Annotated in this window: 86 protein-coding genes and 1 tRNA gene (1 of these 87 cut by a window edge); 42 read left to right on the top strand and 45 right to left on the bottom strand. The window is 66.2% G+C overall.

Translation table 11 applies throughout. The features are described from left to right. The first annotated feature begins 110 nt into the window (after nt 1-110). Entirely contained in the window at nt 111-1,643 is a 1,533-nt protein-coding gene (locus VSX79_RS00740) for a lipopolysaccharide biosynthesis protein (protein WP_179498409.1), read from the top strand. Here the strand turns inward: VSX79_RS00740 and VSX79_RS00735 are convergent. Further along, entirely contained in the window at nt 1,628-2,053 is a 426-nt protein-coding gene (locus VSX79_RS00735) for a CBS domain-containing protein (RefSeq protein ID WP_179498407.1), read from the bottom strand. The two genes, VSX79_RS00740 and VSX79_RS00735, sit on opposite strands and share 16 nt — an antisense overlap. Nucleotides 2,054-2,178: 125 nt before the next feature. Between VSX79_RS00735 and VSX79_RS00730 the strand changes: the two genes are divergently transcribed. Both VSX79_RS00730 and VSX79_RS00725 read left to right on the top strand, forming a co-directional pair. Continuing rightward, nucleotides 2,179-2,487: a hypothetical protein gene (locus VSX79_RS00730; RefSeq protein ID WP_179498405.1), complete on the top strand. Its 309-nt coding sequence runs from the start codon at nt 2,179-2,181 to the stop codon at nt 2,485-2,487. Next, entirely contained in the window at nt 2,477-2,869 is a 393-nt protein-coding gene (locus VSX79_RS00725) for an acyl-CoA thioesterase (protein WP_179498403.1), read from the top strand. The genes VSX79_RS00730 and VSX79_RS00725 overlap by 11 nt, the downstream gene beginning before the upstream one ends. Here the strand turns inward: VSX79_RS00725 and VSX79_RS00720 are convergent. The 6 genes from VSX79_RS00720 to hisS form a co-directional block, all read right to left on the bottom strand. Further along, nucleotides 2,866-4,422 (bottom strand): DUF4139 domain-containing protein, encoded by a 1,557-nt coding sequence (locus VSX79_RS00720; RefSeq protein ID WP_326914136.1) that lies wholly within the window; start codon nt 4,420-4,422, stop codon nt 2,866-2,868. The two genes, VSX79_RS00725 and VSX79_RS00720, sit on opposite strands and share 4 nt — an antisense overlap. Before the next feature lie 13 nt (nt 4,423-4,435). After that, nucleotides 4,436-5,848, bottom strand: a complete 1,413-nt coding sequence (locus VSX79_RS00715; RefSeq protein ID WP_326914135.1) for a DUF4139 domain-containing protein — start codon at nt 5,846-5,848, stop codon at nt 4,436-4,438. Nucleotides 5,849-5,924: 76 nt separating this feature from the next. After that, nucleotides 5,925-6,767 carry a DUF4167 domain-containing protein gene (locus VSX79_RS00710; protein ID WP_306455589.1) on the bottom strand — a complete coding sequence of 281 codons (843 nt, stop codon included), beginning with the start codon at nt 6,765-6,767 and terminating at the stop codon, nt 5,925-5,927. Nucleotides 6,768-7,020: 253 nt separating this feature from the next. After that, nucleotides 7,021-7,845 (bottom strand): peptide chain release factor N(5)-glutamine methyltransferase, encoded by an 825-nt coding sequence (gene prmC / locus VSX79_RS00705; RefSeq protein WP_326914134.1) that lies wholly within the window; start codon nt 7,843-7,845, stop codon nt 7,021-7,023. Further along, nucleotides 7,838-8,905, bottom strand: coding sequence for a peptide chain release factor 1 (prfA, locus tag VSX79_RS00700; protein WP_326914133.1), 1,068 nt, complete (start codon nt 8,903-8,905; stop codon nt 7,838-7,840). Before prfA ends, prmC begins: the two co-directional genes overlap by 8 nt. Continuing rightward, nucleotides 8,905-10,158, bottom strand: coding sequence for a histidine--tRNA ligase (gene hisS / locus VSX79_RS00695; protein ID WP_326914132.1), 1,254 nt, complete (start codon nt 10,156-10,158; stop codon nt 8,905-8,907). Before hisS ends, prfA begins: the two co-directional genes overlap by 1 nt. Nucleotides 10,159-10,253: 95 nt before the next feature. Between hisS and VSX79_RS00690 the strand changes: the two genes are divergently transcribed. Beyond that, on the top strand, nt 10,254-12,188 hold the full coding sequence (locus tag VSX79_RS00690) for a M61 family metallopeptidase (protein WP_326914131.1): 1,935 nt from the start codon (nt 10,254-10,256) through the stop codon (nt 12,186-12,188). Nucleotides 12,189-12,324: 136 nt separating this feature from the next. Further along, entirely contained in the window at nt 12,325-12,861 is a 537-nt protein-coding gene (ppa, locus tag VSX79_RS00685) for an inorganic diphosphatase (protein WP_179498391.1), read from the top strand. Here ppa and VSX79_RS00680 read toward each other — a convergent pair. From VSX79_RS00680 to VSX79_RS00665, 4 genes are all read right to left on the bottom strand, one after another. Beyond that, on the bottom strand, nt 12,858-13,799 hold the full coding sequence (locus tag VSX79_RS00680) for a mechanosensitive ion channel family protein (protein WP_179498389.1): 942 nt from the start codon (nt 13,797-13,799) through the stop codon (nt 12,858-12,860). The genes ppa and VSX79_RS00680 overlap by 4 nt on opposite strands. Next, nucleotides 13,796-15,001 carry a cystathionine beta-lyase gene (gene metC / locus VSX79_RS00675; RefSeq protein ID WP_179498387.1) on the bottom strand — a complete coding sequence of 402 codons (1,206 nt, stop codon included), beginning with the start codon at nt 14,999-15,001 and terminating at the stop codon, nt 13,796-13,798. Before metC ends, VSX79_RS00680 begins: the two co-directional genes overlap by 4 nt. Nucleotides 15,002-15,069: 68 nt before the next feature. Beyond that, nucleotides 15,070-15,909: a 3-mercaptopyruvate sulfurtransferase gene (gene sseA, locus VSX79_RS00670; protein ID WP_326914130.1), complete on the bottom strand. Its 840-nt coding sequence runs from the start codon at nt 15,907-15,909 to the stop codon at nt 15,070-15,072. 182 nt (nt 15,910-16,091) lie between these two features. Further along, nucleotides 16,092-17,402 carry a hypothetical protein gene (locus VSX79_RS00665; protein ID WP_326914129.1) on the bottom strand — a complete coding sequence of 437 codons (1,311 nt, stop codon included), beginning with the start codon at nt 17,400-17,402 and terminating at the stop codon, nt 16,092-16,094. Between the two features lie 118 nt (nt 17,403-17,520). Here VSX79_RS00665 and queF point away from each other — a divergent pair, with 118 nt between their 5' ends. Beyond that, on the top strand, nt 17,521-17,991 hold the full coding sequence (queF, locus tag VSX79_RS00660; RefSeq protein WP_326914128.1) for a preQ(1) synthase: 471 nt from the start codon (nt 17,521-17,523) through the stop codon (nt 17,989-17,991). A 10-nt stretch (nt 17,992-18,001) separates the two neighbouring features. Here the strand turns inward: queF and VSX79_RS00655 are convergent, their stop codons facing one another. Continuing rightward, on the bottom strand, nt 18,002-19,630 hold the full coding sequence (locus tag VSX79_RS00655) for a ComEC/Rec2 family competence protein (RefSeq protein ID WP_326914127.1): 1,629 nt from the start codon (nt 19,628-19,630) through the stop codon (nt 18,002-18,004). 137 nt (nt 19,631-19,767) lie between these two features. Here VSX79_RS00655 and VSX79_RS00650 point away from each other — a divergent pair, with 137 nt between their 5' ends. Beyond that, nucleotides 19,768-20,178, top strand: a complete 411-nt coding sequence (locus VSX79_RS00650; protein WP_179498377.1) for an acyl-CoA thioesterase — start codon at nt 19,768-19,770, stop codon at nt 20,176-20,178. 31 nt (nt 20,179-20,209) lie between these two features. Here the strand turns inward: VSX79_RS00650 and VSX79_RS00645 are convergent, their stop codons facing one another. Next, complete coding sequence (locus VSX79_RS00645) at nt 20,210-20,443, bottom strand: hypothetical protein (protein WP_179498375.1); 234 nt, start codon at nt 20,441-20,443, stop codon at nt 20,210-20,212. An 80-nt stretch (nt 20,444-20,523) separates the two neighbouring features. Beyond that, complete coding sequence (locus VSX79_RS00640; protein ID WP_326914126.1) at nt 20,524-21,810, bottom strand: cytochrome P450; 1,287 nt, start codon at nt 21,808-21,810, stop codon at nt 20,524-20,526. A gap of 118 nt (nt 21,811-21,928) precedes the next feature. Between VSX79_RS00640 and VSX79_RS00635 the strand changes: the two genes are divergently transcribed. Then, nucleotides 21,929-24,628, top strand: a complete 2,700-nt coding sequence (locus tag VSX79_RS00635) for a M1 family metallopeptidase (protein WP_326914125.1) — start codon at nt 21,929-21,931, stop codon at nt 24,626-24,628. 48 nt (nt 24,629-24,676) lie between these two features. Here the strand turns inward: VSX79_RS00635 and VSX79_RS00630 are convergent, their stop codons facing one another. The 4 genes from VSX79_RS00630 to rpoB form a co-directional block, all read right to left on the bottom strand. After that, nucleotides 24,677-25,129: a globin gene (locus tag VSX79_RS00630; RefSeq protein WP_326914124.1), complete on the bottom strand. Its 453-nt coding sequence runs from the start codon at nt 25,127-25,129 to the stop codon at nt 24,677-24,679. Next, complete coding sequence (locus tag VSX79_RS00625) at nt 25,126-26,721, bottom strand: helicase HerA-like domain-containing protein (protein WP_373562805.1); 1,596 nt, start codon at nt 26,719-26,721, stop codon at nt 25,126-25,128. Before VSX79_RS00625 ends, VSX79_RS00630 begins: the two co-directional genes overlap by 4 nt. Nucleotides 26,722-26,895: 174 nt before the next feature. Beyond that, complete coding sequence (gene rpoC, locus VSX79_RS00620; protein WP_326914123.1) at nt 26,896-31,179, bottom strand: DNA-directed RNA polymerase subunit beta'; 4,284 nt, start codon at nt 31,177-31,179, stop codon at nt 26,896-26,898. A gap of 54 nt (nt 31,180-31,233) precedes the next feature. Beyond that, nucleotides 31,234-35,412 (bottom strand): DNA-directed RNA polymerase subunit beta, encoded by a 4,179-nt coding sequence (rpoB, locus tag VSX79_RS00615; protein WP_179498365.1) that lies wholly within the window; start codon nt 35,410-35,412, stop codon nt 31,234-31,236. Between the two features lie 365 nt (nt 35,413-35,777). Between rpoB and VSX79_RS00610 the strand changes: the two genes are divergently transcribed. Both VSX79_RS00610 and VSX79_RS00605 read left to right on the top strand, forming a co-directional pair. Beyond that, nucleotides 35,778-38,048 carry a TonB-dependent receptor gene (locus tag VSX79_RS00610; RefSeq protein WP_326914122.1) on the top strand — a complete coding sequence of 757 codons (2,271 nt, stop codon included), beginning with the start codon at nt 35,778-35,780 and terminating at the stop codon, nt 38,046-38,048. Nucleotides 38,049-38,155: 107 nt separating this feature from the next. Beyond that, entirely contained in the window at nt 38,156-38,470 is a 315-nt protein-coding gene (locus VSX79_RS00605) for a hypothetical protein (RefSeq protein WP_326914121.1), read from the top strand. Nucleotides 38,471-38,482: 12 nt separating this feature from the next. On the opposite strand, the gene VSX79_RS00600 is transcribed toward VSX79_RS00605, so the two are convergent. Then, entirely contained in the window at nt 38,483-39,880 is a 1,398-nt protein-coding gene (locus VSX79_RS00600; protein WP_179498359.1) for a methyltransferase family protein, read from the bottom strand. Nucleotides 39,881-40,121: 241 nt separating this feature from the next. Between VSX79_RS00600 and VSX79_RS00595 the strand changes: the two genes are divergently transcribed. Both VSX79_RS00595 and VSX79_RS00590 read left to right on the top strand, forming a co-directional pair. Continuing rightward, complete coding sequence (locus tag VSX79_RS00595) at nt 40,122-41,336, top strand: M23 family metallopeptidase (RefSeq protein ID WP_179498357.1); 1,215 nt, start codon at nt 40,122-40,124, stop codon at nt 41,334-41,336. Nucleotide 41,337: 1 nt separating this feature from the next. After that, on the top strand, nt 41,338-41,733 hold the full coding sequence (locus tag VSX79_RS00590; protein ID WP_179498931.1) for a bactofilin family protein: 396 nt from the start codon (nt 41,338-41,340) through the stop codon (nt 41,731-41,733). Nucleotides 41,734-41,761: 28 nt separating this feature from the next. Here VSX79_RS00590 and VSX79_RS00585 read toward each other — a convergent pair whose 3' ends face one another. The 3 genes from VSX79_RS00585 to VSX79_RS00575 all read right to left on the bottom strand — a co-directional run bounded on the left by VSX79_RS00585 (nt 41,762) and on the right by VSX79_RS00575 (nt 45,382). After that, nucleotides 41,762-43,453, bottom strand: a complete 1,692-nt coding sequence (locus VSX79_RS00585; RefSeq protein ID WP_326914120.1) for a GGDEF domain-containing protein — start codon at nt 43,451-43,453, stop codon at nt 41,762-41,764. A 118-nt stretch (nt 43,454-43,571) separates the two neighbouring features. Beyond that, nucleotides 43,572-43,874: a DUF1905 domain-containing protein gene (locus VSX79_RS00580; RefSeq protein ID WP_179498353.1), complete on the bottom strand. Its 303-nt coding sequence runs from the start codon at nt 43,872-43,874 to the stop codon at nt 43,572-43,574. Beyond that, nucleotides 43,874-45,382 carry a YifB family Mg chelatase-like AAA ATPase gene (locus VSX79_RS00575; RefSeq protein WP_326914119.1) on the bottom strand — a complete coding sequence of 503 codons (1,509 nt, stop codon included), beginning with the start codon at nt 45,380-45,382 and terminating at the stop codon, nt 43,874-43,876. The genes VSX79_RS00580 and VSX79_RS00575 overlap by 1 nt, the downstream gene beginning before the upstream one ends. A gap of 162 nt (nt 45,383-45,544) precedes the next feature. Here VSX79_RS00575 and VSX79_RS00570 point away from each other — a divergent pair, with 162 nt between their 5' ends. The 16 genes from VSX79_RS00570 to VSX79_RS00490 all read left to right on the top strand — a co-directional run bounded on the left by VSX79_RS00570 (nt 45,545) and on the right by VSX79_RS00490 (nt 56,840). Beyond that, nucleotides 45,545-46,246, top strand: a complete 702-nt coding sequence (locus VSX79_RS00570) for a TetR/AcrR family transcriptional regulator (protein WP_179498349.1) — start codon at nt 45,545-45,547, stop codon at nt 46,244-46,246. Between the two features lie 73 nt (nt 46,247-46,319). Beyond that, nucleotides 46,320-46,754 (top strand): VOC family protein, encoded by a 435-nt coding sequence (locus VSX79_RS00565; protein ID WP_326914118.1) that lies wholly within the window; start codon nt 46,320-46,322, stop codon nt 46,752-46,754. Nucleotides 46,755-46,779: 25 nt separating this feature from the next. Beyond that, on the top strand, nt 46,780-47,193 hold the full coding sequence (locus VSX79_RS00560; protein ID WP_179498345.1) for a DoxX family protein: 414 nt from the start codon (nt 46,780-46,782) through the stop codon (nt 47,191-47,193). A gap of 3 nt (nt 47,194-47,196) precedes the next feature. Continuing rightward, the gene (locus tag VSX79_RS00555; RefSeq protein WP_326914117.1) at nt 47,197-47,415 is read left to right on the top strand and encodes a DUF4287 domain-containing protein; all 219 of its coding nucleotides are present in this window, start codon (nt 47,197-47,199) and stop codon (nt 47,413-47,415) included. Nucleotides 47,416-47,445: 30 nt separating this feature from the next. Then, nucleotides 47,446-48,462, top strand: a complete 1,017-nt coding sequence (locus tag VSX79_RS00550; RefSeq protein ID WP_326914116.1) for an alpha/beta fold hydrolase — start codon at nt 47,446-47,448, stop codon at nt 48,460-48,462. Continuing rightward, nucleotides 48,434-49,105 carry a glutathione S-transferase family protein gene (locus VSX79_RS00545; protein WP_179498339.1) on the top strand — a complete coding sequence of 224 codons (672 nt, stop codon included), beginning with the start codon at nt 48,434-48,436 and terminating at the stop codon, nt 49,103-49,105. The genes VSX79_RS00550 and VSX79_RS00545 overlap by 29 nt, the downstream gene beginning before the upstream one ends. 32 nt (nt 49,106-49,137) lie before the next feature. Next, nucleotides 49,138-49,857, top strand: a complete 720-nt coding sequence (locus VSX79_RS18600) for a DUF1428 domain-containing protein (RefSeq protein ID WP_179498337.1) — start codon at nt 49,138-49,140, stop codon at nt 49,855-49,857. Nucleotides 49,858-50,015: 158 nt separating this feature from the next. Next, nucleotides 50,016-50,660 (top strand): glutathione S-transferase family protein, encoded by a 645-nt coding sequence (locus VSX79_RS00530; protein WP_179498335.1) that lies wholly within the window; start codon nt 50,016-50,018, stop codon nt 50,658-50,660. Further along, nucleotides 50,657-51,214: a GFA family protein gene (locus VSX79_RS00525; protein ID WP_326914115.1), complete on the top strand. Its 558-nt coding sequence runs from the start codon at nt 50,657-50,659 to the stop codon at nt 51,212-51,214. The genes VSX79_RS00530 and VSX79_RS00525 overlap by 4 nt, the downstream gene beginning before the upstream one ends. 70 nt (nt 51,215-51,284) lie before the next feature. After that, nucleotides 51,285-52,001 carry a DUF899 family protein gene (locus VSX79_RS00520; RefSeq protein WP_326914114.1) on the top strand — a complete coding sequence of 239 codons (717 nt, stop codon included), beginning with the start codon at nt 51,285-51,287 and terminating at the stop codon, nt 51,999-52,001. A gap of 24 nt (nt 52,002-52,025) precedes the next feature. Continuing rightward, nucleotides 52,026-52,817, top strand: a complete 792-nt coding sequence (locus VSX79_RS00515) for a VOC family protein (RefSeq protein ID WP_326914113.1) — start codon at nt 52,026-52,028, stop codon at nt 52,815-52,817. Between the two features lie 29 nt (nt 52,818-52,846). Continuing rightward, nucleotides 52,847-53,341: a VOC family protein gene (locus tag VSX79_RS00510; protein ID WP_326914112.1), complete on the top strand. Its 495-nt coding sequence runs from the start codon at nt 52,847-52,849 to the stop codon at nt 53,339-53,341. Between the two features lie 25 nt (nt 53,342-53,366). Next, a complete protein-coding gene (locus VSX79_RS00505; protein ID WP_326914111.1) occupies nt 53,367-53,873 on the top strand; it encodes a VOC family protein in 507 nt (168 codons plus the stop codon). Between the two features lie 19 nt (nt 53,874-53,892). Further along, nucleotides 53,893-54,546 (top strand): glutathione S-transferase family protein, encoded by a 654-nt coding sequence (locus VSX79_RS00500; RefSeq protein WP_218844534.1) that lies wholly within the window; start codon nt 53,893-53,895, stop codon nt 54,544-54,546. A gap of 79 nt (nt 54,547-54,625) precedes the next feature. Further along, nucleotides 54,626-55,408 (top strand): alpha/beta hydrolase, encoded by a 783-nt coding sequence (locus VSX79_RS00495; protein WP_326914110.1) that lies wholly within the window; start codon nt 54,626-54,628, stop codon nt 55,406-55,408. A gap of 268 nt (nt 55,409-55,676) precedes the next feature. After that, nucleotides 55,677-56,840 carry a hypothetical protein gene (locus VSX79_RS00490; protein ID WP_326914109.1) on the top strand — a complete coding sequence of 388 codons (1,164 nt, stop codon included), beginning with the start codon at nt 55,677-55,679 and terminating at the stop codon, nt 56,838-56,840. 100 nt (nt 56,841-56,940) lie between these two features. Here VSX79_RS00490 and nudC read toward each other — a convergent pair whose 3' ends face one another. The 3 genes from nudC to VSX79_RS00475 are packed head-to-tail and all read right to left on the bottom strand — an operon-like array spanning nt 56,941 to nt 60,148. Continuing rightward, a complete protein-coding gene (nudC, locus tag VSX79_RS00485) occupies nt 56,941-57,813 on the bottom strand; it encodes an NAD(+) diphosphatase (RefSeq protein WP_326914108.1) in 873 nt (290 codons plus the stop codon). Continuing rightward, entirely contained in the window at nt 57,813-59,111 is a 1,299-nt protein-coding gene (locus VSX79_RS00480) for a serine hydrolase domain-containing protein (RefSeq protein ID WP_326914107.1), read from the bottom strand. Before VSX79_RS00480 ends, nudC begins: the two co-directional genes overlap by 1 nt. Continuing rightward, a complete protein-coding gene (locus VSX79_RS00475) occupies nt 59,108-60,148 on the bottom strand; it encodes an A/G-specific adenine glycosylase (protein WP_326914106.1) in 1,041 nt (346 codons plus the stop codon). Before VSX79_RS00475 ends, VSX79_RS00480 begins: the two co-directional genes overlap by 4 nt. Before the next feature lie 26 nt (nt 60,149-60,174). Between VSX79_RS00475 and VSX79_RS00470 the strand changes: the two genes are divergently transcribed. From VSX79_RS00470 to smc, 4 genes are all read left to right on the top strand, one after another. Then, entirely contained in the window at nt 60,175-60,759 is a 585-nt protein-coding gene (locus VSX79_RS00470; protein WP_257018277.1) for a DUF721 domain-containing protein, read from the top strand. A 9-nt stretch (nt 60,760-60,768) separates the two neighbouring features. Then, entirely contained in the window at nt 60,769-61,485 is a 717-nt protein-coding gene (locus VSX79_RS00465; RefSeq protein ID WP_179498317.1) for a thioredoxin domain-containing protein, read from the top strand. Between the two features lie 37 nt (nt 61,486-61,522). Beyond that, nucleotides 61,523-62,263, top strand: a complete 741-nt coding sequence (locus tag VSX79_RS00460) for a thioredoxin domain-containing protein (RefSeq protein ID WP_179498315.1) — start codon at nt 61,523-61,525, stop codon at nt 62,261-62,263. Between the two features lie 161 nt (nt 62,264-62,424). Continuing rightward, entirely contained in the window at nt 62,425-65,868 is a 3,444-nt protein-coding gene (gene smc / locus VSX79_RS00455) for a chromosome segregation protein SMC (protein WP_326914105.1), read from the top strand. A gap of 34 nt (nt 65,869-65,902) precedes the next feature. Here the strand turns inward: smc and ubiA are convergent, their stop codons facing one another. The 4 genes from ubiA to VSX79_RS00435 all read right to left on the bottom strand — a co-directional run bounded on the left by ubiA (nt 65,903) and on the right by VSX79_RS00435 (nt 70,122). Next, on the bottom strand, nt 65,903-66,811 hold the full coding sequence (gene ubiA, locus VSX79_RS00450; RefSeq protein WP_179498311.1) for a 4-hydroxybenzoate octaprenyltransferase: 909 nt from the start codon (nt 66,809-66,811) through the stop codon (nt 65,903-65,905). An 82-nt stretch (nt 66,812-66,893) separates the two neighbouring features. Then, a complete protein-coding gene (locus tag VSX79_RS00445) occupies nt 66,894-67,553 on the bottom strand; it encodes a TadE/TadG family type IV pilus assembly protein (protein WP_179498309.1) in 660 nt (219 codons plus the stop codon). Continuing rightward, a complete protein-coding gene (locus VSX79_RS00440) occupies nt 67,550-68,119 on the bottom strand; it encodes a TadE/TadG family type IV pilus assembly protein (RefSeq protein WP_326914104.1) in 570 nt (189 codons plus the stop codon). The genes VSX79_RS00445 and VSX79_RS00440 overlap by 4 nt, the downstream gene beginning before the upstream one ends. Beyond that, nucleotides 68,116-70,122, bottom strand: coding sequence for a TadE/TadG family type IV pilus assembly protein (locus tag VSX79_RS00435; protein ID WP_179498306.1), 2,007 nt, complete (start codon nt 70,120-70,122; stop codon nt 68,116-68,118). Before VSX79_RS00435 ends, VSX79_RS00440 begins: the two co-directional genes overlap by 4 nt. A 203-nt stretch (nt 70,123-70,325) precedes the next feature. Here VSX79_RS00435 and VSX79_RS00430 point away from each other — a divergent pair, with 203 nt between their 5' ends. Beyond that, on the top strand, nt 70,326-71,084 hold the full coding sequence (locus VSX79_RS00430) for a 16S rRNA (uracil(1498)-N(3))-methyltransferase (RefSeq protein ID WP_326914103.1): 759 nt from the start codon (nt 70,326-70,328) through the stop codon (nt 71,082-71,084). 36 nt (nt 71,085-71,120) lie between these two features. Here VSX79_RS00430 and VSX79_RS00425 read toward each other — a convergent pair whose 3' ends face one another. The 11 genes from VSX79_RS00425 to VSX79_RS00375 form a co-directional block, all read right to left on the bottom strand. Further along, nucleotides 71,121-71,792, bottom strand: coding sequence for a glutathione S-transferase family protein (locus VSX79_RS00425; protein ID WP_326914102.1), 672 nt, complete (start codon nt 71,790-71,792; stop codon nt 71,121-71,123). A gap of 122 nt (nt 71,793-71,914) precedes the next feature. Continuing rightward, nucleotides 71,915-72,574, bottom strand: a complete 660-nt coding sequence (yihA, locus tag VSX79_RS00420) for a ribosome biogenesis GTP-binding protein YihA/YsxC (RefSeq protein ID WP_326914101.1) — start codon at nt 72,572-72,574, stop codon at nt 71,915-71,917. Next, complete coding sequence (yidC, locus tag VSX79_RS00415; RefSeq protein WP_326914100.1) at nt 72,571-74,316, bottom strand: membrane protein insertase YidC; 1,746 nt, start codon at nt 74,314-74,316, stop codon at nt 72,571-72,573. Before yidC ends, yihA begins: the two co-directional genes overlap by 4 nt. Before the next feature lie 56 nt (nt 74,317-74,372). Further along, a complete protein-coding gene (gene yidD / locus VSX79_RS00410; protein WP_179498297.1) occupies nt 74,373-74,585 on the bottom strand; it encodes a membrane protein insertion efficiency factor YidD in 213 nt (70 codons plus the stop codon). A 142-nt stretch (nt 74,586-74,727) separates the two neighbouring features. Continuing rightward, entirely contained in the window at nt 74,728-75,015 is a 288-nt protein-coding gene (rnpA, locus tag VSX79_RS00405) for a ribonuclease P protein component (protein WP_326914099.1), read from the bottom strand. 89 nt (nt 75,016-75,104) lie between these two features. Further along, on the bottom strand, nt 75,105-75,239 hold the full coding sequence (gene rpmH / locus VSX79_RS00400) for a 50S ribosomal protein L34 (RefSeq protein WP_037554958.1): 135 nt from the start codon (nt 75,237-75,239) through the stop codon (nt 75,105-75,107). 101 nt (nt 75,240-75,340) lie between these two features. After that, nucleotides 75,341-75,604: a PGPGW domain-containing protein gene (locus tag VSX79_RS00395; RefSeq protein ID WP_257018273.1), complete on the bottom strand. Its 264-nt coding sequence runs from the start codon at nt 75,602-75,604 to the stop codon at nt 75,341-75,343. A gap of 144 nt (nt 75,605-75,748) precedes the next feature. Beyond that, on the bottom strand, nt 75,749-76,348 hold the full coding sequence (locus VSX79_RS00390; RefSeq protein WP_326913374.1) for a hypothetical protein: 600 nt from the start codon (nt 76,346-76,348) through the stop codon (nt 75,749-75,751). Nucleotides 76,349-76,431: 83 nt separating this feature from the next. Next, entirely contained in the window at nt 76,432-76,842 is a 411-nt protein-coding gene (locus VSX79_RS00385) for a DUF2497 domain-containing protein (RefSeq protein ID WP_326914098.1), read from the bottom strand. A gap of 103 nt (nt 76,843-76,945) precedes the next feature. Further along, nucleotides 76,946-78,439, bottom strand: a complete 1,494-nt coding sequence (locus VSX79_RS00380; RefSeq protein ID WP_326914097.1) for a TolC family outer membrane protein — start codon at nt 78,437-78,439, stop codon at nt 76,946-76,948. Between the two features lie 40 nt (nt 78,440-78,479). Then, complete coding sequence (locus VSX79_RS00375) at nt 78,480-79,142, bottom strand: protein-L-isoaspartate O-methyltransferase family protein (protein WP_179498291.1); 663 nt, start codon at nt 79,140-79,142, stop codon at nt 78,480-78,482. Between the two features lie 254 nt (nt 79,143-79,396). Between VSX79_RS00375 and VSX79_RS00370 the strand changes: the two genes are divergently transcribed. From VSX79_RS00370 to VSX79_RS00330, 9 genes are all read left to right on the top strand, one after another. Beyond that, nucleotides 79,397-79,470 (top strand) — tRNA-Cys (locus VSX79_RS00370). A gap of 153 nt (nt 79,471-79,623) precedes the next feature. After that, nucleotides 79,624-80,004 carry an OsmC family protein gene (locus tag VSX79_RS00365; protein WP_179498290.1) on the top strand — a complete coding sequence of 127 codons (381 nt, stop codon included), beginning with the start codon at nt 79,624-79,626 and terminating at the stop codon, nt 80,002-80,004. A gap of 50 nt (nt 80,005-80,054) precedes the next feature. Continuing rightward, a complete protein-coding gene (locus tag VSX79_RS00360) occupies nt 80,055-80,675 on the top strand; it encodes a TetR/AcrR family transcriptional regulator (protein ID WP_179498288.1) in 621 nt (206 codons plus the stop codon). Between the two features lie 457 nt (nt 80,676-81,132). Further along, nucleotides 81,133-82,404 carry an efflux RND transporter periplasmic adaptor subunit gene (locus VSX79_RS00355; RefSeq protein WP_326914096.1) on the top strand — a complete coding sequence of 424 codons (1,272 nt, stop codon included), beginning with the start codon at nt 81,133-81,135 and terminating at the stop codon, nt 82,402-82,404. Between the two features lie 136 nt (nt 82,405-82,540). After that, nucleotides 82,541-85,729 carry an efflux RND transporter permease subunit gene (locus VSX79_RS00350; protein ID WP_326914095.1) on the top strand — a complete coding sequence of 1,063 codons (3,189 nt, stop codon included), beginning with the start codon at nt 82,541-82,543 and terminating at the stop codon, nt 85,727-85,729. Between the two features lie 14 nt (nt 85,730-85,743). Continuing rightward, nucleotides 85,744-87,150, top strand: a complete 1,407-nt coding sequence (locus VSX79_RS00345; protein ID WP_326915284.1) for a TolC family protein — start codon at nt 85,744-85,746, stop codon at nt 87,148-87,150. 98 nt (nt 87,151-87,248) lie between these two features. After that, nucleotides 87,249-88,583 carry a PAS domain-containing protein gene (locus VSX79_RS00340; RefSeq protein ID WP_179498920.1) on the top strand — a complete coding sequence of 445 codons (1,335 nt, stop codon included), beginning with the start codon at nt 87,249-87,251 and terminating at the stop codon, nt 88,581-88,583. Between the two features lie 180 nt (nt 88,584-88,763). Continuing rightward, entirely contained in the window at nt 88,764-93,470 is a 4,707-nt protein-coding gene (locus VSX79_RS00335) for an NAD-glutamate dehydrogenase (protein ID WP_326914094.1), read from the top strand. A 48-nt stretch (nt 93,471-93,518) separates the two neighbouring features. After that, nucleotides 93,519-94,376: an ATP-grasp domain-containing protein gene (locus VSX79_RS00330; protein ID WP_326914093.1), complete on the top strand. Its 858-nt coding sequence runs from the start codon at nt 93,519-93,521 to the stop codon at nt 94,374-94,376. Here the strand turns inward: VSX79_RS00330 and VSX79_RS00325 are convergent. The 5 genes from VSX79_RS00325 to VSX79_RS00305 all read right to left on the bottom strand — a co-directional run. After that, on the bottom strand, nt 94,361-94,606 hold the full coding sequence (locus VSX79_RS00325; protein ID WP_326915283.1) for a ribbon-helix-helix domain-containing protein: 246 nt from the start codon (nt 94,604-94,606) through the stop codon (nt 94,361-94,363). The two genes, VSX79_RS00330 and VSX79_RS00325, sit on opposite strands and share 16 nt — an antisense overlap. A gap of 176 nt (nt 94,607-94,782) precedes the next feature. Next, nucleotides 94,783-95,505 (bottom strand): acetoacetyl-CoA reductase, encoded by a 723-nt coding sequence (gene phbB / locus VSX79_RS00320; protein ID WP_179498278.1) that lies wholly within the window; start codon nt 95,503-95,505, stop codon nt 94,783-94,785. A 131-nt stretch (nt 95,506-95,636) separates the two neighbouring features. Beyond that, the gene (locus VSX79_RS00315; protein ID WP_326914092.1) at nt 95,637-97,223 is read right to left on the bottom strand and encodes a DUF1963 domain-containing protein; all 1,587 of its coding nucleotides are present in this window, start codon (nt 97,221-97,223) and stop codon (nt 95,637-95,639) included. A gap of 107 nt (nt 97,224-97,330) precedes the next feature. After that, entirely contained in the window at nt 97,331-98,326 is a 996-nt protein-coding gene (gene hemH, locus VSX79_RS00310) for a ferrochelatase (RefSeq protein ID WP_326914091.1), read from the bottom strand. After that, nucleotides 98,323-100,167, bottom strand: the 3' portion of a protein-coding gene (locus VSX79_RS00305) for a molybdopterin cofactor-binding domain-containing protein (protein WP_326914090.1). 444 nt of this gene lie beyond the right edge of the window; 1,845 of the gene's 2,289 nt are visible here — the last part of the coding sequence; its start codon lies beyond the right edge, outside the window; the stop codon is at nt 98,323-98,325. Before VSX79_RS00305 ends, hemH begins: the two co-directional genes overlap by 4 nt.

Genomic DNA, 100,167 nt, shown 5'->3' with positions numbered 1-100,167 from the left:
CCGGTGAACAGGCCTCTAGGCCCCTCTCTGATTCGCGTCAACAACCTTTTTGCAATTTTGTTTCAAAAGTTGTTCGAGGCGCCGGGAGAGACCCTGGCCAGAAGGACAAAATGGTGAGTGAAACCGCGGAATTCAAGGGCGTCGGCGCAGAGGAAGAAAGTGCCGAGGCATTCGGAAGCCGCGTAAGAAGCGCGGTGATCTGGCGTTCGGGCAGCCAGATTCTGGCGCAAATCATCACCTGGGCCTCCACGCTGCTCGTGATTCGACTGCTCAATCCGGCCGATTACGGGCTTTTCGCGATGACGCAGGTCGTCCTTTCCTTCCTCGCCTTCCTCAACGGATGGGGATTCGCGAGTGCATTGGTGCAATCCGACTCGGTCGACCCGTTCCGAATCAGGCAAGCATTCGGCCTGCTGCTGTTGCTCAACGCGTTGCTCGCGGCGATCCAGTTCTTCGGTGCCCCGCTCGCCGCCGCCTATTATGGGCAGCCTATGGTCGCAGACCTTCTTCGCGTGCAGGCGCTGCTCTTCCTCGCGACGCCCTTTATCGCGCTCCCCGAAGTGATGATGAGTCGCGCGCTCGATTTCCGGCGCCAGGCGATCGTCAACCTGCTGGCGGCGCTCGCGGGCGCAGGCACCGCGCTTGGCTGCGCGCTCGCGGGTTATGGCGTGTGGACGCTCGTCTATGCTCCGATCGCCATGTTCTGGACGCGCGCGATCGGGCTGACCTTGGTGGCGCGGCTGCTTGTCTGGCCCAGTTTCAACTTCAAGGGTTGCGGCCAGATCGTCGGATTCGGCTCGGCGGTGCTGTTCAGCCAGCTCTTCTGGCTGGTGCAGAGCCAGTCGGACATTTTCATCGCCGGCGCGCGATTCGATGCGCACGCGCTCGGCCTTTATGCCGAGGCGCTCTTCCTCGCGCAGATCTTCATGGCGAAGTTCGTACCGCCGCTGAACGAGGTCGCCTTTCCCGCCTATGCGCGAATCAAGAAGGATGCCGCCGCGGTGCGCTGGTCCTTCCTCAAGACGGTGCGCATCCTGATGCTTGTCGCTGCGCCCTTTTATTGCGGGCTCGCCGTGGTCGCCGGACCGATGATCGAGACACTCTTCGGCGCCAAGTGGCTCGGCATGGTGCCTTATATCCAGCTCATCTCGCTCGCGCTGATCCTGATGACGGTCCAGATTCTCTTCGCCCCGGTCACCAATGCCCTCGGCAAGCCGTCGATTTCGATGTTCTCCGCGATGAGCGGCGCGATTCTCTTTCCCGTCTCGTTTCTCGTCGGTGCCGAGTGGGGTTTGGTCGGCATGGCATGGGCATGGCTGGTCGCCGCGCCGCTGCTCCTCGTCATCACCGCGCGGCTTTCGTCACCGCTGATCGGCGTATCCTTATGGGATATAGCCCGCGCGATGCTGCCAGGCCTCGCGCCCGCGCTGGTGATGGCGATCGGGGTCGGCTTCGCGGGCCAGGCCCTCGAATCACTCGGCCTTGCCGCCCCGCTCCAGCTCGCCTTGCTCGTCGGCCTCGGCGTAGCGCTTTACGGCACACTGTTGTGGCTGCTCGAGCGAAAGGCGCTCGCCGAAGTGATTCGCCTGGTGCTCCGCCGCCCGGCGCCCGCGGCCGACGCGCCCGTTCAGGATGCAATATAGTCGCGCATCGCCGCGGCTTCGGCCTCGATCCGGTCGATTCGGTATTTCACCAGGTCACCGATCGACACAAAACCGACCATCCTGGCTCCATCGACCACCGGCAGGTGTCGAATCCGTTTCTGCGTCATTTGCGACAACGCCCCGATCACGGCCATGTTCGGATCGCAGGTGACGGGCGATTTGGTCATGACATCGTCGAGCGTACGGTCGAGCGCGGCGGGGCCATAGGACGACAAGAGCCGCACGATGTCGCGCTCGGAAAAAATGCCCACGACCGCGTCGCCCTCGACGACCGGCACCGCGCCGATCCGATTCTGCGCGAGCAGGTCGATCACCGCGCGCACCGTGTCGACCGGCCGCGCCGCAATCACCGTCCCGGTCCGTTCACGAAGAATCGCTCCGATCGTCATAGCTGCCGCTCCCATATTTGGTTCTGTTGCCGGGCGAGCCTATCATGATTCGCCGGTGGGACGAAACGTCCCACCGACCGCGATGGCGCTTGGCCGCGACGGCGGCTTGGTCCATGGAGGCGCGCATGGTCAAACGTTCCCCGCTCGACAATCGCGACACGTCGAACATCGCCTGGGCACGCTATCGCCGGCTGATGAAGGGCATGGCGCTTGTGTCGCTGCTCGCTGTCGTCGGCGCGCTCGGCTGGCTCCGCTTCACGATGGGTGAGACGCTGACGATCCACATGATCATCGCGACCGCGGCCGGCGTCGGCCTGTCGGTGATGCTCGGCGCAGCGCTGATGGGACTCGTCTTCCTGTCGAGTGGCAGCGGCCACGATGAATCGATCGAAGACCCTTTTGCAGACGATCCGGATATGAATCATGACCGATAAGCCCTCCCCCGACTGCCCGCGCGATCCGATATTGCGCGTCGTCCCGCGCCCTGCCGACATCAATGCCAACGGCCATATCTTCGGCGGCTGGGTTCTCTCCCAGATGGATATCGCGGGCGGAATCGTCGCCGGGCGCGAGGCGCAGGGCGCGGTCGCCACGGTGGCAATCGAAACGATGGAGTTCATCGCGCCGATCCTGCTCCGCGACATCATCTCGGTCTATGCGCATCTCGAGCGGCGCGGACGCACCTCGATGGGCATCCGGATCGAAGTGATCGCAACGCGCGACGGCGGGCGGACCGAGGAGCGCGTTACCGAAGGACTGTTCACCTTCGTCGCGCTCGACGAGAATCACCGCCCCCGCCCGCTGCCCCCCACCTAGTCTTCCGCCTTCACGCGGTAGGGGAAGGTCTTGCTGCCGTTCGCGGGCACCCGGACGACCCAGGTGAGCAGTCCGTCGCGGCGGGGAAGCTTGCGGATGCGCGAATCGAGTCGGTCGCTGTCATCGACGTCGAAGCCGAGTTCGACATCCGCCGGGTGCGGGTTCGCATTGGTCACGGTGATGCGATAATCGTGCTCGCCATTCTTCGGCGGCACATAATTCTCGACGTCGATTCGCACCTGGCTGCTCTCGCCGATGACGAGATCGACCTTTTCGCCGACCGCATGGTCGCGCATCGGCCCCTCGCCGACGAGCATGTCCCGGCCGCCGACCGGTTCGAACACCGCCGCCTGCCCGCTTGGCAGCGGAACCCCCAAACCTCCGGCTTCCCGGTTCTGCATCCGCAGCAGGATTTCGGGCATCATCGCCTCCCCTTCGTCGCCGGGATGGACGCGCAGGCGGTAGATGGTGCGAAACGGCACGCCGTCCTTGACGAGCAGCGCCACCTGTTTCTGCCCGTTTGCGGCGACGGTGACCGGGATGGGCACGCGATAGAGCTTGAGATCGCCCACATCCTCCTGACTCGCCACGACCGCAACGGCCGACAACATCTCGGCACTCGGCCTGCGCTGCGCGGTGACGACGATGCTGTCCATGCCGGCGTCCATCGCCGGGGGGGGAGGCGCGGGCGGCGGCGGAGGTGGGGGCGGAGCGCCATAGCGTCCGCTGCCGGTCGGAAAGCAGCGCAAATGAAGCGGGGGCGTGCGCGGGCGCTCGGCGAGTTCCTCGAAATCGCTGACCTTGTTCAGCGTGCCCGCGATAGCGGCGAGCCCGGCATCGGCAAAGCTTTCGCCATTGCTGTTGGCGACCGTCAGCCAGGCAAAAAGGTCGAGCGTCTTGCCGTCCTCGCGCACGCGCGCGACATAATTGCTCGCCCAGTCGAAGCCGGTCGATAGATAGGTCAGCGTGACCGTGGCGCGCTGCGCCGTCGGGCTGCGCGTCGTCACCGACAGCGTCGGCTTGGCGGTCAGCCCCGCGGGCACGCCATCGTAAAGGACCGTCTCGGGAATGCCGGTGCAGCGTAGCGCCTCATAGCCCGCCCGTGTCTGAAGCACGACGGCCCCCGCCGGCCCCGAGCGGATGATCGCTTCCTCCTCGGTGACCTTGCCCGTCGCGCGGTTGGTGCGGCGGATATGGACGCGGTTGCCGAGCGATCCGTCGAGGAGGCTGGCAGGCGAGAGCAGCGCCGCGTCGCGATTCTTCTGCACCACGCCCCCGGGCAGGCCGGTGACGATCGCCGACACCGCGATCATCCCCTCGGCGACGCCCTCGAATCGTATCGCCGCCTCGCCCGCCGGCAGATCGACCGTCCGTTTTTCCGAGATCAGCGCGAAGCCGTTCAACCAGCCGGGTGAAATCTCTCCGCCCTCGTCGCGTCGGGGATCGCGAAAAACGCTGACCGACACCGAATCGGGTGCCGAGGAAGTGACCGCCGGCTGCGCCGCCGCCGGGGACGCGGCGAGCATCGACAACAGGAACGGCCAGCGGCGCATCCCCGGCCGCGGATCAGTAACGTGTTTCAAAGGTGGCGGTGATCGTCGCTTCCGCATTGGCGGGCAATTCGACCCGCCACCGCGTGCCGTCGCTGTCGAGCCGTTCGCTCCTCCGGCTTTCGTCGAGGATGCGTGTGTCGTCCCAATACCAGTCGAGCCCGCGTTGGATGAGGTCGAGCGTCACCGGATTCGGCCGCGCATTGGTAAGCAGATAGGACATCTGCGTCCGCCAGCGATGGTCCGAAATACGCTCGCGCTTCACGACCGTCGCCTGCACCTTGACGTCGAACGCGAGCCCCGTCGCGAGACCGAGTTCGCTGCCCATCGGGGTGTGGCCGATGCTGTTTTCGCCGATGAACTGCGGATCGCCGCGCATGTCACGCTGATAGAATCGCACCGTTCCCGCCGGCAGGGCGTCGCCGAGGCCGCCCCCGTTCGCACTTGTGTTGAACTTGATCACGCTCGCCGCGCTCGCGGGTTCGGTCATCGTATTGAACCCGCCGACGGTAAATTCATAGATTTTCTGTGCCGGCACTCCGCTGACGTCGAGAAAGCTCACCTGCTTCGTCTGCGCGTTGGCGATCGTCGTCCGTTCGGCGAGCGGATAGAGATAATAGTCGCCGAGTTGCTCGCGCGGCGCAGTTTCTGTGCCCGCGCGGCGCAAATTGCCAGACGCCTGCGGTCGCGGGCCATAGGCAGGCGAGATCGCGCCGCGGCTCGAGGGCGTCCCCGCCACGAGCAGCGTCTTCGCTTTGTCGAACGTCGTGCCGGTGTTGTTGGAGAGCGTCACCCAGCCCTGGACATCGATTGTTCCCGCCTTTTCGTCGTAGAGCGAGACATAGTCGGCCGCCCAGCCGAGGCCGTTCGTCAGATAGGACAGCGTGGCGGGCCGTGTCCCCGTCCGGTCGCTGTCGACGGTGATCGACAGCGTCGGCTTGGCGCGCAGGTTCGGCGGAATCTTGTCGAAGATCACGCGCACCGGCAAGCCGTCGTCGCGCAATATCTCGATCCTGGGGCCGATCTGGAGCACGACGCCCCCGTTGACCGCGAGCACCTTGGCGCGCTCGCGCGTTTCCGCGCCGGTCGCCGGATTGGTGCGCAGCAGGGTCACCGTCTCCCCCACCGCCTTTTGCATCAAGGCATTGGGTGACAAGAGATCATAGTCGAAATTCTGCTCGACGATCGCGGTGTTCGCTGCAGCGAAGGAGACCGTCTGCGGCCGGATCTGGGCCGAGACGTCGGGAAACTCCTGTCGGGTCCGGCCGGCGGGGAACGCGATCTGGCGAATGTCCTGAACGAGAGACTGGCCGCCATTATAGATGGTGACCGCAAGGTCGCCCTGCGCATTCGCCTGAGCCGGGTCCTGCGCCGTGGCGGGGAGCGGCGTCAGGACAAATGGAACGCAAAGCACTGCCAACCCGCGCATAAAAAAGCCTCCCCGCGAATATCCCGCGGGGAGGCTATGTCATGCGAATCGGAAAAACCAGCGTGAAATCGCCGGCTTATTCGGCCGCTTCAACCCCGGTATCGCGCGCGGCCAACGTCTTGCGCGTCCGGCGCGGCTTGGGCGCGGCGGCAACCTCGGCGGTTTCGCTGTCTTCTGCGCTGCGATCGGCCCGGCCGATTGCCGGCGGCAGAACCGCTGTGTCGATCCCGGCATTGTCCTTGTCGGCGCCGTCATCCTGCCGGACGCGGCGTGCGGGACGGCGCGACGGACGCGGGGCCGGCTCCTGCTCGGCGGCTTCGTCGCGCGCAGCGACTTCGCCGCGATCGTTCCGGCCGTCGCGGCCTTCGTCCTCGTCGCGATTGCGAGCGGTCCGTCCGCGCGATTGCTGGCGGCTGCCGCGATTGTCGTCGTCGCGATCACCGCGGGCCTCCCGGTTGCCGCGATTGTCGCGATTGTCACGCTGGCCACGGTCGCTGCGCTCATTACGCTCGTCACCGGCTTCGCCGTCGTCGCGGCCGCTGTCGGTATCGATATCGCCGTCGGTATCGTCATGGCCGTCGAAGTCTTCGACGCCGCGAATCTCGCGGCTGCGGTCGTGGCTGCGCTCCTGGCCGCTCGCCGCGGCCTTTTCTTCCTGCCGGGCGCGGAAGTCGCTCACGACGCGGAAATAATGGTCGGCGAACTGCAGATAATATTCGGTCTGGACCCGGTCACCCGCAAGCTGCGCATCGCGCGCGAGGTTGCGGTATTTTTCGATCATCTGGGCACCATTGCCGCGGGCCCGGCTGTCGATGCGGTTGGCCTGGTCAAGGCCACCGCGACCGCCCGATTGCGAGCGGTTGTTATTGTTGCTGTTGTTGTTGCGGCCGCGACGGCGACCGCTCTGCCGGTTGTTCATGTTCAACTGAGACATCCTGTCGAATAAGCTAATAAGCTACGCCAACCCCTTTTGGCCGATCGCGCCAATTGCGCGTCGCGCCCGCGCCATGCGCGGTTCTTGCCCTTTACCGCTTGCGCCGGGCCCCAAAGCCCCGCACCAGCATCGTAAGTGGGAAACAGACCAGCCGGACCGATCAAGGTACCCGTGCCGGGTCTGTAAGCCGCCCCTAACGCGCTTTGCGGCCGAAACCAAGCGAATTCTTGTGCGGGTATCAGGCGCGGGTCAGCAAAAGCGCCCTGTCGCGACCGCCGAGATCCTGACGGCATTCGACGGCAAAGCCCGCTGCTTCGGCCAGCTCCGTTACCAATATGCGTTGCATATGCCCGATTTCAAGGATCGCGACCCCGCCGGGCGCCAATATCCGCGGCAAATCGGGGATGATGCGGCGATAATCGTCGAGACCGTCGGCGCCCGCGAACAACGCACCCGCGGGCTCGTGATCGGCGACATCGGGCATCAACGCTTCGCTGTCGGCTATATAGGGAGGATTGCAGAGAATAAGGTCGAACCGGCCTTCCACTTGATCAGCCCAATTGCCCCGCATCAGATGCACCCGGTTTTCCAGCCCCAGCCGCAACGCATTTTCATTGGCATAGTCGAGCGCCACATCGCTGGCGTCGACACCGAGGCCGCACGCCGCAGGCCATTCACCGAGCGCCGCAAAGAGAAGCGTACCGGGCCCGGTCCCCAGATCGAGGATGCGCTCCGGCCCCGCCGCATCGAAATGCTCGATGGCCGCCTCGATCAATGTTTCGCTGTCGGACCGCGGGATCAGCACACCCGGACCGACCCCGATGCGGATCGTCCAGAAATCGCGGTAGCCCAGAATATAGGCGATCGGTTCGCGCTTCATCCGCAGCGCGACGAGTTCGGCGAAACGGACGGGGACATCATAGCGCGCGGGATCGAGCAACACCGATTGCCGTTCGACCCCCAGCGCGTGCGCCATCAGCAATTCGGCGTCGAGCCGCGGCGTGTCGGACACGCCCTCCAGCCGCCGCGCCGCCTCGCGCAGCGCGGACCCGACATCACTCACCCAACCCCGCCAGCCGCTGCGCCTGATCCTCGGCGATCAGCGCGTCGATCAGCTCGTCCATTGCGCCTTCCAGTATCTCGGGCAGGCGGTGGAGCGTCAGGTTGATGCGGTGGTCGGTCACGCGACCCTGCGGGAAATTATAGGTGCGGATGCGTTCGGAGCGGTCGCCCGACCCGACCATCGACTTGCGCGCCGAGGCTTCGGCGCTGTGGATCTTCTCACGCTCAAGGTCATAGAGGCGCGCGCGCAGCACCTGCATCGCCTTGGCTCTGTTCTTGTGCTGGCTGCGCTGGTCCTGCTGGATCACGACCAGCCCCGACGGAATATGCGTGATGCGGATCGCCGAATCGGTCGTGTTGACGTGCTGGCCACCTGCTCCGCTCGCGCGGTAGATGTCGATCTTGAGGTCATTGTCGTTGATCGCGACATCGACTTCCTCGGCCTCGGGCAGCACCGCGACGGTCGCGGCGCTGGTGTGGATGCGCCCCTGGCTTTCGGTCGCGGGAACACGCTGGACGCGGTGGACGCCACTTTCGAACTTGAGCTTCGCGAAAACGCCCTGCCCCGTCACCGACGCGACGACTTCCTTGTAACCGCCGACCTCGGCCTCGTTCGCCGAGATGACCTCGACCTTCCATCCCTGCCCATCGGCATAGCGGCTGTACATGCGCAGCAGATCGCCCGCGAACAGCGCTGCTTCGTCGCCGCCGGTTCCGGCACGGATTTCGAGCATCGCCGCGCGTTCGTCGGCGACGTCCTTGGGCAACAGCTTGATCGCGAGATCGTGTTCGGCGGTCGGCAACGCCGCCTCGACAGTGGCGATTTCCTCGGCCGCCATCGCCTTCATCTCGGGATCGGCGAGCATTTCGTTCAGCGAAACGAGCTCGGCGCGCAGCCGCGTCACCTCCGCTGCCGCCTTGGCGACGGGCTCGAGTTCGGCAAATTCCTTCGACGCCGCAACGAAATCGGCGGGCGCCATGTCGCCCGTCGCCATGCGCGCCTGGAGCGCGGCGTGGCGTTCGATGATGGCGTCGATCTGTTTTTCGGAAACGGAGGTCATCAGAAGAACGAATTAAACAAAGCGTCCGCCCTGACGGCGATGTCACTGCCATCAGTTTTGCTTCGGGTGAACGGTACGCCGTCGCGCGTGCCGATTGAGATTAGCGCACGCGCCGGAACCTTTGCTGCCTTGTCGAAGCGCTTACGCGGTGACCCACTCGCAACGATCTCCGTCGCGAAGCCACCGCTACGCAGCGCTGCGAGCGCCCGCATAGCTAGCGCAAGTTGGCTATCATCCTCGACCGCGATCACCGCATCGAGCCGATTGTCGATCACATCGTCGGCGAGCAGCATCGCCAGCCGCTCGATCCCCGCCGCCCAGCCGACCGCCGGGGTTGCGGGGCCGCCGAGATTCTCGATCAACCCGTCATAGCGCCCGCCGCCGAGGACCGTGCCCTGCGCGCCGAGCCGGTCGGTGACGAATTCGAACGCGGTGTGGCGATAATAGTCGAGCCCGCGCACGAGCCGCGCGTTGCGCTCCCACGCGACGCCCGCGGCGTCGAGCCCGGCGGTCACCGCACCGAAGAAATCCTGCGCCTCGCTGGTCAGAAACGCGTCGATGTCGGGCGCGCTGTCGGCGATCGGTCGGTCCTTTACATCCTTGCTGTCGAGGATACGCAGCGGATTCTTGTCGAGCCGCGCAAGGCTGTCTTCGCTGAGGTCGCCCCGATGCGCCTCGAAATGCTCGACGAGCGCCGCACGCCACGCATCGCGGCTTGCCGCATCGCCCAGCGTGTTGAGCGTCAGCGTCACGCCTTCGACGATCCCCAGCTCCTTCAAAAGCTGGTCGGCGAACACCAACAGTTCGGCGTCGGCAAGCGGACTGTCGCTGCCGAGCACCTCTGCGTCCAATTGATGGAACTGGCGATAGCGCCCCTTCTGAGGCCGTTCGTAGCGGAACAGCGGCCCGTGCGTCGCGACCTTCAGCGGTGCGAACTGTTGCCAGCCGTTCGTTATATAGGCGCGCGCGATTCCCGCAGTGAATTCGGGCCGCAGCGTCACCGATTCGCCGCCGCGATCCTCGAACGAATACATTTCCTTCGACACGACATCGGTTGTTTCGCCCAGCGAGCGCGCGAACACCGCGGTCGGTTCGATCACCGGCACCTCGACGCGCTTGAAGCCATAAAGGCGGCGCACCCGCTCGAACGTCTCGACAACATAAGCGAAGCGGTCGGCGAAATCGCCGAGCATGTCCTGCGTGCCGCGCACAGCCTGCGGCGTCGGGATTCTGGCGGATTTGTCCTTGCTCATGGCGGCGGCGTCTAATGCTTTTTCGTCGAAACGCAAAGCGCGCTTGCAGAGCCGCCGCTGGACCTTGGCGCCATTTCGCGGCAGAGGGGTTCCCCATGAAAAAAGCACTGTTCGTCGCGGCCGCCGCCTTTGCCGCTCCCCTCGCCTTTTCCCCCATCCACGCGCAGGACGGCAATAGCCGCCCCCAGCCCGTCGTCCAGCCGCTGACCATCCCGCTGCCCGCCGACAAGCCCTATCCCGGTATGATGCAGCTGCGGGTCGATGCAACCGACGTCGCACGCGGCATCTTCCGCGTCCGTCAGACGATCCCGGTGGCGAAGGCGGGCAAGCTGACGCTGCTCTATCCCGAATGGCTGCCCGGCAAGCACGCCCCGCGCGGCGCGATCGCCGAGATGGCCGGGTTCAAGGCATCGGCGGGCGGCAAGCCACTCGCCTGGACGCGCCAGCCGACCGACGTCTACGCCTTCGACATCGACGTCCCCGCAGGCACAAAGAGTATCGACGTAATCTTCGACTTCCTGTCGCCAACCCGGACGAGCGAGGGCCGCGTCGTCGTCACGCCCGCCATGATGAACCTGCAATGGGAACAGGTCAGCCTGTATCCCGCAGGCTATTTCACGCGGAACATCCCGGTACAGCTTGAGGTGACGCTGCCGGAGGGTTGGACCGGGGCGGCGGCGCTCGACGGGCTCAAGGTGGCGGGCAATCGTTACAGCTTCGCCCTGACCAATTACGAGGCGCTCGTCGACAGCCCGATGTTCGCGGGCAAATATTTCCGCAAATGGGATCTTGGCAACAAGGTGACGCTGAATGTCGTCGCGGACGAAGCGAAATATCTGGAGGCGAGTCCAGACCATATCGCGCGCCACGCCGCGCTGGTGTCCGAAGCCGTCGCGCTGTTCGGGGTCCGCCATTTCGACCGTTATGAATTCCTGCTCGCGCTGACCGACGAGCTCGGCGGCATCGGCCTCGAGCATCATCGGTCGAGCGAGAACAGCCGCAACCCCGACTATTTCACCAAATGGAACGACAACGACAGCGAGCGCGGGCTGCTCCCGCACGAGCTGACGCACAGCTGGAACGGCAAATATCGCCGCCCGGACAAGCTGTGGACCCCCGACTATCGCACCCCCATGCAGGACAATCTGCTGTGGGTCTACGAAGGGCAGACGAGCTTCTGGGATCTCGTGCTCGCCGCGCGGTCGGGGATGCAGTCGAAGGAGATGGTGCTCGCCGAATGGGCGACCAACGCCGGCTATTACAGCGTCCAGCCCGGCCGCGAGTGGCGCTCGGTCGAGGACACGACGCTCGACCCGGTGATTGCGGCGCGCAAGCCCAAGCCCTTCGCCAGCTGGTCGCGGAGCGAGGATTATTATAACGAAGGGTCGCTGATGTGGCTCGAGGCCGACATGCTGATCCGCGGCGCGACGAACAATGCGAAGAGCCTCGACGATTTCGCGCGCGCCTTTTTCGGCGGGCGCGAAGGCGATTGGGGGCAGGACAGCTATGACTTCGACGATGTGGTCGCGGCGCTGAACCTCGTCCACCCTTATGACTGGGCCAGCTTCCTGCGCGAACATATGCAGGCGAGCGGCCAGCCGGCGCCCGTCGGCGGGATCGAGCGTGCGGGGTACCGCCTCGTCTGGAGCGATACGCCGAACGTTTTCGATCGCGACCGCATGACGCAGGCGAGGAACGCCGACCTCACCCATTCGCTGGGAATGACGGTCGACAAGGATGGCGTCGCCGCCGGCATCCTGTGGAACGGCCCCGCCTTCAAGGCCGATATCGTCAATGGTACGAAAATCGTCGCGGTGGATGGGCTCGCCTACAGCCGCGAGCGGATCGAAACTGCGGTTCAGGCGGCGGCCGACGGCAAGACGCCGGTGCGGCTGCTCGTCGAACGCGGCGGGCGTTATCGTAATGTCGAGATCGATTATCACGGAGGGCTGCGCTGGCCGCATCTCGAAAAAAGCGGCAGTGGCCCCGACTGGTTCGATCGGCTATTGGCGCCGCGGCGGGCGCTTTAAATCCCGCCATCGTCCGCTCGTATCGAGCGCAGTCGAGACACCGGTCATCGCCGCGCGGCTTCGGCGTGTCTCGACTTCGCGCGGCGCGAACGGCTAAGGGGCGCCCGAATCAAAAAACAAAGGACTGACTTCTCCCATGCGCATCGACCTGATTCCCGCCGGCGACAGCCCGCCCGACAGCCTCAACGTCCTGATCGAAGTTCCGATCGGCGGCGAGCCGGTGAAATATGAATTCGACAAGGCGTCGGGCGCGCTGTTCGTCGACCGTTTTCTGCACACCCCGATGCGCTATCCCGCCAATTATGGTTTCGTCCCGCACACGCTGGGCGAGGACGGCGATCCGCTGGACGCACTGGTCGTCGCCCGCTCGCCGATCGTCGCGGGCGCGGTGGTCAAATGCCGCCCGATCGGCGTGCTGCTCATGGAAGATGACGCCGGCGGCGACGAGAAGCTGTTGTGCGTCCCGGTCAACAAGACCTTCCCCTATTATGCCGACGTCGTGAGCTACACCGACATGCCGCCGATCGTGCTCCAGCAGATCGAGCATTTTTTCACCCACTATAAGGATCTCGAACCCGGCAAATGGGCAAAGCTCAACGGCTGGGGCGATGTCGACGAAGCGAAGCGCATCATCGTCGAATGTGTCGAGCGCGCGAAGAAAACCGGCTTCTAAACTCCGTCGGCGGGCGCCGGATCCTCATCCGGCGCCCCGACCATCCGCACGTCCGTGCGGGGGTAAGGAATGCGGATTCCAGCTTCCTTGAAGCGGTCCCATATTCCCAGAAACACCTCGCCCTGGATATTTCCGAGCCCCGCTTCGGGATCCGAAATCCAGTAGCGAAGCTCATGCTCGACCGCGCGTTCGCCGAACGCCGTGATCCAGACGACGGGTTCGGGTTCGGCAAGGATGCGCGGATTTTCCTTCGCGGTTTCGACCATCAGCCGTTGCGCGAGCCGGAGGTCGCAGTCGTAGCCGACCGGAACGCGCATCCGCACACGCACCTCTGGGCTGGCGAAACTCCAATTCTCGACCGCCTGCGTCATCAGCAGCTCGTTCGGGATCAGATGCTTCTTGCCGTCGCGGGTGATGACGTTGACCGCGCGCACGCCGATCTTGGCGACGCGCCCGACATTGGGCATCCCGCCCGGCAGGCTGGTGCCACCCATCGCGCTGCCATCGCCGACGACGATGATGTCGCCCGGCTTGATCGACCGGTCCATCAACAGGATGATTCCCGCTATCAGATTGCCGACGGTCTTTTGCAGCCCGAAACCGATCGCGAGGCCGGCAGCGCCTGAAAAGACCGCCAGAGCGGTCAGGTCGATGCCGAGCAGGTCGATACCGAACAGCATCGCGAAGACGAAAAGCGCGATCGCGATCAGCTTTTCGGCAAGCAGTCGCTGCGTCGCGTCGATCTGGGTGTTGCGGCGCAGCAGCCATTTGGTCGAGCGCAGCGCGATCCGTACCGCGATATAGAGCAGGATCGCGACGATGACCGTCGAAAACAGACCATAGAGCGAGAGCCGGTACGATCCGACGTCGATGCCGATCGCCTTCAGCGTATCGACCGCGCCGACGACAGCTTCGCCCAACCCGCCCAACGCGATCATCCCGCCATCGCGGCAAGGCCGCGTTCGAGATCGGCGATCAGGTCGGCGGGGTCCTCGAGCCCGATCGACAGGCGAACGAGCGGATCGGGGTCGGTCCAGCGGGTCGCGGTGCGGATGGTCGCCGGGTCGGCCGGCACGACGAGGCTTTCATAGCCGCCCCAGCTGAATCCGATCCCGAAATGGGCGAGCGAATCGATGAAGCGCGTCCGCGCCGCTTCATCGACGCCCTTCAGCGTGAAGCCGAACAGCCCGCTGGCGCCCGAAAAGTCGCGCGACCAGATCGCATGGCCGCGATCGTCCGGCAGCGCGGGGTGCAGCACGCGGCCGACCTCCGCCCGGCCCGCGAGCCAGTTCGCGACGGCGAGGCCGTTTTCGCCCTGCCGCTGCATCCGCACGTCGAGCGTGCGCAGCCCGCGCAGCATCAGCGCGCAATCGTCGGGCGAAACCGACTGGCCGAGCTGGTAGGCGGCGCTGCGAAGCTTCGGCCACACGGCGCGCGTCGCGGTGAGCGAACCCATCATCGCGTCGCTGTGCCCGCCGACATATTTGGTGAGGCTCATCATCGTCACGTCGATGCCGTGCGCGATAGCCGGAAAGAGCAAGGGCGTCGCCCAGGTGTTGTCGAGCATCGTCAACACGCCGCGTTCGCGGGCGATTCGCGTGATGGCGGGGATATCCTGGACCTCGAAGGTCAGACTGCCGGGCGATTCGAGGAAGATGAGCTTCGTTTCGGGCCGGATCAGCTCGGCGATCCGTGCCCCCACCAGCGGATCATAATAGGTCGTTTCAACGCCGAGGCGCGCGAGCATGCCGTTGCAGAAGGCGCGGGTGGGTTCATAGGCGCTATCGACCATCAACAGGTGGTCACCCGGCGAGAGGAGCGCCAGCAGTCCGGCCGAAATCGCCGCGACCCCCGATGGATAGAGCAGCGTCCCTTCGGCGCCGGCCTCCATTCCGGTCAGCGCATCGGCGAGCGCCCACACCGTCGGCGTCCCGCGCCGGCCGTAATAGAGCTTGTCGTGCGTGGCATGGCCGCGCGCCTTGAGGTCGGCGATATTGTCGTAAAGGATCGTCGAGGCACGCCAGACCGGCGGATTGACGATCCCGCCGCCGAGCCGCGGGTCGCCGGTCCATTCGGCGCGCCGTCCGCCCTGCACGAGCTTGGTCGCAGGGCGGAGGCTGTCGTCGTTGCTGTTGCTCATCGCCGCCTTGTTAGCGGAGCACCGGCCAAAAGCCACCCCGACACGAGGAGGAATCCGACCTGCCTGGTTCAGGCTGCGCCGGTCGCCTTCGGCGTCGCGGCGTCGCCCCCCCATTCGGTCCAGCTGCCGTCATAGACCGCGACGTCGTCCTTGCCGAGCAGGTGCGCGCCAAAGGCGACGACGGTTGCGGTCATGCCGCTGCCGCAGGTGGTGACGAGCGGTTTGTCGAGATCGACCCCGGCGGCATCGAAGGCGGCTTTCAGATCATCGCCCCGCTTCCACGTGCCATCGGCGTTGAACAATTCCCCGTGCGGCAGGCTGCGCGAGTTCGGGATGTGGCCGGGCGCAAGGCCGGGGCGCGGATCGCGCTCCTCGCCGGTGAAGCGCGCGGCCGGGCGCGCATCGACGACCTGTTCGGCGCGGCTGTCAACATTCGCGAGCATCTGTTCCTTGGTGCGCACCGCCTTCGCATCGCGCCACACGGTAAAATGGCGGTGGCGCAGCGTCTGCTTGCCCATTTCGAGCGCGCGGCCTTCGGCTTTCCATTTGGCGAGGCCGCCGTCGAGCAACGCGACGTCGTGCGCACCGAACAGCTTCAGGAGCCACCAGGCGCGCGCCGCGCTCTTCAGCGGGCTGTCGTCGTACAGCACGGTGCGGCTGCCGTCGCCGAGCCCGAGCGACTGCATCCGGCTCGCGAATTTTTCCGCCGACGGAGCCATGTTTTCGACCGCGTTCGAGGCGTCGGTCAGTTCGGCAAGATCCATGAACACCGCGCCCGGAATGTGTCCCGCTTCATATTCGGCGCGCGCATCGCGGCCGGCGTCCAGAAATTTCGTCGCATCGACGACCCGCAGGTCCGATGCCCCCAGTTCGCGTTCCAGCCAGTCGGTTGAGACCAAGGCGTCCATGTCATGCTCCTGTTACGACCGGTCGGGAACCTTGTTTGCCTGTCCCTCGCCCGGCCATCCTGCTGTGGCTTCTTTCCGGGGATAGCCAGCCTATGCCCCCACCTGCGCTTTTTCAAGCAGGGTCAGTCCTGCCTCAGCCGATGCTGCACCGCAACAGAAAAGCAGCGCCGTTTTGAGCCGAATTATTGACTGCGCTTGATCGCGGTCGCGCGCGCGCCGGGACGATCGACCTGATAGGCGGCGCGGTCGAGCGGCAGCGGCGCGAGCTTTTCGCTGCCACTGGCACCCTGTTCGCGGCCAATGACGAAGCTGCCCGCATTCTGTCCGAAGGCCTCGCCATCGCCGTCCCAGTGATAGGTGACGTCGAACGCGATCACCGGGACGATCATCGGTTTACCGCCGATCATCAGCGGTTCGATCGCTGCGCGCGGCAGCATCACTTCGGTCGAGAGCTCTTCGCCCGCGCCGACCGCCAACGCCATATCGTCGCGCAGCACGCTGCCCCCCGCTCCATCGAAGAAGCGGCTGAGCACCGGCTCGGTCATCGCCGAGCCCTGGTTGAGCGCGATGCGCACCATCAGTCCGGTCGCCGGCACGGAACCTTGATTCATCAGGTTGAGCGCAAAGCCGACCGCGACATGATCGGGCGCAAAACGGATGCTGCGAATGTCGAGCGCCATGCCGACCACGGCGCGCTTCTCGCCCGCGGCGCGGGTGACGAGCGGGTGGGCGGAAGCCGGCTCGGGCCGCGATGCGGGTGCCGGCGGCGGAGCGGGCGCCGGACGCGGGGCTGGCGGAGCCGCGGCCCGGGGCGGCGGGGCGACCGCGCGTGTCGCCGGCCGCGGGATTTCGTCGATCTCTTCTGCCGCCGGACCGGCCGGCGCGCTGCGGCGACGCCAGTACCAGAAAGCCGCCGCCGCAGCCGCCAGCGCCGCGAGCACCCAGGCCCAGATCGGGGTGCCCGACGGCGTGCCGTTCGGCGCGGAGACGCCCGGCGTTTCGTCGGCGGCTGCCGGAGCCGCGTTGACGGTTGCGGCGGGCGCCGACGCGGCCGTATCGAGCGGCGGCAATTCGGGATTATCGGCCGTCGCGGGCTGAACCGGATTTGTCGCTTCCGGCTGAGCCGGGCGCGGCGTCGCAATCGCGGGCGTATCGCGCCGCGCAGGATCCGGCGCCGGGGTCGCGGGCTGAGTCGGCGTCACGCGCGGCGGCGTAACGGCCTGCGGCGATGTCGGGGTCGGGGTAGGCGCGGGGGTCGGGGCCGGTGTCGGTTGACCCCGCCGCTCGCCCGGTGCCACCGGCGGCAAGCCATTGTCCGATGGTCCCTGCACGCCGGGCTCGCGACCGTCGTCGGCGGGCGGCGGCAGGCGGAAGTCGATCGGACGGGACGGCGTCGTTGTATCCTGCGCGGCGACGGGAACGCCTGCGGCCAGCGTTGCCGCCGCCAGCGCCAATGCCGCCGCCTGTTGTCGCCCGAAGTTACGCACCGTCATCTTGTCCGCGATCCCACACTACCCATATGTCGTCCGCGCCGCTGAATTGGCGCTGAACCCGGCCGATCCCGATCCACCAGTCGGTGACATCGGCGCCGCTGCGCACTAGAGCCTTTCCATGACCGATTCCAGCCCTACCCCGCTCACACCGAAACATCTTGGCCAGTCCAGCGAACTGCCTGCCTCGCCCGAGGCGGCCGTCCTCGACTATGTGCCCAATCCACGCGCCGGAGAGCTTTATCTCGTCCGCTTTGCCGCGCCCGAATTCACCTCGCTCTGCCCGGTGACGGGCCAGCCAGATTTCGCACACCTTGTCATCGATTACGCCCCCAGCGAAACGATCGTCGAATCGAAGAGCCTCAAGCTCTTTCTCGGGTCGTTCCGTAACCACGCCGGCTTTCACGAGGATTGCACCGTCGGCATCGGTCGTCGCCTGTTCGACGAGATGCGGCCCCGCTGGCTGCGCATCGGCGGTTACTGGTATCCGCGCGGGGGGATTCCGATCGACGTCTTCTGGCAATCGGGGCCGCCGCCCGAAGGGCTGTGGCTCCCCGACCAGGGCGTCGCGCCGTATCGCGGGCGCGGCTGACGCGCCCGCCTCAATGCTCGGGGCGCGGCACCAGATCCATCGTCTGATCGACTTTCAGCGCATAGCTGTACCAGAACCATTTATTGTTGGGATCCTGCGTTTCCTTCTTGAACGCCGCGATCAGCCGCTTTCCGTCGGTCTTCACATAGATCGCGCCATCGACGCTGACGTTGGACCGGCTCAGCGTGTCGACGTCGGCATTCAGGGCGTTGGCCAGCGTTTCACGCGCCGCCGCGCGCGCGGCGTCCGACAGGGGAGCGCCCTCTTCGTCCGCATCGGGGCCGCCCGCCGCCAGCAGGTCGATGCCGCGCTTCAACCGCCGGACAAGCGCCGCATCCTCCTGTTCGCGCGTCGAGCGTTGCAATTCGGTCGATAGCAGCACCGGTGCCGCGCCACGCCCCGCCTTGCCCAGCCGGCCGAGCAAATCGGGCCGCGGGTGGACGTAGTTCACATCGTCGTCACCCGAAGAGATCACGAACGCGGCCGGGTTCACAGCGCGCATGAATTCGTCGGTGACGTCCGACGCGCCGTGGTGGCACGCCTTCATCACGTCCGAGCGAAAGCGACTGCGCGCCGCGGCGATCATCGCCTCGCGGCCCGCCTCGTCCTGCGGCCAGGCGTCGAGACCGGCATAGCGGGTCAGGAGGAAACGTTCGGACGGCGTGTTGAGATCACCGCCGAACAGGATCGAAAATTCACCGAAGCGCAGGCGCAGAATCACCGAATGCCCATTCTTCGTCTTCGCGGCATCGCCGAAACTGCGAAGCCGCAGCTTGCCCGCCGCATCACGCTCGGCCCACGGGCCGAGGACCTCGATCGTATAACCTTCGCGGTCGCCGGGCGCGAATCCGGGCATCCACCGCGCGCCCTGCGCGAAATGGCCATGTTCGGTCGACAGCATCGAAAAGCTGCCGACATTGCCTTTCGCGATCGCCGTCGCGATCAGCCTGGCGAAGGTCCGGTTCGACGGATTGGTTTCGGGATCATAGGTGGCGCGCGCCGCGGCGTCGCTTTCGACGATCTGCTTGAGGTAGCGCACACCGCTCGCATCGGGTTCGGTGATGCCGCCCATGCCCTCGAGCTCGGTGCCCGTCGGCAGTTCGAGCGCGCCATTGTGATAGACATGCTCGAAACTGATGTCCTTGTTCGAAAAAATGTTGCGAAAACCGCCATAATGGTCGAGGTCGGCGTGGCTGATGACCGCTGCGTGAAAGGCCATGCCCGCGCGGTAGGTGCCAAAACGCGCATCGAGGAAATCGCGCATCGCCCGCCCCTTGCCCGCATCGACGACGATGACGCGCTCCTGCTGCCCCGGCGGCAGGTCGGGATCGGTCGCGCGCTCGGGCGTGATCAGGACCGATCCGTCGCCGATTCCGACGTCGAGGAAGATCATTTCGAGCGGACGACGATCGGAAACCTCGCTTGCGCGAATCTTCAGCAGCTTGCGCTTCGCAGGATCCTTCCAGGCCCAGCGGACCCAGCGCCATTCGCCGGCCTGCGGCATGTCGGGGTCGAGCGTCAGCCAATCGCCCCACAGAACCTGCCGCTCTTTCCTGCCAGCCTCGTCGCGCAGGAAGGTTTTTTCATACGAGCCGTCACCATCGGCGCGGCCCGGCAAGGCAACGAAAACATGCTCCATGACATCCCCTCCCGCGTGACAGGCCCAACCTTCCTATCATGTTGCGGAGAGGAGCGATTGGATGCTTGCGCCGAAATCGCCCGCGAGTTTCGAGATTCATCTTTCCGTCACAGTTTGTTGACACTAGTGTCAACGATATGAACTCAGCCGCGCTACCCCATGACCATGACATCAAGGTCGGTCCCGATGCGATCGATTTCATGGGGCACGTCAACAATGCCCATTATCTGAGCTGGGTACAGGAAGCGGTTCTCGCGCACTGGCGCCATATCGCGCCGCCCGAGGCGGTGGCGGCGCATCTGTGGGTCGCGCTCAAGCACGAAATCACATATCGCCGACCTGCCTTTCTCGACGACCAGGTCATCGCGACGGTCATTCTCGAGAAGGTTCAGGGCGCGCGGGCCTTTTATGAAACGATTATCAAACGCGGCGAAGAGGTGCTCGCCGAAGTCAAGTCGAGCTGGTGCTGCATCGACGCGGAAACGCTGCGCCCCGCAAGGCTGGCGAGCGAGGTCGTGGCCCGCTTTTTCATAAGCGAGAAAAGCTAGAGCCCGTCCGCAGGGACGGGCTCGGCTTGGCTTACGGGCTTACTGGATCGTCGTTGTCGCCATCGACGGCCAGCCAGACGCCGCCGGCCACGATGGCGAGGCCCAGCACGATGGCAATCCAGCTTCCACCTTCAAGATCATTTTCGCCGCGAACAGTCGAGGTCGCGCGCGCGCCATCAATCGCGGATGCCGCCGAAGCCGCAACCGGCGAAAGAACCATCGAAGCCATTGCGAACGCGACCGCGCCCTTTTTCCATTTTTTCATCACATACTCCTTATCTGCGGTGAAACGCAGCTCGGGAGCGATTGTTCCATTGTAAATAAAGACGTTTACGATCTGCCGGGCTAGGCAAGTGTGAAGCGGATAGGCAGGCGTTTCAGCCCGCCAACGAACACCGATTCGACGCGCTTCGGCTCACCCGCAAGTTCGACACTGGCGAGGCGCGGCAGCAATTCCTCCATCAATATCCGCATTTCCATGCGAGCGAGATGCTGGCCGAGGCAGACGTGCGCGCCGAAGCCAAAAGCGATCTGCTGGTTCTTTTCGCGATCGGGGTCGAAGACGAAGGCATCGCCGAACGCCTGCTCGTCGCGGTTGCCCGAAACATAGTTCAGCATCAGCCAGTCGCCCTCGCGGATCGTCTGCCCGCCGATCTCGACATCTTCCCGCGCGCTGCGCATGAAATGCTGGACGGGTGTCGTCCAGCGGATCGCCTCTTCGATCAACCCCGCCTTGTCGCTCTCCGCATCGCGAAAACGGGCGAACAGATCGGGGTTCTTCGCCAGTTCCATGATCGCGCCCGCGGTCGAGGCGCTCGTCGTGTCATGGCCCGCGGTCGCGATGATCATATAATAGCCCGCAAGCTCGCGTTCCGGAATCGGCGCGCCGCCGACCATGGCATTGGCGATCACCGTCGCGATATCCTCGCGCGGGCTGGCGCGGCGGTCGGCGGTGAGCGCGCCGAAATATTGTTCGAAGTCGGCGATCACAAAATTGAGCATCGCGATCGCCTGCTCGGCGCTGGTGATTGCCTCGCGGCTGCGGTTCAGCTCGGGGTCGGTCGATCCGAACAATTGCTGCGTCAGCATCAGCATGCGCGGCTCGTCATCGGGCGGGACGCCCAATATGTCCATGATCACGCGCAGCGGATAATGCGCCGCAACGTCGCGCGCGAAATCGCATGTCCCGTCCATCGACAGCATCTGTTCGACCGCATTGCGCGCGTGATGACGGATGCGGTCTTCGACGATCTTGAGATTCTTCGGCATGAACCAGCTCTGCGTGAGCAGCCGGTATTTCATATGGTCGGGGGCATCCATCTGCACGAGCGACCGAATCAGGTGTCCGTCGTTGTTCGGCGTCGCGGCGCGCGCGATCGCCTCGCCGTCGCGATTGGTGAGCACGGTCGGGCGCAAGCCGTTCGCGAAGCGCTGCGGATCGCGGCTGATCGCCATGATGTCGGCGTGGCGCGTCACGAGCCAGAAGGGGTCGATCTCGGGACTTTCGGCCACCGCAAGCGGCGCGTTCGCCCGCGCCCAGGCGAGCTGTTCGTGCAGCGGGTCCCAATTGCCATAGGCGACGGGATCGACGACGGCGGCGGCTACCTCTCCAGGCAATATAGGTTTTGTCATGCAACCAAGCTGCCGTGAATCGCGTCGTCTGTCGATAGGCTATGACCGCCGGTCGAAGCGGCGCCCGCAAGATGGCCCTGCAGGCGTAGCATGGCAGAAAATTACCGGGGATCGCATCATGAAAACAACTGCACGTCATTTCCTTTTCAGCGCCGTTTCGTCGCTGAGCCTCGCCGCCTGCGCCACGCAGCCCGGAGTTGCGCCGGCGTCACCCGTCGCAGCGGCGCCTGCGCTGGCCGGCGCCCCGCTCGATGCAAGCATCCCGAGCCAGCTGCCACGGATCGCGCGACCGCTGCATTATGACATCAGCGTCACCCCGGACGCCCAAGCGCTGACCTTCACCGGCGAGGCGGGCATCGACATCGAACTATACGAGCCCTCAGCGACGCTGACGTTGAACGCGCTCGACCTCGACTTCGCGAGCGCCAGTCTCATAGGTGTGGACGGCAAGGCTATCGCGCTGACCGCAGCGACCGATGCCGCCGCGCAGACGGTAATCTTCACCGCCCCCGCGCCTCTCGCGCCGGGCAAATATCGCCTTGCTATCCGCTACACCGGCACGATCAATACGCAGGCGAACGGGCTTTTCGCGCTCGACTATCCCGACAAGCTCAGCGGCAAGGAGGTGCGCGGGCTGTTCACCCAGTTCGAGGCGCCCGACGCCCGACGCTTCGTGCCCAGCTTCGACGAGCCGAGCTACAAGGCGACCTTCACCCTCTCGGCGACCGTTCCCGCGGGCGACCTTGCGGTCAGCAACATGCCCGTGACGAGCGAAACGCCTGTCGACGGCGGCAAGAAGAAGGTGACCTTCCATATCTCGCCCAAAATGTCGTCCTACCTGCTCTTCTTCGCGACCGGCAATTTCGAGCGGCTCGCGGCGAAGAGCGACAGCGGCGCCGATGTCGGCATCGTGTCGCCCAAGGGATCGGGCGAGCAGGCGCGCTTCGCGCTAGACAGCCTCGGCCCCCTGCTCGGCTATTACAGCGATTATTTCGGCCAGCCCTATCCGCTGCCCAAGCTCGACAATGTCGCAGGCCCGGGCCAGTCGCAATTTTTCGGCGCGATGGAAAATTGGGGCGCGATCTTCACCTTCGAGCGCATCCTGCTCGACGATCCGAAGATCACGAGCGATGCGACGCGCCAGCAGATCTATTCAACGCAGGCGCACGAGGTCGCACACCAATGGTTCGGCGATCTCGTCACCATGGCGTGGTGGGACGACCTCTGGCTCAACGAAGGCTTCGCGAGCTGGATGGAAACCAAGGCGAGCGACCATTTCCACCCCGACTGGCAGCCTTTGCTCGACCGCGTCGATGGTCGCGAGCGCGCGATGGGGCTCGACGCTTTCGCGACGACGCACCCGATCGTCCAGACGATCCGCACGGTCGAGGATACCAACCAGGCGTTCGATGCGATCACCTACCAGAAGGGCGAAGCGGTCATCACGATGCTCGAATCCTACGCTGGCGAGGATGTGTGGCGCGAGGGGCTGCGCAACTACATGGAAAAGCATAAATATGCGAATACGCGCACCGACGATCTGTGGGGCGCGGTCGAAGCGGCGGGCGCCAAGGGGCTGACGGCGATCGCGCATGATTTCACGAACCAGCCGGGCATTCCGCTGCTCCGCGTCGGCGGCGTGACCTGCGCGGGCGGCAACACGACCGTCGCGCTGACACAGAGTGAATTTTCCCGCGATCGCAAGCAGGGCATCGACGCCGAAAACCGCCGCTGGCAGGTGCCCGTCCTCGCGCGCGCCGGCGATGGTGCGGTCGCGCGGCAGGTGGTCGCGGGCGGGACGGGGACGTTGACCCTGCCCGGCTGCGGCCCGGTGCTGATCAACGCGGGCCAGGCTGGCTATTACCGCACTCTCTATTCGTCCGCTGCGCTGACCGCGCTTCGCACCGATTATGCAAAGCTGGCCCCAATCGACCAATTGGGGCTGCTCGGCGACAATTTCGCGCTCGCCTATGCCGGATACCAGCCGATGGGCGCGGCGCTCAACCTGTTGGCGGCGGTGCCCAAGGATGCCAACCAGAAGCTGCTCGGCGACGCCGCCGGGCGTTATGCGGCGCTCTACAAGCTGTTCGACGACCAGCCGGCGGTGCAGGAGCAGATCGCAGCGCGCGGCACCGCGGCGCTCGCCCCGGCGATGGGGCGGCTCGGCTTCGACGCCCGCGCCGACGAGCCCGCGCTCGACAGCATCCTGCGTTCGGAAACGCTCGGGGCGCTCGGGACGTTGGGCGATGCGGAGGTGCTCGCCGAAGCACGGCGCCGCTTCGCGCTGCTGGACAGCGATCCCGCCGCGCTCGACGGTCCGTTGAAATCGCGTTGGCTTGGCATCGTTGCGGCGAATGCGGGCAAGGCCGAATGGGACAAGCTGCGTGCCATGGCCAAGGCATCGAAATCGGCGGTCGAGCGCAGCACTTTCTATACATTGCTCGGGTCGGCGAAAGACGAAGCGCTTGCCAAGCGCGCACTCGCGCTCGCGCTAACCGACGAACCCGGCAAGACCGTCAGCGCCGCGATCATCGGCGCGGTCGCCGCCAACCATGCCGAACTGGCGGTCGATTTCGCGCAGGCCAATCAGGCCGCGGTCGACCGGCTCATCGACGCCTCGGCACGCGCCCGCTTCCTCGCAGGGCTCGCGGCTTCGTCGAACGATCCCGCGATGATCGCGAAGCTCGAGCGAATCGCGGCACCGCTGGCCGCCGATGTGCGCAAACCCTATGACAAGACGCTGGCGAGCCTGAAGGAACGCAGCGCCAGCCGCCCGCGCATCAAGCGCGAAGTCGAAAGCTGGCTGAAGGAAAAATAGGGCCATCCTTCTCCCGTCATCCCCGCCCTCGCGGGGTGACGAAGATTCTTATTCGGCGCGTTGCGGCACCCCGGCCGGCATCGCGCTTTCCCATTCGGCGCGCGCCTTGCGGATCATCACCTTCAACGCATCGGCGTGACACTGCCACGCCGTAGCCGTTTCGGGGGTCCACGCCGTGCCCGCCGCAACGGCCAGCACGTCGACCGTCATGTCGATGAAGGCATCATATTCGGCGATTGGCAGCGGCCCATAGGCGCGATGGGTGAAGACGAGTTCGGCGACGAGCGGCCACACCCAGCCCTCACCCTTCGCCAGCCCGAGCATCATCTGTAGCGTCTCGTCGGTCATCCGCCGCGATGAGGCCTCGACGATCATGAAGCTCGCGCGGCGATCGGGGAAGGCGGCGAAAAAGCGGTCGAACAGCGCGTGACGGATATCGACGCAGGCATCGGCGACGGCGGCGAGGCTCGCCTCCATCGCCGCGGCATCGGCATCGTTCACTTGAACAGGCTGCCCAATATGCCGCGCATCAGCTGGCCGCCAAACTTGCCCGCGACCTGCCTGCCGAGGCTCGTCGCCGCCGAGCGCGCCGCCGACTGCATCATCTTCTCGGCCATCGAGGGTTTTGCCGCTTCGCGCGCGGCCGCCTTTTCAAGCCGGATGCGCTCGCGCTCCTCGGCCGCCTTGCGTTTCGCCTCTTCCTTCGCGGCGATCGCGGCCTGCTTGTCGGCTTCGGCTTGCGCTTTCGCCTCGATCGCAGCCGCCTGCGCCTGCTCGGCCTTGGCCGCGAGCAATTCCTCGGCGCTTTCGCGGTCGACGGGGGTGTCATATTTGCCCTCGACCGGAGAGATCGACTGGATGATCGCGCGTTCCTTGGCTTCCAAGGGCCCCGCGCGCGAACAGGGCGGCTTGATCAACGTGCGCTCGACCGGCGAGGGAGCGCCATCGGCCATCAGCAGCGATACAAGCGCTTCGCCGACCTTCAGCTCGGTGATCTCGCGCGCGACGTCGATCTTGGGATTGGGGCGGAAGGTTTCGGCGGCGGCCTTCACCGCTTTCTGATCGCGCGGGGTAAAGGCGCGGAGCGCATGCTGGACGCGGTTGCCGAGCTGGCCCGCGACCGCTTCGGGCACGTCGATCGGGTTCTGCGTCACGAAATAGACGCCGACACCCTTCGAGCGGATCAGGCGCACCACCTGCTCGATCTTTTCCGTGAGCGCGGGCGGCGCATCGTCGAAGAGCAGGTGCGCCTCGTCGAAGAAGAAGACGAGCTTCGGCTTGTCGGGATCGCCGACCTCGGGAAGCGTCTCGAACATCTCCGACAAGAGCCAGAGCAGGAAGGTCGCATAGAGCTTCGGGCTCGCCATCAATTTGTCGGCGGCGAGGATGTTGACATAGCCCCGGCCGCTCTCATCGGTGCGGATCATGTCCTGTATGTCGAGCGCGGGCTCGCCGAAGAAATGGTCGCCGCCCTGGCTTTCAAGCGTTAGCAACTGCCGCTGGATCGTGCCGACGGTGGCCTTCGAAACATTGCCATATTTGGTCGTGAGCTCATCAGCGTTTTCGGCGCACCAGGCGAGCATCGCCTGCAAGTCGCCCAGATCGAGCAGTAGCAGATTCTGCTCGTCGGCGATGCGGAAGGCGATCGCGAGGACGCCTTCCTGAACTTCGTTCAAGCCCATCAGCCGCGCGAGCAGCAGCGGACCCATTTCGGAGATGGTGGTGCGGATCGGGTGCCCCTGCTCGCCGAACAGGTCCCAGAAGATCACCGGATTGTCGCGATAAGTCCATGTCGTGTCGCCGATTTCGGCGGCACGCTTCGAAAAGGGTTCATGGACCTTCGCCGTCGGGCTGCCCGCCATCGCCATACCGGCGAGGTCGCCCTTCACATCGGCGACAAACACCGGGACGCCAACAGCCGAAAAACCCTCGGCGAGCCCCTGCAAGGTCACCGTCTTGCCGGTGCCGGTGGCGCCGGCGATCAGCCCGTGACGGTTTGCGCGTTTGAGTACTAGCGACTGGCGTGGCCCGTCGGCCGCTCCGCCGCCGCCAAGGCCGATATAGATTTCGCTCACCGCGCTGCCGTCGCTCACCCACTGTCCTCCATTCGAAAGCCTTTCCCAAGGTCTAGAGCGGGGGGCGGGGACAGGCAATCGGCAAACGGGCGGTGGGTGGCGGCACGGGTGGCGGGCCGGGTTTCCTAAAGAAAAAGCCCCGCCGGATCCTCCGGCGGGGCTCATTTCTGTCGGCCAAAGGCGTAAGGAAGCTTATTCCTCGCCGTCGCCTTCGGGGCGCTCTTCGACCATCACGTCGGCTTCACCCGACGAGCTGCCCTGGACGGCGCCCAGCGGATCGTCGCCCATCGCGGCTTCGGGGCCTTGCGCCAGTTCGGCTTCATGCTCTTCGGCGGCGGTCGTCGGCGCGATCAGATGCTCCTGATTCGCGGCGCGCATGGCGGCGCGAAGCGCGGCGTCCTTCGACGAAGCGGTGACGCGGACGCGGTTCATGGCAGCGCCGGTACCCGCCGGGATGAGGCGGCCGACGATGACATTTTCCTTGAGGCCCTGCAGCGAGTCGATCTTGCCCTGCACCGAAGCTTCGGTGAGGACGCGGGTCGTCTCCTGGAAGGAGGCGGCCGAGACGAAGCTGCGCGTTTGCAGCGACGCCTTGGTGATCCCGAGCAGGACCGGACGGCCCTCCGCGGGAACGCCGTTTTTAGGCAGCTTGGCGTTATATTCCATCATCTCCAGATAATCGAGCTGCTCGCCCGGCAGCAACGTGGTGTCGCCGCCGTTCGTGATCTCGACCTTCTGCAGCATCTGGCGAACGATCACCTCGATGTGCTTGTCGTTGATCTTCACGCCCTGCAATCGATAGACTTCCTGGATTTCGGCGACCAGATATTCGGCCAGCGCCTCGACGCCCATGACGTCCAGAATGTCGTGCGGGTTCGGCGAGCCCGAAATCAGCGCGTCGCCGCGCTTGACCATGTCGCCTTCCTGCACTTCCAGAACCTTCGACTTGGGGATCAGGTACTCGATCGGATCGCCTTCTTCCGGAACGATCGCAATCTTGCGCTTCGCCTTGTAATCCTTGACGAATTCAATGCGGCCGCTGATCTTTGCGATAACGCTGTTGTCCTTCGGAATGCGCGCTTCGAACAGCTCGGCAACACGCGGCAGACCGCCGGTGATGTCGCGCGTCTTCGACGCTTCGCGGCTGACACGCGCCAGAACGTCGCCCGCCTGCACTTCCTGACCGTCCTCGACCGACAGCATCGTGCCGACCGCGAGCAGGTAGCGCGCGGCTTCGCCCGACTGGTCGTCGAGCAGGGTCAGGCGCGGCTGGAGGTCTTCCTTCTTGGCGCGGCCCGCCGAACGATATTCGATCACGACGCGCTGGGCGATACCCGTCGCTTCGTCGACCTGTTCGACCAGCGTCTTGCCGTCGGCAAGATCCTGATACTTCACGACGCCCTGCTTTTCGGTGATCAGCGGCATGGTGAACGGATCCCATTCGGCAATCCGGTCGCCCTTCTTCACCTTCTCGCCATCCTTGTGCAGGATCTGCGCACCATAGGGCAGCTTGTGCGACGCGCGTTCGCGGCCTTCGCTGTCGATGATGGCGATTTCGCCCGAACGCGACAGCGCCAGACGGCGGCCGCGCTGGTCGACGATCGTCGCCATGTCGCGATATTCGATCGTGCCGTCCGAAATCGCTTCGGCGTTCGACTGTTCGTTCACCTGCGCCGCACCGCCGATGTGGAAGGTACGCATCGTCAGCTGCGTGCCGGGCTCACCGATCGACTGCGCGGCGATAACGCCGACAGCTTCACCGATGTTGACCGGCGTGCCGCGGGCCAGGTCGCGGCCATAGCATTTGCCGCAAACACCCAGCGTCGCTTCGCAGACCAGCGGCGAACGGATCTTGACCGACTGGACTTCGGCGTCCTCGATCCGCTGCGTCGTCGGTTCGTCGAGCAGCGTGCCCACCGGAGCGATGACATTGCCGTCCTTGTCGACGACGTCTTCGAGCGTCGTACGGCCAAGGATGCGTTCACCCAGCGAGGCGATCGTCGAACCGCCCTGGATGATCGCGCGCATTTCCATGCCGCGGGTCGTGCCGCAATCTTCCTCGATCACGACGCAGTCCTGCGACACGTCGACCAGACGGCGGGTCAGGTAACCCGAGTTCGCCGTCTTGAGCGCCGTATCGGCCAGACCCTTACGCGCACCGTGGGTCGAGTTGAAATACTCGAGAACGGTCAGGCCTTCCTTGAAGTTCGAGATGATCGGCGTTTCGATGATCTCGCCCGACGGCTTGGCCATCAGGCCGCGCATACCGGCGAGCTGTTTCATCTGCGCCTGCGAACCACGGGCACCCGAGTGCGCCATCATATAGATGGAGTTGATCGGGGCCAGACGGCCGTCGGGCAGCTTCGGCGTCGCACGGATTTCGTCCATCATGGCGTTCGCCACCTTGTCGCCGCACTGCGACCAGGCGTCGATCGCCTTGTTGTACTTTTCCTGCTGCGTGATCAGGCCGTCCTGATACTGCTGCTCGAAATCCTTCACCAGCGCGCGGGTTTCGTCGACCATGCCTTCCTTCGACGCCGGAATGATCATGTCATCTTTGCCGAACGAGATGCCCGCCTTGAACGCGTTGCGGAAGCCCAGCGCCATGATAGCGTCGGCGAACAGCACGGTCTCTTTCTGGCCGGTGTGACGATAGACCTGGTCGATCACGTCGCCGATTTCCTTCTTGGTCAGAAGGCGGTTGACGACGTCGAAGGGCACCGTGTGCGACTTCGGCAGGCATTCGCCGATCAGCATGCGGCCCGGAGTGGTCTCAAAACGCTTGAGATACTCGTTGCCCTGCTCGTCGGTCTGCGGAACGCGGCTGATGACCTTGGTGTGCAGCGTCACCGAACCGGTGAACAGCGCCTGGTGCACTTCGGCCATGTCGGCGAGCAGCATGCCCTCGCCCGGTTCGCCTTCGCGCTCCAGCGAGAGATAATAGAGACCAAGGACCATGTCCTGCGACGGAACGATGATCGGCTTGCCGTTCGCGGGGCTGAGGATGTTGTTCGTCGACATCATCAGCACGCGCGCTTCCAGCTGCGCCTCAAGGCTCAGCGGGACGTGAACGGCCATCTGGTCGCCGTCGAAGTCGGCGTTGAACGCGGCGCAGACCAGCGGGTGAAGCTGGATCGCCTTGCCCTCGATCAGCACGGGCTCGAACGCCTGGATGCCGAGGCGGTGAAGCGTCGGGGCGCGGTTCAGCAGGACCGGGTGCTCGCGAATGACTTCGTCGAGGATGTCCCAGACTTCCTTGCGTTCCTTTTCGACCCACTTCTTCGCCTGTTTCAGGGTCATCGACAGACCCTTGGCGTCGAGGCGCGCATAGATGAACGGCTTGAACAGTTCGAGCGCCATCTTCTTCGGCAGGCCGCACTGGTGCAGCTTGAGTTCGGGGCCGGTCACGATAACCGAACGGCCCGAATAGTCGACGCGCTTGCCGAGCAGGTTCTGGCGGAAGCGGCCCTGCTTGCCCTTGAGCATATCGGACAGCGACTTCAGCGGACGCTTGTTGGCACCGGTGATCGTGCGGCCGCGGCGGCCGTTGTCGAACAGCGCATCGACGGCTTCCTGCAGCATGCGCTTTTCGTTGCGGACGATGATGTCCGGCGCGCGCAGCTCCATCAGGCGCTTCAGGCGGTTGTTGCGGTTGATCACGCGACGGTAAAGGTCGTTAAGGTCGCTTGTAGCGAAGCGGCCACCGTCGAGCGGCACCAGCGGGCGCAGTTCGGGCGGGATCACGGGGACGACCTCCAGGATCATCCATTCGGGACGGTTACCCGAATCGATGAAGCTTTCGACAACCTTCAGGCGCTTGATGATCTTCTTGGGCTTGAGCTCCGACTTCGTAGTCGCGAGCTCTTCCATCAGGTCGACGCGTTCCTGCTCCAGATCGAGATTTTCGAGGAGCACGCGGATCGCCTCGGCGCCGATGCCGGCGCTGAATGCGTCTTCGCCATATTCGTCCTGCGCGTCGAGCAGTTCGTCTTCGGTCAGAAGCTGGAACTTCTCGAGCGGGGTCAGGCCGGGCTCAAGGACGATATAGGCCTCGAAATAGAGGACGCGCTCGAGCTGCTTCAGCTGCATGTCGAGCAGCAGGCCGATGCGCGACGGCAGCGATTTCAGGAACCAGATGTGCGCGACGGGCGCGGCGAGCTCGATGTGGCCCATGCGCTCGCGGCGGACTTTCGTGACCGTGACTTCGACACCGCATTTTTCGCAGACGATGCCCTTGTATTTCATGCGCTTATACTTGCCGCACAGGCATTCATAATCCTTGATCGGACCAAAGATGCGCGCGCAGAACAGGCCGTCACGCTCGGGCTTGAACGTGCGATAGTTGATCGTTTCGGGCTTCTTGATCTCGCCGAACGACCACGAGCGGATACGCTCGGGGCTCGCGATGCCGATCTTGATCATGTCGAAGGTTTCGGGCTTCGCCACCGGGTTCATGAAATTGGTAAGCTGGTTCATAATCTTGCTCCACTCTTCCCCCCTCGCCGCAGGCGAAGGGGGTGAGGAAAAATTTTACTCGGCGGCTTCGGGAAGGGCGTCGGGACCTTCATCGGGATCTTCTTCCGCATAGGAAGACAGTTCGACATTGAGGCCCAGCGAGCGCATTTCCTTGACGAGCACATTGAAGCTTTCGGGAATGCCGGCCTCGAAGGTGTCGTCGCCCTTGACGATCGCTTCGTAAACCTTGGTGCGGCCGATCACGTCGTCGGACTTCACCGTCAGCATTTCCTGGAGCGTGTACGCCGCGCCATAGGCCTGGAGCGCCCACACCTCCATTTCCCCGAAGCGCTGGCCGCCGAACTGCGCCTTACCGCCCAGCGGCTGCTGGGTGACGAGGCTGTAGGGGCCGATCGAACGCGCGTGGATCTTGTCGTCGACGAGGTGGTGGAGCTTCAGCATATAGATGTAGCCCACGGTCACCTTGCGGTCGAACTTGTCGCCGGTGCGGCCGTCGTAGAGGTCCGACTGACCCGATTCATCCAGCCCAGCGAGGGTCAGCATGTTCGACACGTCGGCTTCCTTCGCGCCATCGAACACCGGGGTCGCGAACGGCACGCCGACACGGAGGTTATCGGCCAGTTCGACGATGCTGTCGGCATCGCGCGACTTGATGTCCTCGGCATATTCGGCGCCATAGACATGTTCGAGCGCATCGCGCACGGCTTCGGGCATCTGCCCGCCGACCGCGTCGGGATTGGCGTCGCGCCATTCGTCGAGCGCCTGCGTGACCTGACGGCCCAGACCGCGCGAAGCCCAGCCAAGGTGGGTTTCGAGGATCTGACCGACGTTCATGCGCGACGGCACGCCGAGCGGGTTCAGCACGATATCGACATGCGTCCCGTCTTCGAGGAACGGCATGTCCTCGTTCGGCAGGATGCGGCTGATGACGCCCTTGTTTCCGTGACGGCCGGCCATCTTGTCGCCCGGCTGCAGCTTGCGCTTCACCGCGACGAAGACCTTGACCATCTTGAGCACACCCGGGGCGAGCTCGTCGCCGCGCTGCAGCTTCTCGACGCGATCTTCATACTTCGCGTTGATCCGCTTGATCGCGTCGTCATACTGCGCCTTGATCGCTTCCAATGCGGTCTGCGCATTGTCTTCGACAACCGCCAGTTTCCACCAGTCGGCGCGGTCGAGTTCGATCAGCATCTCTTCGGTGACGACGTCGCCCTTCTTCAGGCCCTTCGGTACCGCGCTGGTCGTCTGGCCGATCAGCAGGTCCTTGAGGCTCGAGAAGGTCGCACGGTTGAGGATCGCGCGCTCGTCGTCGGCATCCTGCTTCAGACGCTCGATCTCTTCGCGTTCGATCGCGATCGCGCGTTCGTCCTTGTCGATGCCGTGACGGTTGAAGACGCGGACTTCGACGACCGTGCCCGACACGCCCGGCGGCAGGCGGAGCGAGGTGTCGCGCACGTCGCTGGCCTTTTCGCCGAAGATCGCGCGCAGCAGCTTTTCTTCCGGCGTCATCGGCGATTCACCCTTGGGGGTGATCTTGCCGGCCAGAATGTCGCCCGGGCCGACTTCGGCGCCGATGTACACGATGCCCGCTTCGTCGAGGTTGCGCAGCGCTTCCTCGCCGACGTTCGGAATGTCGCGCGTGATGTCCTCGGGGCCAAGGCGCGTGTCGCGCGCGGTGACTTCGAATTCCTCGATGTGGATCGAGGTGAAGACGTCGTCCTTCACGATGCGTTCGGAAATGAGGATCGAGTCCTCATAATTGTAGCCGTTCCACGGCATGAACGCGACGAGCACATTCTTGCCGAGCGCCAGTTCGCCAAGCTCGGTCGAAGGACCGTCGGCGATGATGTCGCCGGCGCGGACGACATCGCCCACCTTCACCAGCGGACGCTGGTTGATGCAGGTGTTCTGGTTCGAACGCTGGAACTTCTGCAGGCGATAGATGTCGACGCCCGACTTGCCGGGTTCGACCATGTCGGTCGCACGGATGACGATACGCGTCGCATCGACCTGGTCGATCACGCCCCCGCGGCGCGCCGCGATCGCCGCGCCCGAATCGCGCGCAACCGTTTCTTCCATGCCGGTGCCGACGACGGGTGCCTCGGCGCGAAGCAGCGGCACAGCCTGACGCTGCATGTTCGAGCCCATGAGCGCGCGGTTGGCGTCATCGTTTTCGAGGAAGGGGATCAGCGAGGCCGCGACCGAAACGAGCTGCTTAGGCGACACGTCCATCAGCGTGATCTGATCGCGCGGGGCCATCAGGAACTCGCCGGCTTCGCGCGCCGAGATCAGTTCGTCGATGAAGCTGCCGTCGGGGTTCAAATCGGCGTTCGCCTGCGCGACCGTGTGCTTCGACTCTTCCATCGCCGACAGATAGACGACTTCGTTCGTGACCTTGCCATCGACGATGCGGCGGTACGGGGTCTCGATGAAGCCGTATTTGTTGACGCGCGCAAAGGTCGCGAGGCTGTTGATCAGACCGATGTTCGGGCCTTCGGGCGTTTCGATCGGACAGATACGGCCATAATGGGTCGGGTGAACGTCGCGGACTTCAAAGCCCGCGCGTTCGCGGGTCAGACCGCCCGGCCCGAGCGCCGACACGCGGCGCTTGTGGGTGACTTCGGACAGCGGGTTGGTCTGGTCCATGAACTGCGAGAGCTGCGACGAACCGAAAAATTCGCGCACCGCGGCGACCGCCGGCTTCGCGTTGATGAGGTCGTTCGGCATCACCGTCGACACGTCGACCGACGACATGCGCTCCTTCACCGCGCGTTCCATGCGGAGCAGGCCGACGCGATACTGGTTTTCGAGCAGCTCGCCGACCGAACGGACCCGGCGGTTGCCGAGATTGTCGATATCGTCGATCTCGCCCTTGCCGTCCTTCAGGTTCACCAGCTCCTTGACGACCGCAAGGATGTCTTCGCTGCGCAGCGTGGTGACCGTGTCCTCGGCGTCGAGGCCAAGGCGCATGTTGAGCTTGACGCGGCCGACCGCCGACAGGTCGTAGCGCTCGCTGTCGAAGAACAGGCCGCCGAACAAGGCTTCAGCGGTTTCGCGCGTCGGCGGTTCGCCGGGGCGCATCACGCGGTAGATGTCGCTCAGCGCCTGGTCGCGATCCTCGGCCTTGTCGGCTTTCAGCGTGTTGCGGATCCAGGGGCCGGTGTTGTTATGGTCGATGTCGAGCAGCACGAGCTTGTCGATGCCCGCAGCGTCGATCTTTTCGAGATTGTCGGCCGACACTTCGTCGCCGGCTTCGATATAGATCTCGCCGGTCGACTCGTTGATCAGGTCATAGGCGCTGTAACGGCCGAAGATTTCCTCGGTCGGGATCAGCAGCGTGTCGAGACCGTCCTTCGCAGCCTTGTTGGCCAGGCGCGGGCTGATCTTGTGGCCGGCGGCGAAGACGACTTCGCCGGTCTTGGCGTCCACCACGTCGAACGCGGGCTTCGATCCGCGCCAGTTTTCGACGACGAAGGGCACTTTCCAGCCGTTTTCGGCGCGCTCGAAGACGAGACGGTCATAAAAATGGTTGAGGATTTCCTCGCCCGACATGCCCAGCGCGTAAAGCAGGCTGGTGACCGGCAGCTTGCGCTTGCGGTCGATACGGACGTTGACGATGTCCTTGGCGTCGAATTCGAAGTCGAGCCACGAACCGCGATACGGAATGACGCGCGCGGCGAACAGGAACTTGCCCGACGAGTGGGTCTTGCCGCGGTCATGGTCGAAGAGCACACCCGGCGAACGGTGCATCTGCGACACGATGACGCGCTCGGTGCCGTTAACGAAGAAGGTGCCGTTCTCGGTCATGAGCGGCATGTCGCCCATGTAAACGTCCTGCTCCTTGATATCGAGGACCGAGCGCGTGTCGGTTTCGCTGTCGACTTCAAAGACGATCAGGCGCAGCGTGACCTTCATCGGCGCCGCATAGGTGATGCCGCGCTGACGGCATTCCTCGACGTCGTACTTCGGCGCTTCGAGTTCGTAATGGACGAAATCGAGCTCGGCGGTGCCGGCGAAATCGCGGATCGGGAAAACGCTGCGCAGCGTTTTTTCGAGCCCCGAAACATAGCCGACCGACGGATCCGAGCGAAGGAACTGTTCATAGGATTCGCGCTGCACCTCTATGAGGTTGGGCATCTCCACCGCTTCGTGGATGTTGCCGAACAGCTTGCGGATTCGCTTGCTTGCGGTTGCTTCGAGGGCCTTGCCCACCGACTTCGCCTTGGTCGCCATAAGTGATTATCTCGCCTTAAGAAAATAGCTCGCGAGCGCAGATAGAGACGCAAAAAGGCCGCGACGAACCGTTGCCGGTTTACCGCAGCTTTCCAACGCATCTCGAAATCCCTGCCGCCCTATCCGTACAGCCCGTTGCGCAAAGTCAGGCTCTATCTCGGACGGTGGGGTGTGGACGCAATATAGGATTGGGCCCGCCGGGTGTCAACGGCGTCGCCCGGTCGCCAAAGTGCAGCAATTTCGCAACACTGCTGACACGAACGTCAGCGCGGTGCATTTCCGCGATTGATCGCGCGCGCGCGCGCAGCCAAAGAACGCTGGTTTTCCGCTCTCCCATCGTCAACTCTATTTTCAGGAAGCTCGCCATGCGCCACTTTCCTTCCGCTACCGCTATAAGTTTCGCTCTTGCTGCGGCCGCATGGGCCGCGCCGGCCGCCGCACAGGACGCATCCGTCGCTCCCGCCGCCGAAGCAGACAGCGGTCTCGGCGACATCGTCGTCACCGCGCAACGCCGCGAGGAAAGCCTTCAGGACGTGCCGGTTTCGGTCAGCGTGCTGTCGGGCGATACGCTCGGCGCGATCACCTCGACCGGCGCCGACGTCCGCGTGCTCGCGGGCCGCGTCCCCAGCCTCAACATCGAAAGCTCGTTCGGGCGCACCTTTCCCCGCTTCTATATCCGTGGGCTCGGCAACACCGATTTCGACCTCAACGCGTCGCAGCCGGTCAGCCTCGTCTATGACGACGTCGTCCTCGAAAACCCGATCCTCAAGGGTTTCCCGATCTTCGACCTCGACCGCGTCGAGGTCCTCCGCGGGCCGCAGGGCACGCTGTTCGGCCGCAACACGCCGGCAGGCATCGTCAAGTTCGACACCGTCAAGCCCGGCAAGACCGGCGGCTACGCGCGCGCCTCCTATGGCCGCTATGGCACCACGCAGGTCGAGGTCGCGGCGGGCGCCGCCGACGACAGCGGCTTCTCGGTCCGCCTCTCGACCCTGTTCCAGCACCGCGACAATTGGGTCGACAATATCGCGACGACCAAGAAGGACGATCTTGGCGGCTATGACGACATCGCCGCGCGCCTCCAGCTGCAATATGAAAATGGCCCCTTCACCGGCCGCGTGACCGGGCAGGTCCGCGTCTATGACGGCTCGGCGATCATCTTCCGCGCCAATACGCAGCTGCCGGGCAGCAACAAGCTCGTCGGCCTCGGCGGCGCGGGCACCGAATTCGAACGCGACAAGGTGTGGCAGGACGGGCTGAACTTCCAGAAGCTCAACACCTATAACGCCGCGCTCAACCTCGAATATGATTTCGGCGCGGTGACCGCTTATTCGATCACCTCCTACTGGAACGGCAATTTCAAGAGCCGGGGCGACATCGACGGCGGCTTCGGCGCGGTTTTCCTGCCCGAATCGGGTCCGGGACTTATCCCCTTCCAGGCGCAGAGCCAGGACAATGTGCCGAGCCTCGACCAGTTCACGCAGGAAATCCGCATCGCGTCGAACAACAGCGGCGGGCTCGGCTATCAGTTCGGCGCCTTCTACTTCGACGAAAAGCTCGACATTTCGAGCTTCGAATTCGGCGGTCCGACCGACGCGACCCCGTCGGCGATCGCGATCCAGCGCCAGGACAGCGAGGCTTACGGCCTCTTCGGCTCGGTCAATTATGAATTCGACAATGGCTTCAAGTTGCAGGCCGGCGCGCGCTACAACCACGACACGCGCGATTTCGTCGCGTCGCGCCCGGTCGAGACGCGCCCCGACTTCGTGGTCAACCCGAACACACCGGTCCCGCCGCAGGCCGCACGGGTCAAGGGCAAGCTGCTGACCTGGGACGCCAGCGCGACCTATGACGCGTCGGACGCGCTGACGCTCTATGCCCGCGTCGCACGCGGCTATCGCGCGCCGTCGGTGCAGGGCCGCCTGACCTTCGCGCGGACGATCTCGACCGCCGACCAGGAAGAGACGATGTCCTATGAAGCGGGGATCAAGACCGCTTTCCTCGACGACCGCGTCCGCTTCAACCTCACCGGCTATTTCTTCGACACCAAGGATCTTCAGCTGACCGCCGTCGGTGGCACCGCGAACGTCGCGAGCCTGCTCAACGTCGATGCCAAGGGCCATGGTATCGAGGCCGAACTGCAAGCGGCGCCTGCACGCGGGCTGACCTTCTCGATCGGCGGCGCCTGGAACGTCGCCGAAATCGACGACGCCAATGCCTTCGTCGCGGGCTGCGGTTCGGCGACGCCGTGCACCGTGCTCGACCCGCAGCGCCCGGGAAGCCCCGGCATCTTCTCGATCGACGGCAACCAGCTGCCGCAGTCGCCGAAATGGACGCTGAACTGGACCGCCGGCTATGAAATCCCCGTCGGCGACGGCGCCATCTATGCCTTTACCGACTGGTATTATCGTTCGAAGGTCCAGTTCTTCCTCTATCGCTCGGTCGAATTTTCGGACGACAAGATGATCGAGGGCGGGCTGCGTGTCGGCTATCGCACCGATCGCTTCGACGTCGCGGGCTTCGTGCGCAACATCACCAATGATGAATCGCCGACCGGCGGCATCGATTTCAACAACCTGACCAGCTACGTCAACGAACCCCGTATCTGGGGCGTCGAGGCCGGCTTCAAATTCTGACCAAAGCTCCCGGCCCGCGCGGATCCAAAGCCGCACGGGCCGGGCTTCGCATCACGATCCTTCCATGTTATCACGGACATGAAACCCGCCTGATGCAGGAGTCGATGATGATCCGTTTGTCCGCCAGCCTGATCGCGCTCACCCTGTTTTCCGCCGGCGCCGCGGCGCAAGGCATCGATATCAATTCGGCCGCGACCATCGGCTCCAACAGCTCCGGAGAATATGTCCGGGCCTTTCCTGCGCTTCGCGACAACAGCCCCAAAGCCATCCTCGCGCGGCTCGACAGGCTTTGCGCCAGCGAGCGGTCTTCCGACCAGCAGCGCTGCGAAAAGGCGTGGCGCGTGATCAATCGGGCCCATGCCGATCTGCAGGCTCGCCGCGCAGCCGAAGCCGCCGCCGCAAGCCACGGCGTCTCGAACTAGGAAGAACGGAAGCTAGGCGACGGGCCCGACACGTTCGTCGGGTTCGAGCCGGATCAGCGGGCGCGCGCGGCCCGTCATCCGGGCGAACAGCCGCGGGATGAAAGCGTTGGCCTGCGCCCAGTTCCAATAGGCGACATAAGCGGGATCGGCGAGGAGATGCTTCTCCTCGGTCTTGGCGCGCCAGTAATAGATGCCGCTGACCAGCCCGAGCAACGCGACATTGCGCGCGCCCTCGACCCAGCCGCCCGCGGTCACGAGAAAGGGCAGCGAGCCGATCCACCAAGTCATATTCTTTGAAATATAGGCTGGATGACGGGTGTATTTATACGGACCGTGCGTGATGACGCCGCGGTGCGTCAGATTCGAAAAGCGGATGCCGAACGCCATCGTCGCCCAGCTATAGACCGCGGTGAGCAGCACCAGCGCAATACCCCAGGCGATCAGCAGCCCCTCGTGCCCGGCGAGCCAATAACCCCAGTCGGAGCCATTGACCTGATAATCGAGCGGGCCCCCGTTCATCAGGATGAAGGGCGGATAGCAGACGAGCGCCGCGACCCACGCCATGCCATAGGGGTTGGCGGTGCGAATATGCGCGTCGAGCGGCTTCAGGGTCAGGATATAGCCGACCGTCGCAATGTGGACATCGACCAGATAGAGGAAATTGATCGACCACAGCCCGGTTAAATAGGGATTTGCGGTGACCTCGCTGATCGGCACGGTGACCAGCGCCGAAAAATTGCCCGGAACGATCGAGAGCATGAAGGCGGTGAAAAAGCCCTTCACCGCCCAAGCGCGTAGATGATGCGCGATCGCCCTGCCATCGACCGGCTGCCCGGCTGCGATCAGCCAACGCCCGAATTGCCAGCAGCCGTCGCGCGGCTCGATCATGCGGCGATCGAGCCACAGCATATAGGGGACCGAGACGAGGAGCAGCCACGGCGCCACGGTTTCGAGCAGGTTCATCGAAAAGGCGTAATTGCCCTCCCAATAATAGCGCATCGTCGCATAGATCAGCGCGATCAGGCCCCATGTCGCCCACATTCCGGCGAGCTTGGTCAGACTGATGTCGAGCGTTTCGCGCCACGGACGGCGCTGCGACCAGTCGATTCCGGTCGACGGATTGCGATGCACCTTGTCGACAAAAACCGACCACAGCACCATCGGCACGCCGCAGGCGAGCACGCTCGCAATCGCCGAATTCGGTCCGCTCATCGACCCGCGCGATCCCCAGTCGATGCCAAGGAAAGCCGCGATTTCGGGCGCGAACCGTGCGATGAGCAAATAGCTAACCAGCCCCGCTAGCCCGACGATGCCGACCCCGGCGCTGACCGCCGAAGGCGGGCGCGCGGCGGCTGGCGCGGACGCGTCGCGCGGCGATTCGTTCGGGACGGGGGAATCGGATTCGGCCATGATATTCACCCGCTTAGCGCTAGCCAAAAATGGTAAGCAAGCCGTCAATATAAAAGGCCGATTCGGCGGCCGAATCCCGCCAAATTGGCAGTATTCACCCAAGTTGACACCGTTCACCGCGCGATGGTTTCGATTCAACCCGACTCGGGGTCCAAAGATTCGCTTGGGCCGGATCGGCCTGATAAGGCGCGCATCAATCGGGGCGGAGGGCTCCACAAAACAAACAAGATGGGGTCGCCACTTGTCGTCGAAAACAACGGGCCTGCGCGATCTGCGCCAGCGCGTCTCTGCGCTGTTTCAGGACCATGAAATCTTCGTTCGCACGCACGGCCATGTCCGATTCCTGCGTGTTAGTGCCGTCTGGCAGAAACGCGTCGCGCTGATCGCCGGCCTTGTGCTGCTCGCTTGGGCAGGCACCATGCTCGCCGTAGTGATCAACCAGCTGCTTACCGTCGACGAGCGTGCCGCCGTCGCGCAGCAGCAAGCCGCTGCGGCGGCGGGAGAGGCGCGTATCGCAAAATATCGTGATCGCGTTGCCGAAACCGCCGCCGATCTCGAAGAACGTCAGGCGCTTCTCGAAAGCGTTGCAGAGACCCATTTCGGGATCGATCCGGCCGCGATGCCCGCCGAACCGGCGACGCAGCAGTCCGGCGGGCATACCGCCGTTCCGGCCGAACCGGTGAAGACCAGCGCGATCGACCCGAACCTGCCGCCCGAAGCGCAGATCCTCGCGCGGGTCGCAGCGCGACAGGAAGCCTTCGCGGCGCGCCTTCTCGCCGCGGTCAAGGGCCGTGCGGCGAAAGCCGAAACCGCGGTCGCGGCGCTCGGCCTCAACCCCGATTCGCTCGTCCGCAATGCCGCGGCCGGGCGCGGTGGTCCGTTCATCCCCTATCGCGGTCGCATGGGCAAGGCGAAGGCGCTGGGCGCCAGCTTCGCGGCGCTCGACAACGCGCTGTTCCGAATGGAAGTGCTCGAACGCACGCTCGTCGCGGTTCCGTCGGGCAACCCCGCCAATGTGCTGATGATGTCGTCGGGCTTTGGTTATCGCAGCGATCCTTTCACCGGCGCGGGCGCGATGCACGCCGGGCTCGACTTCCGCGGTCCGATCGGTACCCCGATCCTCGCCGCGGCGCCGGGGCGCGTCAGCTTCGTCGGCCAGAAATCCGGCTATGGCAATGTCGTCGAGGTCGATCATGGCCAGGGCATCCTGACCCGCTACGCGCACCTTTCCGGTTTCACGACCAAGGTTGGCACGCAGGTCACCGCCGGCCAGCAGATCGCCAAAATGGGCTCTACCGGCCGCTCGACCGGCAGCCACCTGCATTTCGAAGTCCGCCTGAACGGCGAAGCGGTCAATCCACGCAGATTCCTGGAGGCAAAAGCCGATGTTCTCGAAGTCAAAGCCGACGCCCGACAGCGAGTCGGTTCCGTCGCTGCCGTCCGCGGTGCCCGCTAAGATGGCGACCGGCGCGCGTCATACGACCTTTTCGATCCTGGGATCGGACGTCGTCGTCACCGGCAATGTGGCGGCCAGTGTCGACCTGCACGTCGATGGCAAGATCGAGGGCGACCTCAAATGCGCCAACCTCGTCCAGGGCGAAGCGAGCGAGATCAAGGGTGCGGTGACCGCCGAAACCGCGAAAATCGCGGGGCTGCTCGACGGGTCGATCGAAGCCAAGACGCTGATCGTCCATGCGACCGCGCGGATCACAGGCGACGTCGTCTATGAGAGCATCACGATCGAAAATGGCGGCAAGGTCGACGGCAAGCTCAGCCATCGCCGCCATGGCGCAATGACGGCAAAGGCGCCGCCGCCGCTTGAAGTCGTCGAAAACAAGTCGGTGGCACTCTGATCGGAGCCGCGCACAGGCGCGGCGACGATCATTTCGACACGGCGATCTCGCGGCCGGATGGCAAGCCGGCGCTGTTCTGGTGTCGCTGGACGGCGACCCTGTTCCGGCCGCCGCGCTTGGCATCGTAAAGGGCCTCGTCGGCAAGACGGTAGAGCTGCTTGAAATCGCACGCCGGGCGCACTTCGGCGACCCCGACGCTCGCGGTCACCAACCGCTCGCCCACGGCCTCGCTATGATCGCACGCGGCGATTCCGCGCCGGATACTCTCGGCGAAGCGGCCGAGGATGATGCCCTCCATTCCGATCGTCAGCAGACCGAACTCTTCGCCCCCGAGTCGCGCGACGGTACACATCGGACCTTCCCAGCGCTCGATCCGGCGGCCGATGCCGCACAGCACCACGTCGCCCGCATCATGGCCGTAGATATCGTTGATCGACTTGAAGCGGTCGATATCGACGAGCAGCAGCGCAGCCGGCAGATTATCCGTGCGCGCACGATCGAGCAGCGGCGTCACGCTGTCGATGAAGCCGCGGCGATTGGGCAAGCCCGTCAGCGGATCGCGCCGCGCCAGCCGCTGCGCCTGCGCTTCGGCATCGCGTGCATGGTCGCGCTCGATCCGCAGGTGAGCAAGCCGGCGCGTCGCCGCGGCGGCGAGCCACAGCGCCTGCCACGTCGCGGCGACAAGCACGACGAGCTTTGACCCGCCACCCCAGAAGCCGTCCTCGACATCGACGATGTGGATGAATGCCAGCACCGCCATGGGCAACCCCCAGGCGCCGAGGAAATCGCGCGCCTCGATCGACCCGCGCCGCCAAGCCCAGCCGAGATAGGCGACGACCGCGACAAGGTCGGCGATGACGAGGAGTCCGAGCAGATCTGCCAGTCCGGCAAGGCTGCCGCCCCGGATGAGCGCCAGCGGAACACCCGCGAGGCCGACGCCGACCCCGAAAAACAGCGCTGTCCTCCGGAGTCCCTTGGGCACGGTGCCGCGTTCGACCGCGGTGACCGCGCTCGCGGTCGCAACAGCGATGGCGAGGCAGGCGAGGAAAGTGCCAGCCTGTGCCGTCACAGCCCCCGCCATCGCAGGCACGAGCGCCAGATGCGTCTGCGACCAGAGCGTACCCCAGAGCAACATCGTCGCCGCCCAGGCCGCCTGCCAGGCGAGATATTGGCGGCGCACCGCGACCGCGAGCGACATGCTGTAAATGCAGCTGACGAGCAGCAGGGTCAGCGCGGCGCCGACCGCCGCCGCCATGCCCGCCGATTGCATTCCCGCCTCGTCCTTCGAGACGATCCGCGCCTGCACGAACCGGTGCCCCGAAATTCCGTCGAAGCGCATTGTCACCGCCGTGAGCGCCGCACCGCGGGCAGGTGCTTCGAACAATATCTGTCCGCCAGCGCGCCAGTGCGAACCGAAATCGCCGCTGCGCACCTGCTGCCAGCGCGTCGCGCCGTCGGCATAGGAAAAGCCGACCGCGAGTCGGTCGAAGCGCGAATTGTGGACCATCAGCGCCAGACCGCGATGCGGCCCCGAGCCGTCGATCGGGGTACGAAGCCACAGGCTCCCCTGCTGATAAGCTGTCGGCGTTCCGCGGCACGAAAAGCGAAGCCCGGTCATGGCATCGTCGCCCAGCGCGGCGCTGCTCACCGCGTGACAGAGGTCGCGCTCGACGTCGAGCGCCCGTCCATGCGCCGGCACCGCCATCAGGCCGAGAAGCATGGCAAAAAGGCCGAGCCAAGGCCGGCCGCACCATGGTTCCCCGAGAGCGCGCAACGCAGTCATCGCCGCCGTATCGCATCAATGTGTTGTGAATTCTTTGCCATGGAGCAAATTCACTTCAGCGCGCGGCGGGTCGGCCGACCCGCAGAATGACGGCGATCCGGTCGCCGAGCCCGACGCCTTCGGCTTTCTGCACAACGAGCTTGACGGGCAACAGGTAACCGCCTTCGCGCGGGAAGAGCGATGTCGCGAATTCGGTGTCGCCGATGATTGCCACGACGGGGACCACGCCCCAGCCATAGCTCGTCGTCATCGCGGCATAACGGATCGCGCCGACATGTTCGTCGGGAATCGCGGCAAAAAGGAAGGGCGCGGGTCCACGCCATTCGATGATGTCGGCCTCGAACGCGAAGGTTTCCATCAGTTCCTCGGCGCTTGGCGGCGATAGCTCAGCGCCTCGGCGATATGGATGCGACCAACCGTTTCGGCACCCGAAAGGTCGGCGATCGTCCGTGCGACGCGAAGGATACGCGTATAGCCCCGCGCCGACAGCCGCATCGCCTCGGCGGCTTGCGCGAGCAGCTTGCGCCCGGCTTCATCGGGCGTCGCGACGGCTTCGAGCAGCTCGCCGTCGATTTCGGCATTGGTGCGCGCCTTGTGCTCCGCATAGCGCCGGGTTTGCACATCGCGCGCCGCCGCAACGCGCGCCGCGACCTCGGCGCTGCCTTCGGCGGGGGGCGGCAGGACGAGGTCGGCGGCGCTCACCGCCTGTACTTCGACGTGCAGGTCGATGCGGTCGAGCAGCGGCCCCGACAGCTTCGCCTGATAGTCGGCGGCGCAGCGCGGCGCGCGGCTGCACGCGAGCGCCGGGTCGCCGAGATGGCCGCAGCGGCACGGGTTCATCGCCGCGACGAGCTGGACGCGCGCGGGGAAGGTAACATGGGCATTGGCGCGCGCGACGCTGACCTCGCCCGTTTCGAGCGGCTGGCGCAGCGAATCGAGCACGCCGCGCTGGAATTCGGGCAGCTCGTCGAGGAAGAGCACGCCCAGATGCGCAAGGCTGACTTCGCCCGGACGCACACGCAGCCCACCGCCGACGAGTGCGGGCATCGAGGCCGAATGGTGCGGGGCGCGGAACGGCCGCGCGCGGACGAGGCGTCCGCCTTCGAGCGTTCCCGCGACCGATGCGATCATCGATACCTCGAGCGCTTCGGAGGGCGTCAGGTCGGGCAAGATACCCGGCATGCACGCCGCCATCAGCGACTTGCCCGCGCCCGGCGGCCCCGACATCATGAGATTATGCGCCCCTGCCGCGGCGATTTCGAGCGCGCGCTTCGCGGTTTCCTGTCCCTTGACCTGCGACAGGTCGGCAGCGCGGGCGGGCATTTCGACCTCGCCCGGGACCGGCGGGGTCAGCGGGGCATTGCCCTTGAAATGATTGAGCAGCGACAGGAGGTCGGGCGCGCCGATCACCTCGACATTGCCCGCCCACGCCGCCTCCGGCCCCTGCGCGGCGGGGCAGATCAGTCCGCGCTCCACGCTGCCCGCATGTATCGCGGCGAGCAGGACGCCGGGCGACGGCGTGACGCGCCCGTCGAGCCCGAGCTCGCCGACGACGACGTAGGAGGCGAGCGTCTCGGCATCGATCACCCCCATCGCACCGAGCAGCGCGAGCGCGATCGGCAGGTCGTAGTGCGAGCCTTCCTTGGGCAGGTCGGCGGGCGAGAGGTTGACGGTGATGACCTTGGGAGGGAGCGCCAGGCCGATCGCGGCGATCGCGGCGCGGACGCGCTCGCGGCTTTCGCCGACCGCCTTGTCGGGCAGGCCGACGACGACGAAGCGCGGGACGCCCGGCGTGACCTGGCATTGCACCTCGACCCCGCGGGCTTCGATGCCGAGATAGGCGGTGGTTGAAACGACAGCGACCATATTCCCCCCGGAACAGCACCATGTGCCCCCTTTGTTCCGAGGCCCTCTTTAGGCGAAGTGGCGGGAAGGTCGAGTCTTTTTCGGAAGGTTACGAAGGTGCCGCGGCGGGTGGGGGCGATTGCGGGTTTGACAACATACCAACCAGTCGGTATGTCGATTCGCATGACGACGAATCAGACGCCCCCGACCTCCCCCGCGACTCCCGCAGCCGCCGCCCGCACCGTCCCCCCGGCGGGCGGCGGCACCCCGGGCGAGCGCGCGCCGCGCGGCAGCGCGCGGGCGAAGCTGATCGCCGCGGCGCATGCCACGGTGCGCAGGCAGGGCTATTCGGCGACGACAGTCGACCAGATCTGCGCGGCGGCGGGCGTGACCAAGGGCGCCTTCTTCCACCACTTCGCGTCGAAGGAAGAACTGGCGGTGGCGGCCGCCGAGGGCTGGACCGATCGCGCGCGCCCGATGTTCGAGCTGGCGCCGCACGTCCACCTCGACGATCCGCTCGACCGGCTGCTCGGCCATATCGATTTCCGCCTGTCGATGCTCGACGGGCCCACCGAAGATTACACCTGCTTCGTCGGCACGATGGTGCAGGAAGCCTATGCGACGAGCGACCGGATCCGCGCCGCGTGCGAGGCGAGCATCAACGCCTATTGCGAGGCGCTCGCCCCCGACATCCAGGCCGCGATGGACCTGTACGAGGTGCCCGCAGACGTCACCGCGATCGGGCTGGCGCAGCATGTCCAGTCGGTGCTGCAGGGCGCCTTCGTCCTGGCCAAAACGACGAACGACCCGGCGATCGCGCGCGGGACCGTCACGCACCTGAAGCGTTATGTCCGGATGCTGTTCGGGCGCGGAGGCGCGGCATGATGCGCCAGGTAATTGCGGCCGCGCGCCGCGCACGCTGACTTCAACACCCACCACCCCCCAAGGAGAGAAGACGATGCCCCAGATGATTTTCGTGAACCTGCCCGTCACCGACCTTGAGAAGTCGAAAGCCTTTTACGAGGCGGTCGGCGCGGCGAACAACCCCGCCTTCACCGACGACACCGCCGCGTGCATGGTCGTCGAGGAAGGGTCGATCCACGTCATGCTGCTGACGCATGAAAAATGGGCGACCTTCACGTCGAAGGCGATCCCCGACGCGCGCACGACCGCGCAGGTCCTGCTCTGCGTCTCGGCCGACAGCCGCGAGGCGGTCGACGGACAGGTCGACAAGGCGGTCAAGGCGGGCGGCAAGGCCGACCCGACCCCGACGCAGGATTTCGGCTTCATGTACGGCCGCAGCTTCGAAGATCCCGACGGCCATATCTGGGAAGTGATGTGGATGGACCCCACCGCGATCCCGACCGACGCCCCGGTCGAAGCCACGGCGTAACCGACCACCGGGAGGAGGAAGAGAAATGACCGATATCGTCCCCGGCAAGGGTCAGCTGATCGCCGGCCGCGTCCTGAGCGGCCTTGTGATCCTCTTCCTCCTCTTCGATGCCGGGCTCAAGCTCGCGGCGCCCGAGGTCGCGATCAAATATAGCCCGCCCGGCCTCGGCTGGCCGCTCGATGTCGGCACGATGTATATGCTCGGCATCCTGCTGCTGATCCCGACGCTGCTTTATATCTGGCCGCGCACCGCGGTGCTCGGCGCGATCCTGATCACCGGCTATCTCGGCGGCGCGATCGCGACCCACCTGCGCATCGGCAGCCCGATGTTCAGCCACACATTGTTCGGCGTCTATCTGGGCGTGATGCTTTGGGCGGGTCTGTGGCTACGTTCGCCCGCATTGCGCTTGCTGGTCCATCCCGCCGCAGGGAGGGTCTGAGCGATGAGTTTCCAGGCCTATATGACCAATATCGAAGCCAAGACGGGCCAGTCGCCCGCCGCGCTCCACGCGCTGGCGATCGACAAGGGCCTCGCCGACGAAAAAGGCCTCGCGTCCGGGGTGAAGGCGGGACAGGTCATCGACTGGCTGAACGCCGATTTCGACCTCGGCCACGGCCACGCGATGGGCCTCGTCGCCTATTTCAAAGGCAAACGCGCCTAGGCGCCGTCTAGTCAACAAGAGGATGATTCGATGACCCGACGCTCTCCCCTCCCCGCGCTTGCCTCCGCCTTCGCGATGATCGCGGTCGCGGCGACGATCGCAGCCGTGGCGCAGCCCGCGGCGGCGCAAACCCCCGGCGCGAGCCAACCGGCCGCGAGGGCCGGGCAAAGCGGGCATGTCGATGTCGCCGGCGCCGCGATCCATTATCAGGTGCACGGCGACCTTGCATCGGGCCGCACTCCGCTGCTGATCCTGCACGGCGCCTTCATGTCCGCCGACGCGATGAAACCGCTGATCGACCCGCTCGCCGCATCGCGGCCGGTGATCGCGATCGATGCGCGCGGCCATGGCCGTTCGGGCGGCGTCGACACGCCGCTGAGCTATGATCGCATGGCCGACGATGCCGCCACCGTGCTCGACAAGCTCGGCGTCGCAAAGGCCGACGTGCTCGGCTATTCAATGGGCGGTTCGACCGCGGTCGCGCTGGCGGTCGGGCATCCCGACAAGGTCGGCAAGCAGGTCATCCTGTCGGCGACCTCGCGCCTCGAAGGCTGGTATCCCGAAGTGCTGGCGGGCATCGCCAAATTGACCCCCGACATCTTCGCGGGCAGCCCGATCGACACCGAATATCGGCGCCTGTCGCCCGCGCCCGACAAATTCCCGACGCTCGTCGCGAACATCAAGTCGCTCGACGCGACACCGTTCGGCTGGTCCGACGCCGCCGTCCGCGCAATCCCCGGCAAGACGATGGTGATCATCGGCGACGCCGACGGCGTGACGCTCGACCATGCGATCGCCCTGTTCAAGCTGCGCGGCGGCGGCGACGTCGCCGCCGCGACGCAGGGTTTCCTGACCGCGGCGCCGAAGGCGCGCCTCGCGATCCTGCCCGCGACCTCGCACATCGGGATCATGGGCGAAATCCCGGCGATCACGGCGATGGTCGTGCCCTTCCTCGACGACAAGGCGCCGCCGCCGCCGTCCTTTTACCCCCCCACAAGAAAAGCGAGAGGAGTTCCCCATGCCCGTCAATCCCGAGAGCAAGCTTGAAGTCACCGCCTTCGACTGGGTTCCCGACTTCGCGCGCGGCTATGTCCGCGACCTGCGCCCGCGCTGGGCGTGCGAGGAAATCGGCCTCGATTATGCCGAACATCTGATCAGCGCGATCAACCGCCCCGCCGACCATTTCCTGTTCCAGCCGTGGGGGCAGGTCCCCGTGCTGTGCGACAATGGCGTGCGATTGTTCGAAAGCGGCGCGATCCTGCTCCACCTCGCGGAAAAGGACGCGCGCCTGATGCCGCGCGATCCCCAGACGCGCGCGAGCACGCTCGCCTGGTTGTTCGCCGCCTATAACAGCGTCGAGCCGATGCTGTTCGAGCTGGGCAATGTCGATCTGTTCGCGAAAGACGAGGAATGGGCGAAGCTGCGCCGCCCGAGCCTGATCGAGTTCATCCAGGGCCGGCTGGGCCGCCTCAACGACGCGATGGGCGACAAGCAATATCTGGTCGATGACTTCACGGTCGCCGACATCGCGATGGCGACCGTGCTGCGCGAAGGCGTCGAGGCCGGGCTGATCGCCGAGCAGCCGCGATTGCAGGCCTATCTCGACCGCTGCCTCGCGCGTCCGGCGTTCCAGAAGGCGCTGGCGGCGCAGCTTGCCGCGTTCAGCGAAGAGGCGGGTCCGCCCGCCTGAAAACGACTCCAACCCCCCGAAGGAGAGAGAAGATGACCTATGTAGAAGGATTTGTCGCCGCGGTGCCCACCGCCAACAAGGATGTTTATTACAAGCATGCGGCCGACGCGGCGCCGCTGTTCAAGGAATTCGGCGTGACGCGCATGGTCGAATGCTGGGGCGACGACGTCCCCGACGGCAAGGTGAACGACTTCAAGGGCGCAGTGCAGGCGAAACCCGACGAAACCGTCGTGTTCAGCTGGTTCGAATATCCCGACAAGGCGACGCGCGATGCCGCAAACGCGAAGATGCGCAGCGACCCGCGGATGAAGAATATGGGCGAAACCATGCCGTTCGATGGAATGCGGATGATCTATGGTGGCTTCGATTCGATCGTCGACGAGCGCGCTGAAGGCAAGCTCGGCTATGCCGACGGCTATATCGTCCCCGTCCCCGACGGCAACAAGGAAGCCTATCGCAAGCTGGCGCAGAAGATGTCGGCCGTTTTCATCGATTATGGCGCGACGCGCGTCGTCGAGGCGTGGAGCGACGATGTCCCCGACGGCAAGGTCACCGATTATGCCCGCGCCGCGCACAAGAAGGACGGCGAGAGCATCGTCTATAGCTGGGTCGAATGGCCGAGCAAGGAAGCGCGGGTCGCCGGCTGGGAAAAGATGATGACCGACGAGCGGATGAAGCATGATCCTGCGACCAACCCGTTCGACGGCGCGCGCATGATCTATGGCGGATTCGAGCCGATCGTCGAGGCGTGATGCTCTGTTCCTCCCTGCCGCGAAGCGGTGGGGAGGCGGACCATCCGAAGGATGGTGGAGGGGCCGCGACCTCGCGCCATTGCCCCTCCGTCAGCGGCTTCGCCGCTGCCACCTCCCCATGGCTGCGCCACAGGGAGGAGCGAAAGGACGACGACAAGATGATCAAACTTTATGGCACGCCCCCCACCCGCGCGCTGCGCGCGCTGTGGCTGCTGAACGAGCTCGACCTGCCGCATGAAATGATCCCGGTCGATCTGGGCGCCGGCGAGCAGCGGACGCCCGAGTTCCTCGCGCTCAACCCGGCGGCAAAGCTGCCGGTGCTGGTCGACGGCGACCTGGTGGTGAGCGAGTCCGCCGCGATCCAGCTCTATCTCGCCGACAAATATGGCGACCGCTTCCCGGGCGGCGGGCTGATCCCCGATGCACCGGAAGGCCGCGGCCTGATGTATCACTGGCTGTTCTTCCTGATGACCGAGATCGAAGCACCGCTGTGGCGGATCGCGCTGCATAGCTTCCTCTATGCGGCGGACGAGAAATCGGACGACGAAATCGCGCTGGCGAAGCGCGACGGCGAGCGCATGGTCGCGGTGTTCGAGCAGCATATGCAGGGGCGCGACTTCGTCGTCGGCGAGCAGGTCACGGTGGCCGATTTCAACGCCGCCTTCACCCTCGACTGGGCGCGGGAGGAAGGACTGCTGGGCGACGCCCCCGCGCTCCGCGCCTATCTGGATGCGATGTACGCGCGCCCCAAGGCGCCGGTGAGGATCGCCGAGGCGATGGCCGCGCTGGAGGCATCGGCGTGACGGCCGGGACCGACGATCGCGATATCAAGCGCACCGCATCGTGCCGGTGCGGCGCGGTGACGCTGGAGCTGAGCGGCAAGCCGATCGTTGCGGCGACCTGTTACTGCCAGAGCTGCCAGCAAGCGGGCCGGCGTTTCGCGGCCGTGCCCGGCGCGCCGGAGGTCGTCGGCGCCGATGGCGGCACGCCCTATGTCCTGATGCGCAAGGACCGGATCGAATGGCTGTCGGGATCTGACCGGCTCGACGAGCATCGGCTGACCCCCGAGTCGCCCACGCGGCGCTTTGTCGCGCGATGCTGTCACGCGCCGATCGCGCTCGAATTCACCAAGGGGCATTGGCTCAGCGTCTATTCGGACCGCATCGCCGCAGAAGAGCGGCCGGCGGCCGAAATGCGGACGATCGTCGGTGACCGGCCGGACGGCACCGAATTGCCGGGCGACATCCCCAATTACCGCACGCCGTCGGGCAAATTCATGTGGCGGCTGCTGACGGCATGGGCGGCGATGGGCTTTCGCGCCCCGCCGATCGAAACGACGAAGGGATATGCAGGGTGAGCAGAAGCGTCGAGCGCGTCGAGATGCTCGATATCAACGCCACCCCCTCCCCGGAATGAAAGGAAAAGACATGCAACATCTGTCCTTCCCGAACGAGAGCCCGGAATATCGCGCGGCGCGCGCCGAGTTGCTTGCCGACGAGATCGCGCTGCGCCGGCAGATCGAGGCGGTGGCGGCGAAACGCCGCGCGCTGCCGCCCGGCGGCGAAGTGCCCGAGGATTATGGTTTCGAGCGGATCGGCGCCGATCAGCGGCCCGAGCGGGTGACGCTCTCCGCGCTGTTCGACAGCAAGCCGAGCATCATCCTGCAAAGCTTCATGTTCGGACCCGAGCGCGACAAGCCGTGCAACGGCTGCACGCATATGCTCGACGCGATCGACGGCAGCGTGCGCCATGTCGGGCAACGGGCGCCGCTCTATGTCGTGGCGAAATCGCCGATCGCGCGGCTCGAAGCCTGGGCGAAGGACCGGCGCTGGCCGCACCTTGTCTTCCTGTCCGATGTCGATGGGCGTTATTCGGCCGACTATTTCGGCGACACTTCGAAGCTGAGCGACGCCAAGCGCGCCGAGCATGGCATGAAGCCGGGCGAAAATTGGGACGAGACGATCTTCAACGTCTTTCACCGCGATGGCGGTGTCATCCGCCACGTCTGGGCGAGCGAGATGGCCTATGCGCCCGAGGATCCCGGCCAGCACCACCGCGCGGGCGACCTGGTCGATCCGCTGTGGGGGCTGCTCGACATGACGCCCGAAGGACGCGGCGACTGGTTCCCGAGCCTGACTTACTGACGATCAAGATCGAGGAGAGAGACGATGAACGACGCATCGAACTTCATCTGGTACGAACTGATGACCCCCGACCCGGCGGGCGCGGCGCGCTTTTACGGCGCGGTGGTCGGCTGGACGATCGCGCCGGAGCGCGATCCGGCGGCGGGCGACATGGATTATCGGATGATCGGGCGCGCCGACGGCGGCAACGCCGGCGGGGTGCTGGCGCTGAACGCCGACATGATCGCGGGCGGGGCGCGGCCGGGCTGGCTCGGCTATCTGCATGTCGCCGATGTCGACAAGGCGATCGACGCGATCAAGGCCGATGGCGGCGCGGTGCACATGCCGGCGACCGACCTGCCCGTCGGGCGCATCGCGATGGTCAGCGACCCGCAGGGCGCGCCCTTCTATATCATGGACCCGATCCCGCCCGAGGGCGGCGGCGAAAGCGACGTGTTTTCGGTCGATCGGGCGCAGCATATGCGCTGGAACGAGCTTGCGACGAGCGACCCCGACGGCGCCATCGCCTTTTACAAAAAGCATTTCAGCTGGCGCCAGGAAGGCGAGATGCCGATGGGCGAGCTTGGCGCCTATCGCTTCATCCAGCGCGGCGATGTGGGGCTGGGCGCGGTGATGCCGTTGATGGAGGGCTATCCGGCACCGGTGTGGAATTTCTACATCGGCGTCGATGATATCGACCGGGCGCGCGATGCGGTGGCCGCGAACGGCGGCACGATCACCAACGAACCGATGGAAATCCCCGGCGGCGAATATGCGATGAACGCGATCGACCCCGAGGGTGCGCCGATCGGCTTCGTCGGCCCGCGCAAAGCATAATCCCCCCAAGAAAACTCAGGAGAGAGACGATGACGAAGACCCCGATGACCCTGTGCCTCTGGTACGAAGGCGATGCCGAGGAGGCCGCGGCCTTTTATGCCAAGACCTTTGCCGACAGCCATGTCGGCGCGGTGAACCGCGCGCCGGCGGATTCGCCGGGCGGCAAGGAGGGCGATGTGCAGACGGTCGAGTTCACGCTGCTCGGTACGCCGTGCGTCGGGCTCAACGGCCCGCCGATCTTCAAGCATAGCGAGGCCTTCTCCTTCCAGGTCCACACCGACACGCAGGAGGAGACCGACCGGCTGTGGAACGCGATCGTGGGCAATGGCGGTCAGGAAAGCGTGTGCGGCTGGTGCAAGGACAAATGGGGCGTGTCGTGGCAGATCACCCCGCGCGCGCTGCTCGACGCGACAACCGGCAGCGACCGCGCCGCGGCCAAGCGCGCGTTCGAGGCGATGATGGGGATGAAGAAGATCGACATCGCGACGATCGAGGCCGCGGTGCGCGGCGAACCGGTGGCCTGAGCGCCGCGAGCAAAGGAGACGGATCATGAGCAACGGTAGCGAACCGGTGACGATGTGCCTGTGGTACGACCATGACGCCGAGGCGGCGGCGAAATTCTATGCCGCGACCTTTCCGGACAGCGAATTCATCGCCGCCACCCGCTCGCCGAGCGACTATCCCGACGGCAAGGAAGGCGATGTACTGACGGTCGAATTCACCGTGATGGGCATCCCCTTCATCGCGATCAACGGCGGGCCGGCATTCCGGCAGGACGAAGCCTTTTCGATCGTGATCAACACCGACACGCAGGAAGAGACCGACCGCTACTGGAACGCGATCGTGGGTAATGGCGGCGAGGAAAGCATGTGCGGCTGGTGCAAGGACAAATGGGGGGTCAATTGGCAGATCACCCCGCGCGCGCTGACGCGCGCGATGACCGACCCGGACCGCGCCGCAGCCAAGCGCGCGATGGACGCGATGATGACGATGAAGAAGATCGACATCGCAAAGATCGAGGCGGCGCTGAAAGGCGAAGCCGTCGGTGCCGGCTGACGCGCAGGGAAGGCAATCGATGCTGATCTTCTACGGACACCCCTTTTCCTCCTATACGTGGAAGGCGCTGATCGCGCTTTACGAGAAGGGGATCGAATTCGACTATCGTTCGGTCGACCCGGCGTTCCCCGGCCATATGCCCGAGCTGAAGGCGCATTGGCCGGTGGGGCAGTTCCCGCTGCTCGTCCACGATGGCGTGCCCTGGTTCGAATCGTCGATCATCATCGAATATCTCGACCATCTGGTGTCCGAGCCGCGGATGATCCCCACCGATTTCGAGGCGGCGCTGAAGGTGCGGCTGTTCGACCGCATCTTCGACAATCATGTGATGGGCCGGATGCAGGCGGTGGTCGCCGACGCGATCCGCGGGCCCGACCATCATGTGCCGATGATCGTCGACCAGTCGAAGGCGGCGCTCGATACCGTCTATGGCTGGCTCGACAAGGAGCTGGCGGGCGGCGGCTGGGCGACGCCGCATGGCTTCACGCTGGCCGACTGCGCAGCGGCCCCGTCGCTGTTCTACGCCGACTGGGTTCATCCCATCCCGGAAGGCTGCGAGAATCTGCGCGCCTATCGCGCCCGATTGCTCGCGCATCCGGCGGTCGCGCGCTGCGTCGAGGAGGCGCGGCCGTATCGCGCCTATTTCCCGCTCGGTGCGCCCGATCGCGATTGAGCGTCCCGAAACGGGGTTAACGGCGCGCTGACGCTGCCTGTTGGTCCTTTGATCATCGCGCCCGCGCGAAGGCGGACGCATGATCTCGCCGTCCGCCTTCCTTCGCACGCTGATCGTCGCCGCCTTGGCGTCGGTGCTGGCGTTCGCGCCGGCGCAGGCGCAGCAGCTTGTGACGATCACGACGACGACGGTGACGTGGACCTATGAGGATGCCGGCGACGAAGAGGGCGCAGACTATATCGACGAGGATATGGCGCTGCTCGATGACGAGGCGCTGGTCGAGGATGCGGAGCTTGCAGCGGCGCGGCGCTATGCGCCCGCGGCCAGTCTCGCAACGCTCGGCCATGCGAAAGCGCGCTTCGGGCCTTTCGCTGTGATCGACGGGGCGACGGTCCGCATGGCGGGCGACGTCACCTCGGCGACCCCGCGCCAGTTCGCGGCGATGCTCGCGGCCTTTCCGGGGCTGAGGCGGCTCGAGATGGTCGATTGCCCCGGCAGCCTCGACGAGGACGCCAATCTGATCCTTGCGCGGGCGATCCGGCGCCAGGGCATGGAAACGGTCGTGCCCGCGGGCGGGTCGATCCGGTCGGGCGCGGTCGAACTGTGGCTGGCCGGCGTCACGCGCCGCGCCGCGCCCGACGCCGAATTCGGCGTGCATAGCTGGGCCGACGAATATGGGCGTGAGGCGAACGACTATCCGGCAAGCGACCCGGTCCACGCCGAATATCTCGCGCTTTACCGCGAAATGGGAATGGATGCCGCGAAGGCGCGGGCCTTTTATGCGCTGACCAACGCGACGCCGTTCGACGACGTGCGATATTTGACGCGCGACGACATGGCGCGGTTCGTGGCGCTCAACTGAACTTCGCAGTCGCGGCGTCGGGGAAGGCCGCTTCCGACCGACTGCGGCCCCTTACTCCAAAAGAAGCCCGCGCCCAAAGCGGCCATCGAGACATCCTGTACCGTCGCTGAGATCGCGGGAGAGCGTGCCGCAAGGGTAGACGTATCTCGACAGCGACCCGGGAGACTGGCGCGGGTTCGTCCTATTGCTTTGGGTAGCGGTCGCTGAAATTGGATCGGAGTTGCGCGATGACGTTCGCATGATACATCATATCCCAAAGGGGAGGACAATGAGAATCGCTAGTGCTCTGGGTATGCTAGCCTTGGCTACGATCCTAGTGTCGGTAACACCTGTACCGGCATGCGCCGATAGCTGGGTGTTGCCAACGACTGCTACTTACTCCTCTTGCGCTGGCCACGCCCGCATCACGATCACGCCTCGAGATATCGAGAGCCAACTCGCCTATTTCGGAGACAAGGTAAAAGAGGTCGAGACTGCCGGACAAAATGAAGGTGGAGCGTCGGTTGCGACCGCACAACTGGAGCGACTGGTGAACAAGAGGTGGCAGATTGTCTGGGCACATCAAATTTTGAACGATGTAGCCCCGGTGTCGGCTATCGTTCGAGACGATGGTGAATATGCCATAACGTTCGATGATTGGCATGGCACGGGCTACGGGCCAAACGCGGTGGTGATTTACGGATCGAGAGGCAAGCTGGTTCGAGCCCTCGCTCTTTCCGATATCCTCCCGGCCGACTACATTGAGGCTCTCCCCCACTCGGTCAGTTCTATCCACTGGCGGGGTGATCCACACTTCTCGCCCAATGGGCAAAAAGTGGTAATTCCGGTCGTAATCCCTTCCGAGGATTTTGTGTCCGATCCCGCCACAATCGACATTGCGGTCGACCTTACCGACGGGACGGTATCGCCAATTAACCGCGGCACGTGGGACGCTGCGCTGGCTGCAGCTCGCACGGTTCTCGCAGCGCGAACCGCGCATGATGCAGCCGCGAAGGCAGCGTTTCTTGCTCCGTTACTCGGTCCGAAAACCAACTCCGAGCGCGAATGGCACGACTATCTGCGTGAGGCGGTTGGTCGTCTGATCGGTGACGAACACACGCCATCCACGACGGTTCTCCGCCTCCCTAGTGCGGATAACTATGCCGTGTCTGAAACTTGGGTCCGCGACGCGCTGACCGAAAGCTACGCGGACAAGGTAGCACTGGCGTCGCTCTCGGAGGCCAACCTTGTAAATGTCTTAAAGAAGATAGCTGCAAAGCTGCCCGACCGTTCATTGTCGGAGGTAACCGTCTTCATCGCGATGTCCGATCAGAACTGGTCGGTGGCGAAGATAGCGATGAAACGCTCGGGCGCAAAGATAGTGCAACTCGATCCTGACGAGGCAATACCTCAGCGCCCAGAGCGTATTACTCGACGATATCCCAAAGACTGATCGAAATTTGATATCGTTCTGGGAAGGGCAGATATCTGGCTCCATGAGTCAGAAGCAGCCTGTCTGCAACCCACCCCAAAACGGACACCAGACCGCTTACCTACAACTCCGCCCAATCCTCCAGCAGATAGCGCGCGATCGCCAGCGACGGCGGCGCGAGGAAGCTTGCGCCCATCTCGCCCGCCAGCGCCGCGCGCACCTCGGCGCGGTCGACCCACATCGCCGCCTCGATCTCGGTCGTGTCGAGCGTCAGCGCGGGATCCTTCGCTACCGCCCGGCAGCCGATCATCAGCGATGAGGGGAAGGGCCAGGGCTGGCTCGCCACATAAGAAACGTCGGTGACATGGATGCCCGCTTCCTCGAACAATTCGCGCGCCACCGCTTCCTCCAGCGATTCGCCGGGCTCGACGAAGCCCGCGAGCGCCGAGAAGAAGCCCGGCGGAAAACCACCCTGCCGCCCGACGAGAACGCGGCCCTCGAACTCGGCGAGCATGATCACGACCGGGTCGACGCGCGGGAAATGTTCGGCGTTGCAGCTGCCGCAGCGCCGCCCCCAGCCGCCGCGAAACAGGTCGGTCGGCGATCCGCACACCGCGCAGAAACGATGGCGCGCATGCCAGTCGACGAGGCTGCGGGCGCCGCCATACAGCGCCGCCTCCTCGGCCGACAGCAAAGGCAGCAGCCGCATCACGGTGCGCGAGCGCGCGTCTACCCGCGTGCCCGCCGCGGCCTCGCGCACGAAACGCGGCGCACCCGCATCGTCGATGCCGAGCAGCATCAGCGCGCGATCGTCGGCGGGATCGAGCGGCTCCCACAGCAACCCGCCGCCTGTCCCCGGCACGAAATCAATCCCGTCGAGCGTCAGGCAGGTCGCGCGCGGGTCGGCCGTCGCGGCGGCAAAGGCCTCCGCATTGGTGCGCATCTGGTCGGCGCGATCGAGACGCGCGCCGGTAAAACCGAGCGGCAAGGGCATCAGCTCGCCACATCCTTGAAGAAGGTCTCGCCGAACCTGCCCTGGAAAGGCACCGATTCGGGCGGCATGATCTGCGTATAGCCCGCAGCGCGATAACCGAGCTTGCGATGGACGAAGCCGATCGTCCCCGCGGCGCCCGCCCAGCCGAAAATCCCTTCACCGCCGGGAGAGGTCGGGAGCGACACGCGCCCGCCCGCCCCGAAACCCTGCCCGTCGATGAAACTGCCCTTGCGGTCGACGCTGTCGGCGATCAGGTTCGACATCGCGAGCCGCGCGGTTTCGGGCTTCATCACGCGCACGCCGTCTGTGGCGCCCCCGATTTGGCCTTCACCCAGCAGCATCGCGAGGAAGCGGTCGTAATCGCGCGCGCTCGACACCAGCCCGCCGCCGCCGAACGGATAGGGCGGCGGGTCGAGATAGATCGAACTCGCCGCTGGGTCGAAGGGAATGAGCGCGCCGCCGAACGGCGCATAATTGCTCGTGAAGCGCCCGACGTCCCCGGGCTCTACCATGAATCCGGTGCTCGCCATGCCGAGCGGGTCGAACAGCCGCGCCTTCAGGAACGCGTCGAAAGCCTGCCCCGACACGACCTCGATCAGCCGCCCCATCAGGTCGAGGCTGATCGAATAGCTCCATTTGGTTCCGGGCTCATAGACGAGCGGCAGCGCCGCCAGCCGGTCGGCCATGGCGGCAAGGCTCGGCGCGGGATCGACCGGCGCGAAGCCGGGGATCGGCAGGCGGCTGGCCTGCCCGCCGACGATGCCCGCATCGTCATAGGCTTTTTTGATCGGCCCCTTCTGGATGATGTTGTAGCCAAGTCCCGCGGTGTGGGTCAGCAGCTGGCGCACCGTGATCGGGCCCCTCGCCGGGCGGACGTCGGTGATCGACCCGTCGGGCGTGTTCTGCACCTTCATATTGGCGAAAGCAGGCAGGAAATCGGCGATCGGCTGATCGAGCGTCATCTTGCCATCCTCGATCAGCAGCATCGCCGCGATGCCGGTGACCGGCTTGGTCATCGAATAGAGGCGCCATAATGTGTCGGGACCGACCGGCGTCGATGAATCGTTCGACTGCACCCCCGCGCCGATGAAGACGGGCGCCGCCTGTCCCTTGCCGATCGCGGCGAGCGTGCCCGCAAGTTCGCGGCGATCGACGAAGCCTTTGACGAAAGCGCTGGTCGCGGGATAGAGCGCCGCGCCTTCGGCGCGCCACGCGAGCGCGGCGCGCGGCAGCAGCGCGCCCGCACCCGCCAGCGCGATCCCGCCCATCAACGCGCGGCGCGATACCATCATGGTCATATATCTCTCTCCAGCATCTTGTCGGTCAGCTTGCGATAGAGCGTCGGCAGCCCCGCGGCGTCAAGGTCCGCGATCGGCCACCACATGCCTTCCGCTGCGGCATCGCCGGCTTGCGGTGGTGCTTCGCGGCGCACCAATGCCAGCGTCAGGTCGAAATGGGTGAAGCCATGATCGACGCTGACGATTCCCGACTCGGCGGCGCGCGCGTCGGTCCACTCGCCGCCGGGCAGCGCACGCATCCCGCCGAGCATCCCCTTGTCGGGCCGCCGCGTGAGCCAGATCGCGCCGTCGCGCTCGATCCACCAGGCGACCCCGTGCCGATGCGGCTTCGCCTTTTTCGGCGGCTTGACGGGCAGGCGCTCGATGTCGGGGCGACCGCGCGCGCGGCAGTCGGCCGTCACCGGGCAGATCGCGCAGGCCGGACTACGCGGTGTGCAGACGCCTGCGCCAAGGTCCATCAGCGCCTGCGCGAAATCGCCCGGCCGGTCCGCGGGAACCAGCGGCGCCAGCGCCGCGCGAATCTCGCGCTTGGCCGTCGGCAGCGGCGTCTCGATCAGGCGGTAGCGCGCAATCACACGCTCGATATTCGCATCGACGACCACCGCCGCGCGTCCGAAGGCGATCGCCGCGACCGCCGCGGCGGTATAATCGCCGACCCCCGGCAGCGCGCGCAGCCCTGCCTCGCTGTCGGGAAAACGCCCCCCATGATCCGCGACCACGGCGCGCGCGCAGGCGAGCAGGTTGCGGGCGCGCGCATAATAGCCGAGCCCCGCCCACGCTGCCATGACGTCGGCATCGTCCGCCGCGGCGAGGTCGGCGACGGTCGGCCAGCGCGCCGTGAAGCGCGCGAAATAGCCCGTTACCGCGGCGACGGTCGTCTGCTGAAGCATGACTTCGGCCAGCCAGATGCGATAGGGGTCGGGGACCCCGCCGCTGTTCGGCGCGATCCGCCACGGCAGCACCCGCGCGGAGCGGTCATACCATCCGAGCAGGCGGCGCGCGAAATCATCGACGATAGCGGAAGTCTGGACGCTCACCCCCCGCCTATGGCATGGCGCCCTGCATGACGAAAGGCACCGAAGACGGCACGCCCGCCAAAAAGGTGCGGGCGAAAGCGGGAACGAAAGGCGGCGCGAAAACCACCAAGGCGGCGGCGCGCCCCTATGAGCGCCCGCGCGGCGGCGAGGCGCGTGCGATCTCCGACCTCGTCCCCGAAATCGGCCGCACCGCCTTTCGCAAATTCGGTTTCGTCCAGTCGTCGGTGGTCAGCCGCTGGCGCGAGATCGTCGGGGATCGGCTCGCCGACGTCACCCAGCCCGCGATGATCCGCTTTCCGGCAGGGCAGAAAGCGGGCGGCACGCTGCACCTCACGATCAGCGGCGCGCACGCACCGATGCTCCAGCATGTCGCGCCCGACATCGTCGCCGCGGTCAACCGCTTCTTCGGCTATGCCGCGATCGCCAGTGTTCGCATGACGCACGGGCAGGTCACCCCCGCTGCGCCCGTTCAGCCGCCGGCAATGCTGAAACCCGTACCCGCCGAACTGGGGGACAGCCTGCGCGACATTGGCGACCCGGAACTGCGCACCGTGCTCGAACGCATGGCGGCAGGGCTGGCGACACCGCCCAAGCTTCCCCGGATCAGTTAGGAACGACGGATGTCCGCTTTTGACGACCCGCTTCTCGACCGCCGGACGGCGGTGCTGGCGCTCTCGGGCGCTGCGCTCGGCCTGATCGCGGCGGCGCCCGCCAAAGCTGCCGCATGGTCGCAGACCGTGTCGACCACCCCGATCGGCGCCTTTCTCGCCGGCAATCCCGCCGCCAAGGTCCGCCTCGTCGAATATTTCAGCTATACCTGCCACATCTGCGCCGATTTCGCGAAGGCGGGCACGCTTCCGCTCAAGACCCAATATATCGACCGCGGGCTGGTGCTGTTCGAATATCGCAACCTCGTCCGCGACCCCGTCGACATGACCGCGGCGCTGCTTGCGCGCGTCGGCGGTGCGAAAGCTTTCGCCGGCAATCATCAGGCGATCTTCGCCGCTTTCCCCGCGACCATCGCCAAGGTCCAGAAAGCCACCGAGGCGCAGAAAAAGAGCTGGCTCGAAGGCCCCACGGCCGAGCGCGCGCGCAAGATCGCCGCGGGCACCGGCCTCGCCGCGCTGATGCGCGCGCGCGGCTATACGCAGGCGCAGCTCGACGCCGCGCTGGACAGCGAGGTCGCGCAGGCCGAACTCACGGGCATGACCAACATCGGGCTCAACGCCGACCGGGTCGAGGGCACGCCGAGCTTCTTCGTCAATGGCCGCAACGCCGACGTCACCGCCTGGCCGGCGCTCAAATCGAAACTCGACCTCGCGCTCAAGGCCTCTTAAAAGCTGCGCAACCCCGTTTTCGTGGAGAAAGAAAAAGATGAACGCATCGCTTCGTATCGCCCTCCTGTCCTCGCTCGGCGCGCTCGCGCTCGCCGGCTGCGGCGGCGGCGCCGATGACCCCGCCAAGGAGCAGGAGGTTGTCGCGAAGGTCGCGCCGCCCGCCGGCAAGAGCTGGTCGCAGGTCGTCAGCGTCGACGGCGACGGCATGGTCATGGGGAACCCCGATGCCCCGATCAAGATCGAGGAATTCGGCGCTTTCACCTGCGGCCACTGCGCGAAATTCACGCAGGATTCGCACGAGGAGCTGAAGCGCGATTTCGTCGACACCGGCCGCGTATCGTACAAGCTGACGCCGTTCATGCTCCACCCGGTCGATGCGATCGCCGGCGCGATCGTCAAATGCACCGGCCCCGACCGCTTCTTCCCGCTCGCCGACGCGACCTTCATCGAGCATGAGGCCTTCATCGCCGGCGCGTCAAAGCCGCAGCCGGGGATCGAGGAAGCGATGAAGCTGCCGCCGGAGCAGCGCTTCACCGCGCTCGCCAAGGGCTGGGGCATCGACCAATTCTACCAGCAGCGCGGCGTCCCCGCCGCCACGATCCAGCAGTGCCTCGCCAAGGTCGAAAATGTCGAGGCGATCGAAAAGGGCACCAACGCGGGCGTCGAGAAATATCAGATCACCGGCACGCCGACCTTCGTCATCAACGGCCAGGTCGCCGAAGGCATCGCCGCCTGGGGCCCGCTGCGCGACCGCCTGCGCACGATGGGCGCGCGCTAAGGCGTCGTCATACGGAACACCGTCGCCTCCGCAAAGGCGGAGGCGACGGTGTTCCTACCCCCTTGCGACTCCCCGTGCCGCACGGCATGACGGCTGCATGGGGGATATGTGACACCAAGGTTGCACCAGCTCCGATTCGATAGACTGCGCGGGTTTCTCCCGTGCAGATAAAGCGGCTGCGCCTCACCGGTTTCAAAAGTTTCGTCGAACCCACCGAACTGCGCATCGAACCCGGGCTGACCGGCGTCGTCGGCCCCAATGGCTGCGGCAAGTCGAACCTGCTCGAAGCGATCCGCTGGGTGATGGGCGAATCCTCGCCCAAATCGATGCGCGGCGGCGGGATGGAGGATGTCATCTTCGCCGGCACCTCGTCGCGCCCCGCGCGCGATTTTGCCGAGGTCGCGCTCCATTGCGACACCGAAGGCGCGCTCGTCGCCGGGCTGTCCGATGGCGGCGACGGCGACGATCTCGAGGTCATCCGCCGTATCGAACGCGGCGCGGGCAGCGCCTATCGCGCCAACGGCCGCGACGTGCGCGCCAAGGATGTCGCGCTGATCTTTGCCGATGCCGCGACCGGCGCGCACAGCCCCGCGCTCGTCAGCCAGGGCAAGATCGCCAACGTCATCGCCGCCAAGCCGACCGACCGCCGCGCGATGCTCGAGGAAGCGGCCGGCATCGCCGGGCTGCACGTCCGCCGCAAGGACGCCGAGCAGAAACTGCGCGCGACCGAAACCAATCTCACCCGCCTTTCCGAAATCGTCGCCGACATGGAGGTGCGCGCCAACGCGCTGCGCAGGCAGGCGCGCGCGGCGGAGAAATACAAGAAGCTCAGCGACGATATCCGCATCGCCGAAGGGCGGCTGATCTACGCGCGCTGGCGTGATGCCGCTGCCGCCGCCGATCAGGCGCGCCGCGACGCCGACGCCGCTGAAGCCGCGGTGAAAACCGCGCAGGACGAGCTCGAAACCATATCGAAGGCGCAAACCGAGGTCGCCACCCGCGTCGCGGCGGCGCGCAGCGATGCACAGGCGCAGCGCGACGCGCTCGCCGAAGCCACCGCGACGCAGGTGCGGCTGCAGGGCGAGGAACGCGCCGCGCTCCAGCGGCTCGAAGATCTGGCGACGCAGCAGCGGCGCATCGCCGACGACCGCGCGCACGAAGGCGAACTCGCGCGCGAGGCGCATGCCGCGCTGACCGCGCTCGACACCGAAACCAAATCGCTGGCGCAGGACATCGCCGGGCACGGCGCAGGCAAGGCCGCGCTCGCCGAAGCCAGCCTTGCCGCGCAGGCGCGCCTCCGCGATGCCGAGGTCGCGCTTGCGCAAGCGCGCGCCAGGGCCGCGAGCGAGGCCGCCGACCGGCGTATCGCCGTTTCGGCGGTGGAAAGCGCCGAAGCTGCGGTGCGCCGCGTCGCCGGGGACAAGGCGCGCGTCGATGCCGAGGTCGCCTCGCTTGGCGACAGCGCCGCACTCGCCGCGACGCTCGCCGACAGCGCGGAGGCCGCCGAAGCCGCCGAAGCCGCGATCGCGACCGCGGAAAATGCGCTGCACGCCGCCGAGGCCGATCGCGAAGCGACCGCCGCCGACCTCGCGGGTATCGAAGCGGCGCTGGCAGAGGCGCGCGCCGCGCTCGCCGCCTTGGAAGGCGAGGCGTCGACGCTCGAACGCGCGCTCGCCGCCGCGCGCAGCGACGAGGGCCGCATCCTCGACCAGCTCCGCGTCGCGCCCGGCTATGAAGCCGCGCTCGCCGCGGCGCTCGGCGACGATCTCGATGCCGGGACCGACCGTGACGCGGCGCGCAGCTGGGGCGGCGCCGATGCGGCGAAGGGCGATCCCGCGCTTCCCGCGGGCACCGAATCGCTTGCCAAATTCGTCCAGGCCCCCGCCGCGCTGGCGCGCCGCCTCGCGCAGGTCGCGGTGGCGACAAGCGATGGCGGTCAGCCGCTCGCGGTGGGCCAGCGCCTCGTCACCACCGATGGCGTGATGCGCCGCTGGGACGGCTTCGTGACGCGCGGCGACGGCGCGACCGCGACCGAGCGGCTGCAGCGCCAGAACCGTCTCGACGCGCTCGCGGCGCAGCGGCCGCAGGTCGAACTCGGCGTGCAGGAACTTCGCGACCGCCGCGACGCCGCCGCCGCGAAGACCGCCGAACTGGCCGAGGCCGCTGGCGCCGCGCGCAAGGCGCTCGCGCAGGCCGACGAAACGCGCCGCACCGCGTTGCGCGCCGCCGACCAGGCGCAGGCCGCGCTCGATCGGCACCGCGATGCCGCAGCGCTCTTCGACCGCCGCCTCGCCGAGATCGCCGAGGCCGCAAGGGAAGCCGCCGAAACGCTCGCCGCGCAGGAGGCCGCGCTCGCCGCGCTCCCCGACGAGCGGCTGGCCCGCGCCGCGCTCGACGCCGAGGAGCAGGTGACCGAGCGCGCGCGTGCGGACGCCAGCACGGCGCAGGGCGCGCTGGCGGCGCACGAACGCACGCTCGCGAGCCTCAGCGAGCGGCAGGCGGTCGTCAGCGCCGAGATCAAGAGCTGGAAGGCACGCGCCGGCGAGGCCGCGCGCCGCGTGACCGAGATGGACAAGCGCGCCGAGGCGCTCGCGGCCGAAGCCGACAAGCTCGCCGACGTTCCCGCGAGGCTCGCCGAACAGCGCGCCGAGGCCGAAACCCGGCAAGCCGCGCTGCGCGACAGGGTTGCCGCCGCCGAAGCGCAGGAGCGCGCCGCCGAATCCTCGCTGCGCGAGGCCGAAACCGCGTTGAATGCGATCCGCGAGCGCGTCGCCGCCGCGCGCGAAACCCGCGCCGGCGCTGTCGCCCGCTCCGAAAATGCCGAACTCCGCCGGATCGAGATGGGCCGCCTCTCGGGCGAGCGTTTCGAATGCCCGCCGCCGCTGCTCCCGCAAAAGGCCGGGTTCGACAGCGCGAGCGTCGGCGACGCCAACGCCGAATCGGCGCAGCACGACCGGCTGATCGCCGACCGCGAGCGGCTGGGCCCCGTCAATCTCGTCGCCGCCGACGAACTCGTCGAACTCGACACCGAACGCGAGAAGAGTGCCGCCGAAATCGAGGAGCTGACGCAAGCGGTGAACCGCCTGCGCGGTTCGATCGGCAGTCTCAATCGCGAAGGCCGCGCGCGGCTGCTCGCGGCGTTCGAGGCGGTGAACGCGCATTTTCAGCGCCTCTTCACGACGCTGTTCAACGGCGGGCAGGCGCATCTCGAACTCGTCGACTCGGACGACCCGCTCGAAGCCGGCCTCGAAATCATGGCGCAGCCGCCGGGCAAGCGCCTCGGCACGCTGACGCTCCTTTCGGGCGGCGAGCAGGCGCTGACCGCGGTGGCTCTGATCTTCGGCCTGTTCCTCACCAACCCCGCGCCGATCTGCGTCCTCGACGAAGTCGATGCGCCGCTCGACGACGCGAATATCGAACGCTTCTGCGACCTGCTCGACCGCATGGCGCGCGAAACCAACACCCGCTACCTGATCGTCACCCACAATGCCGTCACGATGGCGCGCATGCATCGCCTGTTCGGCGTGACGATGGTCGAACGCGGCGTCAGCCGCCTCGTCTCGGTCGACCTCGGCGGCGCCGAGGAACTGCTCGCGGCGGAATAATCATCCCCATGGCTTCGCCACAGGGAGGAGCGAATCAGGGCGCCGTCCCCACCACCAGCATCGCGGCGAACACCAACAACCCCGCAAAGCGATTGCTGCGGAATTTCGCCAGCGCATCCTCTCCGTTCGCGGGTTCGAGCGTCACCACCTGTCCGGTCAGATGCACCGCCGCGGGCAACAGCGCGGCGAGCGCCAGCGAATCGGGGCGCACAGCCCAGACGGCGCCGCCCCAACAGGCGAGCGCGGCGGCGTAGCAGATCGCAACCCCGCCCTTCACATGGTGGCCCATCGCGCGCGCGCTCGACTTCACGCCGATCAGCATGTCGTCCTCGATATCCTGCAGCGCATAAATGGTGTCATACCCGATCACCCACGCGATGCAGCCGGCATAGAGCAAAGGCAGCCCGAGCCCGTCCGGCCCGCCCACCGCGACCCACGCGACGAGCGCGCCCCAGCTGAACACCAGCCCCAGCCACGCCTGCGGCCACCAGGTAATGCGCTTCATGAACGGATAGCCCGCGACGAGGATCAGGCTCGCGAGCGCGACGATCTGCGCCGGCCGCGGCAGCTGGAGCAGCACCAGCAATCCCACCAGCGACAGGGCTATGGTCCACAGCAGGGCATAGCGCACCGACACCGCGCCGCTCGCCACCGGCCGCGATGCGGTGCGCGCGACCTTCGCGTCGAGGTCGCGGTCGACGATGTCGTTATAGACGCAGCCCGCCCCCCGCATCGCGATCGCGCCGAGCAGCAGCCAGAGGAAGAGCGGCCAGTGGCTCACCGCCCCGCCACCCAGCGCGACGCCGAAAGCGCAGGGCCAGTAAAGCAGCCACCAGCCGATCGGCCGGTCGAAACGCGCGAGCAGCGCATAGGGCCGCGCCGCGGCGGGGAGCAGCGCGACGAAGCCGCGTAGCTGGCTGTCGGGGGGATGGGTCGCCGTCATCGATGCGCGGGCGATAGCAGGCGGAGCTTTGCGAATAAATGCCCGATCGACGCTGCCTTCACTCGCGCCGGCGTGCGCGCCGTCAGTCGCAATCGGCCCTGTCGCCGGGCGACTTCACGCCCGACAGGTCGCGCGCCTCGCGGATATTATAGGCCGCGGTCGAACGGATGGTCTGCGGGCCGAGCCATTTGCCGAACAGCAGCGGCTCATATTCATAGGTGACCTCGACGAACATGATCGCCGTGCCCGCCGCCGCGGTCACCTCGCGGCCCACCGGGCCCATGCCTGGGAAATCGGTGCCGGTCGCGCCGGTGCCTTCGACGCCATAGGCCGAGGCGACCTCCATATTGCCGAAACAGCGCTGCCATTTGATCGTCTGGCCGCCATCATTGTTGCGCTGGAGGCTCGACAGGATGATGCGGCCGTTATTCTCGAAATTCAGGCCCGCCGCCTGCCGCTCGGCGCCCGCGAACACTTCGTTGATATCGACCTCGCGCACCTGCGGCTGCGTTAGGTTGCTGCCCGCCGCGATACGCGCCGCATTGTCGGCGGTGTTGAGTCCGAGCTGGCTGACGCGCGTGTGCGCCAGCGTCAGATTGGCGATTTCCAGCCCGCCGAAACCGACGAGCACGAGGAAGGGAATGGCAAAGGCCATTTCGAGCATCACCGCGCCGCGGACATTGCGCGCGAAACGGCGCGCGACGATCCGCGCCCGGCGACGAAGGGGGCGGGGCAGGGTCATCCGCACGTCTCCGCGAGCACTTCGCCGTCGGCGGCGAAGGGCTGGTTGCGCAGCAGCGTCGTCGAGGTCAGCGTCTTGGACTGCGGCTGGCCCAGCATCCTCCACACCGGCAGCACGCGGTCGAAACGCATCGACACCGTATATTGGACGACGTCGTCGGCGCCGCCATTGCCCTGCTTGCCGCCATCCTCCCAGCAATCGTCGGGCGAGGGATCCTGGACGCCGTTGCCGTTGGTATCGACCCAGCGCAGCGGCTTGATGTCGCTGTAATCGTCGAACGTGCGGCGGTTGAAACTCACGGTCGCGTTCTTGAAGACCTTCTTCACCTCGGCCTCGACCCGATCGTCGAGGGCCTCCTGATCGGCGGCAAAGCCTTCCAGCGTCGCATCGCGGCCCGCCTTGGCGACCACGCCTTGCAGCACTTGCTGCCCATACATCTGCCAGCAGTAATCGAAGATGCCGAGCAGGATCAGCAGGAACACCGGCGCGGTCAGCGCGAATTCGACGAACGCGGTGCCGCGCTCGCTCCGCCGCAGCCGGCGCAGCAGGGTGCGGACGCCGGTCATTGCGACAGCCTCAGCTTGGAAATCTGTCGTGCGATCGCCTGGAACTGTTCGTTGAGTTCGGCGGCATTGTCGGCCTCGAACGCCGCGCCGGAGGAAGCGCAGCTGTTCAGGCTGGCATCGCTGCCTATCCCGAAGGATACGACCCAGATGGTGATCCCCCGCTGGCGCGCCGCTCGGCACAATTGCTGAAAGCGGTTGTTGTGATGATCTCGAAGCTCGCCGTCGGTCGTTCCGCCGACGCGGTGCATCAGATACTCATAGCCCTGAAAAGTCAGGTTCCCCATGTTCGGCGCCATCGCGCCATCGGTCATGAAGACGATGTGGCGGCTGATCGGCCGCTCGTTCGGCGCCGTCGCATTTTCGTCAGCGAACAGGCCTGTTGGCGAGAGCAGCCGCGCGCCCCAAATCATCCCGGCATCGTGATAGGTGCCGCCCAGCGGCTGAAGCGACTGGACATAGGTATTGAAGGTGCTGCGATTATCAGCGGTCATCGTCGTCAGCTTCATGGCGGGGGCCGGACAGACACCCCAGCCATCGCCCCAATATTTCGAATAACGCTGCCACCGGCCTTTGGAACTGGTATCCAGCGTGATGTTCCGGCTGCCATTGCTGTTGAACTCGTTGACCGTGATCGGGTCGCTCGAGGCCGGCTGATTGGCCGGATGGCTCGCTCGCGCAAATGCGATTTCGGGGATCAAAAGTCGCCACTGGGTATCGACATCGGCGTCGGGTACCAGGTCGATATCCATGTCGAGCGCGTCCGATGGCGCGGTCTCATCGGAATCGAATTCAGCCGTGGCGCGTTCGATGAGGCAGCCGCCCCAAGTATAGCTGACGCTGGTTCCCGAATCGCCCGTATCGGTGACGATAGCCGCGCCGGTCTTGGCCAGACTGACGTCGAAATCGCGATCCTCATAGGTATATCGATTGTCGAAAACGTCGGTTTTCGTCTCGGTCACCGTCGTCTCGTAGGTGCGCGTAAAATAGCCCTTGCGATATTGCTTGCGGCAGGTGCTGTTGCTGCTCCGCCACGAGTATCGATAGGTACGGAACGTATATGTCTGTTCTTTATCATAGGTCGTGACGCGCGTGTCACCGTCGACATATTGGCCCGTCTGGTTGTAATCCGGCGATCCGCTCGGCGACGGCGTGGTATTTGCCGGCGGGGTCCGCGATTCACATGCCGAACTGCTGCTTGCCGATACCGTGCCGTCGTTGGTCCAGCTTGAATCGTAGGTCGTAGCGCTGTCGGTATATTCGTCGCTCGTCTCGGTCCCCGTTTCGGTATAGACTTCGCGGAATATCGGCGTCCGCGACGGCAGGGTCACGTTATTGGCAAGCCACGCCGGATTTTCGGCGGAAAGGATCGCGCCGACATTCGCGGTCGAGCTGTACGGCACGACGCCAAAGCGCAGCCGTCCGTCGCCGATATCGGCGGTCGTCAGCGTGTCGAAAAAATCCATCGTCGCGTCTTTGAGCGCGGTGATGCGATCGACCGAATCGCCCGAATTGGTCTGCGCCATCGATCCCGTGACGTCGAGCACCATCATCACATCGACGTTCGAGATTTCGAGCTTCGCGGTGCAATTCGCCGACAGGCGGAACTGGTCCTTGCCGAACATGAACATGAGTTCGGTGGGCAAAACCGCCGAGGCCTGTCCGGCGACGTCCGAGGCGTTCAGGGCCTGCGAGGAGAAGAGAATGCCCGACGCGCCATATTTGGCTTCGGGAAAGTTGAAGTTGAACATCTTGTTCGCTTCGGACTGCGCCGCTTCGGAATAGCTGGCGCCGCCCATCGCGCGCCGCCCGGCGAGCACGCCCGCGTCGCATGCCTGCTGCAGGCGCAGCTGCGTCATATAGGCGCGGCCGATGTCGACCGCCGACCCGACGATGCCGATCACCGGCACGATCGCCGCGGCGGTCAGCATGAAGGCGTTGCCGCGCTGGTCGCTAATGAGCGATTTGGTGCCGGCGCGCAGCCGGCCGATCCAGGTCCCTCGCATGGTCTAACCCCTCTTCGGCCCGCAGCACTCCCCAACCGATGTGCCGCTGGTAATCTCGCACCTAGGGGAGGACTGCTTACCAAAACGCTAATCGGCGCGGCGCCGAGGGGCGCGGATCGGCGCTTTTGACCCGGATCGGGACAGGGAGGGGCGTTTGGCGGCAAAAGATGCACAACAGGCCGCCTTCTGTTATCGCGCGCTCCATGCCCGCGACTCCCGCCTGGCCGCCCGCCAGCACGCCCCGCCTGTTCATCGACCTGCCGCTCGGCCCCGACGCCGCGCCCGTGATCGACGGGCCGGCGGCGCATTATCTGCTCGGCGTCATGCGGCTGAAGGCGCGCGATCCGGTCCTGCTGTTCGACAACCGGACGGGCGAATGGCTGGCCACCGTGGCCGACGCCGCGAAGCGTTCGGCCACGCTGCGTATCGAGCGGCAGACGCGCGCGATCGAACGCGTGCCCGACCTCTGGCTCTGCTTCGCTCCGGTGAAGAAGGCGCGGCTCGACTGGATCATCGAAAAGGCGACCGAGCTGGGGGTGGCGCGGCTGCAGCCGGTGATCACCGAACGCACGATCGTCGAGCGCGTCAAGAGCGAGCGGATCGAAGCGCAGATCATCGAGGCGTGCGAGCAATGCGGCCGCACCGCGCTCCCCGAACTGGCGCCGCCGGTCAAGCTGCCGCAGCTGCTGCGTGACTGGCCCGCGGAGCGCGCGCTGCTCTTCGCCGACGAAGCCGGGGGGCGCCCGCTCGCCGATGTCGCGGCGCCGGCCCCCGCCGCGATCCTCACCGGCCCCGAAGGCGGCTTCACCGGCCGCGAGCGCGACCTGCTGCTCGCCCACGCCGCGGTGCGCCGTATCGCGCTCGGCCCGCGCATCCTGCGCGCCGAAACCGCCGCGATCGCCGCCGTCAGCCTGTGGATGGCCCAGCACGGCGATTGGGCGAGGCCAATCGACGCAGGATGATGCCGCGGCTGCTGGGGGAGGAGCCCCAGACCGCTGCTACCCCTCGACCGGCCCCTCGAACTGCTCGATGACCCAGTCCTCGGCCTGCGCGCCGCCGATCCATTCCTGCATGCACGGATGGCTGATGACGGCCTGCGCATAGGCGGCGGCAAAGCGCGGCAGCGGGATCGAGTAAGTGACGAAGCGCGTGACGACCGGCGCGAACATGATGTCGGCCGCCGACCAGTCGCCAAAGAGGAAATCGCCTTCGCCGCCGAACCGCGCGCGCGCCTCGGCCCAGATCTGGAAGATACGCACGACATCGGCCTGGACTTCGGGCAGCAGCTCGGCGGCCGGATAGATGCGGCGGATGTTCATGCTGTGGTTGCGGCGCAGCGCGGCGAACGAGCTGTGCATTTCGGCCGCCATCGACCGCGCCATTGCGCGCGCGGCCATGTCGTCGGGCCAGAAATGCTTGGTGCCGCCGGTCTTTTCGTTGAGATAGTCGATGATCGCGAGGCTGTCCCACACGACGATATCGTCGCCGTCCCACAAGATCGGCACCTTGCCGCCCGACGGCGCGAACTCGTCGCCCTCGCGGCGGTTCGACCAGTCCTCGTCGTAAAGCGGGACGGTGACCTCCTCGAAGGGCAGCCCGCTATGCTTGACCGCCAGCCAGCCGCGCAGGCTCCAGCTCGAATAGGCCTTGTTGCCGATGAAGAGTTTCATGGAGTCTCCATATTCCCCTCCCGCTTGCGGGAGGGGCTAGGGGAGGGCCTGTTCCGGCCCGAGGTCCCCATGACATGCCCTCCCCCGACCCCTCCCGCAAGCGGGAGGGGAGAAAGTGAGCCTCAAACCTCCACCGCCTCCAGCACCGCGGTGCGCAGCTCGGCAATCCCCATGCCCTTTTCGCTGCTCGTCGCGATCACCTGCGGATGCGCGGCGGGATGCTTGCGCGCCTCGGCCTCGGTCGCGGCCTGCACGGCTTCGAGTTCGGTCGCCTTGATCTTGTCGGCCTTGGTGAGCACGAGGCGATAGCTGACCGCCGCCGTGTCGAGCATCTCGAGCACGTCGCGGTCGACATCCTTGATCCCGTGGCGGCTGTCGATCAGCACCAATGTGCGTTTCAGCACCGCGCGCCCGCGCAGATAATCGTTGATCAGGAAGCGCCATTTCTTGACGACATCCTTCGGCGCCTTGGCAAAGCCATAGCCCGGCATGTCGACGAGCCGGAACGCCAGCGGTTCGCCGACGTCGAAATAGTTGAGCTCCTGCGTCCGCCCCGGCGTCACCGACGTGCGCGCGAGCCCGTTGCGGTTCGTCAGCGCGTTGAGCAGCGACGACTTGCCGACGTTCGAGCGCCCCGCGAACGCGATCTCGGGCACGCTCGGCGCCGGCAGGTGCTGAAGCGCGGGCGCCGATTTCAGGAAGGCGATCGGCCCCGAAAACAGCTTGCGCGCGCGCTCGGCCCGTTCGGGGTCGGCGCCGGGATCAAGATCGACTTCGCTCACTTGGCCGGTGCCGCCTTCAGCTGCGGGAACTTGCGGTACATCCACTGCTGCTGCGCGATCGACAGGATATTGTTGGTGATCCAGTAGAGCAGCAGGCCCGCCGCGAACGGCGCCATGATGAACATGAACAGCCACGGCATGATCTTGAACACCTGCTGCTGCACGGGGTCGGTCGCCTGCGGGTTCAAACGGAACTGCAGGAACATCGTGATACCCAGGATTACCGCGAGGATGCCGATCGACAGGATCGACGGCGGGGTAAAGGGCAACAGGCCGAACAGGTTCAGGATATGCAGCGGATCGGGCGCCGACAGATCCTTGATCCACAGGATGAACGGCTGGTGCCGCATTTCGATCGTCAGCATCAGCACCTTGTACAAGGCATAGAAGATCGGAATCTGGATCACGATCGGCAGGCAGCCCGCCAGCGGATTGATCTTCTCGTCCTTATAGAGCTTCATCAGCTCCTGCTGCATCTTGGGCTTGTCGTCCTTATAGCGGTCCTGCAGCGCCTTCATCTTGGGCTGGACGAGGCGCATCTGCGCCATCGATCCGAACTGGCGCTGCGCGATCGGGAACATCAGCAGGCGGATGATCAGCGTCAGCGCCATGATCGCGACGCCGAAATTTCCGACCATGCGGAACAGCCAGTCGAGCAGCTTGAAGATCGGGACCTCGAAAAATTCGAACCAGCCCCAGTCGATCGCGTTCGACAGGCGCGTGATGCCCTGATCGTCCTGATAGCGCGACAGCGTGCTGACTTCCTTGGCGCCGGCGAAGACGCGGCTGGTGGTCGTCACCTGCCGACCCGGCGCGACTTCGACGAGGTCGCGGGCAAAGGCGGCGCGATAGGCTCCGCCCGGCAGCGAATTGAACGCGGCGGAGACTTTTTCGCCCTTCGCGGGGATCACCGCGGCGAGCCAATATTTGTCGGTAAAGCCAAGCCATCCGGCCGAGGTGTAGGACAGCGTGTCGCCGGTCGCCTCTTCCAGCTCGTCATAATTGGTGAAGTTCGACTTGCCGTCGAGATAGCCGGTCGGGCCGACGTGGATCGTCCAGCTGTCCTGCTCGTGCGGGTCGGTCGGCTTGCCGGTGCGGTCGATATAGGTGCCGCTGCGCACCGCGACGGGGGCGGCGCCGGTGTTGGCGATCGTCTGCTTCGCGGTGATCAGATAATCGTCGTCGATGCTGTATTCGATGCGGAAATTCTGGCCCGCGCCGTTGGTCCAGTTCAGCGTTACCGGCGTCGTCGGGGTCAATTTGGTGCCCGTCGCGGTCCAGACCGTGGTCGGACCCGGAACGACGATGCCCTGCGCCGACCAGCCGATGCTCGCGAAATAGGCCGCCTTGGTGCCGCCGGGCGCGAACAGGCGCACGGGGGGCGAATCCTTCTTGATCGACTGGCGATATTTGCTGAGCGTGATGTCGTCGATGCGCGCGCCGACGAGGTTGATCGACCCCTTGATCGCGGGGGTGTCGATCGGGATGCGGTTGCCCTCGGCCAGCACGGCCTCGATCGGGCGGATCGCCTGCGCCGTGGTGGGCGCGGGCACGCCGGGGGCGGGCAAGGCCGCCGGCTGGCCCGGCGTCGCGGCCGGCGCGGCGCCGTTGGTGCCGGCGACGGTCGTCGTCACATCGGGCTTGTCGGGGGTCGGGAAGAATTTCTCGGAGACGAAATTCCAGCCCAGCAGGATGGCCACCGACAACAGGATTGCCGCGATCAGGTTACGCTTGTCGTCCACGCTCTTCGGTCTCTCTTCGTCTCAAAAAAATCGGGGATGATGCCGGCGCCGAAGGCCTATGGCACCGGGTCATAGCCGTGGCCCCCCCAAGGATGGCAGCGCAATAGCCGCTTTGTCGCCAGCCAGCCACCCTTGATCGCACCATGGCGGCGCAGCGCGATAATCGCATATTCGCTGCACGACGGCGCATAGCGGCAGGTGGGGGGAAGGATGCGCGACGGACCAAGCTGCCAACCGCGCGCGATCAGGATCAACAGGCGGGCGATCATGCAGGAAGCCCGGAAAACGGTGGAAGTTTATTCGCGATTGGCCCCACTTCGTCACCCCGGACTTGATCCGGGGTCCATGCGGCGCCGGTGGCAATGGACCCCGGATCAAGTCCGGGGTGACGATAGGAGGCAGTGGGCGTAATCACGACGCCTTCGCCGCGAGCTTCTTCGCCGCGCGCTTCAGCGCCGAATCGAGATGCTCGCCCAGCTCGGCAAATTCCATGTCGTTGGCGCCGGGGCGGCCGATCAGCACATGGTCGGCGCCGGCGATTCCGGCCTGCGGCAGCGCCGCGCGCGCGAGTTCGCGAAAGCGGCGTTTCATCCGGTTGCGCGTGACCGCGTTGCCGACTTTCTTGCTGACCGTATAGCCGATGCCCAGCGCATCCTCATCGTCGCCGCGCGGACGGACGAGCAGGACGAAGCCGGGCATGGGAAAGCGAAGGCCGCGATTCGCGGCCAGAAATTCGCTACGTTTTGAAAGCGTTCGCACCAGACGCGCTGGCGGCGAAGCGTGGGCGATCAGGCCGACAGCTTCGCGCGGCCACGGGCGCGGCGGGCGGCCAGGACCTTGCGGCCACCGACGGTGGCCTTGCGGGCGCGGAAGCCGTGACGGCGCTTGCGCACGAGGCGGCTCGGTTGATAAGTGCGCTTCATCGCGGTTTTCCCTAGATCTCGTCAAATGCTGCAACAGAAAAGGGCCGCCAAGCGTGGGCGGCCACTGTTGGAGGCGCGGATAAGCAAGAGTCGGTCGAAAGTCAATCGCCATCTGGCGTGTCCAGCGCCGCGCGCGCGCGGCGCCGCGCGGCGCTGACGCGGCGCATGATCCGGTCGGCCCAGGCACCATATCTGGGGTGCCGCCATTTGAAACGGACATAGACGCGCTTCGCCCACGCGCTGTTCTGCAGGCAGAGCATCAGCCCCAGCGGAAAGACGATCAGAAATCCGGGGCCAGGCAACGGCCCGATCGCGATGCCCGTGATCATCAGCAATATGCCGAGCGCGAACAGCGCGGTACGCATCTGCGCATTCGACCGCATTCGCTGATAAAGGCTCCGCTTCGCCATAGGGGGCGATGTGGGGGAGCGGGCGGCGTGTTACAAGGCTAAAGCAGCTTGGCGGGCGAGGGCGGCGATCGCGAGCGGTGGCTTTGGGGTGGTTAGCTGTCATTCGATCGCGCGCTTTTTGATGAAAGTCTCCGCGACTTTTGATCGCGGAAAAAATTTCAAAACATCGTGGAGTATTCGTCTCGCGGCCTTCGCGGCGGGAGTGTCGCAACTGATAGGCCGCGGCAGGCCAAACACCCCATACATCTCGTCTGAAGCTGAAAAACCGACCGCAATTTCAGGTGGGTCATGAACCCATCGTCGCACGCAGCCTGATGGACGAACGTCGGTTTCGATACCCTTCAGCTCCTCAGGGCGAATGCGCCACAACTGCTTTCGCGCTTTTATCGCTACATCGGGAGGTAGAACGAAAACCTCTCTTCCGATCACTTTATCGTCGGGTCGAAATGTGTGCGTGACGACGAGTGAGTTGTTCGATGCCAATTCATACGAAAGAAAATCCTCGCCAAATCCTTCGCCACCAAACCCCCGATTTATCTCTATTTTCTCTCGCGACAGCATCTCTTCTGAAGGAAGCGCAGTGCCATCCACCAGGCGATCCTCTGCCTTCACTGCCTGATTGGTGCAGGAAGCTGCCAACAGCCCCAAGGCAACCGCCGATCCCGTTGAGCGCGAAAAAATTGTGAAGGCACATCGCATCAGCACATCCTGCCGATTGTCAGCGACGTCCGCAATTGGTCGTTAGCTGTCGATCCGGTCATCCTGCCCGAAAAGACGGACGCCTAGAATTTTTTGCCGGTGATCCGGCTGATTTCCTTCGCCACCATCGCCTCGACGAGCGGCGGCAGGTTGGTGTCGAGCCAGTCCTTGAGCATCGGACGCAATGCTTCGAGCACGACATCTTCCATCGTGCGGCCGGCAGCCGCGGGCGCGGTAGCGACGGGGGCCACCGCAGCGGCCGGCGTGATGGCGGCGGTCAAGGCTTCGAGCGACTGGCGCGCGGCATCGGCGCTCGCTTCGGAGACCAGTTCCTCCGCCTCGGGGGCTTCCTCGGCGGCCGCACCGGCAGCGCGATCTTCCTGATCCTGAAGGTCGAGGATATCGTCGGCTTCGGCGACGCGCACCTCGCGCGCCGCGCCCGGCGCCTCGTCGCGGGCGATCACGCGCCGAATCGACGACAAGATATCTTCCATCGACGGTTCCCGCGACATATCGCCCATCACCAAGCCCCCTCAGCCCACGAAAACAGGGCAGTTAACCATCTTCTTACCGGTTCGGGGCGGCTTTTGCCAAGCCTTATTGTGGCGCGAGCGACGGCGGGCCTTCGGGAACCCCCGCATTCGCCGCGGCAACGGCGCGCGTGTCGGTCGCGACCTGCTGCGGCACGGGATCGTCGGCCCAGTCCCAAAGCTCGCCCTTCACGCGCTTGTAATTGACCTCGGGGTCATAGAGCGCGCCGCCATCGAGCCCCAGGTCGCGCGCCTCGGCCTTGCCCATCGCGGCGAGCACCGAGAAGGCCGCGACATAGGAATTGCGCTGCGCCGAGACGAGCTGGACCTGCGTGTTCAGATATTCCTGTTCGGCGTTCAAAATGTCGAGGATCGACCGCGTGCCGACGCTGTTTTCGGCGCGCACGCCCTCGAGCGACAGCGCGTTTGCGCTCACCGCCTGCTGCGTCGCGGCGATGATGCGTTCGTTCGCCTGCCACGCGGCATAGGCACCGCGCGTCTGGGCGATCACGCCGCGTTCGACCTCGACATATTGTTCGATCGCCTGGCTGCTGCGCGATTGCGCCTGACGCACCTGCGCCGAGCGGCGGCCGCCGGTGAAGATCGGCAGCGTGACCTGAACCCCCGCCGCCGCGCTCGACGTTTCCTGCGTGACGCTGACGCCGGGAACGCCGCTGTCGAGCGAGCCGAGATAATTATTGTAGCCGCCATTGAGGATCGCCGACACCTTGGGCGCGCGCGACGATTTGGCGGTGCCGATGTCGGCTTTCGATGCGTTGACCAGTTCGTTCGCCGATTCGATGTCGGGGTTGCTGTTGAGCGCGATCGCGACCGCGTCCTCGGCGGTGGTCGGCAGGTTCGGGAGCTGCGGCGGCGCCTCCAGATCGACCGGTGCCTCGCCGACGAGGCGGATATAGCCCTCGCGGCTGGCGATCAGATTGGCCTCGGCGGTCCGCAGGTCGCCCTCGGCAAGCGCGAGCCGTGCTTCGGATTGCGCGACGTCGGTGCGGGTCAGGTCGCCGATCTCGAACCGGTCGCTCGTCGCCTGCAAATTGGTGCGCAGGACCGAGACATTCTTCTGGTTGAGCTGGACGATCGCCTGGTCGCGGATGACGTCCATATAGGCACCGACGACTTGCGAGAAGATGCTCGCCTCGGTCGCGCGAAGGTCGGCCTGCCCCGCCTCGACGCGAAATTTCGCGGCGCGCACCGCGTTGCGCACCGCCCCGCCCTGATAAAGCGGCACGGTCAGCTGGCCGCCGGCGCTCAGCGAGCGCGCGGGCGCGTTGAAGCTGTTGCCGGGAACGATGATATTTTCGTCGTAGCTCGCCTGCGTCCCGATATCGGGAAGGCCATAGCTCTTCTGGATCGGGACATTTTCGTCGTTCGCGCGCTGGCCCGCGCGCGCGGCGGTCAGCGTCGGGTTGTTTTCATACGCCTTGGCGAGCGCCCCCTGCAATGTTTCGGCCTGCGCCGTCATCGGCAGCATCAGCGCGCCCGCGGCAAGGCCGGCGAGCCAGCGGGCACGACGAAGGCACTGTTTCTTGTCGGTATCGGTCATCGTGGTGTCAGCCTGGAACAAGGAGGGGTGGGCCCGATCGTCAGAATCGGAAGCCCGCGGGCGCGGCGAAGCCGGGTAAGGGTGCGACGTCCATGTCGGCGAAGCTGCGCAGCGCGACGGTGCCGCCGACCTTGACGCCTTCGACCAGCCGCGCGACCGCACCTTCGCGGCGCGCGGCGACGAGGCGGCCGCCCTCGGCGAGCTGCGCGACGAGCGCGGCGGGAAGCGTTTCGATCGCGCCTTCGACGATGATGCGGTCGAACGGCGCGGCGTCGGGCGCGCCGGCCGCGAGCGGGCCCTGGACCCAATGGATATGGGCGTCGGCGACCGCAGCCTGCGCCGCCGCCATCAGCTGCGCGTCTTCCTCGACCGCATGAACCTCGGCGCCGAGCCGGGCGAGCAGCGCCGCGGTATAGCCGGTCGCGCTGCCGATGAGCAGGATGCGCATGCCGGGGCGCACGGCCGCGGCGACCAGCATGCGGCCGGCAACGAGCGGGGCGTTGAGCGCGCGGCCATTCGCCAGCGCGATCGCACGGTCCATATAGGCGACGCCGGCGAGCGCGGCGGGCACATGCGCCTCGCGGGGCACCGCGCCCATCGCGCCGATCACCGCGGGATCAATGACGTCGTTCGTCCTGAGCTGGCTGTCGACCATGGCGGAGCGCATCTCCGCCGCCGTGATTTCGCTAAACTTCGTCGCCATCAGTCTTTTCCGATTCCCTGGAATTTGAGCCTGTGCGGGGCCGCTTTAGCCGAAGCCATGCTGTATTGCAATGATAATACAGCCAAGCCGCCGCATGCTGCCGCGCATAGCTGGCAACAGGGGTGCCGCCAACCCCGCATCGCCCGCGCGGCGCGGCGCTTCCGGCGAATCCTTGACAAGCCAGCGAAAGCCCCTCACTAGCGGCGCCGTCCAACACCCGGCCCATCCCCCGAGGATGCGGCAGTTCGGCATGAGGCCCGATGGCGGAGTGGTGACGCAGCGGACTGCAAATCCGTATACGCCGGTTCGATTCCGGCTCGGGCCTCCAAAGTTCCCCACATTTCATGCATGCCCCCCGTCGGGGGTTTAGCGCGCTTTCTTGACGGTAACCTGACGGCGTTCGCCGCGCCGGGCCTTTGGCCTTGCCGTTTCAGCGCCGCGCGGAATAGAAAAGCGGCTCCACGAACAATGAGGACCCCGCATGGCCCACGGAACCGCGCGCATCGGCAGGGATCGCTATCGCACCGAGATCAACGTCAGCGGCCACGCGCTGGTCGGCGACGAAGGGCCGGGCCTGGGCGGCAAGAATCTGGGGCCCGCACCTTATGATTTCCTGCTGGCGGGACTTGGCGCCTGCACCGCGATCACGCTGCGCATGTACGCCGACCGCAAGGAGTGGCCGCTCGACTCAGTCGAGGTGGGGTTGCGGCTGGTCAACAAGGACGGGCTGCGCATCGACCGGGTGCTGACGATCGCCGGGCTCGACGAGGAGCAGAAGGCACGGCTCGCCGACATCGCCGAGCGCACACCGGTCACGCTGACGCTGAAAGGCGGCCTGCCGATCGACACGCGGATCGCCTGACCGGACCGCCACTGGACATTTTGCCCCACCCCACTTATATACCAGCCGTTATGGAAATCGAAGCCGCCACCGCTGCCACGCCGCACAAGGGCCGTCCGCGTGAATTCTGCGTCGACGCCGCGCTGGCGGCAGCGCTGCGCGTCTTCTGGTCGAAGGGCTATGAAGGCGCGTCGATGGCCGATCTGACCGAGGCGATGGGGATCACCAAGCCCAGTCTTTACGCGGCCTTCGGCAACAAGGAAGCGCTCTTCAACAAGGCGCTCGACCTGTATGAGCGCGAGAAGCTCGATTATATGCAGACGGCGCTGGCAGCGCCGACCGCGCGCGGCGTCGCCGAACGGCTGATGTACGGCGCGCTCGATATGTATTGCTGCCCTGAAAATCCCAACGGCTGCCTCGGAGTGATCACGTCGGTCGCTTGCGGGGCGGAGGCCGAGTGCATCCGCCAGGCCGTGCTGGAACGCGGCGCGGCGGCGAAACGCGCGATGCTTGACCGTTTCGCGCGCGCCAAGGAGGAAGGCGACTTTCCGCCCGACACCGACGCCGAGGGGCTCGCCGCCTTCCTGACCGCGGTGAACCAGGGCATGTCGGTGCAGGCCGGCGCAGGCGCGACGCGCGCCGAGCTTGAGCGGCTGGTGGAAACCAGCCTGAAGCTGTGGCCGGGGCGTTGATCTGAGCATTTACCCGCCGAAAAACCGGCGACCACTTTTTCGGTAAACGCTCTGAAAGAAAAATTTCTACTGCCCGGTACAGAATGCGCTTGACGCAGCGCAACATGACTTATATACCACTCAGTATACAAAGAGGCTCTCCCCCGAGACCGGCCGCCACATGACAAAGAGCGTGCGGCGGCCGGAACTGTCACCATCGAATCATTTCCCGGGAGAGGGTCTTGCTCCGGTCGGGCGCCCGGTGGCGTTCGCCCGCAAGATATAAACAGGGACCCCGCGCGCGCATGGGATGCGTGTGACGGGACGGAGCGGTCGTCTCTTCGCAGAGGCGCTCCGGCAACACGGACCAATTGCGACACCAGCCGGAGGCATGCGCTTCCGGCACCGGCCGCCTGCGCCCCCCTCCCCTCCCCCGGGGCGCGGGCGGCCGAAACGAACGAAAAGAAGAGGGCATTCCATGACCGTCCACACCCCGATCGAAAAGCTCGACCCCGCAGACGCGAAGGTCCGCCGCGAACTCAGGACCCTGCTCCATCCCGGACGCGGCCGCCGCGCCGCGTGGATCGGCGCGTTCCTCGTGCTGATCGTCGGCGCCTGGTGGCTGCTGCGCGACGGCCCGCCGCAGGCCGCCGCCGCGCCCGCGCCCGTGCTGACAGTCGCCGCGCCGATCGCGCGCGACGTCACGCTATGGGACGAATATATCGGCCGCTTCGAAGCGTCGAAGGCGGTCGAAGTGCGCCCGCGCGTTTCGGGCGCGATCACCGCGATCCACTTCACCGACGGGCAGATCGTCCGCAAAGGCCAGCCGCTCTTCACCATCGATCCGCGCCCCTATCGCGCCGCGCTCGCCGAAGCGCGCGCGTCAGCGGCGAGCGCGCGCAGCGACCTTGCGCTCGCCAGGCTCGAACTCGACCGCGCAAGCCGCCTCGTCGATATCGAGGCGGTGTCGCAGAGCGAGATCGACCGGCTGCGCGCGCGCGTCAATGCGGCCAACGCCGCACTCGCCGGTGCCGATGCCCGTATCGCGGCGCGCGCGCTCGACGTCGAATTCACCACGGTTCGCGCGCCGCTGAGCGGCCGGATTTCGGACCGTCAGATCGACGCGGGCAACCTTGTATCGGCGGGCGATGCCGGCGGCACCCTGCTCACCACGATCAATGCGCTCGACCCCATTTATTTCACCTTCCAGGGGTCCGAAGCGCTGTTCCTCAAGACCAAGCGCGAGGGTGGCGACAAGGGCGCCGACGTCGAAGTCCGGCTGCAGGACGAAAGCGATTATCGCTGGAAGGGCCAGCTCGACTTCACCGACAACGGGCTCGACCCGCGGTCGGGCACGATCCGCGCGCGCGGCCGCTTCGATAACCCCGAAATGTTCCTGACCCCCGGCATGTTCGGCAACATGCGCCTGTCGACCGGTCGGACGGCGCACGCCTTGCTCGTCCCCGCCGCCGCGGTGCAGACCGACCAGGCGCGCAAGATCGTCTATGTCGTCGGCCAGGACGGCATGGTTGCCGCGAAGCCGGTCGAGATCGGTCCCGATGTCGATGGCCTGCGCGTCATCCGGTCGGGCCTGACGCCGACCGATCGCGTCGTCATCAACGGCTACCAGTTCGCGCGTCCCGGCACCAAGGCGGTGACCAAGGCGGGCAAGATCGCCGCCGATGCGCCGGACAAGGCGCCGGCAGGTCCGAACGAACCGGTGTCGGCGCAGGCGACCTTCGCGAAATAGCTTATTCGTCATCCCGACGAAGGCCGGGATCTCCACGGTGCGTTCATCCTCAACATCGAGATCCCGGCCTTCGCCGGGATGACGTGAGGGATTGAGGTTCCGACTCCGTTTCGATTTTCCAGACAGGGGCTCTCCCATGCGCCTATCACGCTTCTTCATCGACCGGCCGATCTTCGCCGCCGTGCTCGCCGTCATCATCACCATCGTCGGCGCGGTCGCCTATATCGGGCTACCCGTGTCGCAATATCCCGACATCGTCCCGCCGACGGTGACCGTGTCGGCCAGCTATCCGGGCGCGTCGGCCGAAACCGTTGCCGATACGGTGGCGGCGCCGATCGAGCAGGAAATCAACGGCGTCGACAATATGCTCTATATGAGCAGCCAGTCGACCGGTGACGGCAATGTCACGATCACCGTCACCTTCAAGATCGGCACCGACCTCGACGCCGCGCAGGTGCTGGTGCAGAACCGTGTCGCGATCGCGACCCCTCGCCTCCCCGAAACGGTGCAGCGCCTGGGCGTCGTGACGCGCAAGACGTCGCCCGACTTCCTGATGGTGGTGAACCTCGTTTCGCCCGACAAGTCGCTCGATCGCGCCTATATCTCCAACTATGCGCTGACCCAGCTGCGCGACCGGCTCTCGCGTATCGACGGCGTCGGCGACGTGCGCCTGTTCGGCAGCCGCGACTATGCGATGCGCGTGTGGATCGACCCCGGCCGCGCCGCCGCGCTGGACCTGACGGCGGGCGAGATCGTCGCCGCGCTGCGCCGCGAGAATGTCCAGGTCGCCGCGGGGACGCTCGGCCAGCCCCCGTACGCCAACGGCAGCGATTTCCAGCTCAACGTCGAAACGCAGGGCCGCCTCTCCGATCCCAAGGATTTCGCCAACATCGTCATCCGCAGCGATGCCGACGGGCGGCAGGTCCGCGTGTCGGACGTCGCGCGCGTCGAACTGGGCGCGTCGGACTATAACAGCAACACCTATCTGTCGGGCGACCCGACGGTCATCATGGCGGTGTTCCAGCGCCCCGGTTCGAACGCGCTCGCCGCCGCCGAAGCGGTCGAGGCCGAAATGGCGGCCTCGTCGAAGAATTTCCCCAAGGGCCTCGAATATCGCGTCATCTATAACCCCACCGAATTCATCGCCCAGTCGATCGACGCGGTGATGGACACGTTGCTCGAAGCGGTCGTGCTCGTCGTGATCGTGATCCTCGTTTTCTTGCAGAAATGGCGCGCGGCGATCATCCCCGTGCTCGCGATCCCCGTGTCGCTGATCGGCACCTTCGCGGTGCTCGCGGCGGTCGGCTACAGCCTCAACAATCTGTCGCTGTTCGGGCTGGTGCTCGCGATCGGCATCGTCGTCGACGACGCGATCGTCGTCGTCGAGAATGTCGAACGCAATCTTGAAAAGGGCATGAGCGCCCTCGAAGCCGCGCGCACATCGATGGACGAGGTGTCCGCGGCGCTCGTCGCCATCGTGCTCGTGCTCTGCGCGGTGTTCGTGCCGACCCTGTTCCTGACCGGGCTGTCGGGCGCCTTTTACCAGCAGTTCGCGGTGACGATCTCGACCGCGACGATCATCTCGCTGATCCTCTCGCTCACCCTGTCGCCCGCGCTCGCGGCGATCCTGCTGCGCGGCCATTCGGCGCCCGCGAACGAAGGCAAGGGCATGCAGATGCTCCGCCGCGCGGGCGACGCGTTCAACCGCGCGTTCGAGCGGATGAGTGATGGTTATGCGCGGCTGACCGGCCGGCTCGTGCGCGCGCCGAAGAAGATGATGGTCAGCTATGCGGGGCTGATCGCCGCCACCGCGGGGCTGTTCTGGGCGACGCCGACGGGCTTCATACCAGCGCAGGACCAGGGGTATTTCCTTGTCGTCGCCAAGCTGCCCTCGGGCGCTTCGGTCGAGCGCACCGACGCGGTGCTGCAAAAGGTCGCGCGGCGCGTGCTGCCCGTCGACGGCGTGCTCGGATCGGTGATGCTCGCGGGCTTCGACGGCCCGTCGCAGACGCTCGCGCCCAATTCGGCCGCCGCTTACTTCCCGCTAAAATCCTTCGAGGAGCGCAAGAAGCTGGGCGTCAAGCTCGACGACATCATCAACGAGGCGCGCAAGCGCACCGCCGACATCACCGAGGCGCAGATCGTGATCATCCCGCCGCCGCTGATCCAGGGCATCGGGTCGGCGGGCGGCTACCGGATGGTCGTTCAGGATCGCGGCGGCCACGGCTATGCGGCGCTGGCGAGCGAGTCGAACAATCTGATCGGCAAGGCGAACCAGACCTTCGGCCTCGCCAATGTCTTCACCTTCTTCGATCCCACGAACCCGCGCGTTTTCGCGGACATCGACCGGGCGAAGGCGAATGCGCTCGGCGTGCCGCCCGAACGCGTGTTCGAAGCGTTGCAGGTCTATCTTGGCTCGGCGTTCGTCAACGACTTCAACCTGCTCGGTCGCACCTATCGCGTCACCGCGCAGGCCGACGCGCCCTTCCGCCAGAGCGTCGCCGACATCGCGAACCTGCGGACCCGGTCCGATTCGGGCGCGATGGTGCCGATCGGCTCGGTCGCGAATTTCGAGGACCGCACGGGGCCGTATCGCGTGACGCGATACAATCTTTTCCCCGCGGTCGAGATCGACGGCGACACGGCGCCGGGCGCATCTTCGGGCGCGGCGCTGACGACGATGGAAAAGCTGGCGAGCGAATCGCTGCCCGCGGGCTACGGCACCGAATGGACGGGCATCGCCTTCCAGCAAAAGGCGGCAGCGAACACCGCGGGAATCGTCTTCGCGCTCGCGGTGCTGTTCGTCTTCCTCGTCCTCGCGGCGCAGTATGAGAGCCTCGTGCTGCCACTGGCGATCATCCTGATCGTGCCGATGTGCCTGCTCGCGGCGATGATCGGCGTGAACCTGCGCGGTATGGACAATAATGTCCTGACGCAGATCGGGCTGGTCGTGCTCATCGCGCTCGCGGCGAAGAATGCGATCCTGATCGTCGAATTCGCCAAGCAGGCCGAGGAACAGGATGGGCTGTCGCCGATCGACGCCGCGGTGCGCGCCGCGCGCGACCGCCTGCGCCCGATCCTGATGACGAGCTTTGCCTTCATCCTCGGCGCGGTGCCTTTGCTCATCGCGACCGGCGCGGGAGCGGAGCTGCGCCAGGCGCTCGGTACCGCGGTGTTCTTCGGGATGCTCGGGGTGACGGCGTTCGGCCTCATCTTCACGCCGACCTTCTACGTCGTCTGCCGCGCGCTCGGCGACTGGTTCGCCGCGCGCCGCAAGCGCGGCGCGGGCGACCATGGCGCGGCGCTGCCCGTGCCGGCGGAATAAGGAGAAAGACCATGATGCTCCGCAATATCCTCACCGCCGCATCGGCGCTCGCGCTTGCCGCCTGCGCCGTCGGCCCCGACTACAAGGCGCCGCAATCGGCTTCGGCGCCTGCCGCTGCCGGCCCGTTTGTTTCGGCGAACGGTCCCGCGGTGTCGCTCGCCCCGGTCGCAGCCGACTGGTGGCGCCTCTATGACGATCCCGTCCTCGACGGCCTCGTCGCCGACGCGCTTGCCAACAACACCGACGTGCGAGTCGCGGTGGCGAATATCGCCAGGGCGCGCGCGGCGCTGCGCGGTGCGCGGTCGGATCGTTTGCCGCAAGGCGAGATCGGCGCCGGTGCCAATTACGGCCGCAATCCCGAAGGCCAGCGCCTCCCCGGCGCCGATCGCGAGGATTGGACCGTCGATGTCGGCGCCAATATTTCGTACGAGGTCGACCTGTTCGGCCGCGTCAGCCGCTCGATCGAGGCCGCGCGCGACGATACCGAAGCCGCCGAAGCCAATGCCGACGCGGTGCGCGTGATCGTCGCCGCCGACACGACGCAAGCCTATGCAGACGCCGCATCGGGCGCGGCGCGGCTCGACGTCGCGCGACGCATCGTCGGACTGCTCGACCAGCAGGTGAAGCTGACCGAGCGCCGCAAGGAGGTCGGCATGACGACCGGGCTCGACCTCGCGCGCATCACGACGCTGCGCGACCAGCGGGCAGCCGACATCCCCTCCATCGAAGCTGAACGGCAGGCGGCGCTTTTCCGCCTCGCGACTCTGACCGGTCGTGCTCCTGCCGCGCTGCCGGCCATCGCGGCCGACCGCAATATCAGCCTCGAAATCACCGATCCCATCCCGGTCGGTGATGGGGCGGCGCTATTGAAGCGCCGTCCCGACATTCGCGCCGCCGAGCGCCGCCTTGCCGCCGATACCGCGCGCATCGGCGTCGCGACCGCGGACCTTTATCCGCGAATCACCCTGGGCGGTTCGGCCGGTTCGACCGGCACGGGCTTTGGCGACGTGTTCGGCGGCGGGCCGCTGCGCTGGCTGCTCGGCCCCTTGCTCAACTGGGCGTTCCCGAACCAGGAGCCCGCGCGGGCGCGGATCGCGGCGGCCGAAGCCGATACGCAGGCATCGCTCGCCGAGTTCGACGGCACGGTGCTGCGCGCGCTCGAGGAAACCGAGACGGCGCTCTCCTCCTATGCCCGTTCGCTCGAACAGCGGCAGGCGCTGCGCGCGGCGCGCGACCAGGCCGAGCGCGCGGCGCGAATCGTGCGCGCGAAGCGGCAGGAAGGCGCGTCGGATTCGCTCGAATGGCTCGACGCCGAGCGCACCTTTGCCGAGACCGAAGCGGTGCTCGCGGCGCAGGACGGGCAGATCTCGCGGCGCCAGGTCGCGCTGTTCCGCGCGCTTGCGGGGGGCTGGTCGAGTTAAGGCCGCGCGGCCCGCGGGTCGCGCCCCACCATCGTTTACGCCGCTTTTACTAGTCCTGGTGCATAGCATTTACCAATGCTTATGGCTGGGGATGAATGATGGACAGCATGCGCGGACTGCTTTCGGGCAGCCACGACCAGGAGGATGGGGCGATCGATGCGCCCGCGTCGGTCGGCGTCGATGAACGGCGGATGCAGGTCCGGGCCTATAATTACTGGGCGTCGCTGCTCGCCGATCGCGCTTATCCGTCGGTCGAGGACCTCGATCTCGAAAGCGCCGATTTCGGACCCAATTCGGTTCTGCTCGATTTCACGGCGGGCGTCGAAAATCCGGGCCTGGCCTATATCGGCGAGACGCTGCGCACCGAGTCGCAGATCGATGAGGATGTCCATTATATCAGCCAGATTCCAGGGCGTTCGCTGCTCTCGCGGCTGACCGACCATTATCTGCAGATCATCGCCAACCGCGCCCCGATCGGCTTCGAGGCCGAGTTCGAAAGCGAGCGCGGCGCGACGATCATGTACCGCGGCATCCTGCTGCCCTTCTCGTCCGACGACGACACGATCGATTTCATCATGGGCGTGATCAACTGGAAGGAAGCCGCGCCCGCCGATCAGGCCGAGGAACTGCAATTGTCGGTCGAACAGGCGCTGCGTAGCGCCGCGCCGCTGACCGCGCCGGTGCCGGTGTGGGCCGACGGCCCCGACTCGGGCCATCTGGGCGACGAGGTCGCGGCCGACGCCGCCCCCGGCTTTGCCGCGCTGCAGGGCGACGGCGACCTGTTCGCCGATAGTCCCGCCGACAGCGATGTGCCGGCCGATCCCGGCACGGATGCCGAACTCGCCGACTGGCTGGCGCTGGCGCGCGAAACCGCCGAGCGCGCAGTCGCCGCCGACAGCCGGAGTCGCGGCGCGCTCTATCAGGCGGTCGGCAAGGCGTGGGATTTCGCGCTGGCGGCCGAGGAGCAGCCCGACGCCTTCGCCGCGTTGCTCGACGACGCCGGGCTGGCGGTGCAGGACCGCGCACCGATGACGCCGATCGTGAAGCTGGTTTTCGGTGCGGCCTATGACAAGACGCGGCTCGCCGAATATGCCTGCGTGCTCGGTCACGCCAAGGACGAGGCGGTCGGCCGCGGCGAACTTGCCGCCTATCTCGATCGCTATCCGGGCGGGCTCAAGGGTCTCGTCAAGGACGCGCGCGCACGCCGCAAGCCGGCCGACAGCCGTGAGCGGCCGGATGAGAAGCTCGAAGCGCTTCGCCGCGCGCAGCCCGCGCTGATCCTCGAACATGATGCGGGCGACGCCGAATTCGTCGTGCTGATCGCGCGCGCGATGCCCGGCGGCCATATCGGCATCGTCGCCAAGGCGGCCGACGATCCGGCGCTCGTCGCCAAGCTGGCGAAAAGGGCGATCGCCATCACCCCCGGCACCTGACCGCGGAACGGCTGAGAGCGTTCACGCAACAGACAACCCCAAAATTGAAATATTTTTACGCGGGACCCCGAACGAGGCCTTGAGCCACGGCGCGCTGAGGCGCATAGGAGGCGGCAGCGAACGGACCCCCGCCGATCGTCGGCTGGGATCCCCCTCTTTTGGTTCGGGATGCTGCATTTTATGTCTCAGAAACTGTCCGACACGCCGGAAACGGACACGCCGACCCCCTCCACCGTCAAAATCCCGCCGAAAGTCGCCGCCGCCTATCTGGCCGCGCTCGCCGGCAGCGCGCTGCCCGGCGAAGGCGACGATATGGACAAGGCCGCGCTCAGCGACGCGAGCCAGTTCGCCGCGCGCGCCGCGCTCGACCGCGCCGCCGAAACCCCGTCGCTCCTGCTCGAACCGATCGCCGCCGACGGCACCGATCGCCGGATGCGGCTCGCCATCATCAACGACGACATGCCCTTCCTCGTCGATTCGACGTCGCAGGCGGTCGCGGCGCAGGGGCTCGTCGTTCACCGCATCCTCCACCCCGTCGTCGCGGTGAAGCGCGATGCGAAGGGCCATTTGCAGGAAGCGGGCGAAGGCCCCGCGCGCGAGTCGGTCATCTATATGGAGCTCGAACGCGGCGATGCGCGCGCGCGCCGGCGCCTGCTCGACGGGCTCGAAGCGGCGCTGCGCGACGTGCGCGCCGCGGTGCGCGACTGGCGCGCGATGCGCGCGGCGATGCTCGCCGACGCCGCGATGCGCGTCGAGGGCGAAGGCGCCGAGCTGCTGCGCTGGTTCGAAGGCGGGTCGATGACCCAGCTCGGCCACGAATGGCGCACGCGCGATGGCAAGGTTCAGGATCCGCTCGGCATCAGCGACAGCAGCGACGGCCAGCTCCTGTCGCCCGCCGCGCTCGATGCCGCCTTCGCCTGGTTCGACAAGGGAGGGCACACGCCGCTGCTGATCAAGTCGAACCGTTTATCGGCGGTCCACCGCCGCGTATTGCTCGATCTGGTTGTCGTTCCCGAACTGAAGGGCAAGAAAGTCGAACGGCTGTCGATCCACGCCGGCCTGTGGACCAGCCAGGCCCTGTCGACCCCGCCGGCGAAGGTCCCGGTGCTGCGCGCGCAGCTCAATGCGCTGATGGCAAAATTCGGCTTCGATCCCTCGGGCCATGCGGGCAAGGCGCTCGCCCATGCGCTCACCGCGTTGCCGCATGACTTGCTGATCGCGTTCGACAGCGCCTCGCTCGAGGAACTGGTGCTGACCTCGATGTCGATCACCGACCGGCCCCGGCCGAAGCTGGTGATGGTGCGCAGCGCGCTCGGCCGGCATCTGTTCGCCTTCGTCTGGCTGCCGCGCGACGAGGTATCGACCGGACGCCGCATCGCGGTCGAGGCGATGCTGGTGCGCGAAGCGAAAGCCGGCGTCATCGGCTGGACGATGGTGCTCGAGGATGGCGGCGCGGCGCTGCTGCGCTACACGCTCGACCTGCGCAGCGGCGGTGTCGTTCCCGACACCGAAGCGCTCAACGCGCAGCTCGAACAGATGGTGCGCGGCTGGCAGCCCGAGGTCGAGGCGGCGCTGGCGAAGCGCGGCGACCCGGGCCGCGCCGCGGCGCTGGCGTCGCGTTTTGCGGCGACCTTTCCGCCCAATTACCGAAACCTCTATAACCCCGAAGAAGCGGCGCGCGACATATTGCGCCTGCGCGATCTCGACGCGGACAATCCGCGCAGCGTGCGTCTGGCGCGCAAGACCCTCGACGGCGACGACCGGCTGCGGCTCAAGGTCTATAGCGCGGCGGGTCCGCTCGCCCTCTCCGACGTCGTCCCCGCGCTCGAACATTTCGGTTTCCAGGTGCTCGAGGAAATCCCCACGACGCTCGGCCAGACGCGCGCGCCGGGCACCGAGGGCGATGACGAACCGCCGATCGTGATCCACGACTTCACGCTGCGCCTGCCCGCCAATGTCGACGAACTCGCGCTGCTTCCCTACGCCGAGGTGCTCGAAGGCGCGATCGCCGCGGTGCTGGACGGCCGCGCCGAAAATGACGCGTTCAACGAACTGGTGCTCACCAACCAGACCGACCCGGGCGCGATCGTCTGGCTGCGCGCCTGGTTCCGTTACCTGCGTCAGGGCGGTTCGGCCTATGGCATGGACACGGTGGTCAGCGCGCTGCGTCACGCGCCCGCGCTGACCTCCGCGCTGATCGAGCGCTTCCGCGCGCTCCACGACCCCAAGGCGCGCGATGCGAAGCGCGCCGAAGCGCTCGAAGCCGAGATCCTCGCCGATTTCGCCGACATCAAATCGATCGACGAGGACCGCATCCTGCGCCTGTTCCATGCCGTGGTCAGCGCGACCCTGCGCACCAACGCCTTCGCGCCCGCGGCCGAAGAGGCGCTGGCGTTCAAGATCGATTCGAGCCTGATCCCCGGCCTTCCCAAGCCGCTGCCGTGGCGCGAAGTGTGGATCTATTCGCCGCGCGTCGAGGGCATCCACCTGCGCGCCGGCCCGGTCGCGCGCGGCGGGCTGCGCTGGTCCGACCGCCGCGACGACTTCCGCACCGAAATCCTCGGGCTGATGAAAGCGCAGCGCGTGAAGAATGCGGTGATCGTGCCGACCGGCGCGAAGGGCGGCTTCTATCCCAAGGCGCTGCCCGACGCGGCGCTCGACCGCGATGCCTGGTTCGCCGAAGGCACCGAATGCTATCGCATCTTCATCCGATCGCTGCTGTCGATCACCGACAATCTCGTCGGCGGCAAGGTCGTGCACCCGAAGGGCGTGGCGATTCTCGACGGCGACGATCCCTATTTCGTCGTCGCCGCTGACAAGGGCACTGCGACCTTCTCCGACGTCGCCAACGCGCTGGCGATGGAGCGCGACTTCTGGCTCGGCGACGCGTTCGCGAGCGGCGGGTCGAAAGGCTATGACCACAAGGCGATGGGCATCACCGCCAAGGGCGCATGGCTGTCGGTCCAGCGCCACTTCGCCGAAATGGGCGTCGATGTGCAGACCGATACGATCCGCGTCGTCGGTTGCGGCGACATGTCGGGCGACGTGTTCGGCAACGGCATGCTGCTGTCGAAGGCGATCCAGCTGACCGCCGCGTTCGATCACCGCCACATCTTCCTCGACCCCGATCCCGATCCGACGAAGAGCTGGAAGGAACGCGAGCGGATGTTCAACCTGCCGCGTTCGAGCTGGGAGGATTATGACAAGAAGCTGATCTCGAAGGGCGGCGGCGTTTTCCCGCGCAGCCAGAAGAGCATTCCGCTTTCCCCCGAAGTACAGGCGTTGCTCGGCCTCTCGGTCTCCGAAATCGATCCAAGCTCGCTGATCTCGGCGATTTTGAAGGCGCCGGTCGACCTGCTGTGGTTCGGCGGCATCGGCACCTATGTGAAGGCGGCGGGGCAGAATAATGCCGAGGTCGGCGACCCCGCGAACGACGCGCTGCGCGTGGATGCAGAGGATCTGCGCGTCAAGGCGGTGGGCGAAGGCGCGAACCTGGGCGTCACGCAGGCGGCGCGCATCGCCTTTTCGGCCAAGGGCGGACGGATCAACACCGACTTCATCGACAATAGCGCGGGCGTCGACTGTTCGGATAATGAGGTCAATATCAAGATCGCGCTCAATCGCGAGATGGCCGAAGGGCGCCTGTCGCAGGACGACCGCGACGCGCTGCTCGTGCGGATGACCGACGATGTCGCGGAGCTTGTGCTCGAGGACAACCGGCTGCAGGCGCTAGCGCTGTCGATCGCCGAAAAGGGCGGATCGGCCGCGGTGCCGTCGCTGGTGCGGATCATGGAAACGTTCGAGGGTGCGGGCCGGCTCGACCGCAAGGTCGAGGGGCTGGCGGCGAACGACGAATTGCTGCGCCGCGCAGGCGAAGGGCGCGGACTGACGCGCCCCGAACTCGCGGTGCTGCTCTCGACCGCGAAGCTCGCGCTGCAGGACGCGATCGAGCACAGCGACCTGCCCGACGACCCGGCGCTGGCGAGCGACCTCGCCGCGGCCTTCCCCGCCGAGATGCAGCGCGACTTTGCGCAGGCGATCGCCGACCACCAGCTGCGCCGCGAGATCATCGCGACCAAGATCGCGAACCGCATCATCAACCGCATGGGCATCGTCCATCCGTTCGAGCTGGTCGAAGAGGAAGGCTGCGCGCTCGGCGACATCGCCGCGGCGTTCGTCGCGGTCGAACGCCTGCTCGAAATGCCGGCGATCTGGGACGCGTTGGACGAGGCGAAGATCGACGAGGGCGTTCGCCTGTCGCTTTTCGCGCAGGCAGCGTCGGCGATGGCTTCGCAGATGGCGGACCTGCTGCGCGTCACCCAGACGCTGTCGCAGGCCGGGCCGGTCGTGGCGCGGCTCGAACCGGGCGTCGACCGCCTGACCGCGGGCGTCGATGCGCTGCTCAGCCCCTCGGTCAAGCGCCAGTGGGACATGCTCGCGCAGCAATTGCTCGATGCCGGCGCGCCCGAAACGCTGACCGCCGCGGTCGTCCGCCTGTTCAAGACCGACGGCGCGATCGGCATCGTCGACCTTGCCGAGCGGCGCGGCGACGACGAGGTCGCGGTGACACGCGCCTTCACCCATTTGGGCGAGGCATTGGGGCTCGACTGGGCGCAAACGCTGGCGGCGCATATGAGCCCCGCCGATCCGTGGGAACGGCTGCTCGTCAACAGCCTCGCGCGCGATTTCCAGCAGATGCGGCTGACATTCCTTGGCGGGCTGCCGAAGGGCGACCTCGACGCCGCGGTGACCAAATGGCTCGCCGACCATGCACCGCGCGTCGAACAGTTCCGCAGCACCGTCGACCGCGCGCGAATGATCCCGAACCCGAACGGCGCGATGCTGTCGCATATCGCCGGGCAGGCACGCGGATTGCTGGCGCGATAAGAGACCCACCCTTCCCTGAAGGGGAGGGGCTTCAGGAAAGCTCCCTCAATGCCGTTTCAGCCGCGCGTCGCGATCCTGACCCCGGCGCCCGATTATGACGAGAAATGGCAGCCTGCCTTTGCGCGCAAGGCGGCGGCGCTGACTGCCGCCGGGCTGGTCGTCGAGCCGCGCGTGTGGACCGATCCCGGCGACCTCGCAGGCCATGATCTGGTGCTGCCGCTCTTCGCCTGGGGCTATCAGCGCGACGTCGCGGGCTGGTATGCGCTGCTCGACCGGCTGGAAGGCGAAGGGTTGCCCGTGGTCAATCCGGTGCCGGTGCTGCGCTGGAACAGCGACAAGGCTTATCTTTCCGAACTCGCCGCGAAAGGCGTCGCGGTCGTGCCGACGGTCGAGGTCGCGGCGCTGGACGATGCGAGCCTTGCCAAGGCGATGGCGGAACTCGGGACCGACGACATCGTGATCAAGCCCGCGATTTCGGGCGGGGCGGACGGGACGCACCGCATCGCGCCCGGCGCGCCGATCCCCGGCGATGCCGCCGGCCGGCGCCGCCTCGTCCAGCCGTTGATGCCGGGCATCCTGACCCACGGCGAATTTTCGCTCTTCTTCTTCGCTGGCAAGTTCAGCCACGCAATCGTCAAGCGCCCCGCATCGGGCGATTTCCGCGTGCAGGAACAGTTCGGCGGGCGCGAGGAGCCGTGGGAGGCGAATGATGGGGCGCAGGCTCTTGCGGCGGCGGCACTGGCGGCCGCGCCCGCCGCGCCAGTCTATGCGCGCGTCGACATGGTCGGCGACGCGGCGGGCGCGCTCCACATCATGGAGCTCGAACTGATCGAGCCGTCGCTGTTTCTGCACCATGCCCCCGACAAGGGGGCGGCGTTCGGATCGGCGGTCTACGGCGCGATCTGACCGGGCCGGCCGCGCCACAGCCATTGCCGGATCGCCGAAGTCAGGTTCGGCGGGTCGTCGGCGTCCATCCGTTCGACGTCGATCCGCGCGACCAGCGCGTTGACGGGGAGCGCCTGCCGCGCCGCTTCGGCCTCCAGCGCGTCCCAGAACATCGGCTCAAGGCTGATCGAGGTCGGGTGGCCCGCGATCGTCACCGAGCGTTTGACGGGGGGGTGAAAGGGGGAACTCATCACGGGATTGTAGCGCCCCTGCTGGCGACAGCAAAGCCGCCGCCCGCCGTCAGACGGGTTCGGCGATCTTTTGGGATCGCCGCCCCGCTGGCCGTGCCGATGGCTGCCGCTTTGCGGCACCGGCGCCTAACCGCGTCGTTCGCTGCCCGAACGGCTTGGTTACGCGCCTGCCATCGTCAATACATATGCTGCCCGCCGTTGATCGACATCGTCGATCCGGTGACGAAGCCCGCATCCTCGCTGCACAGGAAGGCCACGCCGCGCGCGATCTCGTCGGCCTGGCCGAGACGGCCGACCGGAATCTTGGCGACGATCTTTTCGAGCACCGGGGCGGGGACCGCGGCGACCATGTCGGTATCGATATAGCCCGGCGCGATCGCGTTCACGGTCACGCCCTTTTTCGCGCCTTCCTGCGCCAGCGCCTTGGTGAAGCCGTGGATGCCCGATTTGGCGGCGGCATAATTGACCTGGCCGTACTGGCCCGCCTGCCCGTTGATCGAGCCGATGTTGACGATGCGCCCCCAGCCACGCTCGACCATGCCGCCAAAGGTCGCCTTCGCCATGTTGAAACAGCCGCCGAGGTTGACGCGCATGACATCGTCCCAATCGTCATAGCTCATCCGTGCGAGCGTGCCGTCGCGGGTGATGCCGGCGTTGTTGACGACGATGTCGACGGGTCCGAATTCTTCGGCGATGCGGGCGCAATTGTCGAGGCACGCCTGATGGTCGCCGACGTCCCATTTCAGCGCGGCGATGCCGGTCCGGTCGGTGAATTCGCGCGCCTTTTCATCGTTGCCGGCATAGTTGGCAACGACCGTGACGCCCTGTTCCTTCAGCTTGAGCGAAATCGCTTCACCGATGCCGCGGCTGCCCCCGGTGACGATTGCTATACGTGTCATAAATCCAGCTCTCCCACAGAGTTATCGCTTCATGATTAGGCTGCGGGGCGAAGCGCTGCAAGTTGACCGGAACGTCAATCGCAAAGCTATTCGGGAAGCTGGGCGAAGGGTCGGAGCCCCAGGGTCAGGACCTAGCTGTCGAGCCGGGCCCGCACCTTCGAAAAATCCCCGATCGCCAGGTCGCCCCGGTCGATCGTCACCACCAGATTGTCGCCGTCGCCGAATTTCCGGCTCATCAGCCCGCTGCTCGGCAGGTCGAGCAGGACCGCCTCGCGGTCTTCGTCATCATCGCGAAGGCGACGGTGCGGTTCGCCGCCCATCGCCGCGATCTCGCGCACCGCCATCTCGCGCCACCAGGGCTCGAAAAAGGCGCGCGCCGGCCCCGACAGATTGTCGGGGTTGGCGCACCAGGCATGTTTGGCGCGGTCGAACAGGATCGTCTGATAGTCGTGGACCCACAGATCGGCGTCGGGGCGATGCGTCGTCAGCGGCAGCGTGATCGTCTCCGCCCGCTCCTCGCCGCTTTCGGGGTCGATCGTGCGAATCGTCCTGGCCCAGCGGATGGCGTGAAGCGCCGCCATCACGGCGGTCGCGTCGCCCGGCGAAAAGGGGTCGCGCGCCGCGCTGTCGTGGACGATCGCGATGATTTCGCGCGCGCGTTCGCAGGCTTCGCGGTTGAGCGCGGCACAGGAATCCGGAGCGCCATCGTCGCTGGCGCCTGTCCCCGCGTCATTTTCGAGCTGGCTTAGCCGCATTTCGAGGAGCGCGACCATCGCGGTCATGCTGCCCCAGTCGAACGGGTGGAAAGCGGGATCGGCAATGTCATAGCTGCGGGCATGGCCTTCGCCGGCCATCGCATCGGCATCGGCGGCGCCGCGCGGATCGGCATCGCCCGCGCGAACGGCGACGAGATCGACCGGCCACTCGGGAAAGGCGCGGACCGCGAAGGAGGTGAGATCGCCGAGGTCGAGTCCGCCATGCGGGCCGAACCAGCCTTCGGCATCGTTGAGTGTGAAAGGGGGCTGGGACGGAATGCCGGTGTCGCGAAGATGGAGGACGCGCACTTCGGGCTTGCGGCGATGGATGAAGAAGGCGAGCGCGCCCTCGCGCGGCCCCAGCCCGCCCCACAGCTCGGGCGGCAGGGCGGCGCAATCGATCTGCGCCAAAAAGTCCGCCGGCTGGCCGTCGATTTTGGGCCATTCCATGCCCACGCCGAGACGCGGGCGGCCGCCGAGCCAGCTGTTGGTCGAAATCGCATCGCGCGGGGGAATCTGGGGAAGGAGACGAAGCGCGATGGCTTCGGCATCATGGGCCCTCTCTGTCCGATGCGCCTTTTCCTCGACGTCGGACGCGATCGTTTCGAGCGCCGTTTCGACGGCGACGGGCGGCGCGGCCGGAAGATCGGCGCCGATGGGTTCGCGGGATTCAGCCGGCGAAACGGCGTCGGGCACGGTGTCATATTCGCCCTCAGCGGGCATGTCGGGCGGCGCCTTGCGGCTGATCCGCGCCAGCCGCGACGGGGAAATTTCTACGTCGTCGGGTTCGTCCTTCACCCGGCGCGACAGTTTCGGCAGGCGATATTCGCGCACCGCGGGCGCGGGGCCGGGCGCCGCCGTGGCTGCTCGCGGATGCCGCGATCGCCAGACGGCATAGGCGATCCCGGCAAATACCAGCGTGAGTCCCGCCAGCGTCAATGCCGCCGTCAGAATCTCGTCCATCGACCGTCTCCATATGCCGCGGGGGTTGCGCCCTTTTGGCGCCGCGCCGGATCAAGTTAGCGCATGGTCCTAAACAGTTGGTAAGCAGCGCCGCAAATGCGGGAAAGTCAGAGCCACCCCGCGAGTTCGCGCCTTACCAGCGCCTCGATCATCGCCACGCCGGGCGCTTCGGCGTTGAGGCAGGGCAGATAGGCGAAATGCCCGCCCCCCGCGTCGGCGAATTGCTGTTTGCCGCGAATCGCGAGTTCTTCCAGCGTTTCGAGGCAGTCGGCGGCGAAGCCCGGCGCGAAGACGGCAACGCTCTTGCCGGCCTTTCCAAAGGCTTCGAGCTGGCTGTCGGTTGCCGGTTCGAGCCATTTGGCGCGCCCGAATCGCGACTGGAAGGCGACCTCGACCGGGCGCCCGAGCATGTCCGAAAGCATGCGCGCGGTCTTGCGGCACTGGCAATGATAGGGATCGCCCAGCTGCAATGTGCGCTCGGGCATGCCGTGGAAGCTCGCAAGAAGCACATCCGGCACGAAATCAAGCGCAGCGAGCCCCGACTCGACCGACATCTTGAGCGCCTCCAGATAGGCGGGATCGTCGTGATAGGGCGGCAGGAAGCGCAGCGCGGGTTGCCAGCGCAGCGTCTTGAGATGATCGCCCACCGCATCGACCACGGTCGCGGTCGTGGCGGCGCAATATTGCGGATAGAGCGGCGCCACCAATATCCGGCGGCATCCCGCTGCGACCAGCGTATCGATCGCCGGGCCGATCGCCGGCTGACCATAACGCATCGCATAAGCCACCGCCGCAGCGTCGCCCAAGGCGCGCTGCATGGCCGCGCTCTGCGCGCGCGTGATCGCGGCGAGCGGCGATCCCTCGTCGGTCCACACCTGGGCATAGGCGTGCGCCGATTTTTTCGGCCGGGTGGTAAGGATGATGCCGCGCAGGATCGGCTGCCACAGGATTTGCGGGATCTCGACGACGCGGCGATCCGACAGGAATTGGCCGAGATAGCGCCGAACCGAGCGCGCGTCGGGCGCGTCGGGCGTCCCGAGATTGACGAGCAGCACACCGACGCGCGGTGCCGCGACGGCGGGATGATCGGCCGGCAAGGTCACAGCGGATGCGCCGACAGCGGGATGCGGCGGATACGCCGCCCGGTCGCGGCGAACATCGCATTGGCGAGCGCGGGGGCGACGACGGGGACGCCGACCTCGCCGAGCCCGCCGGGTTCGCGGTCGCTCTCGACGAATTCGACGAGTATCCGAGGGGTCTGCGACAGGCGCGGCAGGCCGAGCTGGCCGAGTTTGCGCGCGGTCGCAACACCGCCTTCATAATCGGTCGTCGCGCCGACCGCGGCGGCGAGGCCGAAAATCAGCCCGCCTTCGACCTGCTGGCGCGCAATCGCCGGGTTGACGAGCCGCCCGGCATCGACGACCGCGACCAATTGTTCGACCTCAAGGCCCCGGTCGCTCTGCCGCGCGGTCGCCATCAGCGCGATATGGCTGCCGCGCATCGAGTGGCAGGCGAGCCCCTGCGCGCTTCCCGACAAGCCGCCCTCCCAGCCGCCGAGGCTGGTCGCGGTGAGCAGGCAGCGCGCGAGCAGCGGCGCATTGCCGAGCATCGCCATGCGATAGGAGAGCGCGTCGCTTCCCGCCCGCGCCGCCATTTCGTCGATGAAGCACTCGGTAAAAAATGCGGTGTAGCTGTCGGCGTTGCCGCGCCAGCGGCCCGTGGGCAGCCCGATGTCGGCGGGGCAATGATCGACCGCCCGGTGCGGGATCGCATAGCGGGTCATCGCCCCTTCGACCGCAGCGGCGTCGGCGCGGCCCGCGGCGGCGCGCTGCGCCTCGTCGGCGGGGATATTCTCGAACAGCCGCGCGCGCACCTCATGGTTGGTCGCGGGCACCGCGATGCGCGTCACCAGCGCGTCGATCCCGCCCGCGGCGTTGAGCGTCGCGGTCAGTTTCGCGCGGGCCGGCGCGCGCGGCGGCAGGCGCATGATCTCCTCGGCGCGCGACCAGGCGAGCTGGACCGGGCGCTTTATCTGCACCGCGACGATCGCCGCCTGAACCGCGACGCTGTGATCGAGGCAGGCGTCGAACGATCCGCCCGCCATCATCGGGAATAGCGTGACGTTCGCCGCCGCGAGGCCGGTCGCGCGCGCTACCGCGTCGCGGCACTGGGCGGGCGCCTGCGTCGCGACCCAGAGGCGCAGCCCGTCGCGGTCGGGGGCGGCGGTCGCGGTGCGCGTTTCCACGGCGGCGTGGAGCGCCGGGGCGACCGCATATTCGGCGGCGATCGGCTTTCGCCTGTCCATCGCCCCGGCAACGTCGCCCTCGCTCGCGATGCGGTAGCCGTCGTCTTTCAGCGCCGCCTTCAGCGCGGCGTCGATGCCGTCGCTCGAAACCGGCTTGCCTTCGGTTTCGAACACCGGAGCGAAGCGGTCGAGGGCGCGGTTCGCCGCCCACCAGTTGCGCGCGACGGTGGCGATCCAGCGGTCGTGCGTGACGACATGCAGCAGGCCGGGCGCGGCCATGCCCGCCTTGCGATCGATGCTCTTGAGCCGCGTCGCGCCAAGCGGCCCCTGCCGGATCGCGGCGAAGACCATGTCGGGCAGGCGGATGTCGCCGGCATAATTGGCCGACCCGTCGATCTTTGCCGGCAGGTCGAGCCGCGTCAGCTCCTTGCCATAAAGCGGATCGGGGCTGTGCGCGCGATAGACGGGCTCGGCGGGCGGATCGAGTAGCGCAGCCGCGGCTGCCACCTCGCCAAAGCGCAGCCTTTTCTTGCCGTGGATGACGAACCCGTCCTGCGTGTCGCATTCCTGCCAGTCGGCATCCCACCGCTCGGCCGCAGCCATCATCAAGAGCGCGCGCGCCTGCGCCGCCGCGGCGCGGCACGGGCCTTCGAACATGCGCACCGACGAGCTGTTCGCGGTCAGCATCACCGCGTGGCG

The sequence above is a fragment of the Sphingopyxis chilensis genome (genome assembly GCF_035930445.1).
GTDB lineage: Bacteria > Pseudomonadota > Alphaproteobacteria > Sphingomonadales > Sphingomonadaceae > Sphingopyxis > Sphingopyxis chilensis.
The sequence above is the reverse complement of the archived record's forward strand: the minus strand, read 5'-3'. Positions and strand labels throughout refer to the sequence as shown.

Bases quoted from the DNA above. Each gene is read 5' to 3' on its own strand.
- VSX79_RS00740 (WP_179498409.1), top strand. From the start codon at position 111: ATGGTGAGTGAAACCGCGGAATTCAAGGGCGTCGGCGCAGAGGAAGAA.
- VSX79_RS00735 (WP_179498407.1), bottom strand. From the start codon at position 2,053: ATGACGATCGGAGCGATTCTTCGTGAACGGACCGGGACGGTGATTGCG.
- VSX79_RS00730 (WP_179498405.1), top strand. From the start codon at position 2,179: ATGGTCAAACGTTCCCCGCTCGACAATCGCGACACGTCGAACATCGCC.
- VSX79_RS00725 (WP_179498403.1), top strand. From the start codon at position 2,477: ATGACCGATAAGCCCTCCCCCGACTGCCCGCGCGATCCGATATTGCGC.
- VSX79_RS00720 (WP_326914136.1), bottom strand. From the start codon at position 4,422: ATGCGCCGCTGGCCGTTCCTGTTGTCGATGCTCGCCGCGTCCCCGGCG.
- VSX79_RS00715 (WP_326914135.1), bottom strand. From the start codon at position 5,848: ATGCGCGGGTTGGCAGTGCTTTGCGTTCCATTTGTCCTGACGCCGCTC.
- VSX79_RS00710 (WP_306455589.1), bottom strand. From the start codon at position 6,767: ATGAACAACCGGCAGAGCGGTCGCCGTCGCGGCCGCAACAACAACAGC.
- prfA (WP_326914133.1), bottom strand. From the start codon at position 8,905: ATGACCTCCGTTTCCGAAAAACAGATCGACGCCATCATCGAACGCCAC.
- hisS (WP_326914132.1), bottom strand. From the start codon at position 10,158: ATGAGCAAGGACAAATCCGCCAGAATCCCGACGCCGCAGGCTGTGCGC.
- VSX79_RS00690 (WP_326914131.1), top strand. From the start codon at position 10,254: ATGAAAAAAGCACTGTTCGTCGCGGCCGCCGCCTTTGCCGCTCCCCTC.
- ppa (WP_179498391.1), top strand. From the start codon at position 12,325: ATGCGCATCGACCTGATTCCCGCCGGCGACAGCCCGCCCGACAGCCTC.
- VSX79_RS00680 (WP_179498389.1), bottom strand. From the start codon at position 13,799: ATGATCGCGTTGGGCGGGTTGGGCGAAGCTGTCGTCGGCGCGGTCGAT.
- metC (WP_179498387.1), bottom strand. From the start codon at position 15,001: ATGAGCAACAGCAACGACGACAGCCTCCGCCCTGCGACCAAGCTCGTG.
- sseA (WP_326914130.1), bottom strand. From the start codon at position 15,909: ATGGACGCCTTGGTCTCAACCGACTGGCTGGAACGCGAACTGGGGGCA.
- VSX79_RS00665 (WP_326914129.1), bottom strand. From the start codon at position 17,402: ATGACGGTGCGTAACTTCGGGCGACAACAGGCGGCGGCATTGGCGCTG.
- queF (WP_326914128.1), top strand. From the start codon at position 17,521: ATGACCGATTCCAGCCCTACCCCGCTCACACCGAAACATCTTGGCCAG.
- VSX79_RS00655 (WP_326914127.1), bottom strand. From the start codon at position 19,630: ATGGAGCATGTTTTCGTTGCCTTGCCGGGCCGCGCCGATGGTGACGGC.
- VSX79_RS00650 (WP_179498377.1), top strand. From the start codon at position 19,768: ATGAACTCAGCCGCGCTACCCCATGACCATGACATCAAGGTCGGTCCC.
- VSX79_RS00645 (WP_179498375.1), bottom strand. From the start codon at position 20,443: ATGAAAAAATGGAAAAAGGGCGCGGTCGCGTTCGCAATGGCTTCGATG.
- VSX79_RS00640 (WP_326914126.1), bottom strand. From the start codon at position 21,810: ATGACAAAACCTATATTGCCTGGAGAGGTAGCCGCCGCCGTCGTCGAT.
- VSX79_RS00635 (WP_326914125.1), top strand. From the start codon at position 21,929: ATGAAAACAACTGCACGTCATTTCCTTTTCAGCGCCGTTTCGTCGCTG.
- rpoC (WP_326914123.1), bottom strand. From the start codon at position 31,179: ATGAACCAGCTTACCAATTTCATGAACCCGGTGGCGAAGCCCGAAACC.
- rpoB (WP_179498365.1), bottom strand. From the start codon at position 35,412: ATGGCGACCAAGGCGAAGTCGGTGGGCAAGGCCCTCGAAGCAACCGCA.
- VSX79_RS00610 (WP_326914122.1), top strand. From the start codon at position 35,778: ATGCGCCACTTTCCTTCCGCTACCGCTATAAGTTTCGCTCTTGCTGCG.
- VSX79_RS00605 (WP_326914121.1), top strand. From the start codon at position 38,156: ATGATCCGTTTGTCCGCCAGCCTGATCGCGCTCACCCTGTTTTCCGCC.
- VSX79_RS00600 (WP_179498359.1), bottom strand. From the start codon at position 39,880: ATGGCCGAATCCGATTCCCCCGTCCCGAACGAATCGCCGCGCGACGCG.
- VSX79_RS00590 (WP_179498931.1), top strand. From the start codon at position 41,338: ATGGCGACCGGCGCGCGTCATACGACCTTTTCGATCCTGGGATCGGAC.
- VSX79_RS00585 (WP_326914120.1), bottom strand. From the start codon at position 43,453: ATGCTTCTCGGCCTGATGGCGGTGCCGGCGCATGGACGGGCGCTCGAC.
- VSX79_RS00580 (WP_179498353.1), bottom strand. From the start codon at position 43,874: ATGGAAACCTTCGCGTTCGAGGCCGACATCATCGAATGGCGTGGACCC.
- VSX79_RS00575 (WP_326914119.1), bottom strand. From the start codon at position 45,382: ATGGTCGCTGTCGTTTCAACCACCGCCTATCTCGGCATCGAAGCCCGC.
- VSX79_RS00570 (WP_179498349.1), top strand. From the start codon at position 45,545: ATGACGACGAATCAGACGCCCCCGACCTCCCCCGCGACTCCCGCAGCC.
- VSX79_RS00565 (WP_326914118.1), top strand. From the start codon at position 46,320: ATGCCCCAGATGATTTTCGTGAACCTGCCCGTCACCGACCTTGAGAAG.
- VSX79_RS00560 (WP_179498345.1), top strand. From the start codon at position 46,780: ATGACCGATATCGTCCCCGGCAAGGGTCAGCTGATCGCCGGCCGCGTC.
- VSX79_RS00555 (WP_326914117.1), top strand. From the start codon at position 47,197: ATGAGTTTCCAGGCCTATATGACCAATATCGAAGCCAAGACGGGCCAG.
- VSX79_RS00550 (WP_326914116.1), top strand. From the start codon at position 47,446: ATGACCCGACGCTCTCCCCTCCCCGCGCTTGCCTCCGCCTTCGCGATG.
- VSX79_RS00545 (WP_179498339.1), top strand. From the start codon at position 48,434: ATGCCCGTCAATCCCGAGAGCAAGCTTGAAGTCACCGCCTTCGACTGG.
- VSX79_RS18600 (WP_179498337.1), top strand. From the start codon at position 49,138: ATGACCTATGTAGAAGGATTTGTCGCCGCGGTGCCCACCGCCAACAAG.
- VSX79_RS00530 (WP_179498335.1), top strand. From the start codon at position 50,016: ATGATCAAACTTTATGGCACGCCCCCCACCCGCGCGCTGCGCGCGCTG.
- VSX79_RS00520 (WP_326914114.1), top strand. From the start codon at position 51,285: ATGCAACATCTGTCCTTCCCGAACGAGAGCCCGGAATATCGCGCGGCG.
- VSX79_RS00515 (WP_326914113.1), top strand. From the start codon at position 52,026: ATGAACGACGCATCGAACTTCATCTGGTACGAACTGATGACCCCCGAC.
- VSX79_RS00510 (WP_326914112.1), top strand. From the start codon at position 52,847: ATGACGAAGACCCCGATGACCCTGTGCCTCTGGTACGAAGGCGATGCC.
- VSX79_RS00505 (WP_326914111.1), top strand. From the start codon at position 53,367: ATGAGCAACGGTAGCGAACCGGTGACGATGTGCCTGTGGTACGACCAT.
- VSX79_RS00500 (WP_218844534.1), top strand. From the start codon at position 53,893: ATGCTGATCTTCTACGGACACCCCTTTTCCTCCTATACGTGGAAGGCG.
- VSX79_RS00495 (WP_326914110.1), top strand. From the start codon at position 54,626: ATGATCTCGCCGTCCGCCTTCCTTCGCACGCTGATCGTCGCCGCCTTG.
- VSX79_RS00490 (WP_326914109.1), top strand. From the start codon at position 55,677: ATGAGAATCGCTAGTGCTCTGGGTATGCTAGCCTTGGCTACGATCCTA.
- nudC (WP_326914108.1), bottom strand. From the start codon at position 57,813: ATGCCCTTGCCGCTCGGTTTTACCGGCGCGCGTCTCGATCGCGCCGAC.
- VSX79_RS00480 (WP_326914107.1), bottom strand. From the start codon at position 59,111: ATGACCATGATGGTATCGCGCCGCGCGTTGATGGGCGGGATCGCGCTG.
- VSX79_RS00470 (WP_257018277.1), top strand. From the start codon at position 60,175: ATGACGAAAGGCACCGAAGACGGCACGCCCGCCAAAAAGGTGCGGGCG.
- VSX79_RS00465 (WP_179498317.1), top strand. From the start codon at position 60,769: ATGTCCGCTTTTGACGACCCGCTTCTCGACCGCCGGACGGCGGTGCTG.
- VSX79_RS00460 (WP_179498315.1), top strand. From the start codon at position 61,523: ATGAACGCATCGCTTCGTATCGCCCTCCTGTCCTCGCTCGGCGCGCTC.
- ubiA (WP_179498311.1), bottom strand. From the start codon at position 66,811: ATGACGGCGACCCATCCCCCCGACAGCCAGCTACGCGGCTTCGTCGCG.
- VSX79_RS00445 (WP_179498309.1), bottom strand. From the start codon at position 67,553: ATGACCCTGCCCCGCCCCCTTCGTCGCCGGGCGCGGATCGTCGCGCGC.
- VSX79_RS00440 (WP_326914104.1), bottom strand. From the start codon at position 68,119: ATGACCGGCGTCCGCACCCTGCTGCGCCGGCTGCGGCGGAGCGAGCGC.
- VSX79_RS00435 (WP_179498306.1), bottom strand. From the start codon at position 70,122: ATGCGAGGGACCTGGATCGGCCGGCTGCGCGCCGGCACCAAATCGCTC.
- VSX79_RS00430 (WP_326914103.1), top strand. From the start codon at position 70,326: ATGCCCGCGACTCCCGCCTGGCCGCCCGCCAGCACGCCCCGCCTGTTC.
- VSX79_RS00425 (WP_326914102.1), bottom strand. From the start codon at position 71,792: ATGAAACTCTTCATCGGCAACAAGGCCTATTCGAGCTGGAGCCTGCGC.
- yidD (WP_179498297.1), bottom strand. From the start codon at position 74,585: ATGATCGCCCGCCTGTTGATCCTGATCGCGCGCGGTTGGCAGCTTGGT.
- rnpA (WP_326914099.1), bottom strand. From the start codon at position 75,015: ATGCCCGGCTTCGTCCTGCTCGTCCGTCCGCGCGGCGACGATGAGGAT.
- rpmH (WP_037554958.1), bottom strand. From the start codon at position 75,239: ATGAAGCGCACTTATCAACCGAGCCGCCTCGTGCGCAAGCGCCGTCAC.
- VSX79_RS00395 (WP_257018273.1), bottom strand. From the start codon at position 75,604: ATGCGTACCGCGCTGTTCGCGCTCGGCATATTGCTGATGATCACGGGC.
- VSX79_RS00390 (WP_326913374.1), bottom strand. From the start codon at position 76,348: ATGCGATGTGCCTTCACAATTTTTTCGCGCTCAACGGGATCGGCGGTT.
- VSX79_RS00385 (WP_326914098.1), bottom strand. From the start codon at position 76,842: ATGGAAGATATCTTGTCGTCGATTCGGCGCGTGATCGCCCGCGACGAG.
- VSX79_RS00380 (WP_326914097.1), bottom strand. From the start codon at position 78,439: ATGACCGATACCGACAAGAAACAGTGCCTTCGTCGTGCCCGCTGGCTC.
- VSX79_RS00375 (WP_179498291.1), bottom strand. From the start codon at position 79,142: ATGGCGACGAAGTTTAGCGAAATCACGGCGGCGGAGATGCGCTCCGCC.
- VSX79_RS00365 (WP_179498290.1), top strand. From the start codon at position 79,624: ATGGCCCACGGAACCGCGCGCATCGGCAGGGATCGCTATCGCACCGAG.
- VSX79_RS00360 (WP_179498288.1), top strand. From the start codon at position 80,055: ATGGAAATCGAAGCCGCCACCGCTGCCACGCCGCACAAGGGCCGTCCG.
- VSX79_RS00355 (WP_326914096.1), top strand. From the start codon at position 81,133: ATGACCGTCCACACCCCGATCGAAAAGCTCGACCCCGCAGACGCGAAG.
- VSX79_RS00350 (WP_326914095.1), top strand. From the start codon at position 82,541: ATGCGCCTATCACGCTTCTTCATCGACCGGCCGATCTTCGCCGCCGTG.
- VSX79_RS00345 (WP_326915284.1), top strand. From the start codon at position 85,744: ATGCTCCGCAATATCCTCACCGCCGCATCGGCGCTCGCGCTTGCCGCC.
- VSX79_RS00340 (WP_179498920.1), top strand. From the start codon at position 87,249: ATGGACAGCATGCGCGGACTGCTTTCGGGCAGCCACGACCAGGAGGAT.
- VSX79_RS00335 (WP_326914094.1), top strand. From the start codon at position 88,764: ATGTCTCAGAAACTGTCCGACACGCCGGAAACGGACACGCCGACCCCC.
- VSX79_RS00330 (WP_326914093.1), top strand. From the start codon at position 93,519: ATGCCGTTTCAGCCGCGCGTCGCGATCCTGACCCCGGCGCCCGATTAT.
- VSX79_RS00325 (WP_326915283.1), bottom strand. From the start codon at position 94,606: ATGAGTTCCCCCTTTCACCCCCCCGTCAAACGCTCGGTGACGATCGCG.
- phbB (WP_179498278.1), bottom strand. From the start codon at position 95,505: ATGACACGTATAGCAATCGTCACCGGGGGCAGCCGCGGCATCGGTGAA.
- VSX79_RS00315 (WP_326914092.1), bottom strand. From the start codon at position 97,223: ATGGACGAGATTCTGACGGCGGCATTGACGCTGGCGGGACTCACGCTG.